Genomic DNA, 112426 nt, shown 5'->3' with positions numbered 1-112426 from the left:
CCAGACGGACGGCTGGATTAAGTCCAGTGCGTCCTGATGGTCTCGGCAATGCGCGCAATCCCCCCGTCGATGCGGCTTTCCGGGATCGAGGAGTAGCCCAGCCGGTAGAAATTCTTCGGCCGCGCGTCGCCCGCGAAAAAGGCAGCCCCCGGTTCGATCAGCACGCCCACGGCCTTGAGCTGTTCGGCCAGCTGGTCGGTATCCACCTGCTCGGGCGCGCGCATCCAGAGCGAGGAGCCGCCATAGACCCCGCGCCCCGCGATGCTCAGGCCATGCCGGGCGACCGCGGCCTCCAGCGCCTTGCGGCGGACATGGAGCGCATCCGACATCCGCCGGATCTGGGCGTCATAGTGCCCAAGCGACAGGAAATAGGCTGCCGTCCGCTGGATATGCCCCGGCGGGTGGCGCAGCATCGACGCCCGCAGCGCGCGCGCCTCGCGGATGAAGGGCTCGGACCCGACCAGATAGCCCAGCCGGAGACCGGGGAAGAGCGACTTGGAGAAGGAGCCGACGTAGATCACCCGCCCGTCCCGGTCCATCGACTTCAGCGCCGGATAGGGCGCGCCGAGGAAGGCCATCTCGAACTCGTAGTCGTCCTCGACGATCAGCGCGTTCAGGGCCCGCGCGCGGTCCAGCAGCGCCCGCCGCCGCTGCATCGGCATGGTCGCCGTCGTTGGCGACTGGTGGCTCGGGGTGCAGAAGACCACGTCGGTCCCGGCCGGAATCGCCTCGGGCGGGAGGCCGTCGCCATCCACCCGGATCGGTGTCATGGCGCACCGCATATGGGTCAGCAGGTCGCGCTGCGAATGATAGCAGGGGTCCTCGAAAGCCGCGCTGCGGCGCCGGTTCAACAGCAGCCGCGCGGTGATCCACAGCGCGTTCTGCGCCCCCATGGTGATCAGGATCTCGGAGGGCCGGGCGGTTATGCCGCGCCGGGGCAGCGTGTGGCGGGCGATGAACTCCAGCAACAGCGGATCGTCCTGATCGTAGAGGTCCGAGGTCAGCGACGAGAAGTTCTTGGCCCCCAGCGCCTGCATCGCGCAGAGCCGCCAATTGGCGTGGTCGAACAGCGTCGGATCGACCTGCCCGTAGATGAAGGGATAGCGGTAGCGGTTCCAGTCCAGCGGCTTCTTGGGGGTATCGCCCCCGGTAAAGGTTCGGGTGATGGCGCGGGACCAGTCGACGTTGTCCTCGCTCTGGGGCGTCGGGTCGTAGACCGGGGGCACCGGCGCGTTCTCGGACACGTAATAGCCCGATCGCCCGCGCGAGGTGAGGTAGTCGTTGGCCAGCAGCTCGGTATAGGCGAGCGTCACAGTAATGCGGCTGACCCCGAGGTGCTGTGCCAGCCGCCGCGACGAGGGCAGCTTTTCGCCCCGGTGAAACCGGCCGGTCAGGATACCCTGGGCCACCATCTGCTGGATCTGCGCCTGCAGCGTGCCCTGACCGTCAGGCGCCAGGAAGAAGGTTTCGACCGAGATTGACATGGTGCGACCGTATGCTGGACTTAATGTCGGGGCAATCTGGACTTACAGCTTGCCCCGTGGCAGGGCAATCGGGATCGTCCGGGGCGATGTCGGCTGGACATTTTCCGGCCCTCGGCAAAAGAATTGACCGACCGAAGGGGGAGGCAGCGGGTGGCGTCATCCGAACAACAGAACAAGGCGCTGATGACCGCCGGGCTCAACCTGATCGCCCAGGCGCTGTCGATCTATGACGGGGACCTGCGGCTCAGGCTCTGCAACCTGCCGTTCCAGAAGATGTTCAACCTGCCGGCGCACCTGACCCGGCCCGGCGCCAGTTTCGAAGAGACCATCCGGCACCTTGCCCGCACGGGCGAGTACGGGATGGTCGACGATGTCGAGGCCTTCGTGCGCGACCGGGTCGAACAGGCCCGTGCCTTCCAGCCGCACTACATGGAGCGGACGCGGTCGAACGGCCATACCATCTCGGTCGAGGGGTCGCCCCTGCCCGAAGGCGGCTGGGTGACCGTCTATACCGATATCTCCGTCACCAAGCGCAGCGAGGAACTGTTGCGCAGCCGCTCGGCTGAACTCTCGGACCAGCTGATCGCCCATGCCGAGGAGCTCTCGGCCGCCAACCGCGAACTGGCGGCGGCCAACACGGCGCTGGAAGAGACCAAGCGCCAGCTGACCGAGATCGAGGCCCGCACCCGGATGACGACCGAGATGATGCCGGCGCACATCGCTCACCTCGACTGCAACGGAGTCTACATCTACTCCAACCGCCGCCTGAACTCGGTGATGCCGGGCCTGCCCTCCGACATCATGGGGCGCCCGATTTCCGAGGTTCTGGGGCCGGTGAACTACAGCCGCATCGCGCCCTACCTCGCCGCAGCCTACGAGGGCGAGAACTCGACCTTCGAATTCACCGAGACCCACGATTCCCGTCGCATCCGTGCGGCGCTGACCCCAGATGGCTCCGGCGGCGTCTACATCCTGTCGATGGACGTGACCGAAGAGACCCAGGCCCGAGTCGCACTGCAGCAGTCGCGGCGGCGGGCGATGGCGGCCCAGTTGACCAGCGGGCTGGCGCATGACTTCTCGAACCTGCTGACCATCATCCTCGGGATGCAGGGCAAGCTGGCGCGCATGGGGCTGCCGGACGAGGCCGCCGAACTGGTCGAGGCCACCCGCACGGCCGCGCGCAGGGGCGGTCGGCTGCTGAACCGGATCGCGGACATGACCGGTAAGCGCTCGCTCCGGCCACAGGCGACCGACATGCACGGGCTGTTGCGCGAACTCCGGGTGCTGGCCGAGCCGAGCCTGCCGCAGGCGATGGGGCTCTCGATCCTCGACAACCTGTCCGACGCGCCCATCATGCTCGACCCCGGTCTGTTGCAGGACGCGCTGCTGAACCTGATCCTGAACGCCCGCGACGCCTGCGGCACCTCGGGCCAGATCACCGTCAACGCCCATGTGGTCGGCAAGACGTGGATCGACATCGAGGTGACGGATACCGGGCCGGGCTTCAGCCCCGAGGCGCTGGACAAGGCGGTCGAGCCGTTCTTCTCCACCAAGGGCGGGGAAGGGTCGGGGCTGGGGCTCTCGATGGTCTACGACACGGTCAAGCTGGCCGGGGGCGACCTGCGGCTCGACAACACCCGGTCGGGCGCCCGCGTCACGCTGCGGCTGCCCTACCGGGTCGCGCCGCGTGCCGGGGGTGGCATGGCCCTGCTGGTCGAGGACAGCGAGTCGCTGCGGCCTCTGTTCCGCGACATGCTGATCGGGTTCGGCTACTCGGTGATCGAGGCGACCTCGGCCGACGAGGCGGCGGCCCTCGCCGCCGCGTTGCCCGAGATCGCGCTGATGCTCTCGGACATCCAGTTGCAGGGCGGGGCGACCGGACTCGACCTGCTCGACCGGTTGAGCGGCTCGCGCCTGCCCTGTATCCTGATGACCTCGCTGCCGGAAACCAACCCGCTGCACCGCGCCGCCCTCGCGCGCGTTCCCGTCCTGAAGAAGCCGTTCGGCGCCGCCCAGCTTGGCGCCCTGCTGCGCATGAAAGCCGCTGAATGACACTGCCCCTCGTGACCATCCTCGACGACGAGGCCGAGATCCGAAACATGCTGACCGAGGTTCTGGAGGAGGCGGGCTTTCGCACCCAGTGCTTTGCCCGCGCCCGCGAGTTCGAGGCCGCGCTCAAGCACGTCACGCCCGATGTCTGCCTCGTGGATCTGTCGCTGCCCGATACCGACGGGCTGGCGCTGGTGCACCGTCTGGCGCTGGAGCGGGGCGCGGCGGTCATCATCATCTCGGGGCGCGCGCAGGTGCAGGACCGGATCACCGGTCTGGAACTGGGGGCCGACGACTACATCACCAAGCCCTTCGACCCGGCCGAGGTCGTCGCCCGCATCCGCGCGCGCATCCGCTCGGCCCGCCCGGCGGCGCGGTCGGGCAACACCGCGCGGTTCAACGGCTGGATCGCCCATTTCGACCGCTACGCGCTCGAGGACGACAAGGGCGCCGAGACGCCGTTCTCCCATGCCGAGGGCGAGGTGCTCCGGCTGTTCCTCGAGAGCCCCAAGCGGCTGATCAGCCGGGCCCAGATGCAGGAGACGTTGGGCGGCGCGGCGGGCGAGAGTTTCGACCGGGCGATGGACGTGCGCATTTCGCGCCTGCGCACCAAGCTGCGCGAGGACCCGAAGAACCCGCGCCTGATCAAGACGATCTACGGGGCGGGCTACATCTTTCTCGGGGACGTGCAGTGGCGCTGAGGCGCGTTGAGCTCAGCCGCCGTAGTCCACCTCGTCCATGCGGACATCGCGGACGGCCACGGCGGTTTCGTGCGCCTTGGCCAGCGACCACCTGACCCGCGTCGCGTAATCGGTGGCGAGGCCCGACAGCACGATCTGGCGGCTGGCCCTCGGCTTGAGGCGGCCGTTCTCGAGGTAGACGCTCGGCTCCAGCGAGAGGGTGCAGGTGCCGTCGTGCCGGAACACCCAGATCTCGCCGCTCTTCAGCGCCATCGAGATGGCCGCGCCGCTCAGGTCCAGAGTGGCGTCGACCTCGGGGTGCAGGTGCAGGCGGATGTCAAAGCCGATGCCACGCAGCTTGGTCGCGTCCAGCGCCTTGTCGAACTTGCGCTTGTCCCCCGACTCCATCGCCAGCAGCATGTCCTCTCCCGCGAGCCCGCGCCCGTCGAAGGAGAGCTCCAGCGTGCGGGCATGGGTCAGCCCGAAGTGGCGGCGGTAACCGTCGTGCCCGCCCTGGAACCGCATGCCGTCCGAGATCTCGACGATCTCGACCGGAACGTCGGTCGGGGTCTCGGTCAGGGCCTCGGGGGCCTCGCCCTCGGCCACCGGCATCAGCCGACCGCTGGAGAACCCCTCGATGCAGAGCGTGGAGTGCGAGGGTGTCGCGCGCCCGGCCCGTCGCCATTCCCGGCCGAAGGACACGCCCGAGCCGCAGTTCACGATCAGCGGGCGCCGCCCCGAGGTCAGCTCGAAGGCCAGGGTGGAGGCATGGGCGTTCCACGAGGCACGGCCCTGCGGGGGCGGGCTGGCGTCGATCACCATGCTGGTGCGCCGCGCCGCGAGCCGGGCATAGCCCATCGAGAGCCCGGCGGTGGGGTGCGGCTTAACGTGGCTCGCCGCCAGCGCGTGATCCAGTCGCCCTTCGAGCCCCCGTCCGCCGCCATGGAACCGGGCAAGCCCGCCATCGGCATGGCGCAGCGCGCGCAGGGTCGGCGCGATGCGTTCGACCGCGGCGGTCTGCGCCTGTGGCGCGCCGCGCCCGGCCTCGTGCAGCGCGGCGATGGTCCAGGTCAGCAGGGTGAAGACGTCGAGCAGCTCCTCTGGGTTGCGCGTGGGCAGGCCGCCTTGGTCGTCGATGTGGTTGCGGCAATCCTGCGACAGCGCGCGGACCGCCGGATCGGCCAGCTCTTCCTTCCCCTCGAGCGAGAGCCCGGCATAGATCAGCCCGCAGAGCGCCTCGAACCGCGCGACGCCCGGCGCGGTGGCGTGCCAGCGCTTTGACAGGAACCACGTCTGGCGGGCGAGCGAGCGGTAGAAGGCATCCGATGCGGCCTTGTCCTGTCCGCGCAGCAGGAAGATCGCGTGGTTGATCCAGCGGATCACCCGACGCCCGGTCAGGTCCGGTGTCCAGCCGGGGCCGGTTCCGTTGCCATGCGCCTCGATCCAGCCCCAGACCCATTGCTGCGCCTTCTCGCGCGCGGCCTGATCGCCGACGGCGGCCAGATCGTCGAGCCAGGCAAAGCCCTGACGGTCGTTCTCGAAGGCGGCGGAGGGGGCGTCGACCTCCCAGAGGCCGGTGGTCGGGCTTTCGACGAGGTAGCCCGCGAAGAGGATGTTTCCGGCAACCAACTGGCGACCACGGGCAAAGCTGCCGATGGTGCGGGGTTCGGGCTGCGAGACGAAACCGACGGCGGCGCGCTGGCGGCGTGACAGGCGGGCATAGAGCCGGTTCAGGAACCGGGTCCACTTGGCCGACATGGTCCTGCCGCCTCCCTTACCGCCCGATTTCCGCATGCCGTCGCTCCGCTGCCCCTTACGCTCTGCCGGCGTTTTGGCGGCAGCATACATAGGGGCGGCGCGCAAGTCACCGATGTTTAGCCTGTTCTGAAGGGATTGGCGCCCTGTTCGCCTCACGCTGTGGCAGCCTTAGCCGCGCCGGGGCAGGGCCCCCCGGATCATCAGGTCGGTGAAGGGGCGGATCAGCATCCCCCAACCCCGGTCGCGGGCTGCCGTCTCGTCGTCCTCGCCCACGGTCAGGATGATCAGCGCGCCCCTGAGCGACAGAAGTTCGTGCAGCCCGGTCGCAAGGACCTGGCCGTACCGCATCTGCAGGAAGGCCGCGGTGATCGACGGTTCCTGTTCGAGGCTGATCGCGATATCGGCGGCGTCGCTCACGTGGATCGTTCTGCACGGCCCATCGGACCTGAGAGAGTCGACGATATCCTCGGCGATCAGCATATCCCGTTCCAGCACGAGAAAGACCGGCGCGACGGCTTGCGCCGTCGAGCCATGATTGTCTGTACGGCTTGGCATGACATCACTCGAATTTGCATCCTGTGTGGAACGAAAACCGCCCGGCCGCATTAAACTGTGACATGTTTGAGGGATTAATTGCGATGGCGATCAGCTGCAGAAACTGCCCGCTTCGGGACCATGCGATCTTTGAACCGATGACCGAGAGCGAAATCGAGTACATGCAGGAATTCAAGACCGGAGAGCTGGAAGTGCAGCCCGGTACGCTCCTGATGATGGAGGGCTCGAACTCGCCCCAACTGTTCACCCCGCTCGAAGGCATGGGCTTGCGTTACAAGACCTTGGAGGGTGGCGAGCGGCAGGTGATCAACTTTGTCATGCCCGGCGATTTCATCGGACTGCAGGCTGGCGTGATGAGCGAGATGCAGCATTCGGTGGAGGCCACGACGGCCATGCGCCTCTGCGTCTTCAACCGTCAGGCGGTCTGGTCGCTGTTCCGCGATCACCCCGCGCGCGCTTATGATCTGACATGGGTGGCGGCGGTCGAAGAGCACCTGCTGGGCGAGAACCTTGCCATCCTCGGGCAGATGGGCGGCATCGAGCGGGTGGCGCGCGCGCTGCTGCGGCTCTACGACCGCGCGCGGGCGATGAAGATGACCAAGGGCCGCGAGATGCCGCTGCCCTACAAGCAGCAGGACCTCGCGGATGCGCTAGGTCTGTCGCTGGTGCATACCAACAAGACGCTGAAGGCGCTGCGCGGGCAGGGCGTCATCGAGTGGAAGAAGGGCGTGCTGAAGGTGCTCGACTACGAGAAACTCTGCGAGGTGGCCGAGGTCGGGTCGGACCGCACCCCGATGACCCGCCCGCTGATCTGAGGGGTCAGCCGTCCTTGCGCAGGCAGGCGATGTAGAAGCCGTCCATGCCACCGCGTTCGGGCCAGTAGTCGGGGCGCAGCCGCAACCCGCCTTCCTCGGTCAGCCATGAGGGGTGTACCCCGGGCAGACCCAGTGCGGCGCGGTCGGCGCGCATGTCGGGGTGCATCTCCAGCGCTTCCTCGACCTGCACCTCGCCCTCGTCAGGCAGCAGCGAGCAGGTGCAATAGACCAGTCGCCCGCCGGGTTTCAGCAGGGTCCAGGCGTGGGCCAGCATCTGCGCCTGCAGTTCGATCAGGCTGCCGAACTCGGCGCCGTCCTTGGCGTGCGGCAGGTCCGGGTGACGCCGGATCGTGCCGGTCGCCGAACAGGGCGCGTCGAGAAGGATGGCATCGTAGAGCCCCTGCTGTTCGAGCGCGTCCCCGACGACTGTGGTGGCGGAGAGGGCGGTGCGGGCGAGGTTCTCCCTGACCCGTGCCATGCGCCCCTCGGAAATGTCGAGCGCAGTGACCTCGGCCCCGGCGACCGCCAGTTGCAGCGTCTTGCCGCCCGGTGCCGCGCAGAGGTCAAGGATGGTCTCGCCCGGACGGGGCGCGAGGATGCGGGCGGGCAGGGCAGCGGCGGCGTCCTGCACCCACCAGTCCCCTGCATCGAATCCCGGCAGCGCCGAGACCTGCGCCGATCCGGCGATGCGCAGCGATCCGGTCGGCAGCAACTCGGCGCCCGGAAGCTCCGGCTCGATGCCGGGCTTGAGCGTGATGTCGAGCGGGGCGCCTGCGAAGTGGGCCTTTTCCATCTCGGTGACGGGACCTGCGCCCCAGGCTTCGACCAGCGGGCTGCGCAGCCACTTGGGCAGGCGCGGGATGCGCAGGGCTTGCCATGCCTCCGGCCCCTGTGAGGCGACCTTGCGCAGGACGGCGTTGACCAGCCCCTTCAGCGCCCCGTGGCGCCGGTTGCTGCCGACGATTTCGACCATCGCGTTGACCACGCCATGCGCGGCCTCGCCGTGGCACAGTTCGACCGTGCCCAGACGCAAGGCGTTGCGCACGGTCAGCGGCGGGGCCTTGCGCAGGTGGCGCTGCAACAGGCGGTCGGCCCGTTCGAGGCCGCGCAGGGTCTCGGTGGCAAGGCGCTGCGCGCGGGCGCGGTCCTGCGGCGCGAGCCGTTCCAGTGCACCGGCGGCGAGGCACTCGGACAGGAGACGCTGCTCGCCCAGCACCTGGTCGAGAAGGTAAATCGCGCTGCGTCTCGCGTCTGTTGTGGTGTCGCTCACCTTTGATCCCTCGCGGCTTGTACCCTGCGGACAGGGGCGTATATCAGGGGGGATCAGCCAAAGGAAGCCGATGATGAGCGAGTCCGAGCGTAAAGACCTGCCCCCCGCCGCGATCCGCGCGCTGGCCGAGGCCGAGGAACGCCGCAAGGCAGCGGCGAAAGCCGAGCCCCTGCCGAAGGAACTCGGCGGCCGCGACGGGCCCGAACCGGTGCGCTACGGCGACTGGGAGAAGAAGGGCCTGGCCATCGATTTCTGAGGGCGGGCCGGGCGCTCCTCACTGACGGGTTAACCTTCTGTTAGCCGTTTCGCGCGCGAAACATTTTCGGGCTAACTTATTGAATTATAATCCCTGTTAGCCAGTTATTAACCACGCCGGGTCGCCCCGGTCAGGCGACCTTCTTCCAGATCTCGGCGGTATCCGACACCCTGCGGGTCTGGGGATAGAGGTCGAGGTCATAGGGCAACGGCGCGATGATGTAGGCCCCCTGGTCCATCGTCTCGACCATGCGGGCCTCCAGCCGTTCCTGCAGTTCCATGTCCGAGAAGGGGCGGAAGGAATAGACCACGTCGTAGCCGCCGTAGTCCTGTTCCAGCGCGTCGCCCACGAAAAGCTCGGTCTCGAGTCCCAGCCGATGCCCGCGCTCGATGAGGTCGGGGTTTATGTCAAAACCCGAGACCGACTCGAAATTCACGATGCGGGACTCGCGGGCGATGATCAGGTTGCGCCCCGGGCCGCTTCCGATCTCGAGGTACCGGACGGGTCTGTAGCGCTCGTCCGGCACGTCGAAGTCCGGATCGGCGGCCAGCAGGCGGTCCAGTTCGACCATGAAATTCAGGAACCGCGGCAGATCCAGCGTGATGTAGCCGTGGCTCCCCTTGGGCGTTTCGAACCCGACGTCCGGCACCGCGCCGCTCGCCCGCATCGGCCAGCCGTCATAGATCAGCCGGTTGACCACCCGGCACAGCCCGGCCTCGCGCGTCTGCCGGATGTCGTCGGTGGTGCTTTGCGCGGCAAGGCGGCTGGCATAGAGGTCCGAAATCTCGGCAAAGACCGCCTTTTCGCGGGCATAGCCTTTGCGCTCCTGCCCCAGTTGAGCGAGTTGCTTGTCGAGCGCGCGGCGGTGCACCGACAGCCGGGCGCCGAGCGAGTTCATCGCGGCGCGGTCCTTCGGATCCCACTTGGTCTCGTGCGTTTTCACGAGGTCGAGCAGTTTTTTGAGGGCGGCGTCATGCTTGGTCTGGGTGGCCTGCACCCCTTCGAGTGCCCTGTCGAATGTCTCTGCCGACTCGTCCAGCCGCATGGCGGCGCGCAGAAATGTACGGGTTACGCTATCCATCGAAAAAATCCCTGGTTCAAAAATGCCGGTGATGACCACTGTAGTCCGAGCAGGGAGGCAGGGGGTACCGCAAGTTCGGGCGGGACGTCGGGGGATGGAGAAAGGGCGTTAAGCCAGACACTTGCGGCGCGGGTATCGGGTACGATGTCACTGGATGGGGCGGCAGGTTCGACGCCTTGCGGGGCAACATTCGATTCGGAGGGTGCGTTAAAGCAACGCCTGAACCCTGCTAAGGATCAGAGCGGCGGCTGCATCCGGCGGCTGCGCACGGCGTCGGGGAGGGCCATCGCCAGAAGGATGGTGCCCGCGACGATGAACAGCCATCCGCCGATGCGCCAGTAGAGCAGCGTTCCGGTCAGGCCGCCGAGCACGAAACAGGCAAGGGTCAGGCTGTGCAGCTTCAGCTTTGGCAGCGCGTCACGCTTCGTGGAGGCATCCCCCGCGGTCGCGGCAAGCTCTATACCGATGTCCGTTGCCATCCCCGAGACATGGGTGGTTCTGACCTTCGCCCCCGAGATCATCGTGGTGACCGCGTTCTGCACGCCCATGATGCCGCTCAGCACGACCAGCAGGAACAGGCCGCGCGAACCGTCTGTCGGGGGATGGAAGAACAGGCCGAGCGCGAGCAGCGCCAGGCCCTCGGCCACGATCACCGCGGCATAGATCGAGCGCACCTTGCGGGCCTGACCGATCTGGACGACGAGGGCGGCGCAGGTGGCCCCCAAGATGAAGGTCACGACCAGCCCCGCGAAGGTTAGGGCCGCCAGAACGTCGCCGCTGACCAGAAGGTCGGCGAACATCGACACGTTTCCCGTCATGTTCGCGGTGAAGGACCCGGCGATCAGGAACCCGACGGCGTTCAGCGCCCCGGCGACCGACGAGAGCATCCCGGCGAGGCGCAGGTCGACACGGGCCGTGCGTTCCTCACCAACGCGGATCAGCATGCGCTGGGCCCGACGCTGCGGCTGCGGGTCAGGATCGGGTGTCGGCCAGCGGCTTGCGCCCTATGTCGAAAGTCTGGTGTCATCCGGTTCGTGCCGTGCGTTCCAACTGTCCTCAATCCCATGCAAACCTGACGGGTCCGGCGCGCAAGAGTCCAGTGACCAATCGTCGCCGGAAAACGGGCAGGGTGGTGTTTTTGGGGCGCCCGGGGCCAAAGGTGCGCCGATTGGGGAGGGGAGAGTGCGGGTCGCCACCGTCAGCATCTTCCCTGCTCGCGGGAGGACGTTGACCGCGCCCACGAATCCATATAACTAGAAATGTAGTTATATGGAGGTCGGCATGTGGGAAGAGGCGGCTCAGGGGTTTGCGGCGATGGGGTCCGAGGCGCGGTTGCAGGTGCTTCGCATCCTCGTGCGCGCCGGTGACGAAGGGCTCTCGGTTGGCGAGATACAGGAGCGGACCGGCATCGCGCCCTCGACTTTGGCGCACCACCTGAGGTTCCTCGCCGCGGGCGGGCTGATCCGGCAGGAGAAGATCGGGCGCACGGTGGTGAACCGGGCGGACTACCAGCATCTGCGGCAGCTTGCGGGGTTCATCCTCGACCAGTGCTGCGCCGACAGCCAGAGAAAGGCCGCCAACAATGGCTGATGTGTCCCAGTCCCGCAAACCCGGCCTGCCGCTGCACCGGCTCAAATCGCCGTGGACCGTCGTTGTAGCGGTTCTCGCACTGGTGGCGGTGTTCGACCCGGGCAACCTTGTCGCGACGGTGCGCTTCGCCGGGGCGGCCCTGCTGCACACTTCGGTCTACATCCTTTTCGCGGTGCTGCTGCTGGCCGGGCTCAAGGCCACCGGCGCCGACGTGCTGGTGACCCGCGCCTTTCAGGGGCGGGAGTGGCGGATGATCGTGCTTGCCGCGCTTTTCGGCGGGCTGGCGCCCTTCTGTTCCTGCGAGGTTATCCCCTTCATCGCCGGGCTGCTGGCGCTGGGCGCACCGCTTTCGGCGGTCATGGCCTTCTGGCTGTCCTCGCCGCTGATCGACCCGCCGACGCTGCTGATCACCGCCGGGGCGCTGGGCTGGCCCTTTGCCATCGCCAAGGCGGTGGCGGCGGTGGGCCTCGGCCTCTTCGGCGGCGTGGTGGTCAAGGCGCTCATGGTCGGGGGCGGCCTGTCGGAACCGCTGCGCGTCTACCAGCGCAAGGGCTGCTGCGGGGCGGGACCAAAGGCCGGTGACACGCCGGTCTGGCGGTTCTGGACCGATCCCGCCCGCCGCGCCGTGTTCCGCGAAGAGGCGGTCGGGAACGGGGTGTTCCTGCTGAAGTGGCTGGCGCTGGCCTACGTGCTGGAGGCGGTGCTGGTGGCTTACGTGCCCGCCGAGGCCATCGCGGCGGTCGTCGGTGGCGAGGGGCTGGGCGCCATCGTGGTCTCGGCGCTGGTCGGCATGCCCGCCTACCTGAACTCCTATGTCGCGCCGCCGCTGCTGTCGGGGCTGATGGAGCAGGGGATGAGTTCGGGCGCGGCCATGGCCTTCATGATCGCCGGGGCGGTCAGTTCGGTGCCCGCGATGGCGGCGGTCTGGTCGCTGGTCAAGCCGCGGGTCTTCACGCTCTATCTCGCTTTGGGGCTGACGGGCGCGGTGCTGGCGGGGGTGGTGTTCCAGGCGTTGGTCTGAGGGCTTCCATAGCCGCGGGAGGCCCCGGCGCGGGGCCGGGGCGGGCTGGCCGGGTCAGGGTTTCAATGCGTGGCGGGTGGCCTGTGTGGCCTCTTCGATGATCGCGCTGACCTGTTCCAACTGGGGTGCCGCGATCAGCTGCAGCGCGATACCGCGCAGGAGGCCGACGAGGAACACGGCCATAGCCTCGGGGTCTGCGTCCGCGCGCACGGAACCGTCGGACATCCCCTCCCGGATCTTGTCGGCAAGCAGGAGCCGGAAGCGCGCGTCCTGCTTGGCATAGAGCGGCATCAGGACGGGATCGGCGGAAATCGCCTCGCCCCACATCTGCAGGAAGGCCCGTGCCGCCGGACGCCGCGCCGTGATGTTCTGAAGATAGGCCCGCACCGTGTCTGTCAGCCAGGCGCCCGCGTTCTCGCGCGGCCCCGGGACATCGAAGGTCTGCGCCTCGCGCATCACCGCGCGCAGGAGGTTCTCTCGGTTGCCGAAGTGGTGGGTGACGATGCCCCGGCTGTAGCCGGCGGCCTCGCCGACCTTGGCCAGGGTCAACCCCCGCGATCCGCGTTCGGCAATCAGGGCCGTCGCGGCGGCGACGACCTTGCGTTCGGTCTGCTCGCGGCGCTCTTGCTGCGTGCGGCGGGCGGAAGGCTGATCGGGCATCAGTGCAATTCGGGTTTCGGGTCAAGGACGTGCAGGCGGCGGCGCCCGCAGGATCCGTCAGTAGCAGATAGGGCCGCGCGCGCAAACGGTCGCGATGGGGGTGGGTTGGCGCTTGTGAATCCGCCGACTTATGTTACTTGTGTGCTAACAAGCAAGTTTATGAAAGGCAGCGTCATGTCGCGCACTCCCCTTGTCCTCGTCCACGGTAATCCAGAATCCTCCATCATCTGGGGGCCGCTCATCGGAGAGCTTGGCCGCCCCGATGCGATCGCCCTGTCTCCGCCGGGCTTTGGCGTTCCTGCGCCGCGCGATTTCGCTCCGTCGCCGTCAGCCTATCGTGACTGGTTGTCATCCCAGCTTGAACTGTTCGGCCAGCCCGTCGATCTGGTGGGGCACGACTGGGGCGGGATCCACGTGGCGCTGGTGGCGTCGAGCCGTCCTGACCTTGTGCGCAGCTGGGCGTCGGATGCGCTCGGCGTCTTCGCGCCGGACTACGAATGGCATGCGCGGGCGCAGAGATGGCAGCAGGACGGCGACGGGGAAGCCTCGGTACGGGAGATCTACGGCGGCGACAGGGAGCAACGCGCGGCTGTCATGTCGGCGCTTGGCATTACCGGCCGGATGGCAGAACGGGTGGCGGCGGGCCTCGATGACGAGATGGGGCAAACCGTGCTGAAGCTGTTACGGGCGGCACGACAGCCGGTGATGTCGGACCTGGGCAAGGCCCTGTCCTGGGCTGCGGACCGTCCGGGCCTTGCGCTGATTGCTGTCGACGATTTCGGACGCGCTAGCGGGACTGTGGAGCAACACGAATGGGGCGCGCAGAGGTCGGGCGCGCAGATGTCGCACCTGGAGGGCGTGGGGCACTGGTGGCCGGAAGAAACGCCCGGGCCGGTCGCAACGGCGCTGAGGGGTTTCTGGGCGCGGCTGTCCTAGGTGACAGAGGGCCCGCGCAGGAGACCGTGCGCTGGATGCGGTGCCGATGAAAAAGGCCCCGGCATGATGCCGGGGCCCCTTTTGATTGCCGTGAGAGGCAGTCTTATCCGAAGACTTTGGTCAGCGCGTTGTCGGTCGCGGTGATGATCCGGTCGATGTCGTCCTTGGTGGCGATCAGCGCGGGCGAGTAGCACAGCGTGTTGTTGTAACCCGGCACCGAGCGGTTGGTGACGCCGATGATGACACCCTGTGCGCCGCAGTCGGCGACCACCTTCTGGGCCAGCTTCTCGTCCACCGGGGTGCGGCTGTCGCGGTCCGAAACCAGTTCGGCGCCGAGGAACAGGCCCTTGCCGCGCACCTGGCCGATGACCTTGTGCTTGTCGGCGAGGCCGTGCAGCTGGTCGAGCATGTAGTCGCCCATCTTCACGGTGTTCTCGAGCAGACCCTCGTCCTCGATGATGCGCATGTTTTCCAGCGCCGCAGCGGGGCCGGCGGTGCAGCCGCCAAAGGTCGAGATGTCGCGGAAGTAGTCCATCGGATCGTCGGCGTTCGATTTGAACATGTCGAACACGCGCTCGGTGGTGACGCAGCAGGCGATCGCCGCGTAGCCCGAGGCGACGCCCTTGGCCATGGTCACGAAGTCGGGCTCGATGCCGTAGTGCTGGTAGCCGAACCAGGTGCCGGTCCGGCCCACGCCGCAGACGACCTCGTCGATGTGCAGCAGGATGTCGTACTTGCGGCAGATCTCCTGGACCTTCTGCCAGTAGCCTTCCGGCGGGGTGATGACGCCGCCGCCAGCCGTCACCGGCTCGAGGCAGAGGCCGCCCACGGTGTCCGGACCCTCGGCGAGGATCACCTTCTCGATCTGCTCGGCCGCCCACTCGCCGTAGTTTTCGAGCGGCGCACCTTCCTGTTCGAAGGCACGGTACTCGAGGCAGTGCGGAACCTTGACGAAGCCCGGAGCGAAAGGACCGTAGAGAGCGTTGCGCTCGTCCTGGCCGCCGGCGGACAGGGCGCCGATGGTGGTGCCGTGGTAGTCACGGTCCCGGTAGAGGATCTTGTGCTTCTTGCCGCCGTACTTCTTGTGCGCGATCTGGCGGATCATCTTGAACGCCTTCTCGTTCGCTTCCGAGCCGGAGTTCGTGTAGTAGACCCGGCTCATGCCCGGCATCTTCTCGATCAGCTTTTCCGAGAACAGGGCGCCCGGGATCGAGCCGCCGGAACCGGCGAAGTAGTTGATCTTGATGAGCTGGTCGCGCACCGCGTTGGCGATGCTCTCGCGGCCGTAGCCGACGTTCACCGTCCAGACGCCGCCCGAGACGGCATCGAGGAATTCCTTACCGTTCTGATCCCAGACGGTCATGTTCTTGCCCTCGACGATGATTCGGGGCTCGCCGGTTTCGAACGGCTTGTGCTGGGTCAGGTGGTGCCACACGTGGGCCTTGTCGGCCGCGACGACGTGGGAGATATCGTTTTCAATGAACTTGCCTTCCATGACAGGTCCTTTCTAGTTCCGGTGAAACGCGAGGAGGGGACGCAGAGCTTTCGCTGCAGGCGTCCTTGCTGTTCAGGACATCAGCGCGAAAACATGGCGCTTTATAGGGCCAGTTTGTTGCCGCTACTATATCCAAAATGCGCTCAGGGGCGAGATTCCGACCCTCTCCGAATGGGGTAGCGCCATGAAAAGAAACGGAAAGAGCGCCGCCGAAGGGGGCCTTTGCCGGGGGAAGAGACCCGGTTTCGTGGGCATGATGCCAGAAAAAACATTGATCGGTCAGGGGAATTCGGCTCGGATCATGAGCGTACGAACGGCGGAGGGCGCTCTGCCTTTGCCGTCTGACGCCAAGAAGCGGAACACCGCTCGCGACACTTCAAGAGGGCCGCTTTGACGCGGCATACCAGGGAGACAGAGATGAAAAAGACATTGAAACTGATGAGCACGGCGGCCGCCTTGGCCCTGGGCGCCGGTCCGGCGCTGGCCGACATTACGGTCGGTTACTTCCTCGAATGGCCGATGCCCTTCGAGTACGCCAAGGTGAAGGGCCTCTACGACGAGGCGCTGGGCGAGACGGTGAACTGGGTCAGTTTCGACACCGGCACCGCGATGAGCGCGGCAATGGCCTCGGGCGACGTGCAGATCAGCGTCAGCCAGGGCGTTCCGCCCTTCGTGGTCGCGGCGAGCGCCGGGCAGGATCTCCAGATCCTCGACGTGGCGGTGAGCTATTCCGACAACGACAACTGCGTGGTGGCAAGCGGGCTCGAGATCGACAAGGACTCGGCCTCTGAACTGGCGGGCAAGAAGGTCGCCGTTCCGCTGGGCACCGCCGCGCACTACGGCTTCCTCAAGCAGATGGCGCATTTCGGCGTCGCGCTCGACAGCCTCGAAATCGTCGACATGGCTCCGCCCGACGGCGCGGCAGCCATCGCGCAGGGTGCGGTCGACATGGCCTGCGGCTGGGGCGGCGCGCTGCGCCGCATGAAGGAGCACGGCAACGTGCTGCTGACTGGCGCCGAGAAGGAAGAACTGGGCATTCTCGTCTTCGACGTCACCTCGGCCCCGGCAGGCTGGGCCGCAGAGAATGGCGACACCGTGGCCAAGTTCCTGAAGGTGACCGCCGACGCCAACGCCATGTGGGCGGACGAGGCCAACCATGCCGAAATGCTGCCGGTCATCGCCAAGGACGCGGGCATGGACGAGCAGGCGACGATGGAAACCATCTCGACCTTCGTCTTCCCGACCGTCGAGGACCAGCTGAGCGCCAAGTGGCTTGGCGGCGGGGCGCAGGAGTTCATGAAGGGCGTGGCGGATGTCTTCGTCGAGGCGGGCAGCATCAGCGCCGCCAAGGACTCCTATGACAACGCGGTCAACACCGGCCCGCTCAAGGCCGCTTCCGAGATGTAAACCCCAAGGGTCGGACGGCGTGCCGTCCGACCCGTCGATCGCGCAAAAGTTTCTGAAAACTTTTGGCAAGACTTCCGGCGAAGTCTTGCGTCGGCCTATTCATTTCTGACTGCGAGGGCGAGATCCATGTCCGGACTCGAGATCGAGAATATTTCCATGCGCTTCGACCTGCCGAACGGCACGTCGGTGCAGGCGCTCAAGAACGTGTCGCTGAACCTCAAGGCCGGTCAGTTGCTGAGCGTGCTGGGGCCGTCGGGGTGCGGCAAGACCACCTTGCTGAACATTGTCGCGGGGTTCCTTGCTCCGACCGAGGGGCGCATCGTGCTCAACGGGCACGAGGTGCGCGGCCCCGACGCCGAGCGCGGCATGGTGTTCCAGCAGGGCGCCCTGTTCGAGTGGATGAGCGTGCGTGACAACGTCGGTTTCGGCCCCCGGATGAAGGGCATGGCGAAGGCCGACAAGGACAAGATCGTGAACCACCTGCTCGACGTGGTGGGCTTGCGCGACTTCAAGGAAAAGGCGGTTTACGAGCTGTCCGGCGGGATGCAGCAGCGGGTCGCGCTGGCGCGCTGCCTTGCCAACGAACCCGACGTGATCCTGATGGACGAGCCGCTGGGTGCGCTGGACGCGCTGACCCGCGAGAAGATGCAGAGCCTCGTGCTGAAGCTGTGGAAGGAGACGGGCAAGACCATCATCCTGATCACCCACTCGGTCGAGGAGGCGTTGTTGCTGGGCGAGAGGCTGCTGGTGATGGCGCCGCGACCGGGCCGCATCCACAAGGAATACCGCCTGCCCTTTGCCGAGATGGGCGTGGGCGAGGACCTGCGCGAGGTTAAGAAGCACCCCGAGTTCGCACGGACGCGCGAGGAGATCCTCGGGATGATCTGGGACATGGAGGAAGAGATCATGGGCCGTCAGGAGGCAGGCGCATGATTGTCCTGCTGATCTATGTCGCCGTCTTCGTCGTCTCTTTCTTCGTGGTGATGAAGCTGATCAAGCCCGGCGCGCGCAAGGATTTCACCTCGCTCAAGACCGTGACCTTCGGCGACGAGAGCGCGGTGCGTTCGAACCGAACCGCCTCGGTCATTTCGATCCTGACCCTGTTCCTGCTGTGGGGCATGTTCACCGGCTCGGCGCTGTTGCCGAAGTTCCTGCATGCGCCCGGCCCCTTCGAGGGTCTGGCGCGGTTCGACTATACCGCCGAGGCGCCGGGGCGGGAGCCCGCCACGGCGACGGTCACGGTGCTGGTGCATCCGATCGAGCAGGAGGCCAAGGCGCCGGAGGTCGAGGCGGGCGACGGCTGGGCCAAGAACGACAGCGCCACCGTGGGCATGTGGCGGTCGGGCCTGATCCAGGTCGACCGCAATGACGAGGTGACCAAGGCGGACGGCGCCAAGGTCGTCGCGGTCAACGGTCAGCCGATCGTGCCGGGCGGAGAGGTGATCACCGACTTTGGCCGCGTCGGCATGAGCCAGAAGGGTACGCTCAACTTCGAGCCCAAGAAGGGCTGGCAGATGGAGCCGATCTGGCTGCCCGCGCCTGAGGCGGTGATGGCGCGCCTGATCGACATCGCGCAGGAGGGCTTTCGCGGCTCGACCCTGTGGCAGCACCTCGGCTGGTCGCTGTTCCGGGTGATCGCGGGCTTCTTCTTTGGCGCGCTGGTGGGCATTCCGCTGGGCTATGCAATGGGGCTGTCGGACTGGTTCCGGGGGTGGTTCGACCCGATCGTGGAATTCATGCGCCCGGTTCCGCCGCTGGCCCTGATCCCGCTGGTGATCATCTGGGCGGGCATCGGCGAGGCGGGCAAGATCATCCTGCTGTTCCTTGCGGCGCTTTGGATCATGGCCATCGCCGCGCGTTCTGGGGTGTCGGGGGTCAAGATATCCAAGGTGCACGCCGCCTATTCGCTGGGGGCGAGCAAGGCGCAGATCATGCGCTACGTGATCATCCCGAACTCACTGCCCGATATCTTCACCGGCGCGCGGGTGGCGATGGGGGTCTGCTGGGGCACCGTGGTCGCCGCCGAACTGGTCGCCGCCGAGAAGGGGGCGGGCATGATGATCATGGTCGCGTCGAAGTTCCAGAACACCGACATCGTGATCATGGGTATCATCCTGATCGGCATCATCGGCTTCGGCATCGACATGCTGATGCGCTGGGCCGAGCGCGTGCTGGTACCGTGGAAGGGCAAGGGCTGACCTTAGCCCGACGGGCCACATCAAGCCCCGATCCAGAGGGAAAGCACGGACCCCGCCGACTCGCCTGTCGGCGGGGTCCGGTGCGTCTGGGGCGGTGCCCGGACGGTGCCGACGGGCAAAGGGGCGCCGGTTCCCCGGATTTTGGCGATCCTCCGGAAATGCCGCGCTGAATCGACGCTTACAAAGTTCTTTTGGGCGCGGGATTTGGCGGTGTAGGCTTCGCTCGGGAGGAGAAACACATGAACATCTACAAGAGCACGTTTCCTGACGTCGCGCTGACCGACAAGACCATCACGCAGCGCGTCTTCGAGGGGATCGACCCGGAGGCGACGATCCTGATCGACGGGCCGACCGGGCGCAAGCTGACCGGGGCGCAGTTCATCGGGGCGGTGAAATCGCTGGCCGGCGGGCTGACCGCGCGGGGCTGGGGCGCGGGCAAGGTGGTTGCGCTGATGGCGCCGAACCTGCCGGAGTATTGCGTCACCTTTCACGCCTCTGCCTGGGCTGGCGGCACGGTGACCACGATCAACCCGACCTACACGGCGCACGAGGTGAACCATCAGCTGAAGGATGCCGGGGCCGATGTGCTGGTGACCATCGCGATGTTCGCCGACACTGCGCGCGAGGCAATCAAGGGCACCAAGGTGGAACAGATCGTCGTCATCGGCGAGGCGCCCGAGGGCATGATCCCGCTGACCGATCTGATGGGCACGCCGCTGGCCGAGCAGGTGCCGGTGGACGTGGCCGAACACGTGGTGGCGCTGCCCTATTCCTCGGGGACGACCGGCCTGCCCAAGGGCGTGATGCTGACCCATCGCAACCTCGTGGTGAACATCGACCAGTGCCTTGTGCCCGCCGACGTGACGCGGGGCGAGATGACCATCGCCTTTCTGCCCTTCTTTCACATCTACGGGCTGGAGGTGCTGCAGAACATCTATCTCGCCGCAGGCGGCGGGCTGGTGACCATGCCGCGCTTCGACCTCGAGATGTTCCTGAAGCTGATCGTCGAGTACCAGACGCCGCGGCTGTGGATCGTGCCACCGGTGGCGCTGGCGCTGGCCAAGCATCCGCTGGTGGACCAGTTCGACCTGAGCTGCGTGACCCAGGCCAACTCGGGCGCCGCGCCGCTGGGCGGGGACGTCGCGGATGCGATGGGTCGCCGCCTCGGTGCCTCGGCGGTGCAGGGCTACGGCATGACCGAGTTGTCGCCGGTCAGCCATGTCTCGGCCTTCGGTAAGGGCAAGACCGGCGCCTCAGGCGTGACGGTGTCGAATACCGAGTGCCGGATCATGAAGGTCGACACGCTGGAAGATGCCGCGCCGGGCGAGGACGGAGAGCTGTGGGTCCGCGGGCCGCAGGTGATGAAGGGCTATATCAACAACCCCAAGGCCACGGCGGATACCATCGTCGAGGGCGGTTGGCTGCGTACCGGTGACATCGGGCATTTCGACGACGAGGGCTTCCTGTTCATCACCGACCGCCTGAAGGAGCTGGTGAAGTACAAGGGCTTCCAGGTGGCGCCTGCCGAGTTGGAGGCGGAACTGGTCACTCACCCGGCCATCGCCGACGCCGCCGTAATCGGCAAGCCGGATGACGAGGCGGGCGAACTGCCGATGGCCTTTATCGTGGCGGCTGCGGGGCAGGCCGCGCCGAGCCTTGGCGACGTGCAGAGCTATCTCGAGGACCGGCTGGCGCACTACAAGCAGGTGCGCATCCTCGAAGTGGTGGACGAGATTCCGAAATCGGCCTCCGGCAAGATCCTGCGCCGCGTGTTGCGCGACCGGGTCAAGGGCGCGGCCTAGCCGCCAGACAGCTGTGCCATCACGATGTCGGCCCGTGCGCCGACATCGAGGCGGGGCAGGTCCACGATCTGGTAGCCGAGGCCGCCATAGGCCTCGGCCATCGCCCTGCTGGTCGCCTCGGCCTCGGCGGGCGTCTGCTTGCGCTCGGCATCGCCGGTGAAGATCTCCGGCCAGAACGGGGCAAGCATCACCCGCCGGTGATAGCGCAACGCGCCTGCCGCGCGGTCGAGCGCCCGGGGGACGGTCAGGCCGCAGAGCCGGCAATAGCCCAGCACGTCGGGAATGCCCCGGTCGAAGATCACCGGCCCGGTGAGCGCCTCGGCGGTGTGCCAGGCCGCGATATCGCGTTCCAGCATCAGCAGGGCATAGGCCGCACGGTCGGCCCAGGGGAGGGCGCTGCCGCCCAGCCGAGTCTGTTCCCGGATGATTGTGCGGCCGGATTCGGGCACGGTGTGGACGCCCCTGCGGGCGAGTTCGGCGATCAGGCTGGTCTTGCCCGCACCGGGGCCGCCGGTCACGACGTGGAAACGGTCACTCATGAGAACTCCTCGGGTTTCAGTGGAACAGGGCGGCGGCGACCAGCACGCCGGGGGCGAGGATCGCATCCGTGAGATTCGGGGGTGGAGGAGGTGCTAGTCGTCCCGCCCCGGTTCGTCGGGGTTGCTGGAGAAGAGGGCTATCTTGTTGCCCTGCGGGTCGCGCAGGTAACCGACGTAGAAACGCGGGCCGTAGGCGGCACGGAATCCCGGCTGCCCCTCGTCCGAGCCCCCCGCGGCCAGCGCGGCAGCGTGCAGATCGCGTACCTGTTGCTGGTTGCGCAGCTGGAAGGCCACCATGGCCCCGTTGCCCGCCGAGGCCGGGCGCCCGTCGAAGGTGGGCTTGACGTAGAAGTCCGGCAGGGTGGGGGACTGGCCCGGTTGCGGGGGCAGGGTAAAGCTCAGGCCCTCGGGACCTTCCTCCAGAGTGTAGCCGAGGGCGGGGAGGATGGCCGAATAGAACCGCTTTGCGCGTGCGATGTCATCCGTACCGACCGTGACATAGGCGATCATGCTTGGCGTCTCTTCCCGGTTGACCTGCTGTTCAGGAGGCTGCCCGGATGTTGTAGGCCGCCGGGGCGTTTGGCTCAATGTCCGACTGGGTCCGGGGGCCGGGGCGGATCGATGTGTACGACGACCGATCCCCTGACATCCACGGGTGGCCGGGTATTGGCGATTTGACCGATGGTCGCGGAGCTCTCCCTCCCGAATACCGTCTGCATGGCCCAGATGTATTCGTGGGCGAGGATGACATTGCGCGCGGGCCCGCTCAGGTCGTTGGCGAAGGACAGCTTGCCGAGCGTGTCGCTGAGATGGGCGGCGGCGCGGTCGGCAAGGTGGTCGGCCAGCTGCGACAGCTCTGCGAAGCCGGAGCTTCCGAAGACGGGCACCGTGGGGTTCGAGTCGCTGTCGACAAGGCCCGCGGATGCGGCCTGCGGCGGTGGCTCGGCGGACTCTCCGAGAAGGAAGCGCAGAAACACTGCTGGCCAGTCCTGCTGCCGCAGGTCGTTCAGCATGGCGGCGGTCTTCTCCGACCAGACCATCGTGAGGGTTGCGGCTCCGAGGGTGATTTCGTTGGTGCCGATCGCATTCTCGACCGGGGGATAGACGGCCCAGAACACACCGCGCCAGTAGGGGTGATCTGCGGTCAGGCGGGTATCGGGAAGGTCGATGCGGTTGCGGAGATGTCGCCACAGGAACCCGTCCATGACCGTTCCGAAGAAGACGGCGTAGAAGGCGTGCGGCAGGCCCTTGGCGGCGAGTTCCTGTGCCAGTTCCGCGAGCAGATCCTGTGCGTCGTCCAGAAACGCCCCGGCCGCCGTGTTCATTCGGTCCCGCAGGGGGCGGATCGTATCGGGCCCGAATCTCGGGATTCGGGAGCGCACCTTTCCATCCCGCCGTTCCAGCACGTTGAAGGCGGAGAGGTCCGTCAGGGCGTCCTCGGACACGCTGATCCCGACGCGGGCGAGGTCGGCGAGGCTGCACCAGTCCGCGGCCTCGAACAGGAGCCGACCGTTCCCGCCGCTCCGGACAAGGGCGTGCGGGGTCTTTCGGGCGCCAAGGCAGAAGCAGTGCAGCGACCAGTCTGCCAGATCGTCGGGTTGCGTCACGTTGGCGGTCTCCTCCCCTCCCGTCGGCTGCACCGTCGCAGCGATAGGGCGGCGCCGCAAGGTCGGCCGTGACGGGGCAAGGGGAGCGTGGGCAAGGAGGCAGCGAGAGCTGCGCGGGGCTTGTCTAAGAGACAGGAGAGGCGAACTCCCCGAGGGGGAGAACGGACAGTCTGAGATGGGTGATGGGAAGTTTGGTGGAGCCTAGGGGGATCGAACCCCTGACCTCTTGCATGCCATGCAAGCGCTCTCCCAGCTGAGCTAAGGCCCCGTAGTGCGCCGCTGAATAGGCGCTTCGCCGGGCGGGTTCAAGCGAAAAATTCCGCCCGGCGCGAGAGTTTTTTCAGTCGTCGTCTTCGCCGGAAACATCCGCGATATCGTCGAGCGAGACGTCATCCTCGTCTTCGTCGTCTTCCAGCAGATCGTCGTCCAGATCCACATCGACGTCGTCGTCATCGAGAATCACGTCATCGTCGTCGCTGGCCATGGACTTCTTGGCTTTCAGCGTCGCGGCGTCCTCGGCATCGGCCGCGATCATGCGGGCCTTGCTGGTATCGATCTCGACAACTTCGCCCGTGTAGGGGCTGATGATCGGATCCTGGTTCAGGTCATAGAACCGTTTACCCGTAGTCGGGCAAACGCGTTTCGTGCCCCATTCTTCCTTGGGCATTGGCGTCCCCTTGAAATTGTGATGGTCATATCGACGATTCAGGTCGCTTGCCATATGAGGTGGGGACTGTCAAAGCCTTTGGCAATGGGGGCGTACGCATGGCCGACCATCACCTGCCCGGTGTGCCGCCGGTGCCTCTGATCCTGCGCAAATCGACCCGCGCGCGGCGGATGACGCTCAGAATTTCCCAATTGGACGGGCGGGTTACGCTGACCATGCCTCGAGGCGTGCCGGAACGCGAGGCGATGGACTTTGCCCGCAGCCGCGAGGACTGGATTCGCCGTCACCTTGCGGGTCGGCCGGTGGAGCAGGCCATCGATCTGGGGGGCGAGGTGCCGGTCGAGGGGCGGATCCTGCGAATCGTCGAGGCCGGAGGGCGCCGGGTGACGCTTGGCGCGGCCGAGATCGCGGTTCCGCGCGGGCCGGTGGGGCCCCGGTTGCAGGGCTATCTCAAGACCCTCGCGCGCGACCGGCTCGCCACGGCCTCGGAACATTATGCCGCCGCACTGGGGGTGACGTTCAGCAAGATCACCCTGCGCGATACCCGGTCGCGCTGGGGATCCTGCACATCCGACGGGGCGCTGATGTACTCTTGGCGGCTGGTGATGGCGCCGCCCGAGGTGCTGCGCTACGTCGCGGCGCACGAGGTCGCGCACCTGGCCGAGATGAACCATTCGCCGGCCTTCTGGGCGGTAGTCGAGCGCCTCTACGGTCCTTACGCCGAGGCGCGCGGCTGGCTGCGCGGGCAAGGCAACGCGCTCCATCTCTACCGGTTCTGAACCCCGGCGGGGCGGGCTCTTGACGGGTTCGCGCTTTGTGATCACAAGTGTCGGCATGATGACACCCCGCGCCTCCGAAGCCGTTCCTGCCGCCCATGACCGGGTCTACCGGACCCTGAGAACGCGCATCATGCACGGCGAGATCGCGCCGGGTGCGGCGCTGACCCTGCGGGGCATCGGCAAGGAGTTCGATGTGTCGATGACCCCCGCGCGCGAGGCGGTGCGGCGCCTGGTGGCGGAAGGGGCGCTGTTCCTCTCGTCCTCGGGGCGGGTGTCGACCCCGGAGCTCAGCAACGAGCGGATCGAGGAACTGGCGGCGCTCCGGGCGCTGATCGAGGTGGAGCTGGCCAGCCGGGCCCTGCCGCGCGCGCACATGGCGCTGATCGACCGGCTGACCGCAATCAACAATACCATCGGCGAAGTGATCGTGAACCGCGATGCCGTGGGCTACATCCGCAGCAACCTCGAGTTTCACCGCACGCTCTACCTGCGGGCGCAGGCGCCCGCGATGCTGGCCATGGCCGAGACGGTCTGGCTGCAGCTCGGTCCGACGATGCGGGCGCTCTACGGGCGGCTCCGGCGGACCGATCCGCCGCATTATCACAAGCTGATCATCGCCGCACTCAAGGCTGGGGACGAGCCGGGGCTGCGGCTGGCGGTGCGGTCGGACGTGACCCAGGGTCTGCGTCTTCTGACCTCCTGAGCGGAGCGGCGGCATGGAGTTCGACAGCCGGCACAAACCGATCATCGCCTGGGCGGCTTTCGTCGTCGCCGCGCTGTTCTTTCTCTTCGAGTTTGTCGCCCGGATCGAACCGAGCCTCGCCACGAGCGAGATGGCTGCCGACTTCGGCCTGTCGCGCGCCGGGTTCGGCGTGCTGTCGAGCCTGTTCTTCTGGGTCTACGCCCCGATGCAGATCGTCGTGGGCCTGCTGTTGGACCGCTTCGGAGCTCGCCGCCTCGTGTTGCCCGCGATCCTCGTCTGCGCGCTGGGGGTCGCCACGGTCGGGCTGGTTTCGTCGCCTGTGCTGGCGGGGGTGGGCAGGCTGGCCACGGGGTTCGGGGCCTCCTTCGCCTTTGTCGGCGCGCTCTACGTGGTGAACCACTGGTTCCCGTCCGAGCGGTTCGCGGTGCTTTCGGGGGTGGTGAACGCGGTGGGAATGCTGGGCACCGCCGTGGGTGCGGTGGTGCTGACCGGCGTGGTCGGCTCCATCGGCTGGCGCCCGACCTTCCTGGCGACCGGGGCCTTCGGGCTGCTGATATTCGCGCTGGCGGTCCTGCTGTTCCGCGACGCCCCGGCGCAGCAGGAGGATGTCGAGGTTCATGACTCGCCGCTGGGGCCGCTCTACGACATCCTGCGGGATTCACAGGTCTGGCTGATCGCGGTGATCGGTGCGTTGCTCTACCTGCCAATCAATGTCTACGGCGGGCTCTGGGGCAACTCCGAGCTGGCGCAGGACCACGGGCTGTCCCCGATTGCCGCGGAGACGGCGGTGAGCCTGCTGTTCTGGGGCATGGCCGCAGGCAGCATCGGCGCAGGGGCGCTCTCGGACCGGCTGGGACATCGCAAGTGGATCGTCTTCGGCGGCGGTGTCGCGGCGGCGGTGATCTGGTCGGGGGTGCTGTTCTCCGGCACCGGGTCGCTGTGCCTGCTGGCGGTGCTGCTGTTCCTCGCCGGGCTGTTCGGCGGGGCGCAGATGCTGACCTTTGCCATGGCGCGCGACGGGCAGGATGCGCGCTCGGCCGGGACGGCGATTGCCTTCGTCAACATGGTCGGCATCGGCGCGGCGCTGGTGTTTCAGCCGCTGGTCGGCGCGCTGGTCGACCGGCTGGGCAGCTTCGCTCTCGCGCTGGCGCTTCTGCCGCTGGCGCTTGCGCTCGCGGCGGCGCTGACACTCCTCGTCAGGGAAAGCCGCCCGCAACCCAAGGCATGACGGGCGGAGCTGGGGCCGCAATGTGGGTATCACTGCACGGCGAATGGCGGGAGAACCCGGCGCCGGGCGGGCATACAGGCGGCCTTTGCGGATTGCACCTTTTTGCCGATGCGCCTTAAACTCTGCCCGAAGACCGCCCCGACGGGGCGTTGACTGCACTTTGGGAGGAACATCATGACCAATTTCACTCGGCGCGCCGCGCTGGGCATGGCCGGTGGCGCGGCAGTGCTGCCGCTGCTCGGCAGCCCGGCCCTGGCCAACACCAAGCTCACCGTCGGCGCCCTGCGCTTCACCAGCCACGCGGCGAGCTTCGTCGCCTACGAGCGCGGCTACTTCACCGACGAGGGGCTGGACGTGGAGTTCAAGTTCTTCGAGGCGGCGCAGCCGATGGCGGTGGCGATCGCCTCGCAGGATGCCGATTTCGGGGTGACCTCGATCACCGGCGGCCTGATCAGCCTTGCCGAGAAGGGCGCGGCCAAGGTCATCGCCGGTGCGCTGAGCGAGGAAAAGGGCATCGACGGCCAGATGATCCTAGCCTCGAACGCGGCCTACGATGCCGGTCTGACCGCCCCGGCGGCGCTGGACGGCAAGAGCTTTGCGGTCACGCAGCCCGGATCGTCCTTTCACTACATGGGCGCCAAGATCGCCGAGGCGGAAGGCGTCAGCCTCTCCTACAAGCCGCTGCAGAAGGTCGGGGCGATCATCGGCGCGATGAAGTCGGGACAGGTCGACGCCTGGACCATCGTGCCCCACATCGGCAAGGCCCTGACCGGCGGCGGCGCGGTCAAGCAGATCGGCATGGTCGCCGACTACCTGCCGGGCTACCAGGTCACCACGGTCTTCACCTCGGCCAAGAACGCCTCGGAAGACCGGGCCAAGACCGAGGCCTTCCTGCGCGCCTTCTCGCGCGGGGCCGACGACTTCAACGCGGCGCTGGTCGACAAGACGGTCGATGCGGCGCAGCAGGAGGAGATGGTCAAGCTGATCCACAAGTACGTCTACGAGGACCAGCCCTTCGAGAAGGCCTCGACCTCGATCATCAATGGCGCGATGCGGATCAACAAGGACGGCGCGCTGAACATGGGGTCGGTGAACGACCAGGTCGACTGGTTCAAGTCCGAGGGTCTGATCAAGGATTCGATTACGGTCGACACCCTTGTCGATACCTCCTATGTCGAGCTGACCTGATACCCTAGGACGACGGGCCGCCGGCACCGCCTGCGGCCCCTCCGCTCTCTGCCCATGAACCTGACCCTCGACCAGATCACCCACCGCTACAGCGGGATGCCGGTGCTGCAGGAGATATCGCTGGAGATCCCGGCGGGCGAGATCCTCTGCATCGTTGGCCCCTCGGGCTGTGGCAAGTCCACCCTGCTGCGTCTGATCGGCGGGCTGGAAAAGCCAGACGAGGGGCAGGTGCTGCAGCTTGGCACCCCGCCGGAAGGCTGCCTCAACCCGCTGACCTACGTGTTCCAGGACTTCGCGCTGCTGCCGTGGCGCACGGTCGGCGGGAACATCTCGCTGGTGCTGGAAGACCACGGCATCAAGGGGCGCGCGGCAGATGCCATCATCGACGACGTGCTGGCGCGCACCAAGCTCTCGGATTTCCGCAAGGCGCTGCCCCGGCAGCTCTCGGGCGGGATGAAGCAGCGGGTGGCGATCGCCCGCGCGCTGGCGGTGAACCCGGCGGTGATGCTGCTGGACGAACCGCTCTCGGCGCTCGACGCGCAGACCCGCGAACTGCTGATGGACGACCTGCTGGCGCTCTGGACCCGGGCGCCCTTTACCGCTGTCTACGTGACCCACAACCTGAACGAGGCGGTGCGCCTCGGCCACCGCATCGCCGTGCTCTCGCGCCGTCCCGGCCGGGTGCGCGAGGTGGTGGAGATCGACATCCCGCTGGCCGAGAGGCACGCCGGTCTGGCCCGGCTCGACGAGGTGCAGGCGCATCTCTGGGGCCTCATGCGCGACGAGGCCATGGCGGCCGACCAGGAGCTTCTCGATGTCTGACGCGACGCTGCCGGGAGAGCCCCGCGCCACCGCCGCCCGCCCGGTGCCCTTCCGCGGCGGCGGCTTTCGCCCCGAGGCCAAGCGCGGCGTCGGGCTCATGGTCTTCGTGGTGCTGCTGCTGGTCATCGAATGGGGCACCCGGGCAGGGTGGATCGGCAACCTGACCCTGCCACGCCCTTCCGACGTGGGCGCGACCCTATGGGATCTGGCCGCCTCGGGGCGGCTCTGGGAACACCTCGGGCCCTCGCTCTCGCGCCTCGCGGTGGGCAGTCTGCTGGGGGTGACCACCGGCATCGCCGTCGGGGTCGCCATCGGGCTGTTCTCCTACGCCCGCGCCGGGCTGGTGCCCCTGGTCGCGGCGATCTTCCCGATTCCCAAGATCGCGCTGCTGCCGCTCTTCGTGATCTGGTTCGGCATCGACGAGCCCAGCAAATACGCCCTGATCGCGCTGGGCACCTTCACGCCCACGGTGACCTCGACCTATGGCGCGGTCGACAACGTGGACCGCACGCTGATCCGCATGGGGCAGAGCTTTGGCCTGTCATGGTGGAGCATCGTCTCGAAGATCGTGCTGCCCGGCGCGCTGCCCGGCATTCTCTCGGGCCTGCGCGTCTCGCTCGCCATCGGGATCATCCTGCTGGTCGCCGCCGAGATGCTCGGCGCCGAATACGGCATCGGCGCCTATGTGCTGCAGGCGGGCGCGCTCTACGATCTCGAGCGCCTGTTCGCGGGCGTGGTGATCCTGTCGGTGATCGGGGTTCTGGTCAGCTGGCTGATCGGGCTGGCCGAGAAACGCCTGCTGCGCTGGCGCGGCTGAGGCGGGAGGGGGCCAGCCCCCTCTTGGCCTGCGGCCAATTCACCCCCGGGATATTTCCAACCCAAAGAAGCGGGAGCCGCTGTCCTTCTTTGGGTTTCAAGTATCCCGGGGGGTGCGGGGGGCAGCGCCCCCCGATGGATAGGTGTCGTAGGCGTGGACGCCGGAGGGGCGCGACCCTGACTAGCAGGGATCAGGCGGCGAGTCCCTTGGAGCCGAGCTTGAGGTACTTCTGGCGGCGTTCCTTGACCAGGACGTCGCCCTTCTTCTTCTCGAGGTCCTTCAGCATCTCGGCGATGGCCTTGCTGACCGAGGCCATGGCCGCCGTCTTGTCGCGGTGGGCGCCGCCCTTCGGTTCGTCGATGATGCGGTCGCAGATGCCGAGGGTCTTGAGGTCCTTGGCGGTGAGGCGCAGGGCCTCGGCGGCCTCGCGCATCTTCTCGGCGTCCTTCCAGAGGATCGAGGCGCAGCCCTCGGGGCTGATCACCGAGTAGATCGAGTGTTCGAGCATCGCCACGCGGTCGGCGGTGGCGAAGGCCACGGCGCCGCCGGAGCCGCCTTCGCCGATGATCACCGAGATCAGCGGGACGGGGATCTGCAGGCAGGTTTCGGTCGAGCGGGCGATGGCCTCGGACTGGCCGCGCTCCTCGGCGCCCTTGCCGGGATAGGCGCCGGCGGTGTCGACCAGCGTGATCACCGGCAGGCCGAAGCGGCCGGCCATCTGCATCAGGCGCACGGCCTTGCGGTAGCCCTCGGGGCGCGCCATGCCGAAGTTGTGGTCAATGCGCGACTTGGTGTCCGAGCCCTTTTCGTGGCCGATGACCATGACGGGCGTGTCGTTGAACCGGGCGAGGCCGCCCATCACCGCGAGGTCGTCGGCGAAGTTCCGGTCGCCGGCCAGCGGCGTATACTCGGTGAACAGCGCGTTGATGTAGTCGCGGCAGTGGGGCCGTTCGGGGTGGCGCGCGACCTGGCATTTCCGCCAGGGCGAGAGGTCCTTGTAGAGGTCGGCCAGCAGTGTCGCCGCCTTGGCGTCGAGCGCGGCCGCCTCGTCGGCGACGTCCATCTCCTCGTTGGCGCGGGCGAGGGCGCGGAGTTCTTCCGCCTTGCCTTCGATCTCGGCCAGGGGTTTCTCGAAGTCCAGGTACTGGGTCATCCGGGGTCCCGTTGCTGTTGCTCGCCCCGTATATGTCCCTGTTGACCCGGATTGCAACTCGGCAAGATTTGCAAATGCATCCCGTGGCAGGGTGAGGATGCGAAAGACGAAAGGCAGGGCATGGTCGGGCGCGGTCCCTACGAGGAGAGGTTGCTGAGGGTGGTGGATCACATCCACGACAATCTCGACGGCGATCTTTCGCTGGATACGCTGGCCGAGGTCGCGGCGATGAGCCGGTTCCACTGGCACCGGATCTGGACCGCGATGACCGGCGAGACCCTGGCCCAGACGGTGCGGCGGATCCGACTGCACCGGGCCTCGGTCATGCTGGTCTTCGAGGATGCGCCGCTGGCGCGGATCGCCGAGACCTGCGGCTATCCTGACCAGGCGAGCTTTACCCGTGCCTTTCGCGAGCGGACGGGGCAGACCCCGGGGGCCTTCCGCGCGCGGGGCCGGGCGATCCCGCCCTTGTGGATCGAGAGAGAGGAGAGCGACGTGCGACATGACGTGAGACAGTGCTGCGAGGCGGCGCGCCGGGTGGCGGGGGTGCCGCACCGGGGCAGCTACCAGGAGATTTCGCGCGCCTTCGAGGCCCTGGGCACCACGCTCGGGGCGCGCGGCGCCTGGGGCGAGATGCGCGAGATGGTGGGGGTGTTCTATGACGATGCCCGCAATGTGCCGGTGGAGGCCCTGAGGGCCCATGCGGGGGCCGTGGTGGCGGAGACCTTCGAGATCGCCGCGCCGCTGGAGGAGATCGGCCTGCCCGCAGGCGATTACGCGGTGCTGCGCTACAGGGGGCCCTATACCGGGTTGCAGTCGGCCTATGACTACTTCCTTGGCGACTGGCTGGGGCAGAGCGGGCGCGACCCGGCGGAATCGCCCTGTTTCGAGGTCTATCTCAACACCCCGGCGGAGGTGGCGCCGGAGGACCTTGTCACCGACATCTACCTGCCGCTGAAATGACCGGGAGCAAGATCGACCTCAAGCGGGATGCGTCCTTCTACGGCGGCCGCGCCGGGGTTTGGACGCGTGTCACCATCCCGCCGGCCCGCTATCTCGCCCGCGAGGGGGCGGGCGCGCCGGAGGCCCCCGCATACGCCGCGGCGTTGGCGGCGCTCTACCCGGTGGCCTACGGGGTCAAGTTCGCCTGCAAGGGCGCGGGGCTAGATTTTGTCGTGCCGCCGCTCTCGGCGCAGTGGTGGTCGGAGCGGCGGGATGCCTTCGTTGCCGGGCGGCGGGAGGAATGGCGGTGGCGGGCGATGATCCGGATGCCGGATTTTGTCACGGAGGAGATGGTTGCGGCGGCCTGCGCGGCCAAGGGGCAGGAGGTGGCGCTGGTCGAGTTCGCGGAGGGCGATTGTTTCCAGACCCTGCACCTCGGACCTTATTCAGAGGAGGGGCCGGTGCTGGCCGAGCTGCACGACCGGGTAATGCCCGGCGCCGGGATGACCTTCGGGCTGCCGCACCACGAAATCTATCTCTCCGACCCCCGGCGGGTGGCTGCGGACAAGCTGCGCACGATCCTGCGCCAGCCGGTGGTGCCGGTCTAGCCTTGCTCAGTGTCCGGCGAGGACGGGGTAGAGCGAGGCGACCAGCAGGAGCGCCATGGTCCAGTTGAACAGGGCCAGTCGGCGCGGGTTGGTGAGCAGGCGCGCCATCTGCTGGCCGATGACCGTCCACGACCCGACGGAGGGGAGGTTCACGGCGCCGAAGACGAGGGCGACGAGGGCGATGGCGCCGAGGGTATGGCCGGGCGAATAGGCGCTGATCGCGGTCAGGGCCATGGCCCAGGCCTTGGGGTTCACCCACTGGAAGGCCGCGGCCTGCAGGAAGGTCATGGGCGCGGTGCTGCGGCGGCTGCCGTCGGGCGGCGCGGCCTTGGCGATCTTCCAGGCCAGCCACAGCATGTAGACCACCGAGACGACCTTCAGAACCGTGTAGCTGACCGGGTAGAACTCGAACAGGCCGGCCAGCCCGGCGCCCATCACCGTCACCATCACGGTGAAGCCGATGGCGACGCCCAGCATGTGCGGCACGGTCCGGCGGAAGCCGAAGTTTGCCCCGGAGGCCATCAGCATCAGGTTGTTAGGCCCCGGCGTGATCGACGAGACGAAGGCAAAGAGCACGAGGCCGGAGAGGAGATCGGGTGTCATCGCGGCAAAATCGCTTGGAATCCGGCGAATGTAATTGCGTTTTCAAGCGTCTTGGCCGAGTTTTCGCAATATATGGCGAAGCTGGATCACATAAACGAAAAGATATTGCGCGAGTTGCGGCGTGATGGGCGGATCAGCAACCTCGAGCTGGCCGAGCGGGTCGGGCTGTCGCCCTCGGCCTGCCTGCGGCGGGTGCAGGAGCTGGAGCGGAGCGGGGTCATCAGCGGCTATCGCGCGGTGCTGAGCCCGGAGGCGCGGGGGGTCGGTTTCATCGCCTATATCGGGGTCGGGCTGGGCGAACACACCAAGGCCTCGCAGGAAGGGTTCGAGCGGGCCGTGGCGCGGGCACCGGAGGTGGTGGAGTGCCACAATATCACCGGGACCATCGAGTTCCTGCTGCGCATCGAATGCGCAAGCCTGAAGGACTACAAGACCTTTCACACCGAGGTGCTGGGCACGGTTCCGCACGTGAACGCGATCACGACCTACGTGGTCCTCGACTCGCCCAAGGACGAGAGAGCCTAGGGGGCTCTCAGGCTTCGGCGGTGGACAGCGCGGCCGAGACCTGCAGGGCGAACTTGGCCGAGGCCACGGGGAGGGTGCGCCCGCGCATCTGGCCGAGGATCAGGCTGCCGGGCTGGAGGTCGCGGATGGCGAGCGGACGGTGAACCAGCCTGCTGTCGGCCGAGGCGTCGAGCCCGATCGGGATCTGGAAGCCGAGCGCGTGCTCGTGCAGGACGTAGTGCCGGATCAGCTCGAAGCTTTCGGTCTCGACCACCGGGTTCAGCTGGCGTCCGACCCGCCGGGCGGCGAAGTCGAGCAGGTGCCGGACGCCGTAGCGCGCGTTCGGCGCGACGTGGGGACGGTCGAGGCAGTCGCGCAGGCGCAGCTCGGGCTTGTGGGCAAGCGGGTGATCGGCAGCCATCAGGACATGGACCCGCTGGGGCACATGCTGGATCACCTCGAAGTCCACGAGGTAGACCGGCTCGAACACCAGCGCGAGGTCGGAGGCGTAGGTGGCGAGCTCTTCCTCGGCCTGGGTGCGGTCGCGCACGTTCACGGTAAAGGTCACCCCCGGGTGCTCGGCCCGGTAGCGCGCGATCTGCTGCGGCAGGAAGTAGGGCAGCAGCGCCTGGCTGCAGGCGATGCGGACGTGGCCCCGGCGTTCTCCGGTCAGGTCGGCGACCTGGCCCTGGACCTTGGCGAGGTCGGACTGGGTGAGGCGGTAGTGCTGGAGCAGGAGCTCTCCGGCGGGGTTCAGCCGCACGCCGCCCGGGAGCCTCTCGAAGAGTTCGGTGCCGAACTCCTCCTCGAATCTGCGGATGCGCCGGTTCAGCGCCGAGGCGGTCAGGTTCATATCCTCCGCCGCCTTCCGCATGGAGCCGGAGCGGGCCACCGCCTCGATCAGCGAGAAGGTATACAAGTGCCTCATTTCAACAACTTCCCCAAGGGCGTTGCATTTTTTGCACCGCATATGTGAATTTATAGCATTTTGAGCGAACGATGAAAGGTGGGACGGTTCGGGCAGATCGTTCCTCTTCCAGCAAAGGGTTCGCCCATGCCCACCTCGCGTAGACAATTTCTGAAGACCGGCGCAGCACTTACCGCTGCCGGCATCCTGCCGTTCGCCCGCGCGCTCCCGGCGGGCGCTGCCACCGGGGACACCCTTGTCGCGGTCTCGGCACAGACCATCAACTCGCTGGACCTGCATCGCAGCGGCACCAACCGGGCCTCTTACGCGGTGGCGGTGAACTGCTACGACCGGCTGGTGACCTTTGGCACCAAGCAGGTGCCGGGCGGCGGGTTGAGCTATGACTATTCGACCATCGAGCCCGAGTTGGCCGAAAGCTGGCAGATCTCGAAGGATGGGCTGACGATCACCTTCAAGCTGAAGGATGCGCTGTTTCAGGACGGTTCGCCCGTGACCGCCGAGGACGTGAAGTGGTCGTTCGACCGTGCCGTCACCGTCGGGGGCTTTCCCACCGTCCAGATGAAGGCCGGGGGGCTGGTGCGCCCCGAGCAGTTCGAGGCGGTGGATGCCAAGACCTTCGTGGTCAGGCTCGACCGGCCGTCCAAGCTGTCGCTGCCCGATCTTGCGGTGCCGGTGCCCTTCATCATCAACGCGACGCTGGCCAAGGCGAACGCGACCGAGGCCGATCCCTGGGCAACGGAGTACCTGCACAAGAACACCATAGGGTCGGGCGCGTTCAAGGTGATCCGCTGGGATTCGGGCCAGCAGATCGTCTACGAGCGCTACGACGACTGGGTCGGCGGGCCGCTGCCCGCGATCAAGCGGGTGATCATGCGCGAGGTGCCGTCGGCCGCGACCCAGCGGGCGCTGATCGAGCGCGGCGACGTGCAGGTGGCCTTTGACATCCCCGACAAGGATGCCGCCGAACTGGCGGACAAGATGACCGTCTATTCGACGCCGATCGAGAACTGCATCCACTGCCTTTGCATGAACACCAACTTTGCGCCCTTCACCGATCCGGACGTGCGCAAGGCCGTGGCCTACGCGGTGCCCTACGAGGCGATCTTTCAGGCGGCTGCCTATGGCCGGGGCGCGCCGACCTGGGGCGGTTCCGCCGAGATCACCGACACGGCATGGCCGCGCAAGTCGCCCTACGACACCGATCTCGAGAAGGCCAAGGCGCATATGGCCAAGTCGGGCTACGCGGACGGGTTCGAGACCACGCTGTCGATCTCGACGGACCTTGCCTCGTGGATGGAGCCCACCGCCCTGCTGGTGCAGGAGGCCGTGGGCAAGATCGGGATCAAGGTGACGATCGAGAAGATCCCCGGCGCCAATTGGCGGACCGCCTCGCTGGTCGAGAAGCGCCTGCCGTTCCACCTCGAGAACTTCGGCGGCTGGCTGAACACACCCGACTACTACTTCTTCTGGGCCTACCAGAAGGACCACCTGTTCAACTCGTCGAACTACTTTAACGAGGAGGTCGAGGCCCTGACCGACGAGACTCTGCACATGGCGGTGGACGATCCGGCCTACGCACCCAAGATCCAGCGGATGTTCGAGATCGTCTTCGAGGATCTGCCGCGCGTGCCGCTGTGGCAGCCGGCGCTGAACGTCGCGGTGAACGGTGCCTCGGGCTACGAATTCTGGTTCCACCGCCAGCTCGACATCCGTTCGCTGGCCCCGGCGGGCGCCTGAGCCATGGGCGCGCGGGGGAGGGCGACGCTGGTCCGGGTGCTGCAGGCGATACCCGTGATCTTCGGTGTCATCGTGATCAGCTTTATCCTGACCCGCGCGCTGCCGGGCGATCCGGCGGTGCAGTTCGCGGGGGCAATGGCCACCGATGAGAGCATTCAGCAGGTGCGCGAGACGCTGGGACTGGACAAGCCGCTGCCGCAGCAGTTCGTTCTCTACCTGTCGCAGCTTGCGCAGGGGGACCTGGGCCAGTCGCTGTCGACCGGGCGGCCGGTGCTGACCGACCTCGCGTCGCGGCTGCCCGCCTCGCTGGAGCTGACGCTGGTCGCGCTGTTGCTGTCCTGCCTCGTATCGGTGCCGCTGGGCGTGCTGGCCGCGACCCGACCGGGCAGCTGGGTGGACCAGCTCTGCCGCCTGCTGGTGACGGCAGGTGTGTCATTGCCGACCTTCTTTACCGGCGTGGTGCTGATCTACATCTTCTACTACCTGCTGGGCATTGCGCCCTCGCCGCTGGGGCGGCTTGATTTCGTCTATCTCGACCCGCCGCGCGTCACCGGCTTCTTCCTGATCGACTCGGCGCTGGCCGGGGATGGCGAGACATGGTTCGCGGCGCTGCGCCAGCTGATCCTGCCCGCCTGCACGCTGGCTCTGTTCACCCTCGCCCCGATCGCGCGGATGACCCGGGCCGCCATGCTCTCGGCCCTGTCCGCCGACTACATCCGGACGGCGCGGGCTGCCGGGCTGACGCGGGGCAAGATTCTGTACGGCTATGCCTTTCGCAATGCGCTGCTGCCGGTGGTGACCACGCTCGGCATGGTCTTTTCCTTCGTGCTGGGGGCCAATGTGCTGGTGGAAAAGGTCTTTGCCTGGCCCGGTATCGGGTCCTACGCGGTCGAGGCGCTGGTGGCCTCGGACTATGCCGCCGTGCAGGGGTTCGTCCTGTCGATGGCCCTGCTCTTCGTCCTCCTCAACCTTGTGATCGACCTTGCCTACTCGGTGATCGATCCGCGATTTGGGACTGCTGCGAAATGACCGAGACATCGCTGACCCCCGACGCCCTCGTCATGGCCGCCCCGGCAGAAGAGGCTCCGGTGCGGGCCGCCGCCAAGCCGCGCGCGGCGATGCTGGGGCATGTCCTCTACGTGCTGCGCGAGAACCCTGTGACGGGTCTGGCCTTTGCCATGTTCGCCTTCTTCGTCGGCTCCGCGCTCTTCGGGGTGTGGCTGGTGCCCTATGATCCGCTGGCCACCGATGCGACGGCGACGCTGCAGCCGCCGTCGGCGCAGCACTGGTTCGGGACCGACAACCTCGGGCGCGACGTGTTCAGCCGGGTGATCGTGGCGACGCGGCTCGACCTGATGATCTCGGTGGCGGCGGTGGCGATGTCCTTCGTGATCGGCTCGGTCCTTGGTGCCGTCGCGGGCTATCGCGGCGGGCTGATCGACGTGGCGACCTCCCGCGTGCTCGACACCATCATGGCCTTTCCGCTCTTCGTGCTGGCGATGGGGATCGTCGCGGCGCTTGGTAATACGGTGGCGAACATCATCTACGCCACGGCGATCATCAACATCCCCTTCTACGCGAGACTGGTCCGGGCCGAGGTGAACATCCGTCGCGACGCGGGCTTTACCCTCGCGGCCAAGCTGGCGGGCAACTCCGACGCCCGCGTGCTGGCCTTTCACATCTTCCCGAACGCGCTGCCGCCGATGATGGTGCAGGTCTCGCTGAACCTCGGCTGGGCGATCCTGAACGCCGCCGGCCTGTCGTTCATCGGACTGGGCGTGCGCCCGCCAACCCCGGAATGGGGGATCATGGTGGCCGAGGGCGCCAACTACATCGTTTCGGGCGAGTGGTGGCTGGCCCTGTTCCCCGGCCTCTGGCTGATGCTTGCCGTGTTCACCTTCAACCTAATGGGCGACGGTCTGCGCGACATTGTCGACCCGAGACAGAGGACCTGAGCCATGTTGTCGATCAAGGATCTCCAGGTCGCCTTCAAGACCCGCAAGGGTGAGGTGAACGCGGTGCGCGGTGTCTCGTTCGAGCTGGCGCGCGGGGAACGGCTGGGCATCGTCGGCGAAAGCGGTTCGGGCAAGTCGGTGACCTCCTACGCGCTGATGCGCATTCTCGACGCGGGCGGGCGGATCAAGGCGGGGGATGCGGTCTATTCCGGGATCGACCTGCGCAACGCCTCGGAAAGCGCGATGAAGGACCTGCGCGGCCGCGAGATCTCGATGATTTTCCAGAACCCGCGCGCCGCGCTGAACCCGATCCGCAAGGTGGGTCACCAGATCGAGGACGTGCTGCGCCGCCATGCCCGCGCCAGCCGACAGGATGCCCGGGACAAGGCCATCGCGGCATTGGAGGCGGTGCGGATCAACGATGCCGCCGCGCGCTACGAAGCCTATCCGTTCGAGTTGTCGGGCGGCATGTGCCAGCGGGTGGTCTGCGCCATTGCTTTGGCCTGCGACCCCAAACTGTTGATCATGGACGAGCCGACCACCGGGCTCGACATCACCACGCAGAAGGCGGTGATGGACCTCGTGGACGACCTGGTGAAGGCGCGGGGCATGTCGTCGATCCTGATCACGCACGACCTCGGGCTCGCCTCGGAATACTGCGACCGCATCGTGGTGATGAAGGACGGGCAGATCGTCGAACAGGGCGATCCGAAGGCGCTGTTCACCCGCCCGCAGCATCCCTACACGCGCAAGCTGGTCGATGCGACGCCGCGCCGGGGCGCCACGATCCGGGCGCTGTTGCCTGCGGAGGAACGTCGGCCCGAATTGCCCCACGCGGTGAAGGACACGCCGATCCTCGAGGTGAAGGATCTGGTCAAGACCTACCAGGGCAAGTCCGGGCCGGTGCACGCGGTCAAGGGTGTCTCGTTCACCATCCACGAGGGCCAGAGCGTCGGGCTGGTCGGCGAGTCGGGCTGCGGCAAGTCCACCACCTCGTCCATGCTGGTGCGGCTGCTGGACCCGTCCTCGGGGCAGATCCTCTATCGCGGGACCGACCTTGCCACGATCCCCTCGGACGGCTTTGCCCGCCACCCGCTGCGCCCGAAGATCCAGATGGTGTTTCAGGACGCCACCGACAGCCTGAACCCGCGCCACAGCGCGCGCCAGTCGATTGCCGAACCGCTGCTGCGGATGACCCCGCTGCGCGGCGCGCTGCTGGCAGCGCGGGTCGAGGAACTGGCACGGCTGACTGGCCTGCCGGCCCATCTGCTCGACCGGTTCCCGCACCAGCTCTCTGGCGGCCAGAAGGCGCGGGTCGGGATCGCGCGGGCCATCGCGCCGGACCCAGACTTTCTGATCCTCGACGAGCCGACCGCCGCGCTCGACGTGTCAATCCAGGCCGTCGTCCTGAACCTGCTGGCCGATCTGCGCGCGACGCTCGGCATGAGCTACCTGTTCGTGAGCCACGACCTGAACGTCGTGCGCCTGTTGTGCGACCACGTCATCGTCATGAAATCCGGCGAGATCATCGAGGCCGGACCGGCCGAGGATGTCATGGATGCGCCATCGCATCCCTATACCCGCGCGCTGCTTGCAGCCGCACCGCAGGCGCCTGCCGCCTGACCCTGCCAAGGAAGACTCCCCATGCTGACAGACCTCCCCTTCACGCTGGCCGCATTGCGCCTGGCCTATGACACCGGCACCGCGCCCGAAGCGGTGATCGCCGAGGCGTTCCGGCGCCTCGACGCGGCGCAGGACCCGGGGATCTTCATCCACGAGGCGCGCGACGCGGCGCTGGCGGCCGCGCGCAACCTCGGGCCGCGCGACGGGCGGGCGCTCTGGGGCATTCCCTTCGTGGTGAAGGACAACATCGACGTGGCCGGGATGCCGACCACGGCGGCCTGTCCGGATTTCGAGTATCTCGCCGAGGAGGATGCCTTTGTCGTCGCCCGGCTGAGGGCGGCGGGGGCGATCTGCCTCGGCAAGACCAACCTCGACCAGTTCGCCACCGGTCTCGTCGGGGTGCGTACGCCCTACCCGGTGCCCCGCAACGCGCTGGACCCCGAGATCGTGCCGGGCGGCTCCTCGTCCGGCTCGGCGGTGTCCGTGGCGCTGGGGCTGGCGAGCTTCGGCCTCGGCACCGATACCGCCGGGTCGGGCCGGGTGCCCGCGGCGCTGAACGGCATCGTGGGGCTGAAGCCCAGCCTTGGGGCGCTCTCGGCCAGCGGCATGGTCCCGGCCTGCCGCACACTCGACACCATCTCGGTCTTTGCCATGACGGTGGAGGACGCCTGGGAGGTCTACGCCGCCGCTGCGGCCTATGACCCCGCCGATGCCTATGCGCGGCGGTTCCCGGCGCCCCGGCTCGGCGCAGTTCCACCGGGGCTGAGGGTCGCGATCCCCGATCCGGCGACGCTGATCACCGACGGGGACGCGGTGCAGGAGGCATCCTTTGCGCAGGCCGTTGCCCGCCTCCGCGCGCTGGGCGCCGAGGTGACCGAGGTCGACTTCACCCCGTTCTACGACACCGCGCGGATGCTCTACGAAGGGGCCTGGGTGGCGGAGCGGACGGCGGCGGTCGGCGACCGTCTCGCCCATGCGCCCGAGACCCTGCACCCGACGACGCGCGCCATTGTCGAGACCGGCGTCGCGCTCTCTGCCGTCGATGCCTTTCGCGGACAGTACCGGCTGGCCGAGCTGCGCCGCCGCTGCGATGGTATCTGGGAGGGGGCCGATATGCTCTGCGTGCCGACGATCCCCCGGTTCGTGTCGCGGGCCGAGATCGCGGCGGACCCGATCGGGCCGAATGCATTGCTCGGGACCTATACCAACTTCGTGAACCTGCTGGACCTCTCGGCGCTGGCCGTGCCGACCGGCGCGCGCGGAGACGGGCGGCCTGGGAGCGTGACGCTGATCGGGCGCAGTGGCGAGGATGGGGCGCTGGCAGCGCTCGGCACCGAGCTGGAGCGGGGGCCGATGGGGGCGACCGGCTGGGCGCGACCGGCCCGCCACAAGACCACCGGCCTCGCCGCGCAGGGCGAGGTCGCGCTGGCCGTCTGCGGGGCACATATGTCGGGGCTGCCGCTGAACCACGAGCTGACGTCGCGCGGCGGGCGGTTCCTGAAGGCCTGCAAGACCGCGCCGGAGTACGCGCTGCACGCCCTTGCGGGCGGTCCCCCCATGCGGCCGGGGCTGGTGCGGCGCCGGGGCGGGGCGGCCATTGACATCGAGATCTGGGCGCTGCCCCTGGCCTCGGTCGGCGGTTTCCTTGCCGGGATCCCCGCGCCGCTGTCCATCGGGACGCTGCGCACGGCGGAAGGCGAGATGGTGAAGGGGTTCCTCTGCGAGTCGGCGGGGCTTGAGGGCGCGACGGATATCACCGCCTTCGGCGGCTGGCGCGCATGGCTCGACAGCCAGCGGCAGTCGGCCTGAGACGCCAGGCAGAGGGTCGGCCCGTGCAGATCGCGCGTGATCTGTGCGGCCACCTGTCCTAGAAAGAATCCGATTCCGACAAGGAGACGGATTTGCGAAATTCTGATGCCGTAACGGAGGCTCATGGCCGACGCACCGCCGGAGAGCGGGCATGAGCGGCAAGGGTGAAACCCGCGCCAGCGATGTCCTGCAGCGGATGCGGGACGATATCCTGAACTGTCAGCTTCAGCCCGGGCTGAAACTGCGGTTCGAGCTGCTCCGCGAGCGCTACGGCGTCAGCTTCTCGACCCTGCGCGAGGCGCTGGCGCGCCTCTCGGCCGAACGGCTGGTGCTGTCCGAGGGGCAGCGCGGGTTCCTCGTCGCGCCGCTCTCGGTGGCCGAACTGGAGGACCTGACCGCATCGCGTGTGCTGGTCGAACGCGAGGGGCTCCGGCGGTCGATGGAGCGGGGCGACGATTCTTGGGAGGCCGGGATCCTCGCGAGCTTTCACCGCATGGACCGGCTGCAGTCCCGGCTGGGCGCGGGCTGCGAGACCGATGCCGAATGGGCGGCGCTGCACGGCAAGTTCCACCTCGCGCTGGTCAGCGCCTGCGCCTCGCCGACGCTGCTGGAAATGCGCGAGACGCTGTTCCTGCGGGCCTACAGGTATCGCCGGCTGGCTTCTGACCTGCGCCCCGGCTGGCAACCGGCGGAGACCGGGCATCGGGCGATCATGGAGCAGGCGCTCGACCGCTCGCCCGAGGCGCTCGACCTGCTGGAACGCCATTTCAGCGAGGCCACGGCGCACCTGCTCGACCACGCCGGAGACCTGTTCGCGACGGACGCCGCCGCGCACGCCTGAGCGCCGGATGCGGCGCCTGATCTGACTGTCTGGGGATTCTGGTAGCGGAGGAGGGACTTGAACCCCCGACACGCGGATTATGATTCCGCTGCTCTAACCAACTGAGCTACTCCGCCACGAGCGACGCCGGACCTAAGGCAGGACCGGCGGGGCGTCAAGAGCGAAATTTGCCTATTTGCTCCGGACGGTGTCGATCATTAGCTGCACGTTCTCCGGGTCGGCGTCCGGGGTGATCCCGTGGCCGAGGTTGAAGATGTGCGGACCCTTGGAAAACGCCTCTACGATATGGCGGGTTTCGTCGATCAGGGCTTGTCCGCCGGTCACCATGTGTGTCGGCGAGAGGTTGCCCTGCACGCAGCCGTCGCACTGGACGTTGGCGGCGGCCCATTCGGGGCTGACGGAGTTGTCGAGGGCCACGCAGTCGGCGCCGGTCGCCTTGGCGAATCCGATGTACTTGTCGCCCGCCTCGCGCGGGAAGGCGATGACGGGCAGGCCCGGGTGACGCCGTTTCAGTTCGGCGATGATGCGGGCGGCGGGGGCGGTGGCGTAGCGGTCGAAGTCGTCGCCGCCGAGCGATCCGGCCCAGCTGTCGAACAGCTTGACGCATTCCGCACCTGCGTCGACCTGAGCCGAGAGGTATTCGATCGTTGCCTCGGTGATGCGTTCGAGGAGGGCTTCGAACAGCGTCCGGTTCTGTGCCATCAGGGCATGGGCCGGGGCCTGGTCGGGGGTGCCGCGCCCGGCGATCATGTAGGTGGCGACGGTCCAAGGCGCGCCGGCAAAGCCGATCAGCGCGGTTTCGGACGGCAGTTCGCGCGAGAGGATGCGCACCGTCTCGTAGATCGGGTTCAGGGTCTCGTGGATGTCGGCGGCGGGCTTCAGCGCGTCGAAGTCGGACTGGGCGGTCACGGTGGACAGGCGGGGGCCCTCGCCGGTCACGAACCACAGGTCGGCCCCGAGCGCCTGGGGCACCAGCAGGATGTCGGCGAAGAGGATGGCGGCGTCGAACCCGTAGCGGCGGATCGGCTGCAGCGTCACCTCGGCGGCGAGGTCGCTGTTGTAGCACAGCGACAGGAAGTCGCCGGCCTTTTCGCGGGTGGCGCGGTACTCGGGCAGGTAGCGCCCGGCCTGCCGCATCATCCAGATCGGAGGGGTATCGAGGGTCTCGCCCGCCAGGGCGCGCAGCAGCTTTTTCTGGCTCATCGTTCTCTCGCTTTCCGTTCCGGGGATGGGTAGGGGCGAATGCCCGCCAGCGCAAGGCGAAGCCGTGTTGTCAGGGCACTATGACGCGAGTAGAGACAGGGCATGACCGATGCACTTCCCTCCCCCGTCGCTCCTCTGAAGATCGGCACGCGCGGCTCGCCGCTGGCGCTGGCGCAGGCCCATGAAACCCGCGACCGGCTGGCCGCTGCCTTTGACCTGCCGATGGAAGCCTTCGAGGTGGTGGTGATCCATACCACCGGCGACGACCGGGCGCTGATCGCGGCGGACCAGCCGCTGAAGACGCTGGGCGGCAAGGGACTGTTCACCCGTGAGATCGAGCAGGCGCTGCTGAGCGGCGGCATCGACATCGCGGTGCACTCGATGAAGGACATGCCGGTGTTGCAGCCCGAGGGGCTGGTTCTGGACACCTACCTGCCGCGCGAGGACGTGCGCGACGCCTTCATCTCGCCGGACCATGACGGGATTGCGGCGCTGGCCGCGGGGGCGGTGGTCGGCACGTCGAGCCTGCGCCGCCGAGCACAGCTGCTGAACCGTCGGCCCGACCTGCAAGTGGTGGAGTTTCGCGGCAACGTTCAGACCCGGCTGCGCAAGCTGGCCGAGGGCGTGGCCGAGTGCACCTTTCTTGCCATGGCCGGGCTGAACCGGCTGGCGATGGAGGGCGTTCCGGCGCAAGCCATTGCACCCGAGGACATGCTGCCCGCCATCGCGCAGGGCGCCATCGGGATCGAGCGGCGGCTGGACGACCGCCGGGTGGCCCGGATGCTGGAGGCGGTGCACGACGTGCAGACCGGGCAGCGGCTCGCGGCCGAGCGCTCGTTCCTCGCCACGCTGGACGGATCCTGCGAAACGCCGATTGCCGGGCTGGCCGAGCTCGATGGCGGCACCCTGCGCCTGCGGGGCGAGGTGCTGCGCCCGGACGGGTCGGAGTCGATTACCGACGATGCCACGGCCCCGATCCCGGATGGCCGGGAGTTGGGCCGCGAGATGGCGGTCAAGCTGCTGGAGCGCGCCGGGCCGGGTTTCTTCGACTGGCGGGCGTGACTGGCAGAGCGGTTTCGCGTTCCGGCTGTATTCTGCTGACCCCGGGCGGGAAAAACTTGCCCGGTGACGCGATTCGTCCCTAGGCTGCCCCATTGCGTTTTCAATTTAAGTAAGGGGGGCCATTATGCCTATTTTCTTCCTGTCTGCCGATTTGAACCATGAAGACGGCGAGGCGCACTACACTGCCCTGTTCGAAGAACTGAAGAAGATGCGGGGGCACCGGGTCATGAACCACGCGTTCCTGGTCCACGTCCGCACCGAGAGCCCGAAACAGCTGTTGGAGCACCTGCGGCCGTTCCACGGGGAGAATGACCGCCTGTTCGCCCTGCGGGTGCATCCGGCGCATTCCTTCTACCAGCACGCCTATCCGCGTACGAACGAGTGGCTGGATCAGCACTTCAAGGTCGACCGCGCGCTGGCCGAACGGGCCGACGTGGACGCCTGACGCAGAGAGGCCACGCGAGGGGCCGGGCGCGGCGTTTCCGCTCGCGCCCGGCCCCCGAATGCGCCATGTTCCGCGTGACATCTGACGGGGAGCTGGCACATGCGGGTGCTGACCGAATTCGGCATGGGGACCTCCCTGCGCCGTGGAGACTATACCGAGGCCGCGCGGCGGGCGATTGCCGATGCGCTGTGGCACAACTCGATCAACATGGCCGAGTTGTTCGGCTTCGACAAATCTGCGATGCGGATCAAGGTCGAGATAGGCGTGCAGCAGCCGGATCGGGTGGACACCGCCGCCCTGCTCGAGGTGTTTCCCTATGGCCAGCCCGAGGTGATCGTCGTCGAGGGCGGGCTCGACGTGCCGCGCCCGGATGGAGAGGGCCATGCCACGGTGATCGCCAACGCGGCGCTCTCGGTGAGCTTCGACATGGAGCGGGCCGATGACTGACCAGCGCGTGATCATCGAGATGGGCATGGGCAACGACCAGTACGGTCGCGACTATACCAAGGCTGCGGCGCGGGCGATCGAGGATGCCATCCGCCATTCGTCGCTGCCGCTGATCCGGGGGCTGGAGGTTCCGGCCGCCGGGATGCGGGTGCAGGTCACCGTCGGTGTGCAGGACCCCGGGGCGGTGGATACCGACGCCCTTGCCCAGAAACTGCCGCACGGGACGGTCACCGTCAGGGCGGTTCGCGGTGGGCTGGATGTGGCCTCCGAGGATGGACAGTCGGCCATCGTCATCGCCTCGGCGGCGGTCGAGGTGTTTCTTCCGCCGCAATCCGGATGGCGCCTGCGGGGCTGATCGCAACGGCGCAGAACCGGGCAGGGGCGCTCAAAAACCGTTCAATCAGGGGCAAATGCGCCTGAAACGCGCGGCCTCCGGCGCGGGCTGACGAGAAAAACGTTGCCGCCGCGGCGCTCTCTGCGCTTCCTGTTCACGTGTCGCGGCAATGGCGCCGCCGATTCTTCCCGAAGCCGGGTTCCACTGGGCAAAGCTGCTCGATCCTTCGCAGGCACTGCGACGGTCGGCGGCTTTTTTGGTTTTGGAGGTATCCCTCATGAAGAATTTCCCGATGTTCCTGCGTATGGACGGTCGGCGCGTGGTGATCTGCGGCAGTGGCGAGGAGGCGGCGCGCAAAGCGCGGCTGATCCTGAAGACGGAGGCCGAGATCGTGGTCGTCGGGCGGGATCTCGACCCGGAACTGGCAGGGCTGGTGGCCTCGGGCCGGGCGCGCGGGGTGGACGAGGCCGAGGCCGCGACCTTCGACGGCGCGGCGCTGTGCTTTATTGCGACCGGCGACGCGGCGGAGGATGCGCGCCTGCGGGGAATGGCGCGGGCGGCGGGCGCGGTGGTGAACGTGGTGGACCGGCCCGAGCTTTGCGACGCCTTCACGCCCTCGATCGTGGACCGCGATCCGGTGGTGGTGGCCATCGGGACCGAGGGGGCGGCCCCGGTGCTGGGCCGTGCGATCAAGACCGAGATCGAGACCATGCTGGCCCCGCGGCTCGGCTCATTCGTGGCGCTGGCGGGGAGACTGCGGGGCGCAGTCGCCGAGGCCATCGCGCCCCGGGCGCGCCGCGCCTTCTGGGACCGGGCCTTCAACGGCGATCCGTTCCGCGCGCATCTGGCGGGGCGCGAACGGGCGGCGGCGGAGATGCTGAAGGAGGCGATTGCCGGGGGTGCGGCACCGGAAGCCACGGGGCATATCGCGCTGGTCGGCGCTGGACCGGGGGCGCGCGACCTGCTGACGCTGCGCGCGGTGCGTCGCCTGCAGGAAGCCGACGTGATCTTTTACGACCGGCTGGTGGACCACGAGGTGCTGGAACTGGCGCGGCGCGATGCCGACCGGGTCTACGTGGGCAAGGAGGTGGGCGCCCACGCCTGGCCTCAGGACCGGATCGACCGGCTGATCGTGGCGGAGGCGGCGCAGGGGCGCCGGGTGGTGCGGCTGAAATCGGGCGATCCCTCGGTCTTTGGCCGGGCGACCGAGGAGCTGGAGGCGGCCCGCGCCGCAGGGATCGAGGTGGAGATCGTGCCGGGCATCACCGCCGCCTCTGCCGCCGCTGCCGCCATCGGGCGCCCGCTGACCGAGCGGGGCGAGACCGATACCTTTGTCATCTCGACCGGCATGTGCAAACCGGGCGACGCCTCACCTGACCGGCAGCTGATGGCGCGGCCGGGGACCTCGATGGCCTTCTACATGGCGGTGGAAAAAGCCGCCGAATTGCAGGCGGACCTGCTTTCGGCGGGCGCCCCGGCGGAATGCCCGGTGGAGATCGTCGCCTCGGCCGAGACCGCCCGACAGCGCCATGCCTCGGCCACGCTGGCGACCATGGCGGAGTGCATCGAGCGGGAGGGGCTGGCGAGCCCCGCGATCCTGTTCGTGCGCTATCCGAAGTCGATGGCGGCGGCGCGGGCGACCCGGGCGGCGTGAGGGGGGCGCTGCCCCCCGGCCTGCGGCCTCCCCCCGGGATACTTGGAACCCAAAGAAGCCGGGTTCAGTGCCACTTGGCCATCGGCGGGAGACTCATCAGCACGGCGTTGGCGTCGTGGCCGGTTTCGAGGCCGAACTTGGTGCCGCGGTCGTAGACGAGGTTGTATTCGGCATAGAGGCCACGGTGCGTGAGCTGCGCGTCCTTGTCGGCCTCGGACCAGTCCTGCACGCGGCGCTTTTCCACCAGCGGCAGGAAGGCGGGCAGGAAGGCGCGGCCGATGTCGCGGGTCAGGGCGAAGTCGGCCTGCCAGTCGCCACTGCAATGGTCGTCCATGAAGATGCCGCCGACGCCACGCGCACGCTTGCGGTGGGGGATGTAGAAGTACTCGTCGGCCCAGGCCTTGAGGCGCGGGTAATGCGCCGGTCCGTGCGGGTCGAGGTGGGCCTTCTGCACCGCGTGGAAATGCGCGGTGTCCTCGTCGTACTCGATGCAGGGGTTGAGGTCGGAGCCGCCGCCGAACCACCAGGCGTGCGGGGTCCAGAACATGCGGGTGTTCATGTGGACCGCCGGGACGTGGGGGTTCTGCATGTGGGCGACGAGCGAGATGCCGGAGGCCCAGAATCGCGGATCGTCCGCCATGCCGGGGATGCCCTTGCGCGCCGCCATCGCGGCCTGTGCCCGTTCGCCGAGGGTGCCGTAGACGGTCGAGACGTTGACGCCGACCTTTTCGAAGACGCGGCCGCCGCGCATGACGCTCATCAGCCCGCCGCCCGCGTCGGAGCCGTCGGCAGAGGCGCGGCGGGTCTCGGTCACCTCGAAGCGGCCGGGGGCAGCATCGGCGAGCGGGCCGGTGTCGTGGCTATCCTCAAGCGCCTCGAAGGCGGTGACGATCTCGTCGCGGAGTTGCCGGAACCACTGCGCCGCAGCGGTCTTTTCGGTCTGGAATGTGGCGGTCATGGGCGCTTAGTGCGCCGCTGCCGGGACGGCGTCAAGCAGGGTGCGGCCGCCGTCGACGGTGACGACCTGGCCGGTGACGAAGGAGGCGGCCTCGGAACAGAGGAACTGGACCGCTTCGGCGACCTCGCCCGGTGCGGCGATGCGTCCGAGCGGCGTGTGCTTCTCGATCTCCTGCCGGTACTCGCGGTGGTCCTTCAGCAGCGATTTGAGCGAGGCGCTCATCACCGAGCCGATGGCGACGGCATTGACCCGGATGCGGTGGGGGGCCAGCGTTACCGCCAGCGATCGCGTCATCTGGTCGAGCGCGGCGGCGCTGATCGAATAGGCCATCAGCTCGGGGTGGGCGCGGCGGGCCGAGATCGAGGTGATGTTGACGATGGACCCGGCGAAGCCCTCGTCGCTGCCCTCGGACTGCTTGATCATCCGCTTGGCGACCATCTGGCTCAGGCGCAGGGTGGAGAGAACGTTGTTCTGCAGCATCGCCTCGGCCAGTTCGACATTGGTGTCGAGCGGGTCGCTGAATTCGACCTGGCGGGCGGCGTTCACCAGGATGTCGACCTGGTCGAAGTTGTCGATGGTGGCCGAGAGCAGGTTGGCGAGCGTCAGCTTTTCGCGCAGGTCGCCGGCGAAGACGCGGATGCTGCTGTCGGGCCGGTCGCCGAGTTCGGCCTGCAGGGCCTTTTCATCCATGTCGACCGCCATCACGTTGGCGCCCTTCTCGGCGAACTTGCGGGCAATGGCGAGGCCGATGCCATTGGCAGCCCCGGTGATGATCGCGGTCTTGCCGGCAATGGAAAAGGACATGGGCGACTCCTGAGGGGGATGGTCCGGGGGCGAGACTAGCCCGGTTCAGCGCTTCGCGCGAGAGGGGTGTTGCGCAAGCAACAGCTTGAAGCGGTTGTCGCCGCCGATCTCGTCGATCTGGCGGAAGGCCTCCCGGAGGGTGGGTTCGTAGGGCAGGTGGCGGTTGGCCACCATGACCAGCTGGCCGGAGGGGGCGAGCAGGCGGGCCGCGGCCCGGATGAAGGCGCGGCCGAGGTCGGGATCGGTATCGCGCCCGGAATGGAAGGGCGGGTTCATCACCACGGTGTCGATCCGGCCCGGCGCCTGCCAGGTGGTCGCGTCGGCCCAGTGGAAGCGGACGCGCGGGTCGGTCACGTTGATACGCGCGCAGTCGAGCGCGCCGTAGTCCGCCTCGACGAGATCGAGGCTTTCGACCCCGGCGTCGGCCAGCACCGCATGGGCGAGGTAGCCCCAGCCTGCGCCGAGGTCGGCGACATGGCGGCCGAGCTTGGCGGGCAGGGCGGAGGCCAGGAGCTGCGAGGCCGGGTCGATGCCATCGGCAGAGAAGACGCCGGGCGCGGTCCGGTAGCCCTCGACCCATTGCTCGGCAGGGGCGCGCCAGTCGGCGAAGGCGGCGGCGTCGGCCTCGCACCAGAAGAGCTTGCCGTGGGCCTTGGAGATCGGGGCGGAGACCGCGGTGCGCTTGCGCATGTCCTTGAGGACGCTGTCGACGCCGTCGGTCTTGGCCCCGTCGACGATCACCGGGCCGGAGGTCGCGCCCATCGCGGCGGCCAGCAGCGCGCGGGCCTGTGCCTTGGCGCGCGGCAGGACCACGAGGACGGCGGCCAGCGGATCCGTCAGCTGATCGAGCGCGACGACGGTCTGGTAGCCCTCGGCGGCAAAGGCCGCGTGGTCGGGGTAGAAGGGCTGAACCACGGTGACGCGGTCGCGGGGCAGGGCGGAGAGGTCCGTTCCGGCGCGCGGGTGCAGGACGGCGATGCGGCCCTCGGCGGGCAGCACGAGGCCGCCCTCTTCGAGAGCGAGGCTCAGGCGCTGGGACAAGAGGTCAGTCTTCCTTTTCCATCGTGCACTGCAGGGGGTGCTGATGGCGGCGGGCAAAGTCCATGACCTGCCCGACCTTGGTTTCGGCAATCTCGTGGCTGAACACGCCCACGACGGCGACGCCCTTCTTGTGCACGGTCAGCATGATCTCGAAGGCCTGTGCGTGATTCAGGCCGAAGAACCGCTCGAGCACGTGCACGACGAACTCCATCGGCGTGTAGTCGTCGTTCAGCAGCAGCACCTTGTAGAGCGGCGGCCGCTTGGTCTTTGGCCGCGTCTCGAGAAGGACAGAGCTGTCGCTGTCATCATCCGACTTTTTCGACATCTGGATTTGCATGGGAGTCATCGCAGGAAGGAACCTGGTTCCGGCACATCATTGGGCGTTTGCTTGTATATAGTGTTAATGCAGGATTCGGAAAGACGATGTAAACAGAGTTGATGACATGAAAGCGCTCACAACGGTCGGTTTTGACGCGGATGACACGCTCTGGCACAACGAACGCTTCTTCCGGCTGACGCAGGACCGCTTTACCGAACTGCTGTCCGATCACTGCGCGCCGGACCGGCTGGACGAGCGCCTGCTGGCCGCGGAACGGCGCAACCTGTCTCTCTACGGTTTTGGGATCAAGGGATTCACCCTGTCGATGATCGAGACCGCGGTCGAGGTGACCGGAGGCAAGGTGCCGGGCGAGGTCATTGCCGCGCTGCTGGCCGCCGGGCGCGAGATGCTGGCGCATCCGATCGACCTGCTGCCCCATGCGCGGGACGCGGTGGAACGGATCGCCGGGACGCACCGGGTGGTGCTGATCACCAAGGGCGACCTTCTGGACCAGGAGCGCAAGCTGGCGCAATCCGGGCTGGGCGAGTTGTTCGATGGGGTCGAGATCGTTTCGGACAAGACGCCGGCGCGATATGGCGAGATCTTCGCGCGGCTGGGGGACGGGCCGGAGCGGGCGATGATGGTCGGCAACTCGATGAAATCCGACGTGCTGCCCGCCATCGAGGTCGGGGCATGGGGCGTTCACGTGCCACACGATCTGCTCTGGGATCTCGAACATGCCGAGCCGCCGGAAGCACATGGCCGGTTCCGGACCATCCCCTCGCTGGAGCAGCTGGCGGCGCTGGTCGAAGAGATCGGCTGAAGCTTGCCGGGTGCTTCGCCCAGCAGGGCGCGTTCGGGGGTGGTTTCTGCCTTGGTTTCGCCACAATTCAAGGTATTGCCGCTCAAATCGGCGGCGCCCCAAGATATGTGATCGACCCTGTTCGTATTTTCGGCGGGAACCGGCAAGGGGCGGGTTTATTTCATGTGTTCGCTGTGGTAGCTTTGTCGCAGAAAAAGGTCAGCCGGAAAACCGGCGGCATGAGGCAGAACGAGGCAGAAAATCGTGCAGGTACGGCGTATCAGCCCGGCCCGTCTGGGCGTGTATGTAATAACGGCAATCTGGTTTCTCATCGTACTTCCGCTGAGTGCCTTCGCGGCACCCTATGCGGACTACGTGATGGATGCGCGCACCGGTGAGGTATTGCATTCGACCAATGCCGACACGCCGCTGCATCCCGCCTCCCTGACCAAGATGATGACGCTCTACATTGCCTTCCAGGCGGTGCAGAACGGCGAGATCACCCTCGACACGCCGGTGACCATCACCAGCCACGCGGCCTCCGAGCCGCCGTCCAAGCTGGGGCTGAAGTCGGGCCAGAAGATCGCGCTGCGCTATCTGATCCGCGCCGCCGCGATCAAGTCGGCCAACGACGCGGCCACCGCCATCGGCGAGGCGATCGAGGGCAGCGAGGCGGCCTTTGCCCGCCGGATGACCCGCACGGCCCAGGCGATGGGCATGACGCGGACCACCTTCAAGAACGCCCACGGCCTGACCGAGTCCGGCCATCTTTCGACCGCGCACGACATGACGATCCTCGGGCGCCACCTGATCTACGACTACCCGCAGTACTACAACCTGTTCTCGCGTCATTCGGCGAACGCGGGCGTGCGCACGGTGACCTCGCACAACCGTCTGCTGAACAGCTACAAGGGCGCCGACGGGATCAAGACGGGCTATACCAATGCCGCGGGCTTCAACCTCGTCGCCTCGGCCGAGCGTGGCGACGAGCGGGTGATCGCGACCGTCTTTGGCGGCAAGACCTCCAGCTGGCGCGACGCCAAGGTGGCCGAGCTGCTGGACGTCGGCTTCCGCAAGGCACCGGCGCGCGCGCCGCTGCGCAAACCCGACCGTCCGCTCTATGCAGCCACGACAACCCCGGATGTCGCTGCGGGCAAGACCATCCGCCTTGTCGGCGCGGTGACGACCAGCCTGCGGCCGGTTGCGCGGGCGGGTGAAACCGTTCTCGTGGCCGACGCCGTGGTCGAATCCGCGCGCGAGGCGAGCGAGGCGATCCAGGCCGGAATCGACGCCGCCGTGGCGGGGGTGAAGGTGCCGCCGGCCCCCGAAGTGGTCGCCGTGGCCGAGGTCGAGCCGCTGCCGGAAGAGGTTGTCGCCGTGGTGGCCGATGCCACCGTCGCCAAGACCGTCACCGCCACCGAGGACGCCCCGACCGAAGTGCCGCGTCCCGCGGCGCGCCCCGATGACCTGATCCTGGCCTCTACCACCGCCGACGACGGCGCCGGGCAGGAGCTGGTGACCCGCGTTTCTACTTCTGGCGGGCGGCTCTGGGGGATCAACGTGGGCCGTTACCCGAGCCGCTATGCGGCGGAAAAAGTGTTGCTGCGCACGGCTTTGACCGAGATGGCGACGCTCGATGGCTCGCTGCGCAAGGTGGTGCAGGGGTCGCGCGGGTTCGACGCGAACTTCCTCGGGATGACGCGCGAGAGTGCCGACCTGGCCTGCCGCCGCCTGCAGGCGCGTAACGTCTCCTGCTTCATGATCGGGCCCAGCTGACGCGGGCACCGCAGGGCACCGGCGCCGACAGGCGCCGCGCTATCTTGCCACGGTCGCGACCGACACTGTTTCCCATGACCCGCCGCACAGGAGACTGCGCGGCGGGTTTCTTATTGGTCGCGCGAGCGGCATGGACTTGAGATCGCCCTATGCGGGAATGGGGTTGAGGCTCTTGTCCGGGATCGAAGACCTGCCGCTCGCCTGACGGTTGCAGGCAAGGTGCGGCAGATTGCACCACCCATGCGGGCGGAGCACGGTGGATCGGTCAACTAAAACGACCACTTGCGTCAGAAAAGAGATGCTTCTATCAGGCGCCCCTGTGATTCGAGCGGTGTGGAGGCCACGGCCTGAGGGACCCGCTCGACCAGCAAGACTGCTCTGCATTTCCTTACTACTCCAAGGTTTGAACGTATGCCAGGTACTGAGCCTGCAGCCATTGAGCTTTCCGTTACGTCCCCGCTGGCCGATGGCCTGCGGTGGGCTGCGGTTGCGGCTGTTCCGGTGCTGGCTTGCGCGATGGTGTCCGCCCGGCTGGGTGCCGCCGGGCTGGAGCCCGAGATCCTGCTCCGGGCCTTTGCGCTGCGGCTTGGGCAGTGGGGCGCGCTGTTGGGCGTGCCGCTGTGGCTCTTCCTGTTCTTCGGGGGCCTGAACGTGGTGCGCACCCTGCACCTGCCAACGGTGGCGGCCTATCGGCGCGAGGTTGATCCCCAGACCGGGGCGACGACCTACCATGTCCTACCGGCCCGCAACTCGCGCCTCGCGCCGCTGATCCCTCTGTTGATGGGGGCGGTGGCGGCGATGCCGTTCTACGTCAATCCGGCGACCGATACGGGGCTGGGCTTTGTCGTGCTTGCGATTGGCGTGGCGATGTCGGGGTTCTTCCTGCTGCCCGGTGCGCGCCATCGCAGGCCCGCGCGGATCGACATCGTGGATGGCGCCCTGAAGACCGCCCGCCTGCGTGCCCCGCTTGGCGCCGTCGACGGGTTCGACATCGGGTACCAGGGGCTGGCGATCATGCCCGAGCCCGCGATTGATGGATCGCGCGGCGTTGCGGCGTCCAAACTGCTGGGACGCGAGGCCAAGCTGCGGCAGGCCCCGCGCAGCTACGTGGTCGAGGTGCGGCTGAAGGGGCTGGCCGCCCCTGTGGTGCTGGCCGGTGGCCTGACGCCCTGCTGTGCCGACGATCTGGTGCGGGATCTCAGGAAGCAGGTGGCGCGCAGCCGCAGCCACGACCGCCCCCGGCTGAGGGTTGCCGCTAAATAGCCGAGCTGTGGCGCTGCTGGCTCATGTCGTAGGCATCGAACTGGCGCGCGATCAGCCGGGTCAGCGGACGGACCGCGGGCGGGATGGAGAGGCCCTGCTCGGACACATGCAGCATACCCTCGAAGGCCCGGTCGGCGTCGCGGAACATCTCGCTCAGCTGCTGGGCCGGGATGCCGAAACGAGACCGGATCTCGGCCGCGTCGATGCGGAAGTCGCACATCAGCGCCTCGATCATCCGCGCGCGCATCTGGTCCTCGCCGCCGTAAAGGTGGCCCTTGGCGGTGGCGAACTGCCCCTCGCGGATGCGGCCGGTATAGGCGGAGGTCGCCGGAGCGTTCTGGGCATAGCCCTGCGGAAACCGGGAGATGGACGAGGCGCCGATGCCGATCAGCACCTCGGAGGTGTCGTCGGTATAACCCTGAAAGTTGCGCCGCAGCGTTCCGGCCTTCTGGGCCCGGGCGAGCCCGTCGGCGGGCACGGCAAAGTGGTCGATCCCGATCTCCTCGTAACCGTCCCAGACGAACATGCGGCGTGCGGTCTCGAAGAGCTCCAGCCGCTCCTGCGGGGTCGGCAGCGCGTCGGAGGGGATCATCGACTGGCGGCGCGCCATCCAGGGCACATGGGCATAGCCGTAGAGCGCGACCCGGTCGGGCGAGAGCGACAGCAGCTTCTGCACGCTCTCGGACATCCGGGCGCGGGACTGGTCGGGCAGACCGAACAGGATGTCGGCGTTGAGGCTCTGGATTCCCCGCTCTCGAATCATGTCGATGGCCCGGCGGGTCACGTCGAAGCCCTGTTCGCGGCCGATGACCTTCTGGATGTCGGGGTTGAAGTCCTGAACGCCGATCGAGGCCCGGTTCATGCCCGCCCCGGCCAGTGCGTCGAGGCGTTCGGAGTCGATCTCGTTCGGGTCGATCTCGACCGAGAACTCGGCCCCCGGTGCGAAGGGGGCGACACGGGCGATGGCCTCGGCCAGTTCGCGGATCATGTCGGGGGCCAGCAGGGTCGGTGTGCCGCCGCCCCAGTGGAGGCGGGACAAGCGCACGCCCTCGGGCAGGTGGTGCGCGACCAGCGCGAGCTCGGCCTTGAGGGTTTCGAGATAGGCCGCGACGGGCGCGGCAGACTGGGTCCCCTGGGTCCGGCAGGCGCAGAACCAGCAGAGCCGGCGGCAGAACGGGACGTGGACGTAGAGTGACACGCTGCTGCCCGGGCGGATCGCGCCGAGCCAGTCGCGGAACATGTCCGCCCCGAAATCCGCTGCGAAATGCGGCGCCGTCGGGTAGCTGGTGTAGCGTGGCACGCGAGTGTCAAAAAGTCCCAAGCGCGCAAGTTGAGAATTGGTTATCATGTTGGGAGAATTAAATGTACCCTCAGCGCATCGCATTGATGCAGATCAACCGGCTTCCATTATGAACGCGCCCAGCAAATCGATTGCCCCCAATTGCAGCGACTGTCCGATCCGCCACCGCGCCGTCTGTGCGCGGTGCGAGGGCGAGGAACTCGAGCGGCTGGAGGAGATCAAGTACTACCGCAGCTTCGAAGCGGGTCAGACGATCATCTGGTCGAACGACAAGATGGACTTCGTCGGCTCCGTCGTCTCAGGGGTCGCCTCGCTGACCCAGGCGATGGAGGACGGGCGCACGCAGATGGTCGGTTTGCTGCTGCCTTCCGATTTCGTCGGCCGTCCGGGGCGCGAGGGCTCGGCCTATGACGTGACCGCGACCACGGACGTGGTGATGTGCTGCTTTCGCAAGAAGCCGTTCGAAAAGATGATGCGCGAGACGCCGCACATTTCGCATCGCCTGCTGGAAATGACGCTGGACGAACTGGATGCGGCGCGGGAATGGATGCTGGTGCTGGGGCGCAAGACCGCGCGCGAGAAGATCGCCAGCCTGCTGAGCATCATCGCACGCCGGGATCCGGCGCAAGTGGCCCAGCCCGCGTCGAAGGCGGTTGCCTTCGACCTGCCGCTGACCCGCGAGGCGATGGCGGACTACCTTGGCCTGACGCTGGAGACGGTGAGCCGGCAGGTCTCGGCGCTGAAGCGCGACGGGGTCATCGTGCTGGAAGGCAAGCGCCACGTGGTTGTGCCGGACATGGACCGCCTGCTGGAAGAAGCCGGTGACGACAGCGACGGCGGTCACCTGATCTGAGAGTTTCCTTCGGAATCAGCCGGGGCCGTCCGCATGTCGCGGCGGCCCCGGTTTCGTTTGTGCCGATCAACCGGCCAGAACGGTCTCGGCGATTTGGACCGCGTTCAGCGCTGCGCCCTTCAGAAGCTGGTCACCGACGATGAACAGCGACAGGCTGCGGCCCGAGGGGTCGCCAAGGTCGCGGCGGATACGGCCGACCAGCACTTCCTCGCGCCCGGTGACTTCGCAGGGCATGGGGAAGTGGTTGGCGGCGACATCGTCGACAAGGCGCAGACCGGCCCCCGCCTCGATCAGGGCGCGGGCCTCTTCCGGGGCGACGGGTTCGTCGAATTCCACGGTGACGGCCATTGCGTGGGCGCGCAGGACGGGGACGCGGATGCAGGTGATGCCGACCGGCAGCTCGGGCAGGTCCAGGATGCGGCGGGTCTCGGCGATGACCTTCAGTTCCTCGCCGTTGTAACCGCTTTCGGGATCGACCTCGGCATTGTGGCTGAACAGGTTGAAGGCATAGGGGTGCGGCAGGACGGTCGGGGTAAAGGCCTCGCCCGCCAGCGCGGCGGCGGTGGCGTCGCGCAGTTCCTGCATCGCGGCGGCCCCGGCGCCCGACGCGGCCTGATAGGTCGCCACCTGCAGGCGGCGGACCGGGTGGGCACGGTGCAGCGGGGCCAGCGCGACGGTCATGATCGCGGCGACGCAGTTGGGGTTGGCGATGATGCCGTCCTGGGCGCTCATCGCGGCGGGGTTCACCTCGGGGACGACGAGCGGCACGTCCGCGTCCATGCGGAAGGCCGAGGAGTTGTCGATCACGCGGGCACCGGCGGCGACTGCGATGGGGGCGAACTTGCGCGAGATGGTGGCGCCCGCCGAGAACAGGGCGATGTCCACGCCCTCGAAGCTGTCCTCGGTCAGTTCCTCGACGACGAGGTCCTCGCCACGGAACGGCAGGCGCTGGCCGGCCGAGCGGGCAGAGGCCAGCAGGCGCAGGCGCGAGAGTGGGAAGTTGCGGCTCTCGAGGCACTGCATCAGTTCGACGCCGACGGCGCCGGTGGCGCCGACGATTGCGACGACGGGGGCCGAGCCGTCAGCGGGGATAGCGGCGGGGGAAATCTCGCGGGGTTGGTCGTTCATGGTCTCTCTCTTTTCCGGTCTGGGCCGAGAGGGACGGGGTGCCTGATGCATCTGCCCCGTCCGTCTCCGGCGGGGCTGGTTGGTGTCAGGCTCTTGTCGTTACCCTGCGCACACCAACGCGACCCCCGCCGGAGCGGTGGTCTTGGTGGTGGTCTTCTTGGTCACGATCAGGGCGTACATGGCAGGCCGCATAGCGCGGCGCCGTCGTTGCGTCAACTGGTATGAGCAGGCGGGGTGTGGGGCTACGTTGTCGTTAACTTGTTTCCTGTTTGTGACAATAACCTAGAAAAACTGTCGTACTTTCGGGCTATTGCCGCAGTGTTGGCGCATTGGCGCCCAGAAATTGCCACAGTTTGAACAGGACCTCCCATGTTTCGCTCCCTCGTGACCGGCGCGGCGCTTGCCGTGACGCTGGCCTCCCCCACTTTTGCCGCCACCTACAACACCCTGTCGGGCGAAGCCCCGCTGATCATCGCCCACCGCGGCGCCAGCGGCTACCTCCCCGAGCACACGCTGGCCGCCTATGAACTGGCGATCCAGATGGGCGCCGACATCGTCGAGCCCGACCTGCAAACCACCGCGGATGGCGTTCTCGTCGCCATGCACGACAGCACGCTGACCCGCACCACCAACGTCGAAGACCTGTTCGAGCCCCGCAACGGCGGTTACCTCGTCAGCGACTTCACGCTGGAAGAGATCAAGTCCCTGACGGTCGAGCCCGCGAGCAGCACCGCGTCGACCGAGTACCCCGGCTATACCCCGTCGATGAGCGACCCGTTCAAGGTTCCGACGTTTCAGGAAGTCATGGACCTGGTGAACGCGCACAACAGCTCCACCGGTGATGTCATCGGCATCTACCCGGAGGCCAAGGTTCCCAGCGCGGAAACCATGAACCGCCAGATCCTGACCGAGATGAAGGCCAACGGCTTTACCGAGGCCTCGGACAACTCCTTCGTTCAGACCTTCAGCGCCGTGGGTGCCAAGGAACTGGCCGACATCCAGGACGAACTGGACATGGACAACCAGATCGCCGTTCTGGGCTACGTCATGCTGACCGACGACGGTTTCGGCGTCTACGACTACCCCACGGGCACCATCAACCTGCTGAGCGACCTCGCGCTCTTCGCGGACGGCGTCGGCGTCTACCTCGGCTATGACCTGAGCCCGGAGTTCATCGCGGCGGCCCACGAGCTTGGCCTCGCCGTGCACGGCTGGACCTTCAACCAGTCCGACTATGACTCGGCCTTCGACACCCAGAGCTACTGGATCGCGGCTGGCATGGACGGTCTGTTCACCAACTACTCGCTGCTGACCCGCGAAGTCGTCGACTCGCTGACCTCGCCGGTTCCGCTGCCGGCCGGCCTGCCGCTGCTGCTGGGTGGCCTCGGCGCCTTCGCCTTCCTGCGCCGTCGCAAGGCCGCCTGACCGGCGCCTTCCGGACCGCTTTGGCTGAAACGAAAACGACCCGGGCATTTCGGTGCCCGGGTCGCGTCGTGTCTGGCGGTCGGCGCGGCGTCAGTGCGCCATCAGAACCGGGATCGTGGCTTGTTCCAGCATGTAGCGGGTGGCGCCTCCGAGGATCGCCTCGCGGAAGCGGGAATGGCCGTAGGCGCCCATCACCACCATGTCCGCGCCGGTATCGGTGGCGTGACGGTTCAGGATGTCCGAAATCTTGGGCATGGTACGCGAGAGCACGTCGATCTCGCAGCGTGCCCCGTGGCGCGAGAGCATCTGGCTGAGCATGCCGCCCGGATCGGACCGTTCCGGTCCGTGCTGCGGCGGGTCGATGACCACGATGCGCACGGTTTCGGCGCCGACGAGGAAGGGCAGAGCCTTGCGCGCGGCGGCCAGCCCCTCGATGCTTTCGTTCCAGGCCACCAGCACCGTCTTGGGTGCGGTCACCGGGGCACTGCCCTGGGGCACGACCAGAACGGGAGCGCGGCCCTCGAACAGGGCGGCTTCCACCACGCCTTCGACCTCGGGGCCCCGGCCCTCGCCATAGGGTTTGGGCAGCACGACGAGGTCGGAGAACCGCGCGCGGTGGGCGACATGGCGGCTCAGGTCGGCGATCTGGGCGACACCGCTCTCGCTGGACCAGCGCACGCCGCATTTGGAGAGCTTGTCATTGGCATGGGCGAGAACCTCGGCCGCCTCGGCATTGGCGCGATCCAGGGTTTCCTGCAGCACGACGGCACTCGCGCCCGCGTAGTAATAGCTGGTCTGGGTCCGGTCCACGCCGAGGCAGAGCGCTTCGGCATGGGCGGAGAAATGATCCGCCAGCGCGACGAGGTGGTCCAGCGCCGTATCGGAGAGGTTCACCGAGGTCAGCACGGACAGGAGCGATTTGTAGGCCATTTTGGTCCCCGTGGTTAAATTTTCGGAGCACAGGCCAGCGTAACCGGCCTTGTCTATGGTAATCTATCTCACGGAACGGAAAAGGCGATCTTGATGCAGATCAAGGTACTCGAAGTAGACTTTATCCATTTAGACCACAGAACCAATTCGTCCGGACGGCGCCCGCGCCGCAATCGGGCAACGGCAAAGGGACAGAAATATGTCTAATTACATCAAGCTAATCGCGCTTGGTCTCGTCACGCTGATCGCGTTGATGGGAATCAATTATGCGCGCGACCTAGCCTACATGGTGCACGCCATGATCATCGCGCTGGTGGCGGGGGGGCTCTTCCTCCACATCCTGCGCAACATGGAAGAACCGATCGTTTTGCCGGACACCGGGAACTACTTCGACTCGGTTATCCGCGCCGGGGTGATCGCCACCGCCTTCTGGGGCGTTGTCGGGTTCCTCGTCGGCGTCGTGATCGCCCTCCAGCTGGCCTTCCCGCAGCTCAACTTCGAAGTGCTGCAGGGTTTTGGCAACTTCGGCCGGCTGCGGCCGCTGCACACCTCGGCGGTGATCTTCGCCTTCGGGGGCAACGCGCTGATCGCGACCTCGTTCTACGTGGTGCAGCGGACCTGCGCGACGCGGCTCTGGGGCGGTAACGCCGGCTGGTTCGTATTCTGGGGCTACCAGCTGTTCATCGTGCTGGCGGCAACCGGCTACCTGCTGGGCGCGACCCAGTCCAAGGAATACGCCGAGCCGGAATGGTACGTCGACCTGTGGCTGACCGTCGTCTGGGTGGTCTACCTCGCCGTCTTCCTCGGCACGCTGATCAAGCGGAAAGAGCCGCATATCTACGTGGCGAACTGGTTCTACCTGTCCTTCATCGTCACCGTGGCCATGCTGCACGTGATCAACAACCTGTCGGTCCCGGTGTCCTTCTGGGGGTCCCGTTCGGTTCAGCTGTTCTCGGGTGTGCAGGACGCGATGACCCAATGGTGGTATGGCCACAACGCCGTGGGCTTCTTCCTGACCGCGGGCTTTCTGGGGATGATGTACTACTTCGTGCCGAAACAGGCAGAGCGCCCGGTCTACTCCTACAAGCTGTCGATCATCCACTTCTGGGCGCTGATCTTCCTCTACATCTGGGCCGGCCCGCACCACCTGCACTACACTGCGCTGCCCGACTGGGCCTCGACGCTGGGCATGGTGTTCTCGATCATCCTCTGGATGCCGTCCTGGGGTGGCATGATCAACGGCCTGATGACGCTGTCGGGCGCATGGGACAAGCTGCGCACCGATCCGGTGATCCGGATGATGGTGATCTCGATCGGCTTCTACGGCATGTCGACCTTCGAAGGCCCGATGATGTCGATCCGCGCGGTCAACTCGCTGAGCCACTACACCGACTGGACCATCGGTCACGTCCACTCCGGCGCGCTTGGCTGGAACGGCATGATCACCTTCGGCGCGCTCTACTTCCTGACGCCGGTGCTGTGGAAACGTGAGCGGCTCTATTCGCTCTCCATGGTCAACTGGCACTTCTGGCTCGCCACCATCGGCATCGTGCTCTACGCCGCGTCGATGTGGGTGACCGGGATCCTCGAGGGCCTGATGTGGCGCGAGGTCGATGCGAACGGGTTCCTCGTGAACAGCTTTGCCGACACCGTAGCCGCCAAGTTCCCGATGTACGTGGTCCGTGCCCTAGGTGGTCTGATGTACCTCTCTGGTGCCCTGATCATGGTCTACAACCTCTGGATGACGGTCCGCGCCGCGCCTGCCAAAGAGCAGAGCCTCGCTGTCGCCGTCCCCGCTGAATAAGGAGGGTCGTCAGAATGGCTACGACCGAAACCAACGCTCCGCGGAAAAAGTCGATCCTCGACCGGCACAAGATCCTCGAGAAGAACGCCACGCTGCTGCTGATCTTCAGCTTCCTCGTGGTGACCATCGGGGGCCTCGTCCAGATCGTCCCGCTGTTCTACCTGGAAAACACCATCGAAAAGGTGGAGGGGATGCGCCCCTACACCCCGCTCGAACTCACGGGCCGCGAGATCTACATCCGCGAGGGCTGCTACGTCTGCCACAGCCAGATGATCCGCCCGATGCGCGACGAGGACGAGCGCTATGGCCACTACAGTCTTGCGGCGGAGTCGATGTACGACCACCCGTTCCAATGGGGCTCCAAGCGGACCGGGCCCGACCTGGCCCGCGTCGGCGGCCGCTACTCGGACGAATGGCACCGCGACCACCTGCGCGACCCGCAGTCGGTGGTGCCCGAGTCGGTGATGCCGAAGTACGGCTTTCTCGAGAACAAGCTGATCGAGGGCGATTACATCCGCGACCTGCTGGAGACCCACCGCATCGTTGGGGTGCCCTACAGCGACGAGATGATCGAGAACGCGGTCGCGGACTTCTCGGCGCAGGCCGACCCGGACAGCGACTACGACGGTCTGCTCGAGCGCTACGGCGACAAGGTCCAGGTGCGCAACTTCGACGGTCTGCCCGGGATCTCCGAGGCCGATGCGCTGATCGCCTACCTCCAGATGCTGGGCACGCTGGTCGATTTCTCGACCTTCACGCCCGATGCAAGCCGCTGAGGTGACACGATGGAACTCTACACACTACTGAGACACTTCGCCGACAGCTGGATGCTGCTGTTCCTGTTCCTCTTCTTCGTGGGGATAGTCCTCTGGGTGTTCCGCCCGGGCAGCAGCAAGACCTACGCGGACACGGCCGACATTCCGTTCCGCAACGCCGACAAGCCCGCGCAAGCCGAGGAGACGGGAAAATGAGCCAGCACACGACAGACAAGAGGCCCGGCGATCCGGAAACCACGGGCCACGAGTGGGACGGGATCGAGGAATTCAACAATCCCCTGCCGCGCTGGTGGCTCTATACCTTCTACCTGACCATCATCTGGGGCATCGGCTATACCATCGCCTTCCCGGCCTGGCCGCTGATCAACGGCGCGACCTCGGGTCTGCTCGGGTTCTCGACCCGGGCGCAGGTGGCGGAGGAGATTGCCGCCGCCGAGGCCGCGAACGCGGCGATCAACGACAAGCTGGCCTCGGTCGAGCTGACCGCGATCGCAGGTGATCCCGAGCTGGACGGCTATGCTGTCTCGGCGGGCGGGGCCGTGTTCCGCACATGGTGCGCCCAGTGCCACGGCGCCGGTGCCGCAGGGGCCAAAGGTTATCCCAACCTGCTGGACGACGACTGGCTGTGGGGGGGCGATATCGAGGCGATCCATACCACGATCAGCCACGGTATCCGCAACGAGACCGACCCCGACGCGCACTATTCCGAGATGCCGGCTTTTGGCCGCGACGGCATCCTCGACCGCACCCAGATCGCGCAGGTCGTGAACTATGTGCAGTCGCTCTCGGGGACGCCGAACGATGCCAGCCTCGTGGCCGAGGGGCAGGTCGTCTTCGAAGACAACTGCGTCTCGTGCCATATGGAGGGCGGGGTCGGCGATCGCGACCTTGGCGCGCCGGACCTTTCCGACGCGATCTGGCTCTACGGCGGCGACTACGACACGCTGGTCCAGACCGTCACCAACGCACGGTTCGGGGTGATGCCCAGCTGGGCCGACAAGCTGACCGAGGCCGAAATCCGCGCGGTTGCCACCTACGTCCACCAGCTCGGCGGCGGCGAGTGAGCTGAGCAAGGGAAACGCCCGGCCTTGGCGGGTCCGGGCGTTTCGGTGACGATGCCTCGATCTGTTCGCGCGTTTCCTGAGGCACCGGCATCGGACTGGGCCGCATCCTGAAAAGGGTGCGGCCCTTGTCGTTACAAGCGGAAGGGGTCGATGCAGCCGGGCGACTGGAGCCACCAGTGACCGGCCGTCAGCCAGCGCTTGCGGCGTGGCCGGGAGGGTGGCACCGGCCGGGCGGGGACGCAGGTGCCCCCGGCCCTCAGACCAGCAGGGAAGTCGATGACGAAGAGGCTTTTTCCGGGGATACGCATCGGTCAGGTCCTCCACCAGTACCAGTGGGTGGGCTTCCGCCGCCGGGTGCGGTCCGGGCGTGCCGTGTCGGTCCGGCTGGCTGTCATGAAAGATTTAGCGAGTATTCCGATAAGCATGGCGATCTCCTCGTGTGGCGGGTTCTGATGCTCATACTTGACCCAAAGCGCGTGGAATGCGACTCAATCAGAAATGCAATCTGTAAGCTGGGATTACATATGAACTGGCGAGACATGCCTCCGCTCGCAGCCCTGCGCGCCTTTGCGGCCTTTGCCGAGAGCGGGACGCTGGAACAGGCGGGCGATGCGCTCAACGTGACCCATGCGGCCATCAGCCAGCATATCCGAGCGCTCGAGACCCATCTTGGCGTTGCGCTGGTGTTCCGCTCGGGGCGCAGTCTTGAGCTGACCGCCGAGGGGCAGCAGCTTGCGCAGGTTCTCACGGCGGGCTTCGGCACCATCCTGAACGTGGTGCAGGAACTGACCGGGCGCGACGCCGCGCGGCCGCTGCACATCTCGACCACGCCCTCCTTCGCTGCCAGTTGGCTGATGCCGCGCCTGTCGGACTTTCGCCTGTCGCATCCCGATATCAACCTGATGATCGACCCGAGCCCGGTGCTTTCCGAACTGCGCCCGGGCGGGATCGACGTTGCCATCCGTTACGGGTCCGGGCGCTGGCCCGGGGTTGATGCCCAGTTACTGTTGTCCACGCATATCGTTGTCTCGGCCGCGCCCTCGCTGCTGGAGGGGCGCGAGATCACGGATCCCCGCGACCTGGCCGAACTGCCCTGGCTGGAAGAGCTGGGCACATCGGAGGCCAACAACTGGCTGCGCGACCGTGGGGTGCCCGAGGGGCTGGCGACCAAGCGGGTGCAAATCCCCGGCAACCTCGTGCTCGATGGCGCGCGGGCGGGGCAGGGACTGGCGGTGACGGCCAAGACCTTCATCGAGGCCGACGTGGCCGCCGGGCGGCTGGTGATCCTGTTCGAGGAACCGCGCGAGGGCGAGGGCTATCACATCGTGACGCGGCCCGGCGTGCTGCGCGCCTCGGCCCGCGATTTCGTCTCGTGGCTGCGGCGGGCCGCGCGGCAGATGTAGCGCGGCCTAGAAGATGCGGATCGCGTCGGCCAGCGCGTCCAGATCGGTGACGCCGTTCAGGGTGAGGACGTTGCCGTCGCCAAAGTCCATGACGGTGCCCTTGCCGACACGACTGGCCATTTCCATGACGTCGGACAGATCCAGCGCGGCGCCGCCCCAGAGGTCTTGGTCCAGCCGCAGGATGTCGCCGTCGAAGTCGCGGATGCGGTCGTTGCCGCCGTCGAAGATGAAGATATCGCGCCCGGCCCCGCCGCTGAGGTCATCGTCGCCCGCGCCACCCGAGAGCCGGTCGCGCCCGAGCGAGCCTATCAGCCGGTCGTCCCCTACGCGCCCGTCGAGGATGTCGTTCCCCTGCTGGCCGATCAGGAGGTTGTCGGCGGAGTCGCCATAGATCCGGTCGCGGTAGGTGGTCGCCTCGACAGCCTCGATGCTGGTCAGGATATCGCCCTCGGCCCAGCCGCCGTTGCGGTCCGGGTTGCGTAGATCCAGCAGGATGCCCGAGTCCGCGTCGCCGTAGAGTGCCGTATCGCGCCCCGCGCCGCCATCCATCAGGTCGCTCCCGGCGCCGCCCTGCAGGCGATCCTGTCCGGCCCCGCCGAATAGCTGATCTGCCCCGGCGCCGCCTGCGAGGGTATCGTTGCCGCCGTTGCCGACAAGCTGGTCCGCCCCGCTGCCACCGCGCAGGCGGTCGTTGCCGGCCCCGCCGTACAGATCGTCGCCACCGCTGCCGCCGTTGAGCGTGTCGCGCCCGCCGAGGCCGCTCAGCACATCGGCGCCGCGATTGCCCGAGAGCACGTTCGCCGCACTGTTGCCGATCACCGTGTCGTCGCCGCGCCCCGCACGGTACTCCTCGATCACGGTGCCGTCGGCGATATAGAGGTTGCCGGTCAGCCCCATGAAATCCGAGGCGGTCCGCTCGGCGAGGCTGATGGTCTGGTCTAGTCGGTCGAACGACAGGTCCAGCACGTCGTAGCCGGAGACGTCGTGGATCGTGACCGCAAAGCTGTCGCCGTTGTAGACGGTCGCGGTGACCGTATCGCTGGCCACCGCATCCCAGAGCCGGCCCAGCCAGCTGTTGCCAAGCGTGTTGCCCTTGCCGAACACCGTGTCGCCCGCGGTGAGCGAGCTGCCGTCGGCGGCGCCGTAGAGGTTCTGGATCGCGACGATGTCCACCGCCATCGGGGTCACGGCATAGGCATAGCTGGCGTCGATGGCCGAGTTCTCGGGCTGGCTGAAATAGGACATGATCGACAGCTGCCAGCTGTCGAGTTCGAACAGCGCGTCGCGGTCGTAGGTGGCGTTGCCGTTGTAGTCGCCCTGGTGCCCGAGCCCGAGGGCGTGGCCGAGTTCGTGGATGTAGGTCTGCAGCCCGTAGGAGGTGAGCGCGCGGTCGGACCCGGTGATCCACCCGGCCGAGACATTCACGAAATCCTCGTAGGCATAGGCGCCGCTGTCGCTGTCGTCGAAGGTGATGTCGGCCGATCCGCCGGTCTCGACAAAGGTGATGTCGGCGACGGACTCCCAGGCGTCCATCGCCCAGCGGGCAAGCTGCTGGCCGGTGGCATTCAGCGCCTCGATGTTCACCGTGATGGTGTTGCCGTGGTTCGCGGTGGCGCGGCTGGTGCCCCAGTAGCCCCGGGTCAGGTAGTCCGCCATGTCCTCGATCACCGACAGGTCGGTTGCCTCCGGAGCCTCCGGGCCGCTGTCGCCCACGCCGGTCTGTCCGCCGCCGCTGACGCTCAGCAGGTAGGACCCGGTGCCGGTCGAATAGGCGCTGACGCCAAGGTAGTAGGTGCCGCTCGACATGGCGGTGAAGCTCAGCAGCGATTCCGCGCCCTCGCCGCCATCGTCGTCGCTAGCGAGCAGGATGCCGCTGGCGTTCCGAATCTCGAGGTAGCTGTCGTAGAGCGTGCCTTCGTTGCTGTAGGCGCCCTGGACCGCGATCTCGTAGGTCTGGCCCGCCGTCAGGGTGACCGCGACCCAGTCCTCGTCTCCGCTGCTGCCGATCTCGCCCGAAAATGCCTGCCCCGGTGCGATGGAATAGGCGGTCGCGGTGCTGGCGGCGGCGTCCTTGACCTCGGTCACCGGGCTGGCGGCATGGTCTGCGAACGCCTCTCCGAAGAGGGGAGCCTCGGCCGCGGTGGAAGAGATGAGATCGGGCCTTGGCATCGCTGAAACCACCTTGAGAAAAAGTCCTGGTTCGCCTCTTCGGTCGAAAATGTGGCGACAAGCCGTTCGAGAATGTGACATTCCGGAGGGGAAATCATCTCAAACGCGGGCAATCGCTCGCATTTCCGCGAGATCGCCCCGTCTGCCTGCGACAAAGCTGCCTGTCAGATGTGCTTTTTGACCCATGTCAAAGTTCGTGCGACCCTCTTCTGTGAGAAGGGCGAAGACAGCCAAGTGATTCATGAGTGGATACCGTGAGCGACGCCAACCCAGCCCCCAGCCTCTATGCCGCCCGAGAACCGATCTTTCCGCGCCGGGTCTCTGGCCGTTTTCGCAATTTCAAATGGGTGATCCTCGCGGTCACGCTGGGCATCTACTACATCACCCCCTGGCTGCGCTGGGATCGCGGGCCGAGCCTGCCGGACCAGGCCGTGCTGCTGGACCTCGCCAACCGTCGTTTCTATTTCTTCTGGATCGAGATCTGGCCCCACGAATTCTACTTTGTCGCGGGCCTGCTGATCATGGCGGGCCTCGGGCTGTTCCTGTTCACCTCGGCACTGGGCCGGGTCTGGTGCGGCTATGCCTGCCCGCAGACGGTCTGGACCGACCTGTTCATCCTCGTCGAGCGCTGGGTCGAGGGGGACCGCAACGCGCGCCTGCGCCTGCACCGGCAACAGAAGCTCGACTTTCGCAAAGCCCGGCTGCGGCTGACCAAGTGGGTGATCTGGCTGTTGATCGGCCTCGCCACCGGCGGTGCCTGGGTCTTCTACTTCGCCGATGCGCCCACGCTGTTCATGCAGCTGATCACCGGGCAGGCGAACGCAGTCGCCTATACGACGATGGGTGTGCTGACGCTGACCACCTTCTTCTTTGGCGGGTTTGCCCGCGAACAGATCTGCATCTACGCCTGCCCCTGGCCGCGTATCCAGGCGGCGATGATGGACGAGGACACGCTGGTCGTCGGCTATCGCGAATGGCGGGGCGAGCCGCGCGGCAAGGGCAACGTCCGCCGCCGTACCGCCCAGCAGGCGGCCGAGGCGGAAGCCGCCTCGCAGGCCGGTGGGGTGATCGCCGACAAGGCCTATCCGCCCGCGCTGAAACCCGCGTCTTCCGAGGCGGACCATGCCGGGCCCGGCGACTGCATCGACTGCATGGCTTGCGTGAACGTCTGCCCGATGGGCATCGACATCCGCAACGGCCAGCAGCTGGAATGCATCACCTGCGCGCTCTGCATCGACGCCTGCGACGACGTGATGGCCAAGATCGGCAAGCCGCGCGGCCTGATCGACTACATGGCGCTCTCGGACGAGACTCGCGAGCGCGCGGGCGAGCCGCCGCGCAACATCTGGCGCCATATCCTGCGCCCGCGCACCATCCTCTACACCGCGATGTGGTCACTGGTGGGGCTGGGCCTGATCTTTGCCCTGTTCATCCGTCCCGATATCGAGATGACGGTGGCGCCGATCCGCAACCCCACCTTCGTCACCCTGTCCGACGGCTCCATCCGCAACACCTACGACGTGCGCATCCGCAACAAGAACGGCGAGGCGCGTCCGTTCAAGCTCTCGGTCAAGGGCGATCCGGCCCTGCGGATCCAGCTGGAGGGCACGCCCTATGCCACCGTCGAAGTGCCCGCCGATACCGCCATGCTGCAGCGCGTCTACCTTGTGACGCCGAAAGACGCGGCGCCCGCCCGGGCCGAGGCGACGCCGTTGCGGTTCTGGGTCGAGGATCTGACCAACGGCGAGCGCGCCAACCGCGATACCACATTCAACGGGCGAGGAGACTGAAATGGCCGAACGCGAATTCACCGGGCGCCACGCCGCCGCAGTCTTTGTCGGAGCCTTTGCCGTGATCATCGCGGTGAACGTGGCGCTGGCGGTCAGCGCGGTGCGCACCTTCCCGGGGCTCGAGGTGGCCAACTCCTATGTCGCGAGCCAGGAGTTCAACGAGCGCCGCGCGGCGCAGGAGGCGCTGGGCTGGACGGTGGAGGCCCGCGAGGCAGACGGGCGCATCACCCTTGCCTTTACCGGGCGCGACGGGGTCCCGGTGCAGCCGAAGACGCTGCACGCCGTGGTGGGCCGCGCGACCGAGATCAGCGAGGATGTGGAGCCCGATCTGGTGTTCACCGGAGAGGTCTACGAGGCTCCGCTGGAGCTGGGCGGGGGCCGCTGGAAGGTGCGCATCAACGCAACCGCTGAGGATGGCACCGAGTTCGTCCAGAAGGTTTCGCTGCACGTGAAGAAATGAACAAGGTCATGACCGCCACATTGCATCCTGCACCCGCCGCTGCCTGCCCCGGCTGCCTCGCCGTTCCGGCGGAGCCGGTCGGCGCGCCCCTTGTGGATGCCCGGATCGCGTTGTCTCTGCCGACGATCCACTGCCAGGCCTGCATCTCGAAGGTCGAGCGCGGGCTTGCCGCGCAACCCGGCGTCCATTCCGCGCGGGTCAACCTCACGCTCAAGCGCGCGATGATCGAGGCCGATCCGGAGATCCGTGCCGAGGACCTGGCCGAGGTCGTGCGCGGTCTCGGGTACGAGGCGCACGAGCTGGATCAGACCGCGCTGGGCGTGACCAGCACCGACAGCGCCGGGCGGGCCCTGCTGCTGCGCCTTGCCGTGTCGGGCTTTGCCGCGATGAACGTCATGCTGCTGTCGGTCTCGGTCTGGTCCGGGGCCTCGGACGCGACGCGCGACATGTTCCACTGGATCTCGGCGGCGATCACCCTGCCGGCGCTGGCCTATGCGGCGCAGCCCTTTGCTAGGAACGCCTGGTCGGCGCTCTCGGCCGGGCGGTTGAACATGGATGTGCCGATCATGCTGGCCATCGTGCTGGCGGTGATCACCTCGCTCTGGGAAACCGCGCTTTCGGGCGCTCATGCCTACTTTGACGCTGCGCTGACGCTGACCTTCTTCCTGCTGGCGGGCCGTTATCTCGATCATCGCACGCGGGCGATGGCGCGCTCCGCTGCCGAGGAGCTGACTGCGCTCGAAGTGCCGCGCGCGCTGCGTCTCGGGGCCGGGGGCCCGCAGGAGGTCGCGCTGGCCGAGCTGGCGATCGGTGACCTCGTGCTGGTGCGCCCGGGCGCCCGGATGCCGGTTGACGGCGAGATCGTCGAGGGCCGGTCCGAACTCGACCGCTCGCTGCTGACGGGCGAGACCCTGCCGGTCTTTGCCGCGCCGGGGCAGGCGGTCAGCGCGGGCGAGGTCAACCTGACCGGCCCGCTGACGGTACGCGCCACGGCGGTCGGGGCGGAGACTTCGCTGCGGCGCATGGCCGAGCTGGTGGCGGTGGCCGAGTCCGGGCGGGCGAACTACACCTCGCTGGCCGACCGCGCCGCCAAGCTCTACGCGCCGGGGGTCCATATCCTTGCCGGGCTCAGCTGGCTGGGCTGGCTGCTGGCGACCGGTGACATGCGGGTCGCGCTGAACATCGCGGCGGCGGTGCTGATCATCACCTGCCCCTGCGCCCTCGGACTCGCAGTGCCCGCCGTGACCACGGCGGCCTCGGGGCGGCTGTTCCGCAAGGGGCTGCTGATCAAGGACGCGACCGCACTCGAACGGCTGGCACAGGTCGACACCGTGGTCTTCGACAAGACCGGGACGCTGACGGCGGGCACGCCGGAGGCGACGAACATTGACGAGAACGGCAAGGACGACCTCGCGATCGCGCTCGCGCTGGCCTCCGCCTCGGCCCATCCGCTGTCGCGGGCGCTTGCCACCGCAATCGCGGCGCGCGGGATCGTGGCCGCGCCAGTCGACGACATTGCCGAGGTGCCGGGGTTCGGCACCGAGGGGCGGCTTGGCGGACAGCTGGTCCGGCTGGGGCGTGCCGCATGGGTCGGCGCGGAGGAATGCGGCGGCACGGCCGCCTGGCTCTCCACCGGGCAGGGTGCGCCGCGCGCCTTTCGCTTTACCGATGCCCTGCGCCCCGGTGCCGCCGAGGCCGTTGCCGCGCTCAGGCAGGCAGGGATGCAGGTTCTGCTGATCTCGGGGGATACCCGGCAGGCGGTGGACGACCTCGCCGACCGGCTCGGCATCGAGACCCGCATCGCCAACGCCCGCCCCGAGGACAAGGCGGCGCGGGTCGAGGCGCTGCGCAACGAGGGGCGCCACGTTTTGATGGTGGGGGACGGGCTGAACGACACCGCCGCCCTCGCGGCGGCCCATGTCTCGATCTCGCCCGCCTCCGCGCTCGACGCCGCGCGGGTGGCCTCCGATATCGTGCTGCTCGGTACCGATCTGTCCCCGGTGGCCGAGGCCTGCGAGATCGCGCGCCGCGCCACCCGGCGCATCCGCGAGAACTTCCGCATCGCCACGCTCTACAACGTGGTCGCCGTGCCGCTGGCCATCGCCGGGCTGGCGACGCCACTGGTGGCGGCGCTGGCGATGTCGACCTCCTCGATGACCGTATCGCTCAACGCCCTCAGGCTGGCAGGCCGCAAATGACCGTTCTCGGCTTTCTCATACCCGTCTCTCTGATCCTCGGGGGCATCGGCCTCGTCGCCTTTCTCTACACGGTCAGGTCGAACCAGTACGACGACCCGGAGGGCGACAGCCGTCGCATCCTGAACGACGACTGGGACGATCATCCCAAGCCCTGAGACTGTTCTATCCGGAAGCACTCCAATCCCCAGCCCTCAGGCAGGGTGAGAGAGAGGCTACTGGCAGCCGCCTGCGGCCCAGGCCTTGAGGCTGCGCTTCAGCACGCCGCCGAAGGGATGCGCCTTGTCGAGCGAGCGCTGCATGTTCAGGCTCAGGTAGGTATTGGCCTGTGTGCAGATGCGCTCGCGGGTCCACTCGTGGCAGTTCGAGCAGTGCTGGTTCTTCCAGTATTCGTCGGGCAGCCCCTCGACCGGCGGGAACAGCGGGGTGGTGCCGATCAGCTCGGCGATGGACTTGCCGTTCACCGACTCGACCTCGGAATCGAGCGGCGACTCGAAGGTGATGATGCCCGGGGGGATCGAGGCGTCGGCGGTGCCCGCCTTGGGGCCCGCGTGCTGGCCGGGGCCGACCGGGTCCTCTCCGTTCTGGGCGCGCAGCGCGTTCAGTTCCTGGCGCGCGAACTCGGTGAAGACGCCGTTGGGATAGATCTGCAGATAGGCTTCCCACGCGCCGCGGCTCGGGTTGGCCTGTGCCGCTTCGAAGAGCTTCTGCTCGGCCGGGGTCGGCCCGGAGGAGGCGCTGGCGGTCTGGGTCTGTTCCTTGGCCAGCTCCTTTTCCATCACCTCGGCCAGCAGCGTCTTGGCGTCCGCGGCATAGGCGCTGTCGCCGTAACCGCGCAGGAACAGCATGATCTGCACAGGGTCGCGGCTGGACTGAACCGATTTCCAGAACTGCTGGGCCTCGATGTCCGAGGCCGTGCGCTCCTCGGCCTTGGCAAAGCTGAAGTCATTGGTGAGCGAGGAAGCGTCCCACGGGGTCTGCTGGCCCTTGGTCTTCTCGATCACGTCGACGCGCACCTGCTTGAACATCTGCTCGATCGGCAGGCCCGGCGTGGACATCAGCCGCACGACGGCCTCGGTGAAGGGGCTGTTCCCCTCGAGCCCGTCAAGCGCCACGGCGCCGGGCGCGGTCGCATAGGCAAGGAAAGTGCCGGTCGGCGCCTGCATCTCGGCGAGGCCGTTGTCGTTGAAGGCGGGGATGTCGCTGAACGGGTTGTTGCGGCAGGCGTCGAGGATGACGATGTTGGTCTTGTTGCGGGCCGAATACATCTGGCGCAGCACCGACTGCGCCTCGATGGCGACGAGGTCGAGATCGGCGGCGTCGGAAACCTCGGCATCGACGGGCAGCAGGTAGTTCGAGCCGAAGGACTGGACCCCGTGGCCGGCATAATAGAACAGGCCGGTCGCCTCGGTGCCGGCGTCGCGCAGGGCGCGGCCGAACTGCGCGATGCCGCGCTTCATCTCGATCTGGGTGGAATCGACCAGCAGCGTGACCTTGAAGCCGAGGCCCTCCAGCGTCTTGCCGATCAGCTCGGCGTCATGGGAGGGGTTGTCGAGCGGCGTCACCCGGCCATAGGCCGAGTTGCCGACGACCAGCGCCAGCCGCTCCTCGGCCTGAAGCGGGGCGGCCGCAAAGGCCAGCAGAAGCACGAAGAGTCTTGTCAGTGCGCGCACGGGTCGTTCCTGTCGTTTCGTCCTGCTCGGTCAGCCTCATGTCCCTTGCGCAGGGATCCGGCCGGGGTTCGGCACCACGCCAATTCCGACCGGCCCTAGCCGGACAGTTCGGCATTTCTTTGACATTATGCCGGCCTGACTTCGCTTTTCCTGTTCTTAGCAGGCGGTTCATTGATAATGTACCATAAAGCGCATTTGAGGTACCGCAATTCGCGTCGCTTAATTGACCGAGGGAGTCCGATGACCCGTTTCTTCAGCCGCCGAACCCTGTTGCCCCGGATACTGGCATTGCTTCTCGCGATTGCCGTGGTCGAACCGGTGGCCGCGCAATCCGCCGATCCCTTCGAGAATGGCTGGATCCTCGATGCCGAGTCATCCGACCTGCGCTTTCTCTCGGTGAAGAAGGGTGACCTGGCCGAGACCAGCCATTTCGTGAATCTCTCGGGGCTGATCACCCCGGACGGCAAGGCGCAGGTGAAGGTGCTGATGGACTCGGTCGATACCAGCATCGACCTGAGGAACGTGCGGATGCGCTTCCTGTTCTTCGAAACCTTCAAGTTCCCCGAGGCGGTGATCTCGGTGGAGCTGTCGCCGGACGTTCTGCGCGACCTGCATTCCACCCGCCGCAAGTTCGTGACGCTGCCCTATACGCTGACCCTGCACGGCGTCACGCTGGAGAAGGAGGCCGACGTCGCCGTTACCCTGATCAGCAACGACCGGGTGAACGTTTCCTCGACCACGCCGATCGCGGTGAAGCTCTCCGACTTCAATCTCGAGGGCGGTCGCGAGAAGCTTCAGGAGGCGGCGAACGTGGATATCGTGCCGCTGGGCGTGGTCAGCTTCGACTTCGTCTTCGACCGGTCGAGCCCCGGCACCCCGCCGAGCATGGAGCAGTTGGCGACCGTCGCCACACCGGGCGCCGCGGCGCTGGAGACCAAGGGCAACATGGACCGCGAGGCCTGTGTCGGGCGCTTCGATATCCTCTCGCGCACCGGGAACATCTATTTCAACCCGGCCAGCGCGCGGCTCAGCCCGGAAAGCTACCCGCTGCTCGACAACCTCTATGACATCGTGAACCGCTGCCCGGACCTGGTGATCGAGGTCGGGGGGCACACCGACTCGGACGGCAGCGACGCCACCAACCAAGCGCTGAGCGAGCGCCGCGCCGGTGCGGTCGCGGCCTACCTTGGCAGCAAGGGCATCGCCTCGGCCCGGATGAAGGTCGTCGGTTACGGCGAGAGCCGCCCGGTGCGTGCGAACGACAGCGCCGAGAACAAGGCGCGCAACCGGCGGATCGAGTTCACCGTTCTGAACTGACGGCTGGCGGCGCAGGAGGGGGCGCTGCCCCCTCTTGGCCCGGCGGGCCAATTCACCCCCGGGATACTTGAGAACCCAAAGAAGTGGGGCCGTGCGCTTCGCGGTCACCGTTCGGCGGTGGTGACGAAGAAATAGACCCATTCACCCTTGAAGCCAGGATCGGCCGCTCGGGCCTGTGCCACACGGTCCTTCAGCTCGGCGAGGTAGGGCGCGGCAGGTTCGAGCAGGGGGCGCAGCCCGTCGTAGAGCGGGGAGGAGGCGGCGAAGGCCACCGCGATCTCCTGCCCGTAGGGCGGACCGACCAGCATCTGCAGGCCGGGATCGCCTGCCTTTTCCGCGCCGATGCGGATCGCGCTTTCGGGCTCGGCACGGGCCAGCGGCACCTGCTCGTTCGGTGCGAGGTGCAGCACGTTGCCGTCCGCATCGAAGTAATCGACGTAGACATAGGCCGGGTAGTCCGGCGCGGTGATGTCGAAGAACAGGCGCTGGTCCTTCACGAAGCCCAGCACGCGCGCCTGCGTGTCCTCGCCGATCAGCAGCGGGTTGGTGATCTGGTCGGTGGATTGCGGCAGGCCCACCTCGCCGATGCCCGCGAGCGCGCCGCACTGGGGGCGGGGCAGGATCAGGATGTTGTCCGACACGCCGATGTCCGCGCCCATCTGCGCCTGCAGCGCGGCGAGCACCGGGGCGCGCAGGTCGCCCTCGGGGATATGGCCGTTGACCTGCAGGGTGGTGGTTTCCGGGTCGAAGGAGACCTGCAGGCGGGAGCAGGGCACCTGCGCCAGCAGGGCCGAGACGCCATCTCGCAGCGGATCCTCCCCGGCCTTGAGGTCTCCCGGTTGCATGAAGCTCTGGAAGGCGGCGAGGGAGGCCGGGTCGACCGTGCCGTCGCCACCGGGGAAGGCGAGCGTGGCCTTGACGCTGGCGGCCTGCGGCGCGGCCTCGGGGGCTGCCTGGGTGTCCAAGCGGGCAAGGTCGAGCGGCTGGCTTTCCGGCACGGCGAGCGCGGCGGGCGCTGTCGGTGGCGGCAGTGGGTCGGCGGCGACGCTGTCGGGCAGGGCGGCGGGCAGGGCGGTTGCGGCGGGCTCTGGGCTGGAGGCCAGCGGGAGCGCGGCGGGAATGACGGCGGCGGCGGCCGTTGCCGGGGCCGTGCCTGCCGTCAGGGCCTGCGTTGGAGCGGCGGCGGGGGTGACCACCGGGCCAGAGGCGGGGCGCGGCGCGAGGGGCTGGGCGGTGGCGGTCAGCTGTTCGGCGCGCGACTGCGGGATGGCGCCGGGGTCGAGGCTCGCGCCCTCGGTGCTGGCCTCGCTGGCGGCTTCGCTCGGAGGCGGCGCCTCCTTTGCGGCGGTGCGTTCGAGATCGTAGGCCTCGACGTCGAGCCTTGACTGCGGTGTCGGCTGTTCGGTCACCGGGTCGGGCCGGAGCGCGACCAGCAGGAGACCGGCGACGGCGGCATGGGCGGCGACCGACCCGCCAAGGCCCGCGGCCCAGAGCAGGGCGCGCGCGCTCATGGCTGGTCCGCCGGGGTCACGACCAGCACCACGTCGCGAAAGCCCATCGCCTCGGCCGCGCCGACCAGCGGCAGCACGTGGCGCAGTTCGGCCGCCTTGTGGGCATTCACGCGCAGGCGCAGGTCGGGATCCTCGGCAAGCAGGGCGGCGAGGCGGCTGTCGAGCGTGGTGCGGTCCAGCGCCTGGCCGTCGAGGGCCAGCGCGCCATCAGCGGCGATGGCGAGTGTCGCCCCGCCCGCGGGCATGTCCGACCCGGTGGTGGCCAGCGGCGGAGAGACCTCGAAGGGCGCTGTCGCGTCCATCCTGCCGATCAGCATGAAGAAGATCAGCAGGAAGAGCACCACGTCGATCAGGGCGATGATGGTCTCGGAGTGCTGGGCGGGCGCGGGGCGGCGCAGCTTCATGGCCGCGCCTCCAGCCGGATGACGCGCAAGCGCTGGACGCCGGCGCGGGTGGCCACGTCCATCACCGTGATCAGGGCCTGCGTGGTGGCGCCGCCCGAGGGCAGGATCAGCACCTGTGCCAGCGGTTCCCCGGCGAGCAGGTCGCGCAGGGCCCGGTCGAGACCCGCCGCGTCGAGCGGCTGGCCGCGCAGCACCGGCACGCCGTCGGCACCGAGGCGGATCATCGCGGTCCCCGTCCGGCCGGGGGTGGTCGCGGTTGCGGCGGGCTGGTCCTGTTGTCGGACCGCCGGGATCATGTCGAGGTTCAGGTAGGTCGAGGTGACCATGAAGAAGACCAGAAGGATCAGCATCACGTCGATCATCGGCACCAGCGAGATCAGCGGGCCGTTGCGGGAGCGACGTTTCAGCGTGACCTTGCTGGCCATCGGCCTGCCTCCGGTCAGAGGTTCGGGTTCTGGTCGGTCAGCATCAGCTCGCCGACCGCGCTTTCGATTCCTTGGGCGGCGCGGTCGATCCGGGCCGAGAGCAGCCCGGCGGCGACCGCAGCCGGGATGGCGACCAGCAGGCCCGCCGCCGTGGTGAGCAAGGCCTGCCAGATGCCACCTGCGAGGACCGAGGCATTGGCGGCGCCCTCGGCCATCTCGAGCTGCTGGAAGGACTGGATCATGCCGAGCACGGTACCGAGCAGGCCCAGCAGGGGCGAGACCATGGCGATCAGCTCCAGCAGGCGGATGAGCGAGCCCATCTCGGCGACTTCCTCGTTGCCGCGCCGGGTCAGTTCAGCCTCCAGCGCCGGGCCCCTGAAGCCGGCAGCCAGCGCCTTCATGGCGTAGGCGGTGACCCGGTCGGCGGGTGACTTGCCGCCTTCGACGGTCTGCCGCGCGCCATGTTTGTCGCCGGATTTCCACTGTTCAAAGGCGCGCGCCCGCAGCGCGGAGCCGGAGCGCACCGGCCAGAGCTGGAGGATCTTGACCACGATCAGGGCGAGCGAGAGAAGCGACAGCACCGCGAGGACAAGGATGATGGGGCCGCCGCTGCCAAGGGTCTCCAAGGACATGCCCATGACCTACTTGACCAGCTGGGCGCTGGTCTTGCTGGTCAGCGACAGGATGGGGAAGCAGTCCATCTCTTCCCCGTTCTGCGGTTTGCAGGAGGTGAGGTCGTGCAGCAGGATTTCCGAGATGTCGGAACAGGCGAGGCCCGGGATCTCGAAGAGCTTGAGCGTGGTGCGCGCGACCGGCAGCGGCGCCGCGTCGATCGAGAGGAGCCGGTCGATCACCCCCTCCGCATCGAGGATCGCGAGGCTCATCTCGAAGCCCTCGAAGCTGTTGTCGGTATCGTTGCGGAACAGGAAGTAGGCGCGGCAGCCGCCGCCCTCGATTTCCTCGAACTTGTTCAGTTCCACGCCGAGACCGCCCTTGGCGGTGGTCTCTTGCGCGGTCACGGGCAGGGCCGCGACAAGGGCAGCGGCCAGGCCGCCGACCAGGGTTTTCAGAACCGCCATCGTCTCCTCCGGGTTGCGGTGGCCTCGTTCGGTGTCACGCGGCGAGCGCGTCGCTCACCTCGCCCAGCGACGCCAGCGCGGCGCCGCGGATGTTGGTCTGCACGAAGCCGTTGTTGTCGACGTCCTTGAAGAACTCGCCGTCGAGCACACCGCGGTAGCTGTCGACGATCTGGCGCGCCTTGGCCTTGAGCTTGTCGCGCGCGTCACCCTCGGGCGCCTCGACCAGCTGTTCGAGCGTGTCCTCGAGGTTGCTGTCGATGTCGTTGAGGTAGTTGAACAGCGACGAGGTCTTGGACGAGACGTCCTCAAGCCCTTCGACGTCGGCGGTCATCGAGTCGATGGCGGACTTCAGGCCTGCCAGTTCGGAGCGCAGCGCGGCGCGGGTCTTGATCCAGGCGAGGCGGGACTGGACGTAGGGCACGAGGTTCGCCGGGATCGAGGCATCGGCCTCCTGCGCGGCGGCGGTGCCGGTCATGGTCGCGGCGGCCTTGAGCAGTTCGGCGACCTTGCCCGCAGCGGCGAGAGCCCGGTCATAGGCACCGTCGGCGGCCAGTTCCTTGGCGTAGTTGAAGGCACGGTTGATCGCGTCGAGGTCGCCGCGCTTGTCGGCCATCGCCTTGTCCACCAGCGGTTGCAGCTTGGACTCAGCGGCCTCCCATTTCTTCTGTTCCGGCGAGGTGGCGGTCTGATCGCCGGTCTGGGACATCGCCTTCTGCGTCGCGTCCTCGATGCGGTCGAGCGCGATCGCGGCGGTTTCGAGCTGGCCTTCCTTGATCATCTTGGCGGCCTGTCCGAGCGCGGCCAGCAGCTTGCTCTTGATCGGGTCCTGAAGGCCGTCGATGGCCTGCTTGACGCTGGCGGCACGGGCGGCGAGGGCGCGCGCGTCCTGCTGGTTGCCCGGCGCCGGCTTGTCCTTGGCCTCGTCGTTGCTGCTGGTTTCCTGGGTCGGGGCCTGCGGCGCCTCGGGCGCCTCCTTGGCAACATTCCCCAGCTTGGCAACGGCGGCTTCGAGCGTCGCGACCGACTTTTCGGCGGCTTGCAGGTCACCGGACTTGAGCTGTCCGACAGCGGCTGCGAGCAGCGCCCGGAGCTTCTCGCCGATGGTTCCCTGTGTGGCGAAGATGGTCGGTTGCACAGCTTTCAGGCGAGTGGCCAGGGCCTTCTGGAGCGCGACGAGATCTTCCTTGCCGTCCTCGTCTTCCTCGCTCTCGCCGGTCTCACCCTCTTGCGCATCGTCCTGCGCGTCCTCGGCATCGTCCTCGTCGAAACCGATGGTATCATCGTCGAATTCCGGATCGTCGGGCAGGTCCTCGATATCGCTCTCAAGTTCCTTCCCGTCAGGCCCTATAATCACGATGTTGAGGTTGACCTTGTCCTTTTTCAGGAGCTTCTTCAGCGACTTGGCCATCGTCGGTACGACGGACTCGCAGGTCAGCGTCATCAGCTTCTTCTCTACGGAACACATCCCGTAGGCGACCTTCATGCCGGTGCTTTCCTTCTTGGCCAGCTTGCCAAGCATCCCGGGCGTCTTGCGCTTGTCGATGGCGAAAACGCTCTCTTCCGGTTTCTTTCCGGGGGAATAGGCGAAGGCCAGTGGTTTCTTCTTCGTCAGCTTAACAAGCTTCTTAAGCTCGGGGCCTTTGAGATTTACGTCACCCATGACCAAACTCCCGACAACGGTTCGAAATGCAATTGACTTTGAGGAAACGATAAGGCTGTCTAAGCGTCAAGCTATTGTTTTTTTGTACTGTGTGAAGTCGTTTACTGTACAGATTGCCGGGGTGGGCTCGAAGGTGGCGATTGCTCACAGCTTGACGGTCTCGGAGGAAGACAAACATGGACCCGGTAGCCCTACTCGAAGCGCGGAGCGATGACGCTCCCAGCGGCGAAAATCTCGAATACGATCCGGTCTTCGTTGAAATGGAACTCGCGGCACAGCCCGGCGAGGAAACCCAGATCGGCGACACCATCACCGCGGCGGAAGATCCCGACTACAAGGAAGTGATCGAAAAGGCGCAGGAAGTGCTGCAACGCAGCCACGACCTCCGCGCCGCGGTCTACCTTGCCGACGCGATCCTCCATACCGAGGGTCTGATCGGTTTCTCCAAGGTGACGACTTATATACGCGGCTGTCTCGAACAGCACTGGGCGACCTGTCACCCGGAGCTCGACGAGGATGACGACGACGACCCGACGATGCGGGTCAACGCGATCCAGGGCCTTTGCGGCAATCCGGGCGGGCAGAGCGGCCCGTCGCCGGTCTATCGTTCGCTGCGCAGCACGCCGCTGAGCGAAAGCCGCGGTTTCGGCCGTTTCACCATGCGCGACATCGAGATTGCCGAGGGCCTTTCGCAGGCGCCCGAGGGCATGGACCGCATTCCCGATTCAGCGAGCATCTCGGCCGCGTTCCAGGACAGCGATGAAGAGGTCGTGCAGGGCCGTCTCAAGGCCGCGCAGACCGCGCTCGACGATCTCAAGGCAATTTCCAAGGTGTTCGACGAGAACACGCCCGGTCAGGGCCCCGAGCTTGATCCGGTGATCAAGCTGATGGGGCAGATCGCCAAGGCGCTCGGCAAGTACGCCGGTGGCGACGCGGTCGAGCCGGAAGAGGACGGTGCGGAGTCGGACGACGGCGCACCGATGGCCATGGCCGGTGACGCGCCCGCGCGTGCCGGAGGCGGCGCCGTGGGCGCCATTCGATCCCCCAACGATGTGGCCAACGCCCTTGACCGCATCATCGAGTATTACCAGCGCTACGAACCTTCGAGCCCGCTGCCGATCCTGCTGCGTCGGGCCAAGCGACTGGTAAATGCGGATTTCCTGACGATCATTCGCGATATCGCCCCTAACGGGATTGATAACGTGAATCTCGTCGGTGGCATTGACGACGAATAAAAAGCGCAGGCGCGCCAAAAAAATGCCACGCCTGTGATATGGTTCACAGAAAGACACGCAAAGTGGGTACATATTAGGGACATCAAGGGAGCTATACATGGCTGGAAGTTCACAAAAATTCATTGCGCGCAACCGAGCGCCCCGGGTGCAGATCGAATATGATGTCGAACTGTACGGTGCCGAGAAAAAGGTCCAACTGCCCTTCGTGATGGGGGTCATGAGCGACCTGGCCGGCAAGTCCGAGGTGGAACAACCCCCGGTTGCTGACCGCAAGTTTCTCGAGATCGATGTCGACAACTTCGACAGCCGGATGAAGTCGATGGCACCGCGTGCCGCCTTCACCGTCCCGAACACGCTCACCGGCGAAGGCAACCTCGCCGTGGACATCACCTTCGAGAGCATGGACGACTTCTCGCCCGCCGCGATCGCCGCCAAGGTCGAACCGCTGCGCGAGCTTCTGGAAGCGCGTACCCAGCTGTCGAACCTGATGACCTACATGGACGGCAAAACCGGGGCCGAGCAGTTGATCACCAAGATCATCCAGGACCCCAGCCTGCTGAAGACGCTGGCGGCCCAGCCGGCGCCCAAGGCTGACGGCGAAGAGTAAGGGGAAAGGACGGGACAATGGCAGAAGAACAAGCCCAGGTCGAAAGCGCAGGCGCAGCAACCGCATTCGGGTCCTCTGAATTCGAGAGCCTCCTGCAGAAGGAATTCCGGCCGAAATCCGACCAGGCCAAGACGGCGGTCGAGAACGCGGTCAAGACCCTGGCCCAGCAGGCGCTGGCCAATACCGCGCTGATCTCCGACGACGCGCTGCGCTCGATCGAGAGCATCGTGGCCGAGATCGACAAGAAGCTGACCGAGCAGGTCAACCTCATCCTGCACCACGAAGACTTCCAGCAGATGGAAAGCGCGTGGCGGGGTCTGCACTACCTGGTGAACAACACCGAAACCGACGAGATGCTCAAGATCCGAGTGATGAACATCTCGAAGAAGGACATGCACAAGACCCTGCGCAAGTTCAAAGGCACCGCCTGGGACCAGTCGCCGATCTTCAAGAAGGTCTACGAAGAGGAATTCGGCCAGTTCGGTGGCGAGCCCTACGGCACGCTGGTGGCGGACTACCACTTCGACCACAGCCCGCAGGACGTGGAGCTGCTGGGTGAGATGTCCAAGATCGCGGCCGCGGCACACGCACCGCTGATCACCGGCGCCAAGCCGACGCTGTTCCAGATGGACAGCTGGTCGGAACTGGCCAACCCGCGCGATCTGACCAAGATCTTCCAGACGCCGGAATACGCCTCGTGGCGGTCGCTGCGGGAAAGCGAAGACTCCAAGTACGTCGGCCTCGCGATGCCGCGCTTCCTGGGCCGTCTGCCCTACGGCGCCAAGACCGAGCCGGTCGAGGAATTCGCCTTCGAAGAGGACACCGACGGTGCCGACAGCTCGAAGTACGGCTGGGTGAACGCTGCCTACGGCATGGCGGTGAACATCAACCGCTCGTTCAAGGAATACGGCTGGTGCTCGCGGATCCGCGGCGTGGAAAGCGGCGGTGCCGTTGCCAACCTGCCCTCTCACACCTTCCCCACCGATGACGGTGGCGTGGACCAGAAGTGCCCGACCGAGATCGCGATCTCGGACCGGCGCGAGGCCGAGCTTGCCAAGAACGGCATGATGCCTCTGATCCACCGCAAGAATTCGGACATCGCCGCCTTCATCGGCGCGCAGTCGCTGCACAAGCCTGCGGAATACGATGATCCGGATGCGACCGCGAACGCAAACCTGGCGGCCCGTCTGCCATACCTGTTCGCGACCTGCCGCTTTGCACATTACCTCAAGTGCATGGTGCGCGACAAAGTTGGTTCGTTCAAAAGCCGCAACGACATGGAAAACTGGCTGCAGAACTGGATCAATCAATACGTCGACTTCAACGCGGACGTCTCGTCCGAACGTGAAAAGGCACGGAAACCACTCGCCGCTGCCGAAGTCGTCGTAGAGGAAGTGGAGGGTAACCCCGGCTATTACTCGTCGAAGTTCTACCTCCGTCCTCACTATCAGCTCGAAGGGTTGTCAGTGTCCCTGCGGCTGGTTTCGAAACTGCCTTCCGAGAAAGGTGCGTAATTGAGGCATCTGGAAGGCTTGCCCCCCCAATAAATGGCGCAGATCGCCGACCCCCTGAAAGGATAGAACATGGAAAATACCTTTATCTACATCGACGACATCAAGGGCGAGAGCCTGGAACGCAACCACAAGGAATGGATCCCGGCCAAGACCCTGTCCTGGGAAGTCACCCGGACCCTGGACATGGATGACCTCGGCACCACCCAGCGTGGCTACGCCAACTCGAGCTTCGGCAAGGTCAGCGTCAGCACCGAACTGAGCGTCGCGTCTCCGAAACTCATGCTCTCGGTCGCCGACGGCACCGTGCGCAAGGAGATCAAGATCGAGATGTGCCGGTCGGGCGACAGCTCGGGCCACGGCATGGAGCCCTACCTGATCTGGAAGCTCTACGACGTCGTGATCGACAAGTACGAAGTCTCCGGCGGCGAAGAGCAGGTGCCGGAAGAGAACTGGGACCTGGCCTACCGCCGCATCGAGATCGAGTACAAGAAAGCCGATCCGAAAACCGGCGCCCTGTCGACCGGCGGCAACTTCAGCTGGGATCTCATGGCTGGCGAAATGGGCTGAGGCCCAGCCTGAAATGACCTGTCCGGGCCCTTTCTGGGCCCGGATCTGTTTCGATTTCTGTCTGGATGGCGTGTGAATGGAAAATACCTTTGTAAAGATTAATGACATCCAGGGCGAAAGCCTTGAGCGCAACCATGTCGACTGGATTCCGGCCAAGTCCCTGTCGTGGGAACTGTCGCGCACCATCGACGTGGGTGACATGGGCACCGCGCAGCGCGGCTTTGCCAACTCGAGTTTCGGCAAGGTCAGCATCACCACCGAGCTGAGCATCGCCTCTCCGAGGCTGATCCTCTCGGTCGCGGATGGCACCGTGCGCAAGGAAATCAGGATCGAGATGTGCCGGTCCGGCATCAGTGGGGCCAAAGCCATGGAACCCTACCTGATCTGGACCCTCTACGACGTCGTCATCGACAAGTACGAGGTTTCGGGCGGTGAAGAGCAGGTCCCGGAAGAGAACTGGGATCTCGCCTATCGTCGCATCGGTGTGGAGTACAAGACCGCCGATCCGAAGACCGGGGGGCTGAAGACGGGCGGAACCTTCGACTGGAGCGTCACCGACGGCGAAATGGGCTGAAGACCCCCGGCCGGCGCCAACTGGCGGCGCCGGCCGGGGTGGGAACTACAAAAACGGGAGCAGGGACGGATGACACCAGAAGAGCATTTGAAGGCGGGCGATCTAGATGCGACGCTCGCGACCTTGCAAGACAAGGTCCGCAAGGATCCTGCCAATCCGAAACTGCGCATCTTCCTGTTCCAGCTGCTCTGTGTCCTAGGCGACTGGAAACGCGCGATCACCCAGCTGAAGCTCTCCGCCGAGATGGACGAGGCGGCGACCATGATGGCGCGGACCTACCGCGAGGCGATCATCTGCGAAGTCTACCGCGAGAAGGTCTTCGCGGGCGAGAAGGAGCCGCTGATCTTCGGCGAGCCGCAGGAATGGCTGGCCCTGCTGATCGAGGCGCAGAAGCTGACGGGCATGGGCAAGATGACCGAGGCCGCCGACCTGCGCGCGCGGGCCTTCGACGCGGCACCGGCGGCAGGCGGGCAGGCCGACGGACAGAAATTCGAATGGATCGCCGATGCCGACATGCGGATCGGGCCGGTTCTGGAAGTGATCGTCAACGGGCGGTACTTCTGGCTGCCGTTCAGCGCCATCGGCAGCCTTGCGATCGAACCGCCGAGCGATTTGCGCGACGCGGTCTGGACCGCGGCAAGCCTGACACTGATGAACGGCGGCAACGTTCCCGCGCTGATCCCGACCCGCTACGCCGGCACGACCGAGCGCGGCGACGCGGCGGCCAAGCTGGCGCGCGCGACGAGTTGGGAGGACGCGGGAGGCGAGACTTTCGTGGGCCTTGGCCAGCGGCTGCTGGCCACCGACGAGGGAGATATTTCGCTGATGGATCTGCGCCTGCTCCGCATGGACGCGTTCGATCCGGAAGCGTTTGCGGTGGATGCAGGGGGCGAAACCGGGGAAACGGCATTGGATGGCTGACAAGACCATTTCCGAAAGACTGCAACCGTCGCTGCTCGACCGGCTGACGGACAAGGAGCCCGGCCAGCTCAAGGAAACACGCGATTTCCGCGTGATCGACCTGTCGCGCCTGCGCGAGATCATCCAGCGCGATCTGTCGTGGCTGCTGAACACCAACAACATCGAGAGCAGTCTCGACCCCGAGATCTATCCGAACGTCACGCGGTCGGTGCTGAACTACGGGCTGCGCGAGGTTTCGGGCGAGTTCTCGACCGCGGAGCGGGCGGAACTGATCCGGCGGTCGATCGAAAAGGCCATCGAGATCCACGAACCCCGCATCATCCGGGGGTCGGTCGACGTGGCCCTGAGCCCGGAAGACGACGAGGGCGAGATGACCATCGCCCTGAACATCCGGGCCGACATGTGGGCCCAACCCCTGCCGATGGAGCTGTACCTGCGCAGCAAGGTCGATGTGACCACCGGCGAAGTCCTCGTGGAACGGAGCGCGTAACATGGATACGCGGTTGATGAAGCACTACGAGAGCGAACTGCTGTTCCTGCGCGACATGGGCGCAGAGTTCGCCGAGGCCTATCCCAAGATCGCCTCGCGGCTCGGGATGGAAGGGGTCGAGGTGCTGGACCCCTATGTCGAGCGGCTGCTGGAGGGCGTCGCCTTTCTCTCGGCCCGGGTCCAGCTCGAGCTTGAGCTTCAGTTCCCGGCCTTCACCAGCAACCTGCTCGAGATCGTCTATCCGCACTACCTTGCGCCGACGCCCTCGATGATGATCGCGGCCTTCGAGCCCGATATCGGCAACTCGGCGGTCAAGAGCGGTTACGTCCTGCCGCGCCACACGGTGCTGCGCTCGCGCCTTGCCGAGGGCGAGCAGACGCCCTGCGAATTCCGCACTTCGGCCGACCTCGCGCTCTGGCCGATCGAGATCGCCGAGGCCGAGTATATCGACGGACGGGGCGAACTGGTCGCGGCCGGTGTTGCCGGGCATACCGATGCACGCGCTGCGGTGCGCCTGCGCCTGCGCCGCAAGGACGGGGACAAGATCGCCAAGCTGCCGATGGATGACCTTGCCGTCTACCTCGGCGGCGGGGGCGGCAACGGCTGGGCGCTGCTGGAACTGCTCTGCACCCAGACCCTGGGCCTCTGCGGACGCTCCACCGACCGGCGGGCCGACTGGGCGCAGCCGCTGGCGGCTGGCCGGGTCCGGCCGCGCGGGTTCGAACAGAGCGAAGCGCTGCTGCCGACACCGCGCCGGTCGTTCGACGGCTACCGGCTGCTGCAGGAATACTTCGCGATGCCCGAGCGGTATCTCTTCGTCGAGCTGAAGGGGCTGCAACCGGCCCTCGAACGCGCCGAGGGATCGGACGTGGATATCTACATCCTGCTGGGAGAGACGCGGCGCGAGATCGGGCCGATGGTGACGCCCGAGGCCTTTACCCTGCACGCGGTGCCCGCGATCAACCTGTTCCCCAAGCGTTGCGACCGTATCCACGTCCGCTCGACCGAGACCGAACAGCACATCGTGCCCAGCCGTACGGCTGGCCTCGATTTCGAGATCTACAGCCTCGATCAGGTGGTGGGGATCAGCGGCGAGGGCGAGGAGGACGTGGTGTTCCGCCCGTTCTATTCCTCGACCGATTTCACTGCCGCGGGCGAGATGCACCCGGCCTATTACTCGATCCGCCGCAGGATGCGTCAGCGGTCCGAGAAGGAGCGGCTGCGCGGTGTGCGGACCTCCTACCTCGGGTCCGAGGTCTACCTCACGCTGGTGGACCGCAACCAGGCGCCCTATGCCGCCGGGCTCGACCAGTTGGCGGTGCGGGCGCTCTGTTCCAACCGCGACCTGCCCATGCTGCTGTCGACCGGCGACAAGGACGTGTTCCAGCTGCCCGAGGGCGGCCCGGTCAAGTCGATCCGGCTGCCGGTGTCGCCGACCCGGCCGCACCCGACGCTGGCGCAGGGCGATACCGCGTGGCGGCTGATCAGCCACCTGAGCCTGAACTACCTCTCGATTGTCGAGACCGGCAGGGGCAGCGCGCCGGAGGCGCTGCGCGAGCTGATCGGGCTCTATGCGCCGCTGGGCGACCGGGTCACCGAGAAGCAGCTCGAGGGCATTGTCGGGGTCGCGTCGCGGCCCATCGTGCGGCGGATGAGCGACGAGGTGCTGTCGACCGCCGTGCGCGGGCTCGAGATCACCATCGAGTTCGACGAGAGCTTCTTCGAGGGCACCAGCGTCTTTGTCCTTGGGGCCGTGCTGGAGCGGTTCCTTCGCAGATATGCCACGATCAACAGCTTTACTGAAACCGTCCTGAAAACGCAGAAACGCGGGGAAATTGCCAGATGGCGACCGGAAAGAGGCCTGGGCCGGATGATCTGAGCCACCTGGGAAGGCTGGCACGCGAACCTGAAAGACATCATGTCTTTCAGGCGCTTCGGATTATCGAGGCGGCTTATCCGGACAACCCGAGGCTGGGCGAGAGCCGTCGACCCCGCGAGGACAAGGTGCGCCTTGGCCAGGAGGCCGAGCTTGCCTTTCCTCCGTCGACCATCGCAAGTTTCACGCCGCCGGAGGGGAAGAAGCCCGCGCGGCTGATCAACCGTTTCTTCGGCCTGTTCGGTCCGCAGGGCCCGCTGCCGCTGCAGATGACCGAATACGTGCGGGACCGCTACCGCAACCACCGCGACCGGACCATCGTCGCCTTCGTGGACATGCTGATCCACCGGATGATGGGGCTGCTCTACCGGGCATGGACCTCGGGCCAGCCGGCGCCGAGCTTCGACCGGGGCGACGACCCAATGGCGCGCAAGGTGGCGGCGCTGGGCGGGTTCCACGGCGACTATCTGCGCGACCGCGATGCGCTGCCTGATCTCGCCCGGCTGCACTACGTCGGCCACTACGCCCAGAGCGCGCGCAACCCCGAGGGGCTGGTCTCGATCCTGTCGGCCTTCTTCGAGGCGCCGGTGGAGCTGGAGGAGTTCATCGGCTCGTGGCTGGAGCTCGAGCCGGACGACCAGTGGCAGCTTGGCGCACGGGTCGGGCTGGGGCTGGGCACCAGCATCGGCAGCCGGGTCTGGACCCGCGCCGACAAGTTCCGCATCCGGATCGGGCCCCTGTCGCTGGCCGATTACGAAAGGCTTCTGCCCGGCGGCGAGGCGCTTGACCGGCTGCGCGCGGCCGTGCGCAATTACGTCGGGGACGCGCTGGATTGGGACGTCAACCTGATCCTCGCGGGAGACGAGGTGCCGCGCGCCGGATTGGGCGGGACAACGCGGCTTGGGCATACCAGTTGGACCGCGTCGCGCCGGGACGCGGATGAGGAGAGGCCGGATGCAGGCGACCTGTTTCTGCATCCCGGCGCAATTACAGAACATGTGACGCCCGTCGCGGGCGCGATTACTTTGGGAAGGTAATAGGATGACCGAAATCAGCCGAGTGTCCCTTTTCGGGAAGCTGAACAAGCTGGGCTATCAGGCCGTGGAGAGCGCGACCGTCTTTTGCAAGATGCGCGGCAATCCCTACGTGGAGGTCGTCCACTGGCTGCACCAGATCCTGAACGGTCAGGACAGCGACATTCACCGCATCGTCGATCACTACAAGCTGGACACCGGCAAGATCGCGACCGAGATGACCCGGGCGCTGGACCAGCTGCCGCGCGGGGCGACCTCGATCTCGGACCTGTCCGAACACCTGCTCGACGCGATGGAACGCGGCTGGGTCTGGGGCTCGCTGCTCTATTCCTCGAGCCAGGTGCGCACCGGCCACCTGCTGCTGGGGATGCTCAAGACCCCGGCGCTGCGCAACATCCTGACCAACATCTCGCCCGAGCTGGCGCGGATCGGGCCCGACGACCTTGCCGACAACTTCCGCAAGATCACCGATGGCTCGCCCGAGGAAAGCCTGCGTCCGCAGGATGGCTCCTCGACCGGCGGCGGGGCCGAGCCCGGCGAAGCCAGCGGCGCGCGCAAGGCGCAGCTTGGCAGCACCGAGGCGCTGGACCAGTTCTGTACCGACCTGACCGAACAGGCGCGCAACGGCGACATCGACCCTATCGTCGGCCGTGACGAGGAGATCCGGCAGGTCATCGACGTGCTGATGCGCCGTCGCCAGAACAACCCGATCCTGACCGGCGAGGCCGGCGTGGGCAAGACGGCGGTGGTCGAGGGCTTTGCCCTGCGGATCGCGCGCGGCGACGTGCCCCCGGCGCTGAAGGACGTGCGCCTGCTGGTGCTGGACGTGGGCCTGCTGCAGGCCGGCGCCAGCATGAAGGGCGAGTTCGAGGAACGTCTGCGCAGCGTCATCGACGAGGTGCAGGCCAGCCCGATCCCGATTGTCATGTTCGTGGACGAGACCCACACGCTGGTCGGCGCGGGTGGTGCGGCGGGCACGGGCGACGCGGCCAACCTGCTGAAACCGGCACTTGCGCGCGGTACCCTGCGCACCATCGGTGCAACCACCTGGGCCGAGTACAAGAAGTACATCGAGAAGGACCCGGCGCTGACCCGCCGTTTCCAGGTCGTGCAGGTGGACGAGCCGGGCATCCCGAAGGCCATCCTGATGATGCGCGGCATCGCCTCGATGCTGGAGAAGCACCACCGCGTGCAGGTGCTGGACGAAGGGATCGAGGCGGCGGTGACGCTCTCGGCCCGCTACATCCCGGCGCGGCAGCTGCCCGACAAGTCGGTGAGCCTGCTCGACACCGCCTGCGCCCGCGTGGCCGTGTCGCAGCACGCGGTGCCGGCAGAGGTGGATGACAGCCGCCGCCGTCTGGAGGCGCTGGCGACCGAGATGGAGATCATCGACCGGGACGAGACCGCCGGTTACGACGTGGCCGACCGCCGCGAGGCCGTGGGAGCCGCGAAGGAGACCGAGGAAGCGCGGCTGAAGGAACTGGAAGCCCGCTGGGACGGTGAGAAGGCCGTGGTCGAGCAGATCCTCGACCTGCGCGCCAAGCTGCGCGAGGGCGCCCAGCCCGCCGACAAGGCGGCCGTGGACGAAGCCGCCGAGGAACAGGCGGGCGAGAGCCCGCTGAGCGAGGAGGCCCGGGCCGACCTGCTGGCGCAGCTCAAGGCCAAGAACAAGGAGCTGGAGGAGCTGCAGGGTGACAGCCCGCTGATCCTGCCCATCGTCGACCATCAGGCCGTGGCCTCGGTCGTCGGCGACTGGACCGGCATCCCGGTGGGCCGCATGGTCAAGGACGAGATCGAAACCATCCTCGAGCTGGAGAAACGGCTGGCGCAGCGCGTCATCGGTCAGGACCACGCGATGAAGATGATCGCCAAGCGCGTGCAGACCTCGCGCGCCGGGCTCGACAATCCCTCCAAGCCCATCGGGGTGTTCCTGCTGGCCGGGACCTCGGGCGTCGGCAAGACCGAGACTGCGCTGGCGCTGGCCGAGATCCTCTATGGCGGCGAGCAGAACGTCATCACCATCAACATGTCCGAGTACCAGGAGGCCCACACGGTGTCCTCGCTCAAGGGCGCGCCTCCGGGCTATGTCGGCTATGGCGAGGGCGGGGTGCTGACCGAGGCGGTGCGGCGCAAGCCCTACTCGGTCGTCCTGCTCGACGAGGTGGAGAAGGCGCACCCGGATGTGCACGAAATCTTCTTCCAGGTGTTCGACAAGGGCGTGATGGAGGATGGCGAGGGCCGCGTGATCGACTTCAAGAACACGCTGATCCTGCTGACCTCGAATGCAGGCTCGGACATGATCATGGACATGTGCTCGGACCCGGACCTGATGCCGGAGCCCGAGGGCATCGCCAAGGCGCTGCGCGACCCGCTGCTCAAGATCTTCCCCGCCGCGCTGCTGGGCCGACTGGTGACGATCCCCTACTACCCGCTCAGCCCGACGATGATCGCCGAGATCACCAAGCTGCAACTGAACCGCATCAAGAAGCGGGTACAGGAAGCGCATGGCGTGCCGTTCGAATACACCGACGCGGTGGTCGATACGATCGTCGAACGTTGCCAGGAACTGGAGAGCGGCGGCCGGATGATCGACGCCATCGTGACCAACACCATGCTTCCTGAAATTTCTGCCGAATTTTTGCGCAGGATGATGGAAGGAAAGGAAATTTCCAAGGTCGCACTCGATGTGAGTGATAACGAGTTCACTTACAGCTTCGATTGAATGGGGCAATCGAAAGGGAGGGCCCTGCGTGACAGGGCCTTCCGTTGACGAAAGCAGGACGAACAGATGAAGACCATTCCCCTCTTGAACAACGATCTGGCCTCCGCGATCCGCGGCACGGCAAAACTGCAGATCGTGCTGCCGCCGAAAGACATGAAGTTCGACGTCGCCCTTCAGGTCGACGATGCGCTCTACGAGAAGATCAAGAACGACAGCTATATCGCCGACAAGATCTTCGCCGACGTCAGCAAGCTCTACAAGATTGCCGTGTCCCACCTCGCCAAAGAGGCGGAGCGGATCGAGAGGGATTTCTTCAAGAAGGGCATGAGCAAGGCCTGGGTCGCGCAGGAATGGCAGAAGAGCGCGCCGGAAATCCTCGACAAGTTCGAGCCTATTCTTCAGGCCAAGGCGCAGGCCCACCTGAAGCAGTGGCAGAAGGTTCAGGGCGACGCCAACAAGTACGTCATCAAATGCGTGTTCAAGGTCACCGTTGGGTCACTGGGCGTGGCGACGGCAACGCTCGGGACGGTCGTGGCCTTCGGTGCGGGCGGCGGGGCCGGTGGGATCGCGGCGATCTACGGCCTCTACAAGGCGGTCCTCTCGCTCGGCAAGGAGATCAACCGGCTGCGCAAGGACATCGACCAGGCCGAAGCGGACCTCAAGGGCTACATCGACTCGCTGCTCAAGACCTACAAGACCAAGGGCAAGGCCAAGACCGTGGGCCGGGAGTTCGTGGTCGAGTTCCTGAACCAGCTCTCGCCCAAGGAGGTGAAGTCGATCAACGGGATGAACACCGCCTTTGACAGTTTCAAGGGCAAGCTCGACCGGATCGAGAAGAAGCTGAGCGAGATGGCGACCAAGCTGAACGATCTGATCGACGCGCAGGAAGTGCTGCAGAGGGACATCGACCGGAAGGTCAAGAAGGAGCTGGATAACCGGGATTACACCTCCAAGCGCCTGCCCACGCTCAACACCAAGATCGCCAAGATGCACACCGCGACGGCCAAGAAGGTCGCCGAGGTCAGCGAGGCCATCGGCAAGGTCGCCGACGCCCGCAAGCGCGAAACCGATTACAAGAAGAGCATCGCGGCGCTGAACGGGAAGAAGCCGGACTGGGCCAGCAAGCTTGAAAAGCTGATCACCCTCGGGGATCTGGCGCTGGGCGCCGGCTTCACGGATTTCAGCAAGCTGGACCAGATCCTGGTGCTGATCGACAGCGTCGGAGTCGAGATCGACAACGTGCTGGCGGAAGAAGTTTGACAACAGACGGGCGCGCGGTGAGATGCCGCACGCCCATGCCGCCGGTACGGGCGGATTGAAACATGAACTGATGATCGGATGCTGCTGCCGGGGATGGCAGGGCATTCTCAGGCAAAAAGGTCGGTAGGGCGGAAATGGCTGAGTTGGCAATTAGCGGTAGCCGGGAGGCGGTGCGTGAGCTTGTCGAAAAGGACAAGTTCAAGAACGCGATCATGACGGTGATCATCCTGAACGCCGTCACGCTCGGGATGTCGACCTCGCACTCCATCATGTCGATGATCGGGCCGGTGCTGAACGTGATCGACCGCATCGCGCTGACGATCTTCGTGATCGAGCTCCTGCTCAAGTTCTACGCCTACCGCCTGAAGTTCTTCAACAACGCGTGGAACATCTTCGATCTCTGCGTCGTGACAATCGGCCTGATGCCGTCCGGCGGCGGGCTCTCCGCGCTGCGGGGGCTGCGCGTCATCCGGACGCTGCGGCTGCTCTCGGTGGTGCCGCAGATGCGGGCGGTGGTGCAGGCCCTTCTGGACGCGCTGCCCGGCATGGGCGCGGTGATCATCATGCTCTCGATCGTCTATTACGTCTTCGCCGTCATGGCGACGCTGATGTACGGCGATGCCTTCGAGCAATGGTTCGGCACCCTCGGGCGCTCGCTCTACTCGCTGTTCCAGATCATGACGCTGGAAAGCTGGTCGATGGGCATCGTGCGGCCGGTGATGCAGGAGTTCCCGACCGCCTGGGTGTTCTTCGTGCCCTTCATCGTGATCACCTCCTTCTCGGTCCTCAACCTGTTCATCGGTCTGCTGGTCAACACCATGCAGTCCGCCGTGGAAGAGGACACCGAGGCCGAGTTCGAGCAGCTGCGCGACCTCGTGCGCAGCGAGACGGACCTCGTCGGCGATCAGGTCAAGGCGCTGCACGAGGAGATCAAGGCGCTGCGGGCGGAACTGGCGGCAGAGCGGGGCGCACGCGATGGCAGATAGCTCGCAGAAGTTCATCGCGCGCAACCGCGCCCCGAGGGTTCAGATCGAGTACGATGTCGAAGTCTACGGGGCCGAGAAGAAGGTGCAGCTGCCCTTCGTGATGGGCGTGATGAGCGATCTCGCTGGCAAATCCAAAGTGCCGCAACCGGCCGTGGCGGACCGCAAGTTCCTGGAGATCGACGTCGACAACTTCGACGACCGGATGCGGGCGATGGCGCCCCGCGCCGCCTTCTCGGTGCCCAACACGCTGACTGGCGAGGGCAATCTCTCGGTCGATCTGACCTTCGAGAAGATGTCCGACTTCGAACCGGGCGCGATCGCGGCCAAGATCGAACCCCTGCGCGCGCTGCTCGAGGCGCGGACGCAGCTGTCGAACCTGATGGCCTACATGGACGGCAAGTCCGGCGCCGAGGCGCTGATCGAGCGCATCCTGAACGATTCCGCGCTGCTCTCTGCCGTCTCCACGCTCCCGCAGGGGGCCGCCTCCGAACAGGACGCCGCGCTCGATGCGCTGCGGGCCGTGGCGCCGGAGGACGTGGTAGAGGTTGATACGACCGGGGAGGTGCTGGCGGCGCTGAGCGCAGCTGCGCCAGATGAGGTCGAGGCGGACGATGGGTCTGCGGCGCTGGATGCTCTGCGGGCATCGGCCCCCGAGGAGGTGGCCGAGGTTGATACGACCGGGGATGTGCTGGCCGGTCTGAGTGCGGCTGCGCCAAAAGAGGTCGAGGAGGACGATGGGTCTGCGGCGCTCGAGGCACTGCGGGCTTCGGCACCCGAGGATGTGGCCGAGGTTGATACGACCGGGGATGTGTTGGCCGGTTTGAGTGCGTCGGCTCCGGAAGAGGTTGAAGTGGACGATGGGTCGGCTGCGCTCAATGCGCTGCGGGCATCGGCTCCCAAGGACGTGGCTGAGGTTGATACGACTGGCGATGTGCTGGCTGGTCTGAGTGCCGCGGCGCCGGAAGAGGTCGAGGCGGACGATGGGTCGGCTGCGCTCGATGCGCTGCGGGCTTCGGCGCCTGAGGAGGTCGCTGAGGTTGATACGACTGGCGACGTTCTGGCCGGACTGAGCGCGGCTGCGCCGGAAGAGGTTGAGGCGGATGATGGGTCTGCCGCATTGGATGCGCTACGGGCTTCGGCGCCTGAAGAGGTGTCTGAGGTTGATACGACCGGCGATGTGCTGGCCGGTCTGAGTGCCGCTGCGCCGGATGAGGTCCAAGAGGACGATGGGTCTGCGGCGCTGGACGCGCTGCGGGCATCGGCGCCTGAGGATGTGGTCGAGGCTGATACGACTGGCGACGTGCTTGCCGGTTTGAGTGCGGCTGCGCCAGAAGAGGTTGAGGCAGACGACGGGTCCGCTGCGCTGGACGCGCTACGGGCTTCGGTGCCTGAGGATGTGGTCGAGGTCGATACGACCGGGGATGTGTTGGCCGGTTTGAGTGCGTCGGCTCCGGAAGAGGTTGAAGTGGACGATGGGTCGGCTGCGCTCAATGCGCTGCGGGCATCGGCGCCTGGGGACGTGGCCGAGGTCGATACGACTGGCGATGTGTTGGCTGGTTTGAGCGCCGCTGCGCCGGAGGAAGTCGAGGCGGATGATGGGTCCGCTGCGCTGGATGCGCTGCGGGCATCGGCGCCTGAGGACGTGGTCGAGGTTGATACGACCGGCGATGTGTTGGCCGGTCTGAGTGCTGCTGCGCCGGAGGAGGTCGAGGCGGAGGATGGGTCTGCGGCGCTGGATGCGCTGCGGGCGACGACATCAGAAGACTTGTCGGAGACCGATACGACTGGCGATATCCTCGCCGGGTTGAGTGCTGTCGAGCCCGAGCCTGCTGCGGAAGACACATCGGACGACGTCCTTGCGACGCTCGGGGAGATGGTGGCCGTAGAGCCTGAGGCGGACCCGGTGGAGGACGTTCTCGCCGGCCTGTCCGGGGTCGAACCTGAGCCTGAGCCGGACAGTGGCGCGGATGCGATCCTCGCGGAGCTGACTGAGGACGCCGATCCACTCGCCGATCTGCTGGGCGATGACGCGGAACCTGACGCGGCTCCGCTCGCGGATCTCATGGGACAGGGCGCCGAAGCCGAGCCTGAGACTGACGCGGCCGACCTCGCCGGGTTGGATGACCTCTTCGCTGATCTGCCGGGTGATGCGCCAGAGGCAACGGGCGCTGGTGACGACGATGCGCTGGCCGATCTGATGGGTGAAAACGCAGAGTCCGAGGCCGACCCACCTGCGGCATTGTTGGCGGATGATGCTGAGGTCGCGGCGGATGCGGTAGAGGACGACTTCGCTGGACTCGATGACCTGCTCGGCGGGCCGCCTGACGACGTGCCGGAGATCTTGGCGGGGGCCGAGGACCCCTTGGCCGATCTGCTGGGCGATGACGCCGAGCTTGAAGCGGATCCGCTCGCCGATCTCATGGTCGACGAACTCGAAGCAGAGCCAGAGACCGGCGCGACCGATCTCGATGGTTTGGATGACCTCTTCGCTGATCTGCCGGGTGATGCGCCAGAGGCAACGGGCGCTGGTGACGACGATGCGCTGGCCGATCTGCTGGGACATGACTCTGAGCCTGAGGCCGACCCGCTTGCGGACCTTTTGGGAGAGGAATCCGAGGTCGCGGCGGACTCGGCGGGGGCCGAGGACCCTCTGGCCGATCTGCTAGGCGATGACGCCGAGCCGGACCCGGATCTGCTCTCGGACCTGATGGGCGAGGAGCTCGAAGCCGATCCGGAGGCCGGCGCGACCGATCTCGATGGCCTGGATGACCTCTTCGCCGATCTTCCGGGTGATGCGCCGGAGGCAACGGTCGCTGATGACGACGATGCGCTGGCGGGCCTGCTGGGCAGTGATGCAGAGTCCGAGGCCGACCCGCTTGCGGAGTTGTTGGCCGATGATGCTGAGGCGGGGGATGCGGTAGAGGACGATTTTGCGGGGCTCGACGACCCGCTCTCGGACCTTCTGGCCGATGATGCTGAGGCGGCGGCCGACGCGCTGGAGGACGACTTCGCAGGGCTCGATGACATTCTCGCCGGCTCCTCTGACGACGAGCCCGAAGCCCCGGCGGGTGAAGAGGACCCCTTGGCCGACCTGCTGGGCGATCTGACCAGTGATGCGGCGGACGCGGACGATGTGCTCGGCGACCTGCTGGGAGACACGGCGGAGCCCGAGGCCTCGGCGGGCGAAGACGACCCGTTGGCAGATCTGCTGGGCGACCTGACCAGTGACACGCCGGATGCGGACGATGGGCTCGATGACTTGTTGGGGGACACGGCGGACACGGCCGAGGACGATCCGCTTGCGGATCTGCTGGGGGATTTGACGAGCGACGCGCCGGAGGCCGGGGACGGTCTTGACGACCTGCTGGGCGATCTGGCGGGCGATGAGACGGCGACAGCCCCGGGGGAGGCCGGGGAAGGGGAGGCGACTATGACGAGGGACGCGGAGTTCGCCTTCGGGCTGATGACATCTGAACGGCCCGATGCCGCGCGGCTGCGGCGCAAGCGGTTCCGGATCGCCATCTTCGGCGATTTCTCGGGGCGTGCGGCGCGCGGGCTGGTGGAAACCGGGGAGGCGCTGGCGGCGCGCAAGGCCATCCTGCTGGACCCGGACACCGCCGAAGAGGTGATCGAGAGCTTCGCGACCACTCTGGTCCTGCCCATCGGGAAGGACGGCGCCGGGGTCGAGGTCAAGCTCAAGGGGTTGGACGATCTGCATCCCGACGAGCTTTACGAAAACGTCGAACTTTTCTCGGAGCTGGTGGGGCTGCGCGGTCAGCTCGGCATGGGCTCGACCGCCGAGAACGCGATGAAGCGGCTCAGGGAGTGGAGCGAGAAGCACGGGACCTACGCGGCCCCGGCCAAGCTGCGCTCGGGCGGGAACGCGGTGCCTGCGGACCGGCGGCTGAGTGATTTCCAGAAGCTGATCGGCGATACCGGCGGCGCGCTGACGCAGGTCTCGCCGGTCGAGGACCTGCTGGCGCGCGTGGTCGGCCCGCATATCCGCGCGGTGCCCGGTGCCGATGCCAAGGCGATGCAGACGGCGGTGGACGAGTCGCTCTCGGCGGCGATGCGGCTGGTGCTGCATCACCCCGAGTTCCAGTCGCTCGAGGCGCAGTGGCGGTCGATCGACCTGATCGCGCGCAGCATCGAGACCGACGATACGCTCGACGTCATGCTTTACGATGTCTCCGCCGAGGAGATCGCGGCGGATCTCGCCTCGGCGGACGACCTGTCGCAATCGGGGCTGGTGCGCCTGCTGACCGAAGCGCCGCTGGACGAGGAGAACGGGCGCGGTGGTTACTCCGCGCTGCTGGGGCTCTACAGCTTCGAGGAGACACCGCCCCACGCCGAACTTCTGGGCCGGATCGCACGGGTGGCCGCGCATGTGGACGCGCCCTTCTTTGCCGCCATGACGCCCGGCTTCATGGAAGTCGAGAAGGGGGACCGTCACCCGCTGGTGGCGAACGCGTGGGATACGCTCAGGGGCATGTCAGAGGCGCGGCATCTTGGACTGGTTACGCCGCGCTTCATGCTGCGGCGGCCCTACGGCGCCAAGACAGAACCGATCTACGAGTTCGAGTTCGAGGAGTTCACGATGAAGTCGGGCCTCGCGGGCCTGCTCTGGGCGAATCCCGTGGTTCTGGTGGCGATCCTGCTGGCCAAGTCGTTCAAGAAGAACGGCGCGCATATGAACCTCGGCTCGGTGATGAGCCTTGGCGAGGTGCCCTACCACTTTGTCGATGACCGTTATGGCGATCAGGTCCAGCTGCCCTGTACCGAGCGCAACCTGACCCAGTCGAAGGTCGAGAAGGTGATGGCGCGGGGCTTCATGCCGGTGGTCTCGGTAAAGGGCCGCGACGAGATCCGGCTGGCCTCGTTCCAGTCGGTCGGAGGGGGAGAGATCCTCGGCCCGTGGACCGGGGAAACGCCGCCGCCGCCCTCGCCACCGAAACCGGCCCCGGTGGCCCGACCAGCCGAAACCGCCGCACCTGAAACGGCGGAGGACGACACTGACCTCGAGGACGATCTCGACGCCCTGCTTGCCGGGTTTGACGACAGCGCCGAGCCCGCAGGGGACGATGGCGATATTGATGCCGAACTGGCGGCCCTTCTGGAGGATCTGTGAAGCAGTTCATTGAAGTGATTGCCCCGCAGGTGTCTCCTGAGCCCGTATTTGAAAGGACAGCCCATGGCCAATGTGCAGATTGAGTTGAAAGGCAAGATTGAAGCGCTGAAGGGCGATGAAGAACGCTGGCTGATCGGTGCCACCATCCGGGAACATTTCAGCCGGTTGACCGATATGACCGTCGAGTTCGTTACCAAGGGCCCGATCAAGCTGAAGGACCTGGTCGGGCAGGAGATGTCGGTCAAGCTGATCACCAAGGAAGCGGGCGACCGGTATTTCAACGGTATCTGCATCTCGGTGGAATGCATCGGCCAGAAGAAGACCGAGACCGGCGTTCATTTCCATTACGTCGCCAAGGTCCGCCACTGGCTCTGGATGCTGACCCGAACCTCGGACAACCGGATTTTCCAGGAAATGACGGCGGTACAGATCATCGAGCAGATCTTCGCGGATCACGGCTTTGTCGATTACACCAAGAAACTCAGCGCGTCCTACGAGACCCGGGTTTACTGCGTTCAGTACCGCGAGACGGACTTCGATTTCATCAGCCGCCTGATGGAAGAGGAGGGGATCTACTATTACTTCGACAATTCCGCGAACTCCGGCACCAAGAACAAGATGATCCTCGCCGACGATGCCAGCGGATCGCACAGCGACATTCCGGGGCTTGCCAATCTGAAGTACACCGGCACCGGTGGCCGATCGTTCCAGGTCGAGAACACGCTGACCGACTGGGCCAGCGCCGAGGCGGTGATCTCGGGGAAGGTCACGCTCAACGATTTCGACATGCTGACGCCCAAGGCCGATCTCAAGGTGGTCAAGCAGACCGGGACCAGCAGCTCGCACTCCCACAAGAGCTACGAGCTCTATCACTACCCCGGTCACTACCGGAAGGACACCGGACGCGGGCAGCGTCTGTCGAAGGTCCGGATGGAGGCCGAGGAGATCGCGTTTCAGGTCAAGCGCGGGGTGACCACCGCCCGCGAGGTGGCGAACGGGTTCAAGTTCACTCTGGCGGAAGCCCCCGAGGGCGACAACGGCAAGTACCTGATCACCGAGGCGGTGCACTATTTCCGCCCGTCGTCGTCCCAGCGGATCGACCCCGGTCGGCAGGACCGTGACCGCGAAGACCTGACTTATCCCGAAGAAATGGATAAGATGGACTACTGCTGTTACTTCGGATGCATTCCCGAGGCGATCCAGTACCGCGCCCCTCTCGAGACGACTTGGCCCGAAATCGCGGGTCTGCACACGGCCATCGTGGTCGGCCCGTCGGGCGAGGAGATCTACACGGACGAACACGGTCGCATCAAGGTCCAGTTCCATTGGGACAGGGAAGGCAGCAACGACGAAAACTCCTCCTGCTGGGTCCGTGTGGCGACGCCGTGGTCCGGCAAGGGCTGGGGCATGGTCGCGATCCCGCGGATCGGGCAGGAGGTCGTGATCCAGTTCGAGGAAGGCAATCCGGACCGGCCGATCTGTACCGGGATGCTGTGGAACGAAGACACCAAGCCGGCCTTCAAGTATCCCGACAACGCCACCGAACTCGGGATCCGGACCAATTCGTCCAAGGGCGGCAACGCCGACCAGGAATACAACGAACTGATGTTCGATGATAAGATGGGCGAGGAGAAGATGCGCGTTCAGGCGCAGAAGGACCATCAGTTCCTGATCAAGAACAAGTCGGTGCTGACCATCGGGCTGGACGAGGTGGATGCCGGAGCTCATGACGAGGACGGAAGCCTGAGCGAGGTGATCCGCAACCACGTGACCCGCACGATCCAGGAAGGCAGCCACTACCTGACGATCCAGCAGGGCGACGAGGAATTCAAGATCGAGACCGGCAGCCAGACCATCGAGATTGAGACCGACAAGACCCAGACGATCCAGCAGAACTACTCGACCACGATTGCCCAGGGCGACCATACGACCGAGGTGAGCATGGGCAATTTCACCAACGAGGTGAGCCAGGGCAACCACGAGACCACGGTGTCGATGGGCAACCTGACGGTCGATGTCTCGATGGGCAAGATCACGATGGAGGCCATGCAGTCGATCGAGCTGAAGGTCGGGGCGAACTCGATCAAGATCGACCAGACCGGCGTGACCGTCAAAGGAACGATGATCAAGGTTCAGGGCACGGCCATGGCAGAAGTGAAATCGCCCATGACCACGGTCAAGGGCGACGGGATGCTGACCCTGAAGGGCGGCATCACCATGATTAACTAGAAGGGGGGAAGGGACGATGAGCGAACGTTTCAAAGGTCTTGTCAAGCTGCCCAAGGAGCCGGCAGCCAAGCTGCTGTCGCAGGCGAACATCCTGATCAAGACCCCGTTGCTGGCCCCCGCCAGCGCGGCGCCCGAACAGGTGCTGACCGAACTGGAGTCCAAGAAGGCCTGGTTCGACCTGCTGCTGGTGATGGCCGTGCTGCTACCCCCGCGCGAGCGGGTGTGGTGGGCCTGCCTTGCCGCGCGCGATTACATCGGTCCCAAGTCGCCCGCAGACCCCCAGCCGCTGACCGCGTCCGAGGCCTGGGTGTTCAAGCCGACCGACGAGAACCGCGACGTGGCGCGGCACAGCCTCGACAACGCCTATGTCGATGATGATACGACCAATTGTGCGAATGCGGTGGTCTATTCCGATGGCACATTGGGGCCCGGTGACCTGGCCCAGTATCCGGCTCCGGCCGGGGCCGCGGAACTCCATGCCTACGCTATGAATATGGTGGCGCTCAACATGCTCTCTGATAAGTTTGATGCGCAGATACAACTTATGATCGACCGGGCGGTGGATATCGCCCGGGGCGGCAATGGCCATGTGAAGCCCGCCAAAGAGCTCGAGGGAGAAGTCTGATGGGAATGCCGCAAGCACGCTTGGGCGACATGTGCGGCTGCTGTGTGCCAGCACCGCCGCCGGCCCCGCCGGTGCCGCCTCCGGGCGCGCCGCTGCCGATTGCCATGGTGGGGGCGCCAACCGTTCTCGTGGGCAAGAAGCCCGCGGCCCGGGTGACCGACCAGCACGTCAGCGGCACCGGTCCGCACCCCATCGTCAAGGGCTCCATGACCGTCATGATCTCGTCCTTGCCAGCGGCGCGGATCATGGACAACGCGGCCTGTGGGGGCATGGTCGTACTGGGTGAATTCACCGTGCTGACGGGAGGATGACGCGCACGCAATGCCCGTAACTTTGAAGTTTCAGTCGTCCGGGACCGTTCCCGGAAATGGCCGCCCCGTAAGCATGCAGGGCGGCAGCCTGACCGTAGGACGCGGTCCGGCGAATGACCTCGTGCTGCCCGACCCCGACCGCCTGCTGAGCAAGAACCACTTCGTCATCGAGGATCACAACGGCAACGTGGTGATCGTCGACCTGTCGACCAACGGCACCTTCCTGAACTATTCCAAGATCCCGCTGGGCAAGACGCCGACGCCGCTGAACAACGGCGACGTTCTGGCGCTGGGCTCTTACGAGCTGGTGGTCGAGATCAGCAACACCGTGCCCGACATGGACGACCTGCTGGCCCCCGCGCCGATGGGCTCCGCCTCGCACGGGGACGCGAGCCGCGCGCCCGATCCGCTGGCCCTGCTGGACGATGCCGGGCCCGAGGGCGATTTCCTCGACAACCTGCTGGGCCCCGAGAAGCCGGTCGGCCCCTCGCAGTTCAAGGCAAGCGACCCGATCGACGACCTGCTGCCACCGCTGGGCGAGGACGAGGACCCGTTCTTCCAGAAGCCGAGTGACGGGCGCGAGGGTGAGGGCGCCAGCCTGCCGTCGCACAACCCCTCGGCGCATGACGCATTCCGCCCGCAAAGCTCGGGCGGCGGTCAGAACCTGATCCCGGACGACTGGGACGACCTGCTGGACGGGATCGGCGAGACGCAGCAGCCGCCCAAGGCTGCCCCGCCGCCGCCCGCGGCCGAGCCGGTGCGCCGTGAACCGCCGTCGATCCCGCCGGAAGACGATTTCCTTGCCGCTCCGGCCGAGGAGCCCGCCCCGCAACCGGCGCCCGAGACCCCACCGCCTGCTGCCGCGAGCACGCCCCCGGCGAGCCAGCCTGCGCCGGCCGTGCCCCAGACGGTGTCGCCGGCACAGGCCGACCTCGCCCGCGCCTTCCTCGATGGTGCCGGTGCGGAGGACCTGAAATTCGACGATGCCGAGCTGACCAACACCATGGCGCGCATGGGCCGGGTGATGAAGACGCTGGTCACCGGCCTGCGCGAGATCCTGATGACGCGCACCTCGATCAAGAGCGAGTTCCGCATCGAGCAGACGATGATCAGCGCGGGCGGGAACAACCCGCTCAAGTTCTCGATCAGCCCGGAACAGGCGGTCGAGGCGATGATCAAGCCTGCCACCAAGGGTTACCTCAGCCCCGAAACCGCCGCCGAACAGGCGTTGCAGGACATCAAGGCGCACGAGATCGCCATGGTGACGGGAATGGAGGCGGCCCTGAAGGGGGTGTTGCGAAAACTCGACCCCAAGGAACTTGAAGGCAAGATTGAGGTCAGCGGGGCGTTCGGCAGCCTTCTTAAGGGCAAAAAGGCCCGCTATTGGGAAGTCTACGAGAAGATTTATGCGGAAATTTCCGACCAGGCCGAGAACGATTTTCAGGACCTGTTCAGCCGCGAATTTGCGAGGGCCTACAAGGAGCAGCTCGACAAGCTGAAACGCTAGGCCCCATTGGAAGGAGAACTACGTGTCCTGGGACAGCAAGGTGCTTTGGACCGAGGGGTTGTTTCTGCAGCCCCACCATTTCCAGCAGGCGGATCGGTACACCGAGGCGCTGGTGGCCGGGCTTGCCCGCCGCATCCGGCCCTATGGCTGGGGTGTCACCGCCATGGAGATCGACGACGAGGTCCTCAAGGTGGGCCAGTTCGCACTCAAATCCGTCTCGGGCCTGACCCATGACGGCACGGTCTTCCGCGTGCCGATGACGGATGATCACCCGCCCGCGCTGGAGGTGCCGACGACGATCAAGGACTGCATCGTCTACCTGACCGTGCCTCAGCGGCGGCAGGGTGCGACCGAGGTCGACATGTCAGGCGCCGAGATGTCGGCAAGCCGCCTGCGTCCGACCGAGATCGAAGTGACCGACACCATGGGCCAGCAGAAAAAGCCCGTGGTGCTGGGCGTCGGCAAGATGCGCCTGCAGTTCGCGCTTGAGGTCGATGACCTTGCCGACAAGCTGGCGATCCCGGTGGCCCGGATCATCGAGGTGCGCTCGGACAAGGAGATCATCCTCGACAGCTCCTTTGTGCCCTCGTGCCTCGACGTCCGCGCTGCGCGCCCGCTGGAAGGGTTCCTGCGCGAACTCGAAGGGCTGCTCCAGCACCGCATGACCGCGCTGTCTGGCCGTCTGGCCGAGAGCGGCAGTGCCCGCGGCGCCGCCGAGGTGCAGGATTTCATGCTGCTGGCCGTGGTCAACCGGATGCTGCCGGTGGTGCGGCACCTGACCCAGATCGAGAACCTGCACCCCGAGGAATTCTTCCGCACCTGCGTCGGGCTGGCGGGCGAGCTTTCGGTGTTCATGTCGCAGGACAAGGAGGCGCCGGTCTTTCCGCCCTACGAGCATGACAACCTCAGCATCTGCTTTGCCCCGGTGATCCGGGTGCTGCGCCAGTACCTCAGCTCGGTGCTGGAACAGACCGCGATCCCGATCAAGCTGGAAGAGCGCAAGTACGGCATCAGCGTCGGCATCATCGCCGACCGCAAGCTGCTGGGCAACGCGGGCTTTGTGCTGGCGGTGAACGCCGATATCCCGAGCGAGGACGTCCGCCGCCACTTTTCCGGCCAGTGCAAGATCGGGCCGGTCGAGGAGATCCGCCAGCTGGTCAACTCGGCCCTCCCTGGGATCACGCTGCGCCCGCTGCCGGTGGCGCCGCGGCAGATCCCCTATCATTCGGGTGTGGTCTATTTCGAACTCGACGCGGCCAGCCCCTACTGGAGCAAGATGACCACCTCGGGCGGGATCGCCGTGCACGTCTCGGGTCAGTACCCGGGGCTCAAGATGGAGCTGTGGGCGATCCGCAACAGCTAAGGATGGGAAGAAGCCATGTCTGACAACGACCCGTTCGCGGAACCAGATGACACCGACAAGACGGTGATCCGGCCCAATCCCGGCGGACGCCGCGGGGGCGGCGGCGCCATGTCCGCGCCGAGCCAGGCCGTGGCACAGGCCCCTGCCGATCCGCTTGATCCGCCCGAGCCATCGGTCTCGGCCTATGGCGTCCCGCAATCGAACGCACCGCGCCCGGCCGCGTCGCGCGGTGCGCCGCAGGCCCAGATGGCGATGACCGGGATGAACCAGCTGACCGCCTGCGCGGCGCCGCTGTTCTCGCTGATTTCGCGCATCCGCAACCGGGCCCAGCACATGGACCCCGACAAGCTGCGCCAGTCGGTGGTGAGCGAGGTGCGCGAGTTCGAGAACCGCGCGCTGCAGGCCGGGATTCCGGCGCAGACCGTCAAGGTCGCGCGCTACGCGCTCTGCGCCACGCTGGACGATGTCGTGCTGAACACGCCGTGGGGCGGGCAATCGTCCTGGGGCCTGCAATCCATGGTCGGCACCTTCCACCGCGAGACGGTGGGCGGCGACCGCTTCTACGACCTGCTGGCACGGCTCGAGAAGGAGCCGGGCAACAACATCGACATGCTTGAATTCCTCTATATGTGCATGTCGCTGGGGTTCGAGGGCCGTCTGCGCGTCGAACAGGGCGGACCGGAAAAGCACCTGCAGATCCGCGGCGCGCTGGCCCGGATCATCCGCAACCAGCGCGGCCCGCTGGAACACGATCTCTCGCCCAACTGGGAAGGCCTCAAGAAACCGTTCAAGGCGCTTTCGGCCTGGCGGCTCGTCTGGATCGCGCTCGGCGTGACGGCGACGCTGCTCACGCTCGAATTCCTCGGGCTGTCCTATGCGCTCTCCAAGCAGACCGAGCGCCTTGTGGGGCAGCTCTCGGTCATCGACACCGGCCCGGTGGCGCAACTGCTGCGCCGGGCTCCGCCGCCGCCACCGCCGCCGCCCGCGCCCACGGCGCAGGATCAGCTGAGAAAGGTCGAGGGGTTCCTTCAGCCCGAGATCGACGACGGCATCGTCGAGGTCTTTGGCAAGGGGAACACGCTGATCATCCGGCTGACCGGCTCCAACATGTTCGGGTCGGGTTCGGATGACCTGCAGGCCGCATTCGAGAACCCGGTGCGCCGGGTCGCCGAGGCGCTGAACGACGAACCGGGACCGGTGATCATCGTCGGGCATTCCGACAACGTGCCGATCCGCTCGGCGCGGTTCCCGTCGAACATGGCCCTGTCGCTGGCCCGCGCCAAGTCGGTGATGGCGGGCATCGCCAAGGCCTTTGACGATCCGTCGCGCCTCTCGGCCGAGGGACGGGCCGACAAGGAACCCATCGCGGACAACGCGACAAAGGAAGGCCGGGCCAAGAACCGGCGGATCGAGGTAGTGCTGGTGCGGGAGAGTGATCAATGATCCGGATGGTTCTTCGTTGGTTCCGGTCGATCTATTTCGCCCTGTTCTTCGTCGGGGCGGTGCTCTGCGTCGCGACCTGGTTCTTTGCGCCGTTCATCGGCAGCGACGAATGGCGCCCCTTTGGCAGCATCACCTCGCGCATCGTGACGATGGCGATCATCGCGGTGCTGTTCCTGTTCATCATGGGGCTGATCTTCTTCCTGCGCCGCCGCAAGGCCAAGAAGATGACCGAAGAGATCGCCGAGGCGACCGAGACCGTCGAGGACGACATGGTCTCGGAGGAAATCGGCGAGCTGCGCGGCAAGTTCAAGACGGCCATTGCCGAGCTGCGCAAGTCGAAGAACGGCAAGAAGAGCCTGAACGAACTACCGTGGTACGTGATGATCGGGCCGCCGGGTGCGGGCAAGACCACGGCCATCGTGAACTCGGGCCTCCAGTTCCCGCTGGCCGACAAGCTCGGCAAGGCCGCGATCGGCGGCGTGGGCGGGACACGCAACTGCGACTGGTGGTTCACCAACGAGGCGGTCCTGATCGACACCGCCGGGCGCTATACCACGCAGGAAAGCGACGCCGAGGCGGACAATGCGGCGTGGATCGGCTTTCTCGGGCTGCTGAAGAAGTACCGCAAGCGCCAGCCGATCAACGGCGCCATGATCGCCATCTCTCTCTCGGACCTGTCCCTGCAGGACGAGATGACGCAGAAGGCCCATGCCCAGGCCGTGCGCCGCCGCCTGAACGAGCTGCGCGAGAAGCTGGGCGTCCGTTTTCCGGTCTACGTGCTGTTCACCAAGGCCGACCTGATCGCAGGCTTTACCGAGTTCTTCGACGATCTCGGCAAGGAAGACCGTGAACAGGTCTGGGGCTTTACCCTGCCGCTGGAAAAGGCCAAGTCCGAACAGCCGCCGGTTTCGGCCTTTGACGAGGAATTCGCCAAGCTGCTGGGGCAGCTCAACGCGCAGTCGCTGGAAAAGCTCCAGCGCGAGACCGACCAGCAGCGCCGGGCGCTGGTGGCGGGTTTCCCATCGCAGGTGGCCTCGGTGCGCGGCGTGGCGCGGGATTTCCTGAACGAGGTGTTCCAGGACAACCGGTATGAAAGCCGCCACATGCTGCGCGGCGTCTACTTCACCTCCGGGACGCAGGAAGGCACGCCGATCGACCGCCTGATGCTGAACATGGCGCAGACCTTCGGCATCGGCCGTCAGGCCATCGGGTCGGGCCACGGCAGCGGGCGCTCGTACTTCCTGACCCGCCTGTTCGAAACCGTGATCTTCAACGAGGCGGGGCTGGTCTCGGCCGACGACAAGGTCGAACGCCGGTATCGCTGGACCCAGCGGGTCGCCGTTGCGGCGACCGTGCTGATCGCCGTGGCGATGGGCGCGCTCTGGGTGCGCAGCTACCTTGGCAACTCCGACCTGATCAGCGAGGCCGAACAGCGCGTGGGCGCCTACCAGCAGGCGGCGACGACCCTGCCGCCCAGCCCGGTCGGCGATACCGATCTGCCGCCCGTGGTCGCCGCGCTGAACGAGTTGCGCGACATGCCGACCAACCCGGTGCTGAACGATCCGGACCCGGAACTGCGGGTGCGCTATGGTCTCTACCAGGGCGAGGTCATCGGCACGCAGGCGGCGCAGACCTACCGCGCGGCGCTGAACCAGCGGTTCCTGCCCCGGCTGCTCTTGCGGCTGGAAGAGCAGATGACCGCCAACATGCAGAACCCTGAGCTGCTGTACGAAGCGCTCAAGATCTACCTGATGCTGGGTCTGCAGGGGCCGATGAACCCCGACCTCGTCAAGGAATGGATGCAGATCGACTGGGAAATCTCCTATCCCGGCGTGGTCCGGCAGGAACTGCGCGACGACCTCGCCGACCATCTCGACGCGCTGCTGGCCCAGCCGATGGAGGAGGTCGCGCTCAACGGTCCGCTGGTCGAGCGGGTGCAGGGCATCCTGACGGAACTGCCGCTGGCCCAGCGGGTCTACAACGGCATCATCAATTCCAGTGCAGCCACGGCCCTGCCGAAATGGCGGATCACCGAAAAGGGCGGCCCTGCTGTCACCCGGGTGCTGGTCCGCAACTCCGGCAAGCAGCTGAACGACGGGATCGAGGGCATCTACACCTACGATGGCTTCAACGACGTGTTCCTGCCCGAGGCACTGGGTGTCGCCGAGCGGGTCCGCAGCGAGGCATGGGTGCTGGGCGAACGCGGTGAGGACATCCAGACCGAGGGCGCGCTGCTGGCGTTGAGCCGCGACGTGCTGGACCTCTACTACAACGATTTCATCGGGCGCTATGACGGCCTGCTGGCCGATATCGACATCATCCCGATGGAGAGCCTCAGCCACGCGGTTGAGGTGACCAACGTGCTGTCCGGTCCGACCTCGCCCATCGTCAACCTGCTGACCGAGATCGAGAAGGAAACGCGGCTGACCGAGGAACGCGGGCTGGTCAACACCGGCGAGCTGGGCAAGGCGGGGCAGGCGATCGCGGGCATCGAGTCGCGCTCTAACCTGTCGATCCAGGGCCAGATCCTGCTGGAGGCGCTCACCAGCACCGTCACCTCGTCGAGCGGCGAGCAACCGAAGCCGCCGGGGGCCTACGTCGAAGACCGTTTCGACTGGCTGCACCAGCTGGTCCTGCGGCCCGAGGGGCAGCCCTCGCAGCTTGACGGGCTGATGGGCCTGCTGACCGAGGTCTATCAGGAGCTCAACAAGATGAGCTTCAGCGGCGTGTCCTCGGGAGGTGAGAGCGGCCAGGCGCTGTTGCAGTTCCAGCAGGCCGCCGCGCGTGTCGACGGGCCGCTGGAACGCTGGGCCAAGCAGATCACCACGGGCTCGTCCGGGATCACCTCGGACAGCACCCGCGCCTCGATCAACGCCCGCTGGCAGGCCAACGTCCTGCCCTTCTGCGAGCAGGCGCTGGAGAACCGCTATCCGTTCAACAAGCGGGCCGGGGCTGACGTGGCGATGGCCGACTTTGCCAAGCTCTTCGGTCCGGCCGGGCTGATCGACAACTTTTTCAACGAGAGCCTGTTGAAGCATGTCGATACGCGGACCCGCCCGTGGACGTGGAAGACGGTGAACAACGTCGACCTAGGCATCAGCCAGCAGGTGCTGGAGCAGATGCAGAACGCGGCCGAGATCCGGGATGCCTTCTTTGGCGGCAACCCGACGCCGCTGGTCCAGTTCCAGATGACCCCAGAGGCGCTGGATCCCAAGGCCAAGTCGGTCTCGCTCCAGATCGACGGCCAGTCGGTGGACTTTGCCCATCGCGGCGGCCAGCCGGTGCCGGTCGCGGTCAACTGGCCGGGCGGCGTGGGCTTTGCCCAGATCCAGTTCGAGCCGGACAAGAAGAACACCGAAAGCACGCTGCGGCGCGACGGGCCCTGGGCCTGGTTCCGCCTGCTGGACGCAGCCGAGGTGCGCCGCACCAACGTCTCCGACCGCAAGCGGGTGATCTTCAACGTGGGCGGGCGCATCGCGATCTTCCAGATGCAGTCGGGATCGGTCCTGAACCCCTTCGCGCTGCCCGCGCTTGCCAACTTCGCCTGTCCGAAGTCGATGTGATGACAGGCGGGTTCGGCGCATTCGGCAAGATGCCGTCGGTGGGAGACTTCTTCCGGATCAACCTTCCGGCGGCCTTCGTCACCGCGTGGGACACGTGGATCCAGGGCGCGATGCTGCAGGTGCAGGGCGTGCTTGGCCCCGATTGGGACCAGCACTACATGACCGCGCCAATCTGGCGGTTCAGCCTCGCGGCCGGGCTCTGCGGACAGCAGAAGATGCTGGGCGTTCTCATGCCCTCGGTCGATCGCGTCGGGCGCCGGTTCCCGCTGACACTCGCTACCGCGGTCACCACTCCGGGGCCCGCGCAGCTTGACCACTTCAACGAGGCGGAGCTGTTTCACCGCCTCGAAGACCTCGCGCTTGACGCTCTCGAAGACGGCATGACCCGTGACGCGATCGAGGAACGTCTTGCCGGTATTCCATCCCCCGAATTCCGCGCAGCGGCGCCCGTGCGCCGGGCGGGGAATACGCTGGTTCTGACGCAGGCCGCCCCGGGCGGGTTCCTGCCTGAGCTGGCGTCAGGCCTGCTTGCAGGCACGCAGTCCGCGCCTAGTATCTGGAGCGCGGTAGTTAACGATGTACCGAGGTTGATGATTTGCGATGGCTTACCCGAGGGACCGGAGGCGCAAGGCCTCTTTCAGCTCAATGCCCCGATCTGGAGCGAGGCACGTCCGGTATGAATGAGCTCAACTCCTACCGCTACAACGCGAAGACCCACGTGGGTCTCAAGCGCAAGGTCAACGAGGACTCGATCCTCGCCCTGCCGCAGCACGATATCTGGATGGTCTCGGACGGGATGGGAGGGCACGCCGCGGGCGATTATGCCAGCCGCCTCGTCGCGGACTCGGTGGCGATGATCCCGGCGGATCTGGGTCCGACCGACCGGATGCACGCCCTGCGGCAGGCAATCCAGCAGGCGCACCGCATTATCCTTCAGGAATCCGAGGATCGCGGGCGCGGCGTCATCGGCGCGACGGTGGCCGCCCTGATGATAGCGAACGGTCACTTCGTGGCGCTCTGGGCCGGTGACAGCCGCATCTATCGGCTGCGCGACGGCGAGATCGAGATGCTGACGACCGACCATTCGGCGGTCGCGGCGCTGGTGATGGCGGGCCAGATGTCCTGGGACGAGGCCGAACAGCACCCGCAGTCGAACGCGATCACCCGCGCGGTCGGCGTCGGGGACGAGCTGGAACTCGACAAGGTGCGGGGCGAGACGCGCTCGGGCGATCGCTACCTGATCTGCTCGGACGGCCTGACCAAATACGCGACGTTCAACATCCTCAAGTCCGCGCTGTTGAAGTTCCCGATCGAGACCGTGTCGGACGAGTTGATCCATATCGCCCTGACCGGGGGCGGGGGCGACAACATCTCGGTGATCGTGGTCGACGTGCTCTAGCCGCCGGTCATGCGGCGGGTCTTCTCGACCGCTGCCTCAAGTCCCCGGGCAATGTTGTCCGACAGGGGCGAATCCTCCATCGCCAGCAGACCCGCTGCGGTGGTGCCGGCATAGTCGATCATCGCCGTGACCTGCTCTGCCGGTGTCTCGGCCTCGTCTGCAAGCATGACGCCCCCCGACAGAAACAGCTGCCGCACCGCGCGGTCGGCGATGGTGGGTTCGATCCCGCTGGCGACGGCATAGTCGGTGACGCAACGGGCAAAGTAGGCGACGAAGCCCGGAACCGGCCCGGTGATCGCCGTGAAGTGGGCGATGTGGTCCTCGTTCCCGATCTCGTCCTCCAGCCCGATGGCGCCGAGGACGGCGGACACCCTCTCGCGGTCTGCCGCCGTGACCGCGTCGGCGGCGATCCACGGCGAATAGGCAAGGCGCCGGGCCGCAGCCGGGCTGCTCATCGCACGGACGACGCGGGGCGAGCCGGTGATGTCATGCAGGGTCGCCAACGGAACGCCGGCCATCACGGAGACGAAGAGCTTGTCCGAGCGGGCAATGCCCAGCGATGGAACCTGGGCTGGCGGTACACTGAGGAGGATGGTGTCGCAGGCCTCGACCAGCGTGTCGTTGTAGCGGGTCACGGTGAACCCCGCGTGGTTCCCGATCTCGGGGGCCTGACCGCTTCGGTTGGAAATCCAGAGATCGCTGGCAACAAGGGCGCCGGAGTCGAGCAAGCCCTGTGCGATGGCGCGGCCGAGCATTCCCGAGCCGCCGATCAGACCAACCGTGCCGATATCTGTCATGTCACCCCTTCCGGTCGCGGATCACCGCGCCGGATCAGGGTTTCGCGGTGACCAGTATCTTGCTGTCCAGCGACAGGATACTCGCATCGTTGCTCTGGGCAAACTTCTGCAGCGCCTCGGCGTAGCCCGAGGCGGACTCCGACGTCGGGCGCATCCCGTCGAACAGCGGCTTTGACGAGTGCAGCACGATCACCTTGCTCTTGCCCAGCGTGGAGTCGTCCACGCGGAAGGCCAGACCGCCGTTCTGTGCGGATTCCTTCAGGTCAAAGGCGACGCGGACCTTTACCGGCCCTGTGCGGCCATCGCGCAGGTCGGCCACCGCGTTGTCCTGCCGGTTCAGGTTGGGCAGCAGGTGAAAGACGTTGCCCGACACGTCGAGGATCGAGACCGAGAGGAACCCGTCGGTGACATCCGCGGGCAGGTCCACGTCGATCACCGGGTTCTCACCCACGAAGAAGCGACCCGAGGGGTTCGCTTCGTTGCGGTCGCCCACGATGAAGGAAATGTCGATATCGCTCGCCGGGGCGTTGGGCAGGTGGCTCTCGATCAGGCAGAGCGTGGGGTTCAGGACGTCGACGTCGATCACCACGTCGCGGTCCCCGGCCTGGGCGCGCAGGGCATCGAACAGGCGCACGCGGGTTGCGGTCTCGGCGACCTTGCCGGTGATGGTCACCGGGACGCCGGGGCCGTA

At 66.6% G+C, this 112426-nt stretch carries 102 protein-coding genes, 2 tRNA genes and 1 pseudogene (1 of these 105 running past the window's edge); 69 read left to right on the top strand and 36 right to left on the bottom strand.

Annotated elements, in window-relative coordinates; translation table 11 throughout:
* Positions 1 to 17 precede the first annotated feature (17 nt).
* Complete coding sequence (gene pdxR / locus DDT93_RS07260) at positions 18 to 1484, bottom strand: MocR-like pyridoxine biosynthesis transcription factor PdxR (RefSeq protein ID WP_109465143.1); 1467 nt, start codon at positions 1482 to 1484, stop codon at positions 18 to 20.
* A gap of 183 nt (positions 1485 to 1667) precedes the next feature.
* Here pdxR and DDT93_RS07255 point away from each other — a divergent pair, with 183 nt between their 5' ends.
* Both DDT93_RS07255 and DDT93_RS07250 read left to right on the top strand, forming a co-directional pair.
* Positions 1668 to 3536, top strand: a complete 1869-nt coding sequence (locus tag DDT93_RS07255) for a PAS-domain containing protein (RefSeq protein ID WP_109465774.1) — start codon at positions 1668 to 1670, stop codon at positions 3534 to 3536.
* Positions 3533 to 4234 (top strand): response regulator transcription factor, encoded by a 702-nt coding sequence (locus DDT93_RS07250; protein WP_109465142.1) that lies wholly within the window; start codon positions 3533 to 3535, stop codon positions 4232 to 4234. The genes DDT93_RS07255 and DDT93_RS07250 overlap by 4 nt, the downstream gene beginning before the upstream one ends.
* 12 nt (positions 4235 to 4246) lie before the next feature.
* Here DDT93_RS07250 and DDT93_RS07245 read toward each other — a convergent pair whose 3' ends face one another.
* The gene (locus DDT93_RS07245) at positions 4247 to 5971 is read right to left on the bottom strand and encodes a heparinase II/III family protein (protein WP_109465141.1); all 1725 of its coding nucleotides are present in this window, start codon (positions 5969 to 5971) and stop codon (positions 4247 to 4249) included.
* A gap of 168 nt (positions 5972 to 6139) precedes the next feature.
* Positions 6140 to 6526 carry a hypothetical protein gene (locus DDT93_RS07240; RefSeq protein ID WP_109465140.1) on the bottom strand — a complete coding sequence of 129 codons (387 nt, stop codon included), beginning with the start codon at positions 6524 to 6526 and terminating at the stop codon, positions 6140 to 6142.
* Between the two features lie 83 nt (positions 6527 to 6609).
* Between DDT93_RS07240 and DDT93_RS07235 the strand changes: the two genes are divergently transcribed.
* Positions 6610 to 7341, top strand: a complete 732-nt coding sequence (locus DDT93_RS07235; RefSeq protein WP_109465139.1) for a Crp/Fnr family transcriptional regulator — start codon at positions 6610 to 6612, stop codon at positions 7339 to 7341.
* Between the two features lie 4 nt (positions 7342 to 7345).
* Here the strand turns inward: DDT93_RS07235 and DDT93_RS07230 are convergent, their stop codons facing one another.
* Positions 7346 to 8611, bottom strand: a complete 1266-nt coding sequence (locus DDT93_RS07230) for an RsmB/NOP family class I SAM-dependent RNA methyltransferase (RefSeq protein ID WP_109465138.1) — start codon at positions 8609 to 8611, stop codon at positions 7346 to 7348.
* 73 nt (positions 8612 to 8684) lie between these two features.
* On the opposite strand from DDT93_RS07230, the gene DDT93_RS07225 reads away from it, so the two are divergent.
* On the top strand, positions 8685 to 8867 hold the full coding sequence (locus DDT93_RS07225) for a DUF1674 domain-containing protein (protein WP_109465773.1): 183 nt from the start codon (positions 8685 to 8687) through the stop codon (positions 8865 to 8867).
* Positions 8868 to 8997: 130 nt separating this feature from the next.
* Here the strand turns inward: DDT93_RS07225 and DDT93_RS07220 are convergent, their stop codons facing one another.
* Positions 8998 to 9948, bottom strand: coding sequence for a class I SAM-dependent methyltransferase (locus tag DDT93_RS07220; protein ID WP_109465137.1), 951 nt, complete (start codon positions 9946 to 9948; stop codon positions 8998 to 9000).
* A 236-nt stretch (positions 9949 to 10184) separates the two neighbouring features.
* Entirely contained in the window at positions 10185 to 10892 is a 708-nt protein-coding gene (locus DDT93_RS07215) for a YoaK family protein (RefSeq protein WP_109465136.1), read from the bottom strand.
* A gap of 337 nt (positions 10893 to 11229) precedes the next feature.
* Here DDT93_RS07215 and DDT93_RS07210 point away from each other — a divergent pair, with 337 nt between their 5' ends.
* Together DDT93_RS07210 and DDT93_RS07205 are read left to right on the top strand one after the other, a co-directional pair.
* Positions 11230 to 11538: an ArsR/SmtB family transcription factor gene (locus DDT93_RS07210; protein WP_109465772.1), complete on the top strand. Its 309-nt coding sequence runs from the start codon at positions 11230 to 11232 to the stop codon at positions 11536 to 11538.
* Positions 11531 to 12559 (top strand): permease, encoded by a 1029-nt coding sequence (locus tag DDT93_RS07205; protein WP_109465135.1) that lies wholly within the window; start codon positions 11531 to 11533, stop codon positions 12557 to 12559. Before DDT93_RS07210 ends, DDT93_RS07205 begins: the two co-directional genes overlap by 8 nt.
* Positions 12560 to 12613: 54 nt before the next feature.
* Here the strand turns inward: DDT93_RS07205 and DDT93_RS07200 are convergent, their stop codons facing one another.
* On the bottom strand, positions 12614 to 13219 hold the full coding sequence (locus tag DDT93_RS07200) for a TetR/AcrR family transcriptional regulator (protein WP_109465134.1): 606 nt from the start codon (positions 13217 to 13219) through the stop codon (positions 12614 to 12616).
* 174 nt (positions 13220 to 13393) lie between these two features.
* Here DDT93_RS07200 and DDT93_RS07195 point away from each other — a divergent pair, with 174 nt between their 5' ends.
* Positions 13394 to 14155 carry an alpha/beta fold hydrolase gene (locus DDT93_RS07195; protein ID WP_109465771.1) on the top strand — a complete coding sequence of 254 codons (762 nt, stop codon included), beginning with the start codon at positions 13394 to 13396 and terminating at the stop codon, positions 14153 to 14155.
* 103 nt (positions 14156 to 14258) lie between these two features.
* Here the strand turns inward: DDT93_RS07195 and DDT93_RS07190 are convergent, their stop codons facing one another.
* Positions 14259 to 15650 carry an aminotransferase family protein gene (locus DDT93_RS07190; RefSeq protein WP_109465133.1) on the bottom strand — a complete coding sequence of 464 codons (1392 nt, stop codon included), beginning with the start codon at positions 15648 to 15650 and terminating at the stop codon, positions 14259 to 14261.
* A gap of 417 nt (positions 15651 to 16067) precedes the next feature.
* On the opposite strand from DDT93_RS07190, the gene DDT93_RS07185 reads away from it, so the two are divergent.
* The 4 genes from DDT93_RS07185 to DDT93_RS07170 all read left to right on the top strand — a co-directional run bounded on the left by DDT93_RS07185 (position 16068) and on the right by DDT93_RS07170 (position 21057).
* On the top strand, positions 16068 to 17057 hold the full coding sequence (locus DDT93_RS07185; protein ID WP_109465132.1) for a taurine ABC transporter substrate-binding protein: 990 nt from the start codon (positions 16068 to 16070) through the stop codon (positions 17055 to 17057).
* A 126-nt stretch (positions 17058 to 17183) separates the two neighbouring features.
* Positions 17184 to 17990, top strand: coding sequence for a taurine ABC transporter ATP-binding protein (locus DDT93_RS07180; RefSeq protein ID WP_109465131.1), 807 nt, complete (start codon positions 17184 to 17186; stop codon positions 17988 to 17990).
* Positions 17987 to 19255, top strand: coding sequence for an ABC transporter permease (locus DDT93_RS07175; RefSeq protein ID WP_109465130.1), 1269 nt, complete (start codon positions 17987 to 17989; stop codon positions 19253 to 19255). Before DDT93_RS07180 ends, DDT93_RS07175 begins: the two co-directional genes overlap by 4 nt.
* 239 nt (positions 19256 to 19494) lie before the next feature.
* Positions 19495 to 21057, top strand: coding sequence for an AMP-binding protein (locus tag DDT93_RS07170; RefSeq protein WP_109465129.1), 1563 nt, complete (start codon positions 19495 to 19497; stop codon positions 21055 to 21057).
* On the opposite strand, the gene DDT93_RS07165 is transcribed toward DDT93_RS07170, so the two are convergent.
* The 5 genes from DDT93_RS07165 to DDT93_RS07145 all read right to left on the bottom strand — a co-directional run bounded on the left by DDT93_RS07165 (position 21054) and on the right by DDT93_RS07145 (position 23870).
* The gene (locus DDT93_RS07165; RefSeq protein ID WP_109465128.1) at positions 21054 to 21596 is read right to left on the bottom strand and encodes an AAA family ATPase; all 543 of its coding nucleotides are present in this window, start codon (positions 21594 to 21596) and stop codon (positions 21054 to 21056) included. The two genes, DDT93_RS07170 and DDT93_RS07165, sit on opposite strands and share 4 nt — an antisense overlap.
* Positions 21597 to 21689: 93 nt before the next feature.
* A complete protein-coding gene (locus DDT93_RS07160) occupies positions 21690 to 22106 on the bottom strand; it encodes a VOC family protein (RefSeq protein ID WP_109465127.1) in 417 nt (138 codons plus the stop codon).
* A 74-nt stretch (positions 22107 to 22180) separates the two neighbouring features.
* On the bottom strand, positions 22181 to 23203 hold the full coding sequence (locus DDT93_RS07155) for a hypothetical protein (protein WP_109465126.1): 1023 nt from the start codon (positions 23201 to 23203) through the stop codon (positions 22181 to 22183).
* 192 nt (positions 23204 to 23395) lie between these two features.
* A tRNA-Ala gene (locus DDT93_RS07150) sits at positions 23396 to 23471 on the bottom strand.
* 72 nt (positions 23472 to 23543) lie between these two features.
* The gene (locus DDT93_RS07145) at positions 23544 to 23870 is read right to left on the bottom strand and encodes a TIGR02300 family protein (protein WP_109465125.1); all 327 of its coding nucleotides are present in this window, start codon (positions 23868 to 23870) and stop codon (positions 23544 to 23546) included.
* Positions 23871 to 23968: 98 nt separating this feature from the next.
* Between DDT93_RS07145 and DDT93_RS07140 the strand changes: the two genes are divergently transcribed.
* The 6 genes from DDT93_RS07140 (at position 23969) to DDT93_RS07115 (ending at position 29407) form a co-directional block, all read left to right on the top strand.
* Complete coding sequence (locus DDT93_RS07140) at positions 23969 to 24649, top strand: M48 family metallopeptidase (protein WP_109465124.1); 681 nt, start codon at positions 23969 to 23971, stop codon at positions 24647 to 24649.
* Between the two features lie 58 nt (positions 24650 to 24707).
* On the top strand, positions 24708 to 25352 hold the full coding sequence (locus tag DDT93_RS07135) for a GntR family transcriptional regulator (protein WP_408607921.1): 645 nt from the start codon (positions 24708 to 24710) through the stop codon (positions 25350 to 25352).
* 13 nt (positions 25353 to 25365) lie between these two features.
* Positions 25366 to 26580, top strand: a complete 1215-nt coding sequence (locus DDT93_RS07130; protein ID WP_109465122.1) for an MFS transporter — start codon at positions 25366 to 25368, stop codon at positions 26578 to 26580.
* A gap of 174 nt (positions 26581 to 26754) precedes the next feature.
* Positions 26755 to 27768, top strand: coding sequence for an ABC transporter substrate-binding protein (locus tag DDT93_RS07125; RefSeq protein ID WP_109465121.1), 1014 nt, complete (start codon positions 26755 to 26757; stop codon positions 27766 to 27768).
* A 54-nt stretch (positions 27769 to 27822) separates the two neighbouring features.
* On the top strand, positions 27823 to 28590 hold the full coding sequence (locus DDT93_RS07120) for an ABC transporter ATP-binding protein (protein ID WP_109465120.1): 768 nt from the start codon (positions 27823 to 27825) through the stop codon (positions 28588 to 28590).
* Complete coding sequence (locus DDT93_RS07115; protein ID WP_109465119.1) at positions 28583 to 29407, top strand: ABC transporter permease; 825 nt, start codon at positions 28583 to 28585, stop codon at positions 29405 to 29407. The genes DDT93_RS07120 and DDT93_RS07115 overlap by 8 nt, the downstream gene beginning before the upstream one ends.
* 190 nt (positions 29408 to 29597) lie before the next feature.
* Here DDT93_RS07115 and DDT93_RS07110 read toward each other — a convergent pair whose 3' ends face one another.
* Positions 29598 to 30560, bottom strand: a complete 963-nt coding sequence (locus DDT93_RS07110; protein ID WP_109465118.1) for an acetyl-CoA carboxylase carboxyltransferase subunit alpha — start codon at positions 30558 to 30560, stop codon at positions 29598 to 29600.
* A gap of 120 nt (positions 30561 to 30680) precedes the next feature.
* Here DDT93_RS07110 and DDT93_RS07105 point away from each other — a divergent pair, with 120 nt between their 5' ends.
* Together DDT93_RS07105 and DDT93_RS07100 are read left to right on the top strand one after the other, a co-directional pair.
* The gene (locus DDT93_RS07105; RefSeq protein WP_109465117.1) at positions 30681 to 31523 is read left to right on the top strand and encodes an AraC family transcriptional regulator; all 843 of its coding nucleotides are present in this window, start codon (positions 30681 to 30683) and stop codon (positions 31521 to 31523) included.
* Positions 31520 to 32110: a GyrI-like domain-containing protein gene (locus DDT93_RS07100; RefSeq protein WP_109465116.1), complete on the top strand. Its 591-nt coding sequence runs from the start codon at positions 31520 to 31522 to the stop codon at positions 32108 to 32110. The genes DDT93_RS07105 and DDT93_RS07100 overlap by 4 nt, the downstream gene beginning before the upstream one ends.
* A gap of 6 nt (positions 32111 to 32116) precedes the next feature.
* Here the strand turns inward: DDT93_RS07100 and DDT93_RS07095 are convergent, their stop codons facing one another.
* Positions 32117 to 32713 carry a LysE family translocator gene (locus DDT93_RS07095; protein WP_109465115.1) on the bottom strand — a complete coding sequence of 199 codons (597 nt, stop codon included), beginning with the start codon at positions 32711 to 32713 and terminating at the stop codon, positions 32117 to 32119.
* A gap of 72 nt (positions 32714 to 32785) precedes the next feature.
* Here DDT93_RS07095 and DDT93_RS07090 point away from each other — a divergent pair, with 72 nt between their 5' ends.
* On the top strand, positions 32786 to 33238 hold the full coding sequence (locus DDT93_RS07090; protein WP_109465114.1) for an Lrp/AsnC family transcriptional regulator: 453 nt from the start codon (positions 32786 to 32788) through the stop codon (positions 33236 to 33238).
* A 7-nt stretch (positions 33239 to 33245) separates the two neighbouring features.
* On the opposite strand, the gene DDT93_RS07085 is transcribed toward DDT93_RS07090, so the two are convergent.
* Complete coding sequence (locus tag DDT93_RS07085; protein WP_109465113.1) at positions 33246 to 34145, bottom strand: LysR family transcriptional regulator; 900 nt, start codon at positions 34143 to 34145, stop codon at positions 33246 to 33248.
* Positions 34146 to 34271: 126 nt separating this feature from the next.
* On the opposite strand from DDT93_RS07085, the gene DDT93_RS07080 reads away from it, so the two are divergent.
* The 6 genes from DDT93_RS07080 (at position 34272) to DDT93_RS07055 (ending at position 42110) form a co-directional block, all read left to right on the top strand.
* Positions 34272 to 35882 carry an ABC transporter substrate-binding protein gene (locus tag DDT93_RS07080; RefSeq protein ID WP_109465112.1) on the top strand — a complete coding sequence of 537 codons (1611 nt, stop codon included), beginning with the start codon at positions 34272 to 34274 and terminating at the stop codon, positions 35880 to 35882.
* A 3-nt stretch (positions 35883 to 35885) separates the two neighbouring features.
* Positions 35886 to 36911, top strand: coding sequence for an ABC transporter permease (locus DDT93_RS07075; RefSeq protein WP_109465111.1), 1026 nt, complete (start codon positions 35886 to 35888; stop codon positions 36909 to 36911).
* Positions 36908 to 37837, top strand: coding sequence for an ABC transporter permease (locus tag DDT93_RS07070; RefSeq protein ID WP_109465110.1), 930 nt, complete (start codon positions 36908 to 36910; stop codon positions 37835 to 37837). Before DDT93_RS07075 ends, DDT93_RS07070 begins: the two co-directional genes overlap by 4 nt.
* A gap of 3 nt (positions 37838 to 37840) precedes the next feature.
* A complete protein-coding gene (locus tag DDT93_RS07065; protein WP_109465109.1) occupies positions 37841 to 39460 on the top strand; it encodes a dipeptide ABC transporter ATP-binding protein in 1620 nt (539 codons plus the stop codon).
* A 21-nt stretch (positions 39461 to 39481) separates the two neighbouring features.
* Positions 39482 to 41269, top strand: a complete 1788-nt coding sequence (atzF, locus tag DDT93_RS07060; RefSeq protein WP_109465108.1) for an allophanate hydrolase — start codon at positions 39482 to 39484, stop codon at positions 41267 to 41269.
* A gap of 151 nt (positions 41270 to 41420) precedes the next feature.
* A complete protein-coding gene (locus DDT93_RS07055) occupies positions 41421 to 42110 on the top strand; it encodes a GntR family transcriptional regulator (RefSeq protein WP_109465107.1) in 690 nt (229 codons plus the stop codon).
* Positions 42111 to 42149: 39 nt separating this feature from the next.
* Here the strand turns inward: DDT93_RS07055 and DDT93_RS07050 are convergent.
* Positions 42150 to 42226: transfer RNA gene (locus tag DDT93_RS07050), tRNA-Met, on the bottom strand.
* A gap of 55 nt (positions 42227 to 42281) precedes the next feature.
* On the bottom strand, positions 42282 to 43313 hold the full coding sequence (hemE, locus tag DDT93_RS07045) for a uroporphyrinogen decarboxylase (RefSeq protein ID WP_109465106.1): 1032 nt from the start codon (positions 43311 to 43313) through the stop codon (positions 42282 to 42284).
* 102 nt (positions 43314 to 43415) lie between these two features.
* On the opposite strand from hemE, the gene hemC reads away from it, so the two are divergent.
* From hemC to DDT93_RS07025, 4 genes are all read left to right on the top strand, one after another.
* Positions 43416 to 44375: a hydroxymethylbilane synthase gene (gene hemC, locus DDT93_RS07040; protein ID WP_109465105.1), complete on the top strand. Its 960-nt coding sequence runs from the start codon at positions 43416 to 43418 to the stop codon at positions 44373 to 44375.
* Positions 44376 to 44499: 124 nt separating this feature from the next.
* Positions 44500 to 44820, top strand: a complete 321-nt coding sequence (locus DDT93_RS07035; RefSeq protein WP_109465104.1) for a hypothetical protein — start codon at positions 44500 to 44502, stop codon at positions 44818 to 44820.
* Positions 44821 to 44919: 99 nt separating this feature from the next.
* The gene (locus tag DDT93_RS07030; protein ID WP_109465103.1) at positions 44920 to 45267 is read left to right on the top strand and encodes a Lin0512 family protein; all 348 of its coding nucleotides are present in this window, start codon (positions 44920 to 44922) and stop codon (positions 45265 to 45267) included.
* Positions 45260 to 45622, top strand: a complete 363-nt coding sequence (locus tag DDT93_RS07025) for a Lin0512 family protein (protein ID WP_109465102.1) — start codon at positions 45260 to 45262, stop codon at positions 45620 to 45622. The genes DDT93_RS07030 and DDT93_RS07025 overlap by 8 nt, the downstream gene beginning before the upstream one ends.
* A gap of 45 nt (positions 45623 to 45667) precedes the next feature.
* Here the strand turns inward: DDT93_RS07025 and DDT93_RS26445 are convergent, their stop codons facing one another.
* Positions 45668 to 45880, bottom strand: coding sequence for a hypothetical protein (locus DDT93_RS26445; protein WP_157960121.1), 213 nt, complete (start codon positions 45878 to 45880; stop codon positions 45668 to 45670).
* On the opposite strand from DDT93_RS26445, the gene cysG reads away from it, so the two are divergent.
* Positions 45879 to 47255 carry a siroheme synthase CysG gene (gene cysG, locus DDT93_RS07020; protein WP_109465101.1) on the top strand — a complete coding sequence of 459 codons (1377 nt, stop codon included), beginning with the start codon at positions 45879 to 45881 and terminating at the stop codon, positions 47253 to 47255. The genes DDT93_RS26445 and cysG overlap by 2 nt on opposite strands.
* A 64-nt stretch (positions 47256 to 47319) precedes the next feature.
* Here the strand turns inward: cysG and hemF are convergent, their stop codons facing one another.
* From hemF to clpS, 4 genes are read right to left on the bottom strand one after another with little or no spacing between them, the layout of a single operon-like run.
* Positions 47320 to 48213 carry an oxygen-dependent coproporphyrinogen oxidase gene (gene hemF / locus DDT93_RS07015; protein WP_109465100.1) on the bottom strand — a complete coding sequence of 298 codons (894 nt, stop codon included), beginning with the start codon at positions 48211 to 48213 and terminating at the stop codon, positions 47320 to 47322.
* A gap of 6 nt (positions 48214 to 48219) precedes the next feature.
* Complete coding sequence (locus tag DDT93_RS07010) at positions 48220 to 49017, bottom strand: SDR family NAD(P)-dependent oxidoreductase (RefSeq protein ID WP_109465099.1); 798 nt, start codon at positions 49015 to 49017, stop codon at positions 48220 to 48222.
* Between the two features lie 45 nt (positions 49018 to 49062).
* A complete protein-coding gene (locus DDT93_RS07005) occupies positions 49063 to 50058 on the bottom strand; it encodes a class I SAM-dependent methyltransferase (protein ID WP_109465098.1) in 996 nt (331 codons plus the stop codon).
* A gap of 4 nt (positions 50059 to 50062) precedes the next feature.
* Positions 50063 to 50395, bottom strand: coding sequence for an ATP-dependent Clp protease adapter ClpS (gene clpS, locus DDT93_RS07000; RefSeq protein WP_408607913.1), 333 nt, complete (start codon positions 50393 to 50395; stop codon positions 50063 to 50065).
* Positions 50396 to 50501: 106 nt separating this feature from the next.
* On the opposite strand from clpS, the gene DDT93_RS06995 reads away from it, so the two are divergent.
* From DDT93_RS06995 to DDT93_RS06985, 3 genes are all read left to right on the top strand, one after another.
* Complete coding sequence (locus DDT93_RS06995) at positions 50502 to 51200, top strand: HAD family hydrolase (RefSeq protein WP_109465096.1); 699 nt, start codon at positions 50502 to 50504, stop codon at positions 51198 to 51200.
* Between the two features lie 243 nt (positions 51201 to 51443).
* Positions 51444 to 52955: a D-alanyl-D-alanine carboxypeptidase family protein gene (locus DDT93_RS06990; protein ID WP_109465095.1), complete on the top strand. Its 1512-nt coding sequence runs from the start codon at positions 51444 to 51446 to the stop codon at positions 52953 to 52955.
* A 411-nt stretch (positions 52956 to 53366) separates the two neighbouring features.
* Entirely contained in the window at positions 53367 to 54218 is an 852-nt protein-coding gene (locus DDT93_RS06985; RefSeq protein WP_157960120.1) for a hypothetical protein, read from the top strand.
* Here DDT93_RS06985 and hemN read toward each other — a convergent pair.
* Positions 54211 to 55566 (bottom strand): oxygen-independent coproporphyrinogen III oxidase, encoded by a 1356-nt coding sequence (gene hemN / locus DDT93_RS06980; RefSeq protein ID WP_109465093.1) that lies wholly within the window; start codon positions 55564 to 55566, stop codon positions 54211 to 54213. The genes DDT93_RS06985 and hemN overlap by 8 nt on opposite strands.
* A gap of 61 nt (positions 55567 to 55627) precedes the next feature.
* Between hemN and fnrL the strand changes: the two genes are divergently transcribed.
* Positions 55628 to 56371: a transcriptional regulator FnrL gene (fnrL, locus tag DDT93_RS06975; RefSeq protein ID WP_109465092.1), complete on the top strand. Its 744-nt coding sequence runs from the start codon at positions 55628 to 55630 to the stop codon at positions 56369 to 56371.
* A gap of 66 nt (positions 56372 to 56437) precedes the next feature.
* Here the strand turns inward: fnrL and DDT93_RS06970 are convergent, their stop codons facing one another.
* A complete protein-coding gene (locus DDT93_RS06970) occupies positions 56438 to 57499 on the bottom strand; it encodes an aspartate-semialdehyde dehydrogenase (protein WP_109465091.1) in 1062 nt (353 codons plus the stop codon).
* Between the two features lie 369 nt (positions 57500 to 57868).
* Here DDT93_RS06970 and DDT93_RS26900 point away from each other — a divergent pair, with 369 nt between their 5' ends.
* Positions 57869 to 58924, top strand: a complete 1056-nt coding sequence (locus DDT93_RS26900) for a glycerophosphodiester phosphodiesterase family protein (RefSeq protein ID WP_109465770.1) — start codon at positions 57869 to 57871, stop codon at positions 58922 to 58924.
* A 90-nt stretch (positions 58925 to 59014) separates the two neighbouring features.
* On the opposite strand, the gene DDT93_RS06960 is transcribed toward DDT93_RS26900, so the two are convergent.
* Positions 59015 to 59854: a universal stress protein gene (locus tag DDT93_RS06960; RefSeq protein ID WP_109465090.1), complete on the bottom strand. Its 840-nt coding sequence runs from the start codon at positions 59852 to 59854 to the stop codon at positions 59015 to 59017.
* Positions 59855 to 60053: 199 nt separating this feature from the next.
* Between DDT93_RS06960 and ccoN the strand changes: the two genes are divergently transcribed.
* The 5 genes from ccoN to DDT93_RS06935 all read left to right on the top strand — a co-directional run bounded on the left by ccoN (position 60054) and on the right by DDT93_RS06935 (position 64901).
* Positions 60054 to 61658 (top strand): cytochrome-c oxidase, cbb3-type subunit I, encoded by a 1605-nt coding sequence (ccoN, locus tag DDT93_RS06955; RefSeq protein ID WP_109465089.1) that lies wholly within the window; start codon positions 60054 to 60056, stop codon positions 61656 to 61658.
* 14 nt (positions 61659 to 61672) lie between these two features.
* On the top strand, positions 61673 to 62434 hold the full coding sequence (gene ccoO, locus DDT93_RS06950) for a cytochrome-c oxidase, cbb3-type subunit II (RefSeq protein ID WP_109465088.1): 762 nt from the start codon (positions 61673 to 61675) through the stop codon (positions 62432 to 62434).
* A 9-nt stretch (positions 62435 to 62443) separates the two neighbouring features.
* Positions 62444 to 62629, top strand: a complete 186-nt coding sequence (locus tag DDT93_RS06945; RefSeq protein WP_109465087.1) for a cbb3-type cytochrome c oxidase subunit 3 — start codon at positions 62444 to 62446, stop codon at positions 62627 to 62629.
* Entirely contained in the window at positions 62626 to 63498 is an 873-nt protein-coding gene (gene ccoP, locus DDT93_RS06940; RefSeq protein ID WP_109465086.1) for a cytochrome-c oxidase, cbb3-type subunit III, read from the top strand. The genes DDT93_RS06945 and ccoP overlap by 4 nt, the downstream gene beginning before the upstream one ends.
* Before the next feature lie 524 nt (positions 63499 to 64022).
* Positions 64023 to 64901, top strand: coding sequence for a LysR family transcriptional regulator (locus tag DDT93_RS06935; protein WP_109465085.1), 879 nt, complete (start codon positions 64023 to 64025; stop codon positions 64899 to 64901).
* Between the two features lie 6 nt (positions 64902 to 64907).
* Here DDT93_RS06935 and DDT93_RS06930 read toward each other — a convergent pair whose 3' ends face one another.
* Positions 64908 to 67070 (bottom strand): M10 family metallopeptidase C-terminal domain-containing protein, encoded by a 2163-nt coding sequence (locus DDT93_RS06930; RefSeq protein ID WP_198654801.1) that lies wholly within the window; start codon positions 67068 to 67070, stop codon positions 64908 to 64910.
* 254 nt (positions 67071 to 67324) lie between these two features.
* On the opposite strand from DDT93_RS06930, the gene ccoG reads away from it, so the two are divergent.
* From ccoG to ccoS, 4 genes are read left to right on the top strand one after another with little or no spacing between them, the layout of a single operon-like run.
* Positions 67325 to 68860, top strand: coding sequence for a cytochrome c oxidase accessory protein CcoG (ccoG, locus tag DDT93_RS06925; RefSeq protein ID WP_109465769.1), 1536 nt, complete (start codon positions 67325 to 67327; stop codon positions 68858 to 68860).
* A 1-nt stretch (position 68861) separates the two neighbouring features.
* A complete protein-coding gene (locus DDT93_RS06920) occupies positions 68862 to 69320 on the top strand; it encodes a FixH family protein (protein ID WP_109465083.1) in 459 nt (152 codons plus the stop codon).
* Between the two features lie 8 nt (positions 69321 to 69328).
* Complete coding sequence (locus DDT93_RS06915; RefSeq protein WP_109465768.1) at positions 69329 to 71518, top strand: heavy metal translocating P-type ATPase; 2190 nt, start codon at positions 69329 to 69331, stop codon at positions 71516 to 71518.
* Positions 71515 to 71673 carry a cbb3-type cytochrome oxidase assembly protein CcoS gene (gene ccoS, locus DDT93_RS06910; protein ID WP_109465082.1) on the top strand — a complete coding sequence of 53 codons (159 nt, stop codon included), beginning with the start codon at positions 71515 to 71517 and terminating at the stop codon, positions 71671 to 71673. Before DDT93_RS06915 ends, ccoS begins: the two co-directional genes overlap by 4 nt.
* A gap of 57 nt (positions 71674 to 71730) precedes the next feature.
* Here ccoS and DDT93_RS06905 read toward each other — a convergent pair whose 3' ends face one another.
* Positions 71731 to 73188, bottom strand: coding sequence for a caspase family protein (locus DDT93_RS06905; protein WP_232825391.1), 1458 nt, complete (start codon positions 73186 to 73188; stop codon positions 71731 to 71733).
* A gap of 240 nt (positions 73189 to 73428) precedes the next feature.
* On the opposite strand from DDT93_RS06905, the gene DDT93_RS06900 reads away from it, so the two are divergent.
* On the top strand, positions 73429 to 74505 hold the full coding sequence (locus DDT93_RS06900; protein WP_109465081.1) for an OmpA family protein: 1077 nt from the start codon (positions 73429 to 73431) through the stop codon (positions 74503 to 74505).
* Positions 74506 to 74609: 104 nt separating this feature from the next.
* On the opposite strand, the gene DDT93_RS06895 is transcribed toward DDT93_RS06900, so the two are convergent.
* The 6 genes from DDT93_RS06895 to DDT93_RS06870 are packed head-to-tail and all read right to left on the bottom strand — an operon-like array spanning position 74610 to position 79584.
* Positions 74610 to 76016: a DUF4384 domain-containing protein gene (locus DDT93_RS06895; protein ID WP_109465080.1), complete on the bottom strand. Its 1407-nt coding sequence runs from the start codon at positions 76014 to 76016 to the stop codon at positions 74610 to 74612.
* A complete protein-coding gene (locus DDT93_RS06890) occupies positions 76013 to 76420 on the bottom strand; it encodes an ExbD/TolR family protein (RefSeq protein ID WP_109465079.1) in 408 nt (135 codons plus the stop codon). The genes DDT93_RS06895 and DDT93_RS06890 overlap by 4 nt, the downstream gene beginning before the upstream one ends.
* Positions 76417 to 76845 carry an ExbD/TolR family protein gene (locus DDT93_RS06885; RefSeq protein ID WP_109465078.1) on the bottom strand — a complete coding sequence of 143 codons (429 nt, stop codon included), beginning with the start codon at positions 76843 to 76845 and terminating at the stop codon, positions 76417 to 76419. The genes DDT93_RS06890 and DDT93_RS06885 overlap by 4 nt, the downstream gene beginning before the upstream one ends.
* Before the next feature lie 14 nt (positions 76846 to 76859).
* Positions 76860 to 77483: a MotA/TolQ/ExbB proton channel family protein gene (locus tag DDT93_RS06880; RefSeq protein WP_109465077.1), complete on the bottom strand. Its 624-nt coding sequence runs from the start codon at positions 77481 to 77483 to the stop codon at positions 76860 to 76862.
* A gap of 3 nt (positions 77484 to 77486) precedes the next feature.
* Positions 77487 to 77924: a hypothetical protein gene (locus DDT93_RS06875; protein WP_109465076.1), complete on the bottom strand. Its 438-nt coding sequence runs from the start codon at positions 77922 to 77924 to the stop codon at positions 77487 to 77489.
* A gap of 34 nt (positions 77925 to 77958) precedes the next feature.
* A complete protein-coding gene (locus DDT93_RS06870) occupies positions 77959 to 79584 on the bottom strand; it encodes a hypothetical protein (protein WP_109465075.1) in 1626 nt (541 codons plus the stop codon).
* Positions 79585 to 79760: 176 nt separating this feature from the next.
* On the opposite strand from DDT93_RS06870, the gene tssA reads away from it, so the two are divergent.
* The 23 genes and pseudogenes from tssA (at position 79761) to DDT93_RS06760 (ending at position 110938) form a co-directional block, all read left to right on the top strand.
* The gene (tssA, locus tag DDT93_RS06865; RefSeq protein ID WP_109465074.1) at positions 79761 to 80819 is read left to right on the top strand and encodes a type VI secretion system protein TssA; all 1059 of its coding nucleotides are present in this window, start codon (positions 79761 to 79763) and stop codon (positions 80817 to 80819) included.
* A 97-nt stretch (positions 80820 to 80916) separates the two neighbouring features.
* Positions 80917 to 81426 carry a type VI secretion system contractile sheath small subunit gene (gene tssB / locus DDT93_RS06860; protein WP_109465073.1) on the top strand — a complete coding sequence of 170 codons (510 nt, stop codon included), beginning with the start codon at positions 80917 to 80919 and terminating at the stop codon, positions 81424 to 81426.
* 17 nt (positions 81427 to 81443) lie between these two features.
* Positions 81444 to 82940 carry a type VI secretion system contractile sheath large subunit gene (tssC, locus tag DDT93_RS06855; RefSeq protein ID WP_109465072.1) on the top strand — a complete coding sequence of 499 codons (1497 nt, stop codon included), beginning with the start codon at positions 81444 to 81446 and terminating at the stop codon, positions 82938 to 82940.
* Positions 82941 to 83009: 69 nt separating this feature from the next.
* A complete protein-coding gene (locus tag DDT93_RS06850) occupies positions 83010 to 83507 on the top strand; it encodes an Hcp family type VI secretion system effector (protein WP_109465071.1) in 498 nt (165 codons plus the stop codon).
* A 76-nt stretch (positions 83508 to 83583) separates the two neighbouring features.
* Positions 83584 to 84081, top strand: a complete 498-nt coding sequence (locus DDT93_RS06845) for an Hcp family type VI secretion system effector (protein ID WP_109465070.1) — start codon at positions 83584 to 83586, stop codon at positions 84079 to 84081.
* 69 nt (positions 84082 to 84150) lie between these two features.
* The gene (locus tag DDT93_RS06840) at positions 84151 to 85002 is read left to right on the top strand and encodes a type VI secretion system accessory protein TagJ (protein WP_109465069.1); all 852 of its coding nucleotides are present in this window, start codon (positions 84151 to 84153) and stop codon (positions 85000 to 85002) included.
* Positions 84995 to 85492 (top strand): type VI secretion system baseplate subunit TssE, encoded by a 498-nt coding sequence (gene tssE, locus DDT93_RS06835; RefSeq protein ID WP_109465068.1) that lies wholly within the window; start codon positions 84995 to 84997, stop codon positions 85490 to 85492. Before DDT93_RS06840 ends, tssE begins: the two co-directional genes overlap by 8 nt.
* A 1-nt stretch (position 85493) precedes the next feature.
* Positions 85494 to 87371 carry a type VI secretion system baseplate subunit TssF gene (gene tssF, locus DDT93_RS06830; protein WP_109465067.1) on the top strand — a complete coding sequence of 626 codons (1878 nt, stop codon included), beginning with the start codon at positions 85494 to 85496 and terminating at the stop codon, positions 87369 to 87371.
* On the top strand, positions 87335 to 88405 hold the full coding sequence (gene tssG, locus DDT93_RS06825) for a type VI secretion system baseplate subunit TssG (protein ID WP_109465066.1): 1071 nt from the start codon (positions 87335 to 87337) through the stop codon (positions 88403 to 88405). Before tssF ends, tssG begins: the two co-directional genes overlap by 37 nt.
* 4 nt (positions 88406 to 88409) lie before the next feature.
* On the top strand, positions 88410 to 91124 hold the full coding sequence (tssH, locus tag DDT93_RS06820; RefSeq protein WP_109465065.1) for a type VI secretion system ATPase TssH: 2715 nt from the start codon (positions 88410 to 88412) through the stop codon (positions 91122 to 91124).
* Positions 91125 to 91190: 66 nt separating this feature from the next.
* Complete coding sequence (locus DDT93_RS06815; RefSeq protein WP_109465064.1) at positions 91191 to 92384, top strand: ATP-binding protein; 1194 nt, start codon at positions 91191 to 91193, stop codon at positions 92382 to 92384.
* Between the two features lie 134 nt (positions 92385 to 92518).
* A complete protein-coding gene (locus DDT93_RS06810; RefSeq protein ID WP_109465063.1) occupies positions 92519 to 93370 on the top strand; it encodes an ion transporter in 852 nt (283 codons plus the stop codon).
* Positions 93360 to 93845 (top strand): annotated as a pseudogene (tssB, locus tag DDT93_RS26895) (type VI secretion system contractile sheath small subunit); the annotation flags it as partial. The gene DDT93_RS06810 and the pseudogene tssB (DDT93_RS26895), both read left to right, overlap by 11 nt.
* 1398 nt (positions 93846 to 95243) lie before the next feature.
* Entirely contained in the window at positions 95244 to 98498 is a 3255-nt protein-coding gene (locus DDT93_RS27100; protein ID WP_332872696.1) for a type VI secretion system contractile sheath domain-containing protein, read from the top strand.
* Positions 98499 to 98561: 63 nt separating this feature from the next.
* Positions 98562 to 100727: a type VI secretion system Vgr family protein gene (locus DDT93_RS06800; RefSeq protein WP_109465061.1), complete on the top strand. Its 2166-nt coding sequence runs from the start codon at positions 98562 to 98564 to the stop codon at positions 100725 to 100727.
* A 16-nt stretch (positions 100728 to 100743) separates the two neighbouring features.
* Positions 100744 to 101352 carry a DUF6931 family protein gene (locus DDT93_RS06795; RefSeq protein ID WP_109465060.1) on the top strand — a complete coding sequence of 203 codons (609 nt, stop codon included), beginning with the start codon at positions 100744 to 100746 and terminating at the stop codon, positions 101350 to 101352.
* Positions 101352 to 101663: a PAAR domain-containing protein gene (locus DDT93_RS06790; RefSeq protein ID WP_109465059.1), complete on the top strand. Its 312-nt coding sequence runs from the start codon at positions 101352 to 101354 to the stop codon at positions 101661 to 101663. Before DDT93_RS06795 ends, DDT93_RS06790 begins: the two co-directional genes overlap by 1 nt.
* Before the next feature lie 10 nt (positions 101664 to 101673).
* Positions 101674 to 103170, top strand: coding sequence for a type VI secretion system-associated FHA domain protein TagH (tagH, locus tag DDT93_RS06785; protein ID WP_109465058.1), 1497 nt, complete (start codon positions 101674 to 101676; stop codon positions 103168 to 103170).
* Positions 103171 to 103192: 22 nt separating this feature from the next.
* Positions 103193 to 104533 carry a type VI secretion system baseplate subunit TssK gene (gene tssK / locus DDT93_RS06780; RefSeq protein WP_109465057.1) on the top strand — a complete coding sequence of 447 codons (1341 nt, stop codon included), beginning with the start codon at positions 103193 to 103195 and terminating at the stop codon, positions 104531 to 104533.
* 15 nt (positions 104534 to 104548) lie between these two features.
* Positions 104549 to 105976 (top strand): type IVB secretion system protein IcmH/DotU, encoded by a 1428-nt coding sequence (icmH, locus tag DDT93_RS06775; protein WP_109465056.1) that lies wholly within the window; start codon positions 104549 to 104551, stop codon positions 105974 to 105976.
* On the top strand, positions 105973 to 109539 hold the full coding sequence (tssM, locus tag DDT93_RS06770) for a type VI secretion system membrane subunit TssM (protein WP_109465055.1): 3567 nt from the start codon (positions 105973 to 105975) through the stop codon (positions 109537 to 109539). Before icmH ends, tssM begins: the two co-directional genes overlap by 4 nt.
* Positions 109539 to 110219: a type VI secretion system-associated protein TagF gene (gene tagF / locus DDT93_RS06765; RefSeq protein ID WP_109465054.1), complete on the top strand. Its 681-nt coding sequence runs from the start codon at positions 109539 to 109541 to the stop codon at positions 110217 to 110219. Before tssM ends, tagF begins: the two co-directional genes overlap by 1 nt.
* Positions 110216 to 110938 (top strand): PP2C family protein-serine/threonine phosphatase, encoded by a 723-nt coding sequence (locus tag DDT93_RS06760; RefSeq protein ID WP_109465053.1) that lies wholly within the window; start codon positions 110216 to 110218, stop codon positions 110936 to 110938. The genes tagF and DDT93_RS06760 overlap by 4 nt, the downstream gene beginning before the upstream one ends.
* On the opposite strand, the gene DDT93_RS06755 is transcribed toward DDT93_RS06760, so the two are convergent.
* Positions 110935 to 111735: a pyrroline-5-carboxylate reductase family protein gene (locus tag DDT93_RS06755; protein ID WP_109465052.1), complete on the bottom strand. Its 801-nt coding sequence runs from the start codon at positions 111733 to 111735 to the stop codon at positions 110935 to 110937. The genes DDT93_RS06760 and DDT93_RS06755 overlap by 4 nt on opposite strands.
* A 34-nt stretch (positions 111736 to 111769) precedes the next feature.
* Positions 111770 to 112426: the 3' end of a serine/threonine protein kinase gene (locus DDT93_RS06750; protein ID WP_109465051.1), read on the bottom strand. The gene runs 1539 nt beyond the window's last position; 657 of the gene's 2196 nt are visible here — the last part of the coding sequence; its start codon lies off the right edge, out of view; it ends in the stop codon at positions 111770 to 111772.

This window comes from Albibacillus kandeliae, from assembly GCF_003116585.1.
GTDB lineage: Bacteria > Pseudomonadota > Alphaproteobacteria > Rhodobacterales > Rhodobacteraceae > Albibacillus > Albibacillus kandeliae.
Note: the sequence above shows the minus strand (reverse complement) of the source record. Positions and strands in the feature narration are given on the sequence as shown.

Excerpts from the sequence above, each read along its gene's own strand:
- DDT93_RS26445 (WP_157960121.1), bottom strand. The coding sequence starts at position 45,880 with ATGAGGGATACCTCCAAAACCAAAAAAGCCGCCGACCGTCGCAGTGCC.
- DDT93_RS06880 (WP_109465077.1), bottom strand. The coding sequence starts at position 77,483 with ATGGGCATGTCCTTGGAGACCCTTGGCAGCGGCGGCCCCATCATCCTT.
- hemF (WP_109465100.1), bottom strand. The coding sequence starts at position 48,213 with ATGACCGCCACATTCCAGACCGAAAAGACCGCTGCGGCGCAGTGGTTC.
- DDT93_RS07145 (WP_109465125.1), bottom strand. The coding sequence starts at position 23,870 with ATGCCCAAGGAAGAATGGGGCACGAAACGCGTTTGCCCGACTACGGGT.
- DDT93_RS07205 (WP_109465135.1), top strand. The coding sequence starts at position 11,531 with ATGGCTGATGTGTCCCAGTCCCGCAAACCCGGCCTGCCGCTGCACCGG.
- tssM (WP_109465055.1), top strand. The coding sequence starts at position 105,973 with ATGATCCGGATGGTTCTTCGTTGGTTCCGGTCGATCTATTTCGCCCTG.
- DDT93_RS06970 (WP_109465091.1), bottom strand. The coding sequence starts at position 57,499 with ATGAACGACCAACCCCGCGAGATTTCCCCCGCCGCTATCCCCGCTGAC.
- DDT93_RS06960 (WP_109465090.1), bottom strand. The coding sequence starts at position 59,854 with ATGGCCTACAAATCGCTCCTGTCCGTGCTGACCTCGGTGAACCTCTCC.
- DDT93_RS07100 (WP_109465116.1), top strand. The coding sequence starts at position 31,520 with ATGACCGGGAGCAAGATCGACCTCAAGCGGGATGCGTCCTTCTACGGC.
- DDT93_RS07225 (WP_109465773.1), top strand. The coding sequence starts at position 8,685 with ATGAGCGAGTCCGAGCGTAAAGACCTGCCCCCCGCCGCGATCCGCGCG.
- DDT93_RS07170 (WP_109465129.1), top strand. The coding sequence starts at position 19,495 with ATGAACATCTACAAGAGCACGTTTCCTGACGTCGCGCTGACCGACAAG.
- DDT93_RS07065 (WP_109465109.1), top strand. The coding sequence starts at position 37,841 with ATGTTGTCGATCAAGGATCTCCAGGTCGCCTTCAAGACCCGCAAGGGT.
- cysG (WP_109465101.1), top strand. The coding sequence starts at position 45,879 with ATGAAGAATTTCCCGATGTTCCTGCGTATGGACGGTCGGCGCGTGGTG.
- DDT93_RS07135 (WP_408607921.1), top strand. The coding sequence starts at position 24,708 with ATGACACCCCGCGCCTCCGAAGCCGTTCCTGCCGCCCATGACCGGGTC.
- tssB (WP_109465073.1), top strand. The coding sequence starts at position 80,917 with ATGGCTGGAAGTTCACAAAAATTCATTGCGCGCAACCGAGCGCCCCGG.
- DDT93_RS06985 (WP_157960120.1), top strand. The coding sequence starts at position 53,367 with ATGCCAGGTACTGAGCCTGCAGCCATTGAGCTTTCCGTTACGTCCCCG.
- DDT93_RS06815 (WP_109465064.1), top strand. The coding sequence starts at position 91,191 with ATGAAGACCATTCCCCTCTTGAACAACGATCTGGCCTCCGCGATCCGC.
- DDT93_RS07115 (WP_109465119.1), top strand. The coding sequence starts at position 28,583 with ATGTCTGACGCGACGCTGCCGGGAGAGCCCCGCGCCACCGCCGCCCGC.
- DDT93_RS07185 (WP_109465132.1), top strand. The coding sequence starts at position 16,068 with ATGAAAAAGACATTGAAACTGATGAGCACGGCGGCCGCCTTGGCCCTG.
- DDT93_RS07080 (WP_109465112.1), top strand. The coding sequence starts at position 34,272 with ATGCCCACCTCGCGTAGACAATTTCTGAAGACCGGCGCAGCACTTACC.
- hemC (WP_109465105.1), top strand. The coding sequence starts at position 43,416 with ATGACCGATGCACTTCCCTCCCCCGTCGCTCCTCTGAAGATCGGCACG.
- tssF (WP_109465067.1), top strand. The coding sequence starts at position 85,494 with ATGGATACGCGGTTGATGAAGCACTACGAGAGCGAACTGCTGTTCCTG.
- DDT93_RS06800 (WP_109465061.1), top strand. The coding sequence starts at position 98,562 with ATGGCCAATGTGCAGATTGAGTTGAAAGGCAAGATTGAAGCGCTGAAG.
- DDT93_RS06840 (WP_109465069.1), top strand. The coding sequence starts at position 84,151 with ATGACACCAGAAGAGCATTTGAAGGCGGGCGATCTAGATGCGACGCTC.
- pdxR (WP_109465143.1), bottom strand. The coding sequence starts at position 1,484 with ATGTCAATCTCGGTCGAAACCTTCTTCCTGGCGCCTGACGGTCAGGGC.
- DDT93_RS06845 (WP_109465070.1), top strand. The coding sequence starts at position 83,584 with ATGGAAAATACCTTTGTAAAGATTAATGACATCCAGGGCGAAAGCCTT.
- DDT93_RS07125 (WP_109465121.1), top strand. The coding sequence starts at position 26,755 with ATGACCAATTTCACTCGGCGCGCCGCGCTGGGCATGGCCGGTGGCGCG.
- DDT93_RS07210 (WP_109465772.1), top strand. The coding sequence starts at position 11,230 with ATGTGGGAAGAGGCGGCTCAGGGGTTTGCGGCGATGGGGTCCGAGGCG.
- DDT93_RS07010 (WP_109465099.1), bottom strand. The coding sequence starts at position 49,017 with ATGTCCTTTTCCATTGCCGGCAAGACCGCGATCATCACCGGGGCTGCC.
- ccoP (WP_109465086.1), top strand. The coding sequence starts at position 62,626 with ATGAGCCAGCACACGACAGACAAGAGGCCCGGCGATCCGGAAACCACG.
- DDT93_RS07055 (WP_109465107.1), top strand. The coding sequence starts at position 41,421 with ATGAGCGGCAAGGGTGAAACCCGCGCCAGCGATGTCCTGCAGCGGATG.
- DDT93_RS06935 (WP_109465085.1), top strand. The coding sequence starts at position 64,023 with ATGAACTGGCGAGACATGCCTCCGCTCGCAGCCCTGCGCGCCTTTGCG.
- DDT93_RS07250 (WP_109465142.1), top strand. The coding sequence starts at position 3,533 with ATGACACTGCCCCTCGTGACCATCCTCGACGACGAGGCCGAGATCCGA.
- DDT93_RS07215 (WP_109465136.1), bottom strand. The coding sequence starts at position 10,892 with ATGCTGATCCGCGTTGGTGAGGAACGCACGGCCCGTGTCGACCTGCGC.
- DDT93_RS06760 (WP_109465053.1), top strand. The coding sequence starts at position 110,216 with ATGAATGAGCTCAACTCCTACCGCTACAACGCGAAGACCCACGTGGGT.
- fnrL (WP_109465092.1), top strand. The coding sequence starts at position 55,628 with ATGAACGCGCCCAGCAAATCGATTGCCCCCAATTGCAGCGACTGTCCG.
- DDT93_RS07245 (WP_109465141.1), bottom strand. The coding sequence starts at position 5,971 with ATGTCGGCCAAGTGGACCCGGTTCCTGAACCGGCTCTATGCCCGCCTG.
- DDT93_RS07240 (WP_109465140.1), bottom strand. The coding sequence starts at position 6,526 with ATGCCAAGCCGTACAGACAATCATGGCTCGACGGCGCAAGCCGTCGCG.
- DDT93_RS07105 (WP_109465117.1), top strand. The coding sequence starts at position 30,681 with ATGGTCGGGCGCGGTCCCTACGAGGAGAGGTTGCTGAGGGTGGTGGAT.
- DDT93_RS06995 (WP_109465096.1), top strand. The coding sequence starts at position 50,502 with ATGAAAGCGCTCACAACGGTCGGTTTTGACGCGGATGACACGCTCTGG.
- DDT93_RS06850 (WP_109465071.1), top strand. The coding sequence starts at position 83,010 with ATGGAAAATACCTTTATCTACATCGACGACATCAAGGGCGAGAGCCTG.
- clpS (WP_408607913.1), bottom strand. The coding sequence starts at position 50,395 with ATGCAAATCCAGATGTCGAAAAAGTCGGATGATGACAGCGACAGCTCT.
- DDT93_RS07025 (WP_109465102.1), top strand. The coding sequence starts at position 45,260 with ATGACTGACCAGCGCGTGATCATCGAGATGGGCATGGGCAACGACCAG.
- tssH (WP_109465065.1), top strand. The coding sequence starts at position 88,410 with ATGACCGAAATCAGCCGAGTGTCCCTTTTCGGGAAGCTGAACAAGCTG.
- DDT93_RS07075 (WP_109465111.1), top strand. The coding sequence starts at position 35,886 with ATGGGCGCGCGGGGGAGGGCGACGCTGGTCCGGGTGCTGCAGGCGATA.
- tssC (WP_109465072.1), top strand. The coding sequence starts at position 81,444 with ATGGCAGAAGAACAAGCCCAGGTCGAAAGCGCAGGCGCAGCAACCGCA.
- tssG (WP_109465066.1), top strand. The coding sequence starts at position 87,335 with ATGGCGACCGGAAAGAGGCCTGGGCCGGATGATCTGAGCCACCTGGGA.
- DDT93_RS06870 (WP_109465075.1), bottom strand. The coding sequence starts at position 79,584 with ATGGGTGACGTAAATCTCAAAGGCCCCGAGCTTAAGAAGCTTGTTAAG.
- DDT93_RS06920 (WP_109465083.1), top strand. The coding sequence starts at position 68,862 with ATGGCCGAACGCGAATTCACCGGGCGCCACGCCGCCGCAGTCTTTGTC.
- DDT93_RS06755 (WP_109465052.1), bottom strand. The coding sequence starts at position 111,735 with ATGACAGATATCGGCACGGTTGGTCTGATCGGCGGCTCGGGAATGCTC.
- DDT93_RS07165 (WP_109465128.1), bottom strand. The coding sequence starts at position 21,596 with ATGAGTGACCGTTTCCACGTCGTGACCGGCGGCCCCGGTGCGGGCAAG.
- DDT93_RS07200 (WP_109465134.1), bottom strand. The coding sequence starts at position 13,219 with ATGCCCGATCAGCCTTCCGCCCGCCGCACGCAGCAAGAGCGCCGCGAG.
- ccoN (WP_109465089.1), top strand. The coding sequence starts at position 60,054 with ATGTCTAATTACATCAAGCTAATCGCGCTTGGTCTCGTCACGCTGATC.
- DDT93_RS07255 (WP_109465774.1), top strand. The coding sequence starts at position 1,668 with ATGACCGCCGGGCTCAACCTGATCGCCCAGGCGCTGTCGATCTATGAC.
- DDT93_RS07090 (WP_109465114.1), top strand. The coding sequence starts at position 32,786 with ATGGCGAAGCTGGATCACATAAACGAAAAGATATTGCGCGAGTTGCGG.
- DDT93_RS06930 (WP_198654801.1), bottom strand. The coding sequence starts at position 67,070 with ATGCCAAGGCCCGATCTCATCTCTTCCACCGCGGCCGAGGCTCCCCTC.
- DDT93_RS07195 (WP_109465771.1), top strand. The coding sequence starts at position 13,394 with ATGTCGCGCACTCCCCTTGTCCTCGTCCACGGTAATCCAGAATCCTCC.
- DDT93_RS07085 (WP_109465113.1), bottom strand. The coding sequence starts at position 34,145 with ATGAGGCACTTGTATACCTTCTCGCTGATCGAGGCGGTGGCCCGCTCC.
- DDT93_RS07035 (WP_109465104.1), top strand. The coding sequence starts at position 44,500 with ATGCCTATTTTCTTCCTGTCTGCCGATTTGAACCATGAAGACGGCGAG.
- hemE (WP_109465106.1), bottom strand. The coding sequence starts at position 43,313 with ATGAGCCAGAAAAAGCTGCTGCGCGCCCTGGCGGGCGAGACCCTCGAT.
- DDT93_RS07190 (WP_109465133.1), bottom strand. The coding sequence starts at position 15,650 with ATGGAAGGCAAGTTCATTGAAAACGATATCTCCCACGTCGTCGCGGCC.
- DDT93_RS07110 (WP_109465118.1), bottom strand. The coding sequence starts at position 30,560 with ATGACCCAGTACCTGGACTTCGAGAAACCCCTGGCCGAGATCGAAGGC.
- DDT93_RS06900 (WP_109465081.1), top strand. The coding sequence starts at position 73,429 with ATGACCCGTTTCTTCAGCCGCCGAACCCTGTTGCCCCGGATACTGGCA.
- hemN (WP_109465093.1), bottom strand. The coding sequence starts at position 55,566 with ATGATAACCAATTCTCAACTTGCGCGCTTGGGACTTTTTGACACTCGC.
- DDT93_RS07095 (WP_109465115.1), bottom strand. The coding sequence starts at position 32,713 with ATGACACCCGATCTCCTCTCCGGCCTCGTGCTCTTTGCCTTCGTCTCG.
- DDT93_RS06915 (WP_109465768.1), top strand. The coding sequence starts at position 69,329 with ATGACCGCCACATTGCATCCTGCACCCGCCGCTGCCTGCCCCGGCTGC.
- DDT93_RS07130 (WP_109465122.1), top strand. The coding sequence starts at position 25,366 with ATGGAGTTCGACAGCCGGCACAAACCGATCATCGCCTGGGCGGCTTTC.
- DDT93_RS06945 (WP_109465087.1), top strand. The coding sequence starts at position 62,444 with ATGGAACTCTACACACTACTGAGACACTTCGCCGACAGCTGGATGCTG.
- tagF (WP_109465054.1), top strand. The coding sequence starts at position 109,539 with ATGACAGGCGGGTTCGGCGCATTCGGCAAGATGCCGTCGGTGGGAGAC.
- tagH (WP_109465058.1), top strand. The coding sequence starts at position 101,674 with ATGCCCGTAACTTTGAAGTTTCAGTCGTCCGGGACCGTTCCCGGAAAT.
- DDT93_RS06790 (WP_109465059.1), top strand. The coding sequence starts at position 101,352 with ATGGGAATGCCGCAAGCACGCTTGGGCGACATGTGCGGCTGCTGTGTG.
- DDT93_RS07070 (WP_109465110.1), top strand. The coding sequence starts at position 36,908 with ATGACCGAGACATCGCTGACCCCCGACGCCCTCGTCATGGCCGCCCCG.
- ccoO (WP_109465088.1), top strand. The coding sequence starts at position 61,673 with ATGGCTACGACCGAAACCAACGCTCCGCGGAAAAAGTCGATCCTCGAC.
- DDT93_RS06810 (WP_109465063.1), top strand. The coding sequence starts at position 92,519 with ATGGCTGAGTTGGCAATTAGCGGTAGCCGGGAGGCGGTGCGTGAGCTT.
- DDT93_RS26900 (WP_109465770.1), top strand. The coding sequence starts at position 57,869 with ATGTTTCGCTCCCTCGTGACCGGCGCGGCGCTTGCCGTGACGCTGGCC.
- DDT93_RS06885 (WP_109465078.1), bottom strand. The coding sequence starts at position 76,845 with ATGGCCAGCAAGGTCACGCTGAAACGTCGCTCCCGCAACGGCCCGCTG.
- tssE (WP_109465068.1), top strand. The coding sequence starts at position 84,995 with ATGGCTGACAAGACCATTTCCGAAAGACTGCAACCGTCGCTGCTCGAC.
- atzF (WP_109465108.1), top strand. The coding sequence starts at position 39,482 with ATGCTGACAGACCTCCCCTTCACGCTGGCCGCATTGCGCCTGGCCTAT.
- DDT93_RS07160 (WP_109465127.1), bottom strand. The coding sequence starts at position 22,106 with ATGATCGCCTATGTCACGGTCGGTACGGATGACATCGCACGCGCAAAG.
- DDT93_RS07120 (WP_109465120.1), top strand. The coding sequence starts at position 27,823 with ATGAACCTGACCCTCGACCAGATCACCCACCGCTACAGCGGGATGCCG.
- DDT93_RS06890 (WP_109465079.1), bottom strand. The coding sequence starts at position 76,420 with ATGAAGCTGCGCCGCCCCGCGCCCGCCCAGCACTCCGAGACCATCATC.
- DDT93_RS07140 (WP_109465124.1), top strand. The coding sequence starts at position 23,969 with ATGGCCGACCATCACCTGCCCGGTGTGCCGCCGGTGCCTCTGATCCTG.
- DDT93_RS06875 (WP_109465076.1), bottom strand. The coding sequence starts at position 77,924 with ATGGCGGTTCTGAAAACCCTGGTCGGCGGCCTGGCCGCTGCCCTTGTC.
- ccoS (WP_109465082.1), top strand. The coding sequence starts at position 71,515 with ATGACCGTTCTCGGCTTTCTCATACCCGTCTCTCTGATCCTCGGGGGC.
- DDT93_RS27100 (WP_332872696.1), top strand. The coding sequence starts at position 95,244 with ATGGTGGCCGTAGAGCCTGAGGCGGACCCGGTGGAGGACGTTCTCGCC.
- DDT93_RS07175 (WP_109465130.1), top strand. The coding sequence starts at position 17,987 with ATGATTGTCCTGCTGATCTATGTCGCCGTCTTCGTCGTCTCTTTCTTC.
- DDT93_RS07030 (WP_109465103.1), top strand. The coding sequence starts at position 44,920 with ATGCGGGTGCTGACCGAATTCGGCATGGGGACCTCCCTGCGCCGTGGA.
- DDT93_RS06895 (WP_109465080.1), bottom strand. The coding sequence starts at position 76,016 with ATGAGCGCGCGCGCCCTGCTCTGGGCCGCGGGCCTTGGCGGGTCGGTC.
- icmH (WP_109465056.1), top strand. The coding sequence starts at position 104,549 with ATGTCTGACAACGACCCGTTCGCGGAACCAGATGACACCGACAAGACG.
- DDT93_RS07180 (WP_109465131.1), top strand. The coding sequence starts at position 17,184 with ATGTCCGGACTCGAGATCGAGAATATTTCCATGCGCTTCGACCTGCCG.
- DDT93_RS07235 (WP_109465139.1), top strand. The coding sequence starts at position 6,610 with ATGGCGATCAGCTGCAGAAACTGCCCGCTTCGGGACCATGCGATCTTT.
- DDT93_RS07220 (WP_109465137.1), bottom strand. The coding sequence starts at position 9,948 with ATGGATAGCGTAACCCGTACATTTCTGCGCGCCGCCATGCGGCTGGAC.
- DDT93_RS06795 (WP_109465060.1), top strand. The coding sequence starts at position 100,744 with ATGAGCGAACGTTTCAAAGGTCTTGTCAAGCTGCCCAAGGAGCCGGCA.
- tssA (WP_109465074.1), top strand. The coding sequence starts at position 79,761 with ATGGACCCGGTAGCCCTACTCGAAGCGCGGAGCGATGACGCTCCCAGC.